Annotated in this window: 93 protein-coding genes, 4 tRNA genes and 3 pseudogenes (2 of these 100 cut by a window edge); 42 read left to right on the forward strand and 58 right to left on the reverse strand. The window is 65.2% G+C overall.

The annotated features are described in order from the left end of the window. Window positions 1-396, reverse strand: the 5' portion of a protein-coding gene (locus tag KSS95_RS18335; protein ID WP_217848505.1) for an arylesterase. 210 nt of this gene lie to the left of the window's left edge; only the first 396 of its 606 coding nucleotides appear in the window; the start codon lies at window positions 394-396; its stop codon lies off the left edge, out of view. A gap of 10 nt (window positions 397-406) precedes the next feature. Here KSS95_RS18335 and KSS95_RS18340 point away from each other — a divergent pair, with 10 nt between their 5' ends. Together KSS95_RS18340 and KSS95_RS18345 are read left to right on the forward strand one after the other, a co-directional pair. Next, window positions 407-1,090, forward strand: coding sequence for an ABC transporter ATP-binding protein (locus tag KSS95_RS18340; RefSeq protein WP_217848506.1), 684 nt, complete (start codon window positions 407-409; stop codon window positions 1,088-1,090). After that, complete coding sequence (locus tag KSS95_RS18345; RefSeq protein WP_217848507.1) at window positions 1,090-3,597, forward strand: ABC transporter permease; 2,508 nt, start codon at window positions 1,090-1,092, stop codon at window positions 3,595-3,597. The genes KSS95_RS18340 and KSS95_RS18345 overlap by 1 nt, the downstream gene beginning before the upstream one ends. Before the next feature lie 173 nt (window positions 3,598-3,770). On the opposite strand, the gene greB is transcribed toward KSS95_RS18345, so the two are convergent. From greB to KSS95_RS18365, 4 genes are all read right to left on the reverse strand, one after another. Beyond that, the gene (greB, locus tag KSS95_RS18350) at window positions 3,771-4,244 is read right to left on the reverse strand and encodes a transcription elongation factor GreB (protein ID WP_217848508.1); all 474 of its coding nucleotides are present in this window, start codon (window positions 4,242-4,244) and stop codon (window positions 3,771-3,773) included. Between the two features lie 85 nt (window positions 4,245-4,329). Then, a complete protein-coding gene (locus KSS95_RS18355) occupies window positions 4,330-4,638 on the reverse strand; it encodes a hypothetical protein (RefSeq protein WP_217848509.1) in 309 nt (102 codons plus the stop codon). Between the two features lie 214 nt (window positions 4,639-4,852). Beyond that, window positions 4,853-5,287, reverse strand: a complete 435-nt coding sequence (locus KSS95_RS18360) for a DoxX family protein (protein WP_290444640.1) — start codon at window positions 5,285-5,287, stop codon at window positions 4,853-4,855. A 117-nt stretch (window positions 5,288-5,404) separates the two neighbouring features. After that, complete coding sequence (locus tag KSS95_RS18365) at window positions 5,405-6,811, reverse strand: MltF family protein (protein ID WP_217848510.1); 1,407 nt, start codon at window positions 6,809-6,811, stop codon at window positions 5,405-5,407. A 158-nt stretch (window positions 6,812-6,969) separates the two neighbouring features. Here KSS95_RS18365 and KSS95_RS18370 point away from each other — a divergent pair, with 158 nt between their 5' ends. The 3 genes from KSS95_RS18370 to KSS95_RS18380 all read left to right on the forward strand — a co-directional run bounded on the left by KSS95_RS18370 (window position 6,970) and on the right by KSS95_RS18380 (window position 9,801). Continuing rightward, window positions 6,970-7,776 (forward strand): TatD family hydrolase, encoded by an 807-nt coding sequence (locus tag KSS95_RS18370; protein WP_217848511.1) that lies wholly within the window; start codon window positions 6,970-6,972, stop codon window positions 7,774-7,776. A gap of 86 nt (window positions 7,777-7,862) precedes the next feature. After that, window positions 7,863-9,341, forward strand: coding sequence for a methyl-accepting chemotaxis protein (locus KSS95_RS18375; protein WP_217848513.1), 1,479 nt, complete (start codon window positions 7,863-7,865; stop codon window positions 9,339-9,341). Between the two features lie 91 nt (window positions 9,342-9,432). Beyond that, window positions 9,433-9,801, forward strand: coding sequence for an Mpo1-like protein (locus KSS95_RS18380; RefSeq protein WP_217848515.1), 369 nt, complete (start codon window positions 9,433-9,435; stop codon window positions 9,799-9,801). Between the two features lie 87 nt (window positions 9,802-9,888). Here the strand turns inward: KSS95_RS18380 and KSS95_RS18385 are convergent, their stop codons facing one another. The 3 genes from KSS95_RS18385 to KSS95_RS18395 all read right to left on the reverse strand — a co-directional run bounded on the left by KSS95_RS18385 (window position 9,889) and on the right by KSS95_RS18395 (window position 11,829). After that, window positions 9,889-10,686, reverse strand: coding sequence for an acyl-CoA thioesterase (locus KSS95_RS18385; protein ID WP_217848517.1), 798 nt, complete (start codon window positions 10,684-10,686; stop codon window positions 9,889-9,891). Window positions 10,687-10,768: 82 nt separating this feature from the next. Next, window positions 10,769-11,536, reverse strand: a complete 768-nt coding sequence (locus KSS95_RS18390; RefSeq protein WP_217848519.1) for a CHAD domain-containing protein — start codon at window positions 11,534-11,536, stop codon at window positions 10,769-10,771. A gap of 14 nt (window positions 11,537-11,550) precedes the next feature. Continuing rightward, window positions 11,551-11,829 carry a hypothetical protein gene (locus tag KSS95_RS18395; RefSeq protein WP_217848521.1) on the reverse strand — a complete coding sequence of 93 codons (279 nt, stop codon included), beginning with the start codon at window positions 11,827-11,829 and terminating at the stop codon, window positions 11,551-11,553. A gap of 157 nt (window positions 11,830-11,986) precedes the next feature. Between KSS95_RS18395 and KSS95_RS18400 the strand changes: the two genes are divergently transcribed. Next, the gene (locus KSS95_RS18400) at window positions 11,987-13,027 is read left to right on the forward strand and encodes a patatin-like phospholipase family protein (RefSeq protein ID WP_217848522.1); all 1,041 of its coding nucleotides are present in this window, start codon (window positions 11,987-11,989) and stop codon (window positions 13,025-13,027) included. Between the two features lie 487 nt (window positions 13,028-13,514). Here KSS95_RS18400 and KSS95_RS18405 read toward each other — a convergent pair whose 3' ends face one another. The 11 genes from KSS95_RS18405 to KSS95_RS18455 all read right to left on the reverse strand — a co-directional run bounded on the left by KSS95_RS18405 (window position 13,515) and on the right by KSS95_RS18455 (window position 23,151). Further along, the gene (locus KSS95_RS18405) at window positions 13,515-15,374 is read right to left on the reverse strand and encodes a SurA N-terminal domain-containing protein (protein WP_217848524.1); all 1,860 of its coding nucleotides are present in this window, start codon (window positions 15,372-15,374) and stop codon (window positions 13,515-13,517) included. A gap of 179 nt (window positions 15,375-15,553) precedes the next feature. Next, a complete protein-coding gene (gene hupB, locus KSS95_RS18410; RefSeq protein ID WP_103448168.1) occupies window positions 15,554-15,826 on the reverse strand; it encodes a nucleoid-associated protein HU-beta in 273 nt (90 codons plus the stop codon). A 153-nt stretch (window positions 15,827-15,979) separates the two neighbouring features. Further along, window positions 15,980-18,376, reverse strand: coding sequence for an endopeptidase La (lon, locus tag KSS95_RS18415; RefSeq protein WP_134690164.1), 2,397 nt, complete (start codon window positions 18,374-18,376; stop codon window positions 15,980-15,982). A 153-nt stretch (window positions 18,377-18,529) separates the two neighbouring features. Beyond that, the gene (clpX, locus tag KSS95_RS18420) at window positions 18,530-19,813 is read right to left on the reverse strand and encodes an ATP-dependent Clp protease ATP-binding subunit ClpX (RefSeq protein ID WP_217848526.1); all 1,284 of its coding nucleotides are present in this window, start codon (window positions 19,811-19,813) and stop codon (window positions 18,530-18,532) included. 108 nt (window positions 19,814-19,921) lie between these two features. Then, a complete protein-coding gene (gene clpP / locus KSS95_RS18425) occupies window positions 19,922-20,563 on the reverse strand; it encodes an ATP-dependent Clp endopeptidase proteolytic subunit ClpP (RefSeq protein WP_043213484.1) in 642 nt (213 codons plus the stop codon). Window positions 20,564-20,654: 91 nt separating this feature from the next. After that, entirely contained in the window at window positions 20,655-21,968 is a 1,314-nt protein-coding gene (tig, locus tag KSS95_RS18430; RefSeq protein ID WP_217848528.1) for a trigger factor, read from the reverse strand. 310 nt (window positions 21,969-22,278) lie between these two features. Then, window positions 22,279-22,578 (reverse strand): DUF6388 family protein, encoded by a 300-nt coding sequence (locus KSS95_RS18435; protein ID WP_217848530.1) that lies wholly within the window; start codon window positions 22,576-22,578, stop codon window positions 22,279-22,281. Between the two features lie 129 nt (window positions 22,579-22,707). Next, window positions 22,708-22,783, reverse strand: a tRNA-His gene (locus tag KSS95_RS18440). A gap of 36 nt (window positions 22,784-22,819) precedes the next feature. Then, window positions 22,820-22,904 (reverse strand) — tRNA-Leu (locus KSS95_RS18445). Window positions 22,905-22,958: 54 nt separating this feature from the next. Continuing rightward, window positions 22,959-23,034, reverse strand: a tRNA-His gene (locus KSS95_RS18450). A 40-nt stretch (window positions 23,035-23,074) separates the two neighbouring features. Continuing rightward, window positions 23,075-23,151, reverse strand: a tRNA-Arg gene (locus KSS95_RS18455). Between the two features lie 253 nt (window positions 23,152-23,404). On the opposite strand from KSS95_RS18455, the gene folD reads away from it, so the two are divergent. The 9 genes from folD (at window position 23,405) to KSS95_RS18500 (ending at window position 35,327) form a co-directional block, all read left to right on the forward strand. After that, the gene (gene folD, locus KSS95_RS18460; protein ID WP_217848531.1) at window positions 23,405-24,259 is read left to right on the forward strand and encodes a bifunctional methylenetetrahydrofolate dehydrogenase/methenyltetrahydrofolate cyclohydrolase FolD; all 855 of its coding nucleotides are present in this window, start codon (window positions 23,405-23,407) and stop codon (window positions 24,257-24,259) included. A 210-nt stretch (window positions 24,260-24,469) separates the two neighbouring features. After that, a complete protein-coding gene (gene ctlX / locus KSS95_RS18465) occupies window positions 24,470-25,387 on the forward strand; it encodes a citrulline utilization hydrolase CtlX (protein ID WP_217848532.1) in 918 nt (305 codons plus the stop codon). Between the two features lie 19 nt (window positions 25,388-25,406). Continuing rightward, complete coding sequence (gene ocd / locus KSS95_RS18470; RefSeq protein WP_217848533.1) at window positions 25,407-26,453, forward strand: ornithine cyclodeaminase; 1,047 nt, start codon at window positions 25,407-25,409, stop codon at window positions 26,451-26,453. A 367-nt stretch (window positions 26,454-26,820) separates the two neighbouring features. Next, a complete protein-coding gene (locus tag KSS95_RS18475; protein WP_217848534.1) occupies window positions 26,821-27,603 on the forward strand; it encodes an ABC transporter substrate-binding protein in 783 nt (260 codons plus the stop codon). 97 nt (window positions 27,604-27,700) lie between these two features. After that, entirely contained in the window at window positions 27,701-28,408 is a 708-nt protein-coding gene (locus KSS95_RS18480; RefSeq protein WP_217848535.1) for an ABC transporter permease, read from the forward strand. Continuing rightward, window positions 28,405-29,118, forward strand: coding sequence for an ABC transporter permease (locus KSS95_RS18485; RefSeq protein ID WP_217848536.1), 714 nt, complete (start codon window positions 28,405-28,407; stop codon window positions 29,116-29,118). Before KSS95_RS18480 ends, KSS95_RS18485 begins: the two co-directional genes overlap by 4 nt. Window positions 29,119-29,122: 4 nt before the next feature. Then, a complete protein-coding gene (locus tag KSS95_RS18490) occupies window positions 29,123-29,941 on the forward strand; it encodes an ABC transporter ATP-binding protein (RefSeq protein ID WP_225935527.1) in 819 nt (272 codons plus the stop codon). Window positions 29,942-29,954: 13 nt separating this feature from the next. Next, window positions 29,955-30,446, forward strand: a complete 492-nt coding sequence (locus KSS95_RS18495; protein ID WP_217848537.1) for an Lrp/AsnC family transcriptional regulator — start codon at window positions 29,955-29,957, stop codon at window positions 30,444-30,446. An 87-nt stretch (window positions 30,447-30,533) separates the two neighbouring features. After that, window positions 30,534-35,327: a dermonecrotic toxin domain-containing protein gene (locus KSS95_RS18500; protein ID WP_217848538.1), complete on the forward strand. Its 4,794-nt coding sequence runs from the start codon at window positions 30,534-30,536 to the stop codon at window positions 35,325-35,327. A gap of 88 nt (window positions 35,328-35,415) precedes the next feature. Here the strand turns inward: KSS95_RS18500 and KSS95_RS18505 are convergent, their stop codons facing one another. The 3 genes and pseudogenes from KSS95_RS18505 to KSS95_RS24885 all read right to left on the reverse strand — a co-directional run. Beyond that, the gene (locus KSS95_RS18505) at window positions 35,416-37,134 is read right to left on the reverse strand and encodes a putative bifunctional diguanylate cyclase/phosphodiesterase (RefSeq protein ID WP_217848539.1); all 1,719 of its coding nucleotides are present in this window, start codon (window positions 37,132-37,134) and stop codon (window positions 35,416-35,418) included. A gap of 12 nt (window positions 37,135-37,146) precedes the next feature. Then, window positions 37,147-38,133 carry a methyl-accepting chemotaxis protein gene (locus KSS95_RS24880; protein ID WP_437179624.1) on the reverse strand — a complete coding sequence of 329 codons (987 nt, stop codon included), beginning with the start codon at window positions 38,131-38,133 and terminating at the stop codon, window positions 37,147-37,149. 297 nt (window positions 38,134-38,430) lie between these two features. Continuing rightward, a pseudogene (locus KSS95_RS24885) lies at window positions 38,431-38,733 on the reverse strand (PAS domain-containing protein); the annotation flags it as partial. 255 nt (window positions 38,734-38,988) lie between these two features. Between KSS95_RS24885 and KSS95_RS18515 the strand changes: the two are divergent. The 4 genes from KSS95_RS18515 (at window position 38,989) to KSS95_RS18530 (ending at window position 42,303) form a co-directional block, all read left to right on the forward strand. Next, entirely contained in the window at window positions 38,989-39,303 is a 315-nt protein-coding gene (locus KSS95_RS18515) for a helix-turn-helix domain-containing protein (RefSeq protein WP_217848541.1), read from the forward strand. Window positions 39,304-39,513: 210 nt separating this feature from the next. After that, a complete protein-coding gene (locus KSS95_RS18520; protein WP_217848543.1) occupies window positions 39,514-40,824 on the forward strand; it encodes a C4-dicarboxylate transporter DctA in 1,311 nt (436 codons plus the stop codon). Between the two features lie 70 nt (window positions 40,825-40,894). Then, a complete protein-coding gene (locus KSS95_RS18525) occupies window positions 40,895-41,596 on the forward strand; it encodes a FadR/GntR family transcriptional regulator (protein WP_217848545.1) in 702 nt (233 codons plus the stop codon). 20 nt (window positions 41,597-41,616) lie between these two features. Then, window positions 41,617-42,303 (forward strand): GntR family transcriptional regulator, encoded by a 687-nt coding sequence (locus KSS95_RS18530; RefSeq protein ID WP_217848547.1) that lies wholly within the window; start codon window positions 41,617-41,619, stop codon window positions 42,301-42,303. An 89-nt stretch (window positions 42,304-42,392) separates the two neighbouring features. On the opposite strand, the gene KSS95_RS18535 is transcribed toward KSS95_RS18530, so the two are convergent. Beyond that, a complete protein-coding gene (locus KSS95_RS18535; RefSeq protein ID WP_217848549.1) occupies window positions 42,393-42,965 on the reverse strand; it encodes an isochorismatase family protein in 573 nt (190 codons plus the stop codon). Between the two features lie 89 nt (window positions 42,966-43,054). Here KSS95_RS18535 and KSS95_RS18540 point away from each other — a divergent pair, with 89 nt between their 5' ends. Both KSS95_RS18540 and KSS95_RS18545 read left to right on the forward strand, forming a co-directional pair. Further along, window positions 43,055-43,498: a GNAT family N-acetyltransferase gene (locus KSS95_RS18540; protein ID WP_217848551.1), complete on the forward strand. Its 444-nt coding sequence runs from the start codon at window positions 43,055-43,057 to the stop codon at window positions 43,496-43,498. 164 nt (window positions 43,499-43,662) lie between these two features. Next, window positions 43,663-44,658 (forward strand): hypothetical protein, encoded by a 996-nt coding sequence (locus tag KSS95_RS18545; protein ID WP_225935528.1) that lies wholly within the window; start codon window positions 43,663-43,665, stop codon window positions 44,656-44,658. 601 nt (window positions 44,659-45,259) lie between these two features. Here the strand turns inward: KSS95_RS18545 and KSS95_RS18550 are convergent. Further along, window positions 45,260-45,688, reverse strand: a complete 429-nt coding sequence (locus tag KSS95_RS18550) for a PACE efflux transporter (protein ID WP_217848553.1) — start codon at window positions 45,686-45,688, stop codon at window positions 45,260-45,262. A gap of 103 nt (window positions 45,689-45,791) precedes the next feature. Between KSS95_RS18550 and KSS95_RS18555 the strand changes: the two genes are divergently transcribed. The 3 genes and pseudogenes from KSS95_RS18555 (at window position 45,792) to KSS95_RS24895 (ending at window position 48,708) form a co-directional block, all read left to right on the forward strand. Next, on the forward strand, window positions 45,792-46,670 hold the full coding sequence (locus KSS95_RS18555; RefSeq protein WP_217848555.1) for a LysR family transcriptional regulator: 879 nt from the start codon (window positions 45,792-45,794) through the stop codon (window positions 46,668-46,670). A 151-nt stretch (window positions 46,671-46,821) separates the two neighbouring features. Next, window positions 46,822-47,853, forward strand: a pseudogene (locus KSS95_RS24890) (HAMP domain-containing protein); the annotation flags it as partial. Between the two features lie 114 nt (window positions 47,854-47,967). After that, window positions 47,968-48,708 carry a methyl-accepting chemotaxis protein gene (locus KSS95_RS24895; RefSeq protein WP_372239487.1) on the forward strand — a complete coding sequence of 247 codons (741 nt, stop codon included), beginning with the start codon at window positions 47,968-47,970 and terminating at the stop codon, window positions 48,706-48,708. Between the two features lie 158 nt (window positions 48,709-48,866). Here the strand turns inward: KSS95_RS24895 and KSS95_RS18565 are convergent, their stop codons facing one another. The 3 genes from KSS95_RS18565 to KSS95_RS18575 form a co-directional block, all read right to left on the reverse strand. Continuing rightward, window positions 48,867-49,931, reverse strand: coding sequence for a YkvI family membrane protein (locus tag KSS95_RS18565; RefSeq protein WP_217848559.1), 1,065 nt, complete (start codon window positions 49,929-49,931; stop codon window positions 48,867-48,869). A gap of 85 nt (window positions 49,932-50,016) precedes the next feature. Then, the gene (locus KSS95_RS18570) at window positions 50,017-50,394 is read right to left on the reverse strand and encodes a RidA family protein (RefSeq protein ID WP_217848561.1); all 378 of its coding nucleotides are present in this window, start codon (window positions 50,392-50,394) and stop codon (window positions 50,017-50,019) included. Further along, window positions 50,384-51,544, reverse strand: a complete 1,161-nt coding sequence (locus KSS95_RS18575) for an NAD(P)/FAD-dependent oxidoreductase (protein ID WP_217848563.1) — start codon at window positions 51,542-51,544, stop codon at window positions 50,384-50,386. The genes KSS95_RS18570 and KSS95_RS18575 overlap by 11 nt, the downstream gene beginning before the upstream one ends. 113 nt (window positions 51,545-51,657) lie before the next feature. Between KSS95_RS18575 and KSS95_RS18580 the strand changes: the two genes are divergently transcribed. From KSS95_RS18580 to KSS95_RS18620, 9 genes are all read left to right on the forward strand, one after another. Then, window positions 51,658-52,260 carry a helix-turn-helix domain-containing protein gene (locus KSS95_RS18580; RefSeq protein WP_217848565.1) on the forward strand — a complete coding sequence of 201 codons (603 nt, stop codon included), beginning with the start codon at window positions 51,658-51,660 and terminating at the stop codon, window positions 52,258-52,260. 242 nt (window positions 52,261-52,502) lie between these two features. After that, on the forward strand, window positions 52,503-53,288 hold the full coding sequence (locus tag KSS95_RS18585) for a sulfite exporter TauE/SafE family protein (RefSeq protein WP_217848567.1): 786 nt from the start codon (window positions 52,503-52,505) through the stop codon (window positions 53,286-53,288). A gap of 111 nt (window positions 53,289-53,399) precedes the next feature. Then, complete coding sequence (locus KSS95_RS18590; RefSeq protein WP_217848568.1) at window positions 53,400-53,972, forward strand: biliverdin-producing heme oxygenase; 573 nt, start codon at window positions 53,400-53,402, stop codon at window positions 53,970-53,972. A gap of 103 nt (window positions 53,973-54,075) precedes the next feature. Next, on the forward strand, window positions 54,076-54,552 hold the full coding sequence (locus KSS95_RS24610; protein ID WP_225935529.1) for a cupin domain-containing protein: 477 nt from the start codon (window positions 54,076-54,078) through the stop codon (window positions 54,550-54,552). Window positions 54,553-54,664: 112 nt separating this feature from the next. Continuing rightward, on the forward strand, window positions 54,665-55,591 hold the full coding sequence (locus KSS95_RS18600; RefSeq protein ID WP_225935530.1) for a 3-oxoacyl-[acyl-carrier-protein] synthase III C-terminal domain-containing protein: 927 nt from the start codon (window positions 54,665-54,667) through the stop codon (window positions 55,589-55,591). 11 nt (window positions 55,592-55,602) lie between these two features. Beyond that, complete coding sequence (locus KSS95_RS18605; RefSeq protein WP_217848569.1) at window positions 55,603-57,279, forward strand: non-ribosomal peptide synthetase; 1,677 nt, start codon at window positions 55,603-55,605, stop codon at window positions 57,277-57,279. Window positions 57,280-57,281: 2 nt separating this feature from the next. Continuing rightward, window positions 57,282-57,716: a VOC family protein gene (locus KSS95_RS18610; protein ID WP_217848570.1), complete on the forward strand. Its 435-nt coding sequence runs from the start codon at window positions 57,282-57,284 to the stop codon at window positions 57,714-57,716. A gap of 15 nt (window positions 57,717-57,731) precedes the next feature. Beyond that, entirely contained in the window at window positions 57,732-58,181 is a 450-nt protein-coding gene (locus KSS95_RS18615) for a GNAT family N-acetyltransferase (protein ID WP_217848571.1), read from the forward strand. Window positions 58,182-58,256: 75 nt separating this feature from the next. Next, complete coding sequence (locus KSS95_RS18620; RefSeq protein ID WP_217848572.1) at window positions 58,257-59,621, forward strand: lysine N(6)-hydroxylase/L-ornithine N(5)-oxygenase family protein; 1,365 nt, start codon at window positions 58,257-58,259, stop codon at window positions 59,619-59,621. Window positions 59,622-60,244: 623 nt separating this feature from the next. Here the strand turns inward: KSS95_RS18620 and KSS95_RS18625 are convergent. From KSS95_RS18625 to KSS95_RS18645, 5 genes are all read right to left on the reverse strand, one after another. After that, window positions 60,245-62,455, reverse strand: coding sequence for a TonB-dependent siderophore receptor (locus KSS95_RS18625; protein ID WP_217848573.1), 2,211 nt, complete (start codon window positions 62,453-62,455; stop codon window positions 60,245-60,247). Between the two features lie 147 nt (window positions 62,456-62,602). Continuing rightward, a complete protein-coding gene (locus KSS95_RS18630; protein ID WP_217848574.1) occupies window positions 62,603-63,001 on the reverse strand; it encodes a hypothetical protein in 399 nt (132 codons plus the stop codon). Between the two features lie 182 nt (window positions 63,002-63,183). Next, window positions 63,184-63,735: a DUF6990 domain-containing protein gene (locus tag KSS95_RS18635; RefSeq protein ID WP_217848576.1), complete on the reverse strand. Its 552-nt coding sequence runs from the start codon at window positions 63,733-63,735 to the stop codon at window positions 63,184-63,186. Between the two features lie 663 nt (window positions 63,736-64,398). Further along, a complete protein-coding gene (locus tag KSS95_RS18640; protein ID WP_217848578.1) occupies window positions 64,399-64,899 on the reverse strand; it encodes a hypothetical protein in 501 nt (166 codons plus the stop codon). A gap of 8 nt (window positions 64,900-64,907) precedes the next feature. Next, window positions 64,908-66,545 (reverse strand): VENN motif pre-toxin domain-containing protein, encoded by a 1,638-nt coding sequence (locus tag KSS95_RS18645; protein ID WP_302467655.1) that lies wholly within the window; start codon window positions 66,543-66,545, stop codon window positions 64,908-64,910. 304 nt (window positions 66,546-66,849) lie between these two features. Here KSS95_RS18645 and KSS95_RS24900 point away from each other — a divergent pair, with 304 nt between their 5' ends. Beyond that, window positions 66,850-67,569, forward strand: coding sequence for a hypothetical protein (locus tag KSS95_RS24900; RefSeq protein WP_437179558.1), 720 nt, complete (start codon window positions 66,850-66,852; stop codon window positions 67,567-67,569). A gap of 150 nt (window positions 67,570-67,719) precedes the next feature. On the opposite strand, the gene KSS95_RS18660 is transcribed toward KSS95_RS24900, so the two are convergent. The 4 genes from KSS95_RS18660 to KSS95_RS18675 are packed head-to-tail and all read right to left on the reverse strand — an operon-like array spanning window position 67,720 to window position 83,674. Continuing rightward, entirely contained in the window at window positions 67,720-68,211 is a 492-nt protein-coding gene (locus KSS95_RS18660) for an SMI1/KNR4 family protein (protein ID WP_217848582.1), read from the reverse strand. Window positions 68,212-68,237: 26 nt separating this feature from the next. Further along, entirely contained in the window at window positions 68,238-68,723 is a 486-nt protein-coding gene (locus tag KSS95_RS18665; protein WP_217848584.1) for an SMI1/KNR4 family protein, read from the reverse strand. Continuing rightward, entirely contained in the window at window positions 68,720-81,916 is a 13,197-nt protein-coding gene (locus KSS95_RS18670) for a hemagglutinin repeat-containing protein (RefSeq protein WP_217848586.1), read from the reverse strand. Before KSS95_RS18670 ends, KSS95_RS18665 begins: the two co-directional genes overlap by 4 nt. A 27-nt stretch (window positions 81,917-81,943) precedes the next feature. Then, on the reverse strand, window positions 81,944-83,674 hold the full coding sequence (locus tag KSS95_RS18675) for a ShlB/FhaC/HecB family hemolysin secretion/activation protein (RefSeq protein ID WP_217848587.1): 1,731 nt from the start codon (window positions 83,672-83,674) through the stop codon (window positions 81,944-81,946). 315 nt (window positions 83,675-83,989) lie between these two features. Here KSS95_RS18675 and KSS95_RS24905 point away from each other — a divergent pair. From KSS95_RS24905 to KSS95_RS18685, 3 genes and pseudogenes are all read left to right on the forward strand, one after another. After that, window positions 83,990-85,075: pseudogene (locus KSS95_RS24905) on the forward strand (HAMP domain-containing protein); the annotation flags it as partial. An 87-nt stretch (window positions 85,076-85,162) separates the two neighbouring features. Next, entirely contained in the window at window positions 85,163-85,930 is a 768-nt protein-coding gene (locus KSS95_RS24910) for a methyl-accepting chemotaxis protein (RefSeq protein ID WP_374119874.1), read from the forward strand. Between the two features lie 196 nt (window positions 85,931-86,126). Then, window positions 86,127-87,311 carry an MFS transporter gene (locus KSS95_RS18685; RefSeq protein ID WP_367616929.1) on the forward strand — a complete coding sequence of 395 codons (1,185 nt, stop codon included), beginning with the start codon at window positions 86,127-86,129 and terminating at the stop codon, window positions 87,309-87,311. Window positions 87,312-87,409: 98 nt separating this feature from the next. Here the strand turns inward: KSS95_RS18685 and KSS95_RS18690 are convergent, their stop codons facing one another. The 5 genes from KSS95_RS18690 to KSS95_RS18710 form a co-directional block, all read right to left on the reverse strand. Beyond that, window positions 87,410-89,224 carry an ABC transporter ATP-binding protein/permease gene (locus KSS95_RS18690; RefSeq protein WP_217848590.1) on the reverse strand — a complete coding sequence of 605 codons (1,815 nt, stop codon included), beginning with the start codon at window positions 89,222-89,224 and terminating at the stop codon, window positions 87,410-87,412. 323 nt (window positions 89,225-89,547) lie between these two features. Further along, complete coding sequence (locus KSS95_RS18695) at window positions 89,548-89,748, reverse strand: formate dehydrogenase subunit delta (protein ID WP_217848591.1); 201 nt, start codon at window positions 89,746-89,748, stop codon at window positions 89,548-89,550. Next, the gene (gene fdhF / locus KSS95_RS18700) at window positions 89,745-92,621 is read right to left on the reverse strand and encodes a formate dehydrogenase subunit alpha (RefSeq protein ID WP_217848592.1); all 2,877 of its coding nucleotides are present in this window, start codon (window positions 92,619-92,621) and stop codon (window positions 89,745-89,747) included. The genes KSS95_RS18695 and fdhF overlap by 4 nt, the downstream gene beginning before the upstream one ends. Next, window positions 92,618-94,162, reverse strand: a complete 1,545-nt coding sequence (locus tag KSS95_RS18705) for a formate dehydrogenase beta subunit (RefSeq protein ID WP_217848594.1) — start codon at window positions 94,160-94,162, stop codon at window positions 92,618-92,620. Before KSS95_RS18705 ends, fdhF begins: the two co-directional genes overlap by 4 nt. Beyond that, window positions 94,156-94,641: a formate dehydrogenase subunit gamma gene (locus KSS95_RS18710; RefSeq protein WP_217848597.1), complete on the reverse strand. Its 486-nt coding sequence runs from the start codon at window positions 94,639-94,641 to the stop codon at window positions 94,156-94,158. Before KSS95_RS18710 ends, KSS95_RS18705 begins: the two co-directional genes overlap by 7 nt. Window positions 94,642-94,965: 324 nt before the next feature. Between KSS95_RS18710 and KSS95_RS18715 the strand changes: the two genes are divergently transcribed. Further along, on the forward strand, window positions 94,966-95,274 hold the full coding sequence (locus KSS95_RS18715; RefSeq protein WP_217854086.1) for a hypothetical protein: 309 nt from the start codon (window positions 94,966-94,968) through the stop codon (window positions 95,272-95,274). Window positions 95,275-95,421: 147 nt separating this feature from the next. Here KSS95_RS18715 and KSS95_RS18720 read toward each other — a convergent pair whose 3' ends face one another. The 10 genes from KSS95_RS18720 to KSS95_RS18765 all read right to left on the reverse strand — a co-directional run bounded on the left by KSS95_RS18720 (window position 95,422) and on the right by KSS95_RS18765 (window position 103,063). Beyond that, window positions 95,422-95,847, reverse strand: a complete 426-nt coding sequence (locus KSS95_RS18720; protein WP_217848599.1) for a DUF1289 domain-containing protein — start codon at window positions 95,845-95,847, stop codon at window positions 95,422-95,424. A 25-nt stretch (window positions 95,848-95,872) separates the two neighbouring features. Then, window positions 95,873-97,090, reverse strand: coding sequence for a ribonucleotide-diphosphate reductase subunit beta (locus KSS95_RS18725; RefSeq protein ID WP_217848601.1), 1,218 nt, complete (start codon window positions 97,088-97,090; stop codon window positions 95,873-95,875). A 206-nt stretch (window positions 97,091-97,296) separates the two neighbouring features. Further along, a complete protein-coding gene (locus tag KSS95_RS18730; RefSeq protein ID WP_217848603.1) occupies window positions 97,297-97,992 on the reverse strand; it encodes a B3/B4 domain-containing protein in 696 nt (231 codons plus the stop codon). Between the two features lie 98 nt (window positions 97,993-98,090). Continuing rightward, a complete protein-coding gene (locus tag KSS95_RS18735; RefSeq protein ID WP_217848605.1) occupies window positions 98,091-99,248 on the reverse strand; it encodes a glutathionylspermidine synthase family protein in 1,158 nt (385 codons plus the stop codon). A gap of 3 nt (window positions 99,249-99,251) precedes the next feature. After that, window positions 99,252-100,004, reverse strand: coding sequence for a DUF1190 domain-containing protein (locus tag KSS95_RS18740; RefSeq protein WP_217848606.1), 753 nt, complete (start codon window positions 100,002-100,004; stop codon window positions 99,252-99,254). A 25-nt stretch (window positions 100,005-100,029) separates the two neighbouring features. Then, on the reverse strand, window positions 100,030-100,455 hold the full coding sequence (locus tag KSS95_RS18745) for a DUF350 domain-containing protein (RefSeq protein ID WP_134690110.1): 426 nt from the start codon (window positions 100,453-100,455) through the stop codon (window positions 100,030-100,032). A 12-nt stretch (window positions 100,456-100,467) separates the two neighbouring features. Then, complete coding sequence (locus tag KSS95_RS18750) at window positions 100,468-101,127, reverse strand: DUF2491 family protein (protein ID WP_217848608.1); 660 nt, start codon at window positions 101,125-101,127, stop codon at window positions 100,468-100,470. Between the two features lie 211 nt (window positions 101,128-101,338). Next, on the reverse strand, window positions 101,339-102,040 hold the full coding sequence (locus KSS95_RS18755; RefSeq protein ID WP_217848610.1) for a PspA/IM30 family protein: 702 nt from the start codon (window positions 102,038-102,040) through the stop codon (window positions 101,339-101,341). A gap of 17 nt (window positions 102,041-102,057) precedes the next feature. Continuing rightward, window positions 102,058-102,672 carry a YjfI family protein gene (locus tag KSS95_RS18760; protein WP_217848612.1) on the reverse strand — a complete coding sequence of 205 codons (615 nt, stop codon included), beginning with the start codon at window positions 102,670-102,672 and terminating at the stop codon, window positions 102,058-102,060. 85 nt (window positions 102,673-102,757) lie between these two features. Beyond that, complete coding sequence (locus KSS95_RS18765) at window positions 102,758-103,063, reverse strand: DUF2388 domain-containing protein (protein ID WP_217848614.1); 306 nt, start codon at window positions 103,061-103,063, stop codon at window positions 102,758-102,760. A gap of 191 nt (window positions 103,064-103,254) precedes the next feature. Between KSS95_RS18765 and KSS95_RS18770 the strand changes: the two genes are divergently transcribed. Beyond that, the gene (locus KSS95_RS18770) at window positions 103,255-104,046 is read left to right on the forward strand and encodes a MipA/OmpV family protein (protein ID WP_217848616.1); all 792 of its coding nucleotides are present in this window, start codon (window positions 103,255-103,257) and stop codon (window positions 104,044-104,046) included. On the opposite strand, the gene KSS95_RS18775 is transcribed toward KSS95_RS18770, so the two are convergent. Both KSS95_RS18775 and KSS95_RS18780 read right to left on the reverse strand, forming a co-directional pair. Continuing rightward, the gene (locus tag KSS95_RS18775) at window positions 104,014-105,357 is read right to left on the reverse strand and encodes an ATP-binding protein (RefSeq protein WP_217848618.1); all 1,344 of its coding nucleotides are present in this window, start codon (window positions 105,355-105,357) and stop codon (window positions 104,014-104,016) included. The genes KSS95_RS18770 and KSS95_RS18775 overlap by 33 nt on opposite strands. After that, entirely contained in the window at window positions 105,358-106,065 is a 708-nt protein-coding gene (locus KSS95_RS18780) for a response regulator (RefSeq protein WP_217854031.1), read from the reverse strand. 212 nt (window positions 106,066-106,277) lie between these two features. Here KSS95_RS18780 and KSS95_RS18785 point away from each other — a divergent pair, with 212 nt between their 5' ends. Then, the gene (locus tag KSS95_RS18785; protein ID WP_217848620.1) at window positions 106,278-106,859 is read left to right on the forward strand and encodes a hypothetical protein; all 582 of its coding nucleotides are present in this window, start codon (window positions 106,278-106,280) and stop codon (window positions 106,857-106,859) included. A gap of 21 nt (window positions 106,860-106,880) precedes the next feature. On the opposite strand, the gene KSS95_RS18790 is transcribed toward KSS95_RS18785, so the two are convergent. The 5 genes from KSS95_RS18790 to KSS95_RS18810 form a co-directional block, all read right to left on the reverse strand. After that, on the reverse strand, window positions 106,881-107,459 hold the full coding sequence (locus tag KSS95_RS18790) for a hypothetical protein (RefSeq protein ID WP_217848622.1): 579 nt from the start codon (window positions 107,457-107,459) through the stop codon (window positions 106,881-106,883). A 162-nt stretch (window positions 107,460-107,621) separates the two neighbouring features. Beyond that, on the reverse strand, window positions 107,622-110,033 hold the full coding sequence (locus KSS95_RS18795) for a TonB-dependent siderophore receptor (RefSeq protein WP_217848624.1): 2,412 nt from the start codon (window positions 110,031-110,033) through the stop codon (window positions 107,622-107,624). A 158-nt stretch (window positions 110,034-110,191) separates the two neighbouring features. After that, a complete protein-coding gene (locus tag KSS95_RS18800) occupies window positions 110,192-111,112 on the reverse strand; it encodes a FecR domain-containing protein (RefSeq protein ID WP_217848626.1) in 921 nt (306 codons plus the stop codon). Continuing rightward, entirely contained in the window at window positions 111,109-111,624 is a 516-nt protein-coding gene (locus KSS95_RS18805) for a sigma-70 family RNA polymerase sigma factor (protein WP_217848628.1), read from the reverse strand. The genes KSS95_RS18800 and KSS95_RS18805 overlap by 4 nt, the downstream gene beginning before the upstream one ends. A gap of 136 nt (window positions 111,625-111,760) precedes the next feature. After that, a complete protein-coding gene (locus KSS95_RS18810) occupies window positions 111,761-112,825 on the reverse strand; it encodes an AI-2E family transporter (protein WP_217848630.1) in 1,065 nt (354 codons plus the stop codon). A 124-nt stretch (window positions 112,826-112,949) separates the two neighbouring features. Here KSS95_RS18810 and trhP point away from each other — a divergent pair, with 124 nt between their 5' ends. Continuing rightward, window positions 112,950-114,284, forward strand: a complete 1,335-nt coding sequence (trhP, locus tag KSS95_RS18815) for a prephenate-dependent tRNA uridine(34) hydroxylase TrhP (protein ID WP_217848632.1) — start codon at window positions 112,950-112,952, stop codon at window positions 114,282-114,284. A gap of 141 nt (window positions 114,285-114,425) precedes the next feature. Next, a protein-coding gene (locus KSS95_RS18820) for a copper resistance system multicopper oxidase (RefSeq protein WP_217848634.1) crosses the window boundary here: on the forward strand, window positions 114,426-115,343 show its 5' portion. Its footprint extends 801 nt past the window's final position; the window shows 918 of its 1,719 coding nt (coding positions 1-918); its start codon is at window positions 114,426-114,428; its stop codon lies beyond the right edge, outside the window.

The following is a 115,343-nucleotide window of genomic DNA, read 5'->3' on the forward strand; positions in this document are numbered from 1 at the left end:
CAGGCGCATGCCCAGCAGCAGCACCTTGGCCCCAGCCTGGCGGGACTGGTCGATCATCGCCGCAAGATTCTGTTGCAATTGTTGTGGCGGCTGCCCACGCAGGCCATCGTTGCCGCCAAGCTCCAGCACCACCAGGTCCGGTTGGTGCGCCGCAAGCAGCGCCGGCAGCCGCGCCTGGCCGCCTGCGCTGGTGTCGCCGCTGATCGAGGCATTGACCACCTGGTCGTCGAAACCCTCCTTTTTCAACTGCTGTTGCAGCAGGCTGACCCAACCCTGGCGGGTATCCAGGCCAAAACCGGCGCTGATACTATCGCCGACGACCAGCAATGTTCCCGCCGCCGCGCCCTGGGCCAGGCAACACAGGGCCAGACCGGCACTCAACCACCACATTCGCATCGGATTCTCCATGGGCCCCAGCATTCTCGTTGCGCAGCACCTTAGCAAAGTGGTCCCCAGCGCGGAAGGCGACCTGACCATCCTCCACGCCCTGTCGCTCGACCTGGCCCAGGGCGACAGCCTGGCCATCGTCGGCGCCTCCGGCTCCGGCAAGTCGACCCTGCTCGGCCTGCTCGCCGGCCTCGACCGCCCCAGCGCCGGCCAGGTGCTGCTGGCCGGCCACGACCTTGGCCCGCTGGATGAAGACCAACGCGCGCGGGTGCGCGCCGAGCATGTCGGGTTCGTGTTCCAGTCGTTCCAGCTGCTCGACAGCCTCAACGCCCTGGAGAACGTCATGCTGCCGCTGGAGCTGGACGGCCGCCGCGATGCCCGCGAGCACGCCCGCGACCTGCTCGAGCGCGTCGGCCTGGGCAAGCGCCTGAGCCATACGCCACGCCAGCTTTCCGGCGGCGAGCAGCAACGGGTGGCGATTGCCCGGGCGTTCGCCGCGCAACCGGCGGTGTTGTTCGCCGACGAGCCCACCGGCAACCTCGACAGCCACACCGGCGAGCGCATCAGCGACCTCTTGTTCGAACTCAACCAGGAGCGCGGCACCACCCTGGTGCTGGTGACCCACGACGAACGCCTGGCCAAGCGCTGCCGGCGCCAGATCCGCCTGGATGCCGGCCGCCTGGTGGCGCCCCTGGAGCCCTGATGACCCGCCTGTCCTTCTGGCGCCTGTGCGCCCTGTCGCTGCGCCAGTTGCTGCGCGACGCCCGTGCCAGCGAAGTGCGGGTGCTGTTCTTCGCCTTGCTGGTGGCGGTGGCGGCCAGCACCGCCATTGGCTACTTCGGCGCCCGCCTCAATGGCGCCATGCAGTTGCGCGCCAGCGAGTTCCTCGGCGCCGACCTGGTACTGCAAGGCAGTGCCCCGGCCAGCGAGCAGCAGGTCGCCAGCGGCACGGCCCTGGGCCTGGGGCACGCGCGAGTGGTGGAGTTCACCAGCGTGGTCGGCGGCGACAACGGTATCCAACTGTCGAGCATCAAGGCCGCCGACCCGGCCTACCCACTGCGCGGTCAACTGCGCAGTGCGCCAGCGCCTTATGGCGAGGAGCGCCCCGGCGGCGGCCCGGCCCCTGGCGAGGCCTGGGTCGAGCCCCGCCTGCTGGCGGCGCTGGGCCTGGCCATCGGCGACAGCATCGAGGTCGGGATGAAAACCCTGCGCATGAGCCGGGTGCTCACCTACGAACCCGACCGTGCCGGCAACTTCTACAGCCTGACGCCCCGGGTGCTGATGAATATCAGCGACCTGCAGGCCACGGGTGTCGTCCAGCCCGGCAGCCGGGTCAGCTACCGCGACTTGTGGCGCGGCAATATGGACGCCTTGGCCCAGTACCGACAAAGCACCGAACAAACCCTGGCCGCCAACCAGCGCCTGCTCGATACCCGTGACGGCAACCGCCAGATCGGCGGCGCCCTGGGCAAGGCCGAGCGCTACCTGAACATGGCCAGCCTGGTGGCCGTGCTGCTGGCGGGGGTCGCCGTGGCCCTGTCGGCCAGCCGCTATGCCGCTCGCCGCCTGGATGCCAGCGCCTTGCTGCGCTGCCTGGGGTTGTCGCGCCACCAGGCCCTGGGCCTGTACAGCCTGCAACTGGCCCTGCTGGGCCTGGTGGCAGCCCTGGCGGGCGCCCTGCTCGGCTGGCTGGCGCAGCTGGGGCTGTTCCACCTGCTCGCCGGCCTGCTCCCCAGCCAGGTACCGGCGGGCGGTCTCACCCCGGCACTAGCCGGTATCGGCACCGGCTTGGTGGCGCTGGTCGGCTTCGCCCTGCCGCCCCTGGCCGCCCTGGGGCGGGTGCCGCCGCTGCGGGTGCTGCGCCGCGACCTGCTGCCGTTGCCGCCAAGCAGCTGGCTGGTATACGGCGCTGCCCTGCTCGCCCTGGGCCTGATCATGTGGCGGCTGAGCCTCGACCTGCTGCTGACCTTCGCCCTGCTCGGTGGCGGCCTGCTCGCCGCGCTGCTGCTTGGCGGCCTGTTGCTGCTCGGCTTGCGCAGCCTGCGCCGCCTGCTCGCCGGCGCGCCCCTGGCCTGGCGCCTGGGCCTTGGGCAGTTGCTGCGCCACCCCCTGGCCGCCGCGGGCCAGGCCCTGGCCTTCGGCCTGATTCTGCTGGCCATGGGCCTGGTCGCCCTGCTGCGCGCCGAGTTGCTCGACACCTGGCAGGCGCAGCTACCCAAGGATGCGCCGAACCACTTCGCCCTGAACATCCTGGCCGACGACCGCCAGCCGTTCGCCGAGCGCCTGGCGCAGATCAACGCGACCTCGGCACCGCTGTACCCGGTGATCCCCGGCCGCCTGACCCATATCAACGAGCAACCGGTGCGCCAACGGGTCAGCAAGGAGTCGACCGGCGAGCGCGCCGTGCAGCGCGACCTCAGCCTGACCTGGGCTGCCGAGCTGCCCCAGGGCAATGCCTTGAGCGCGGGCGACTGGTGGCAACAGGCACCCGCCGCCGAGCGCATGCCCGGCGTATCGGTGGAGGCCGAGCTGGCCCAGAGCCTGAACCTGCAGCTGGGTGACCTGCTGACCTTCGACATCGGCGGCCAGCAGCGCCAGGCGCGGGTCAGCAGCCTGCGCACGGTGCACTGGGACAGCTTCCAGCCGAACTTCTACATGATCTTCCAGCCCGGCACCCTGCAGGGGTTGCCCACCACCTACCTGACCAGCTTCTACCTGGCGCCGGGCCACGACCAGGAGGTGGTCGCGCTGTCGCGGGCCTTCCCGGCGGTGACCATCCTGCAGGTGGATGCCTTGCTCGGGCAGTTGCGCAGCATCCTCGCCCAGGTGACGCTGGCGGTGGAGTACGTGCTGTTGTTCGTGTTGGCGGCCGGAATGGCGGTGCTGTTCGCCGGCCTGCAGGCGACACTCGACGAACGCATTCGCCAGGGCGCCCTGCTGCGTGCGCTGGGGGCGGCGCGGCCGCTGCTGGTCAAGGCGCGGCGCATCGAGTTCGGCCTGCTGGGCGCGGTGAGCGGGGTGCTGGCGGCGCTGGGCTGCGAGCTGATCACCTGGGCGCTGTACCGCTATGCGTTCGACCTGCACTGGGCGCCGCACCCGTGGTTGCTGATGTTGCCAGTGGCCGGCGCGGTGCTAGTGGGCGCAGCCGGGGTGCTCGGTACGCGTCGCGCGCTCAATGCCAGCCCGTTGGCGGTGTTGCGTGAGGGTTGAAAATGAAACTTTCCGCAGTAATCAGGCTTACGCCTTCTCCTGTAGGAGCGGCCTTGTGTCGCGAAAGGGCTGCGAAGCAGCCCCAGCAATCTTCGCCTTGGCTGCTTCGCAGCCCTTTCGCGACACGAGGCCGCTCCTACAGGGATCGGGAATGGCCTTGAGTTCTGCGCCAGCTAGAGGTTGTAGCGGATGCTGTTCACATACCAGGTCGCCTCACCCGTGGGGGTGTGCACCAGTACCTCGTCGCCCTCGGCCTTCTTGAGCAGCGCCCGGGCCATGGGCGAGTCGATGGAGATATAGTCGTTGCGCCCGTGAATCTCGTCGTAGCCGACGATGCGAAACGTCAGTTGCTCGCCGTCGTCGTTCTCGATCTCCACCCAGGCGCCGAAGAACACCTTGCCTTCCTGCTGCGGTGAATACTCGACCACCTTGACGTCTTCCAGGCGCTTGCGCAGGTAGCGCACGCGACGGTCGATCTCGCGCAGCAGCTTCTTGTTGTACTGGTAGTCGGCGTTCTCGCTGCGGTCACCCAGCGAGGCCGCCCAGGTGACCTTCTGGGTGATCTCCGGGCGATAGACCCGCCACAGATGGTCTAGCTCCTGCTTCAGGGCCTGATGACCTGCCGTGGTGATGATATTGGTGCTCAACGCCTGTCTCCTCAGTGCCTCGATGGGCGCCGAGCGCCCTGCGAATGACCGAGCTTAACGAAAAACGATCGGCGGCGACACGGCCTCAACGACGGGTGATCAGGCCCTGGCGGGCGATACGGGTCAACTGGCCGATGACTTCGGCGGCATCCTCGGCCTCGGGGGCCTGGATCACCGCGAGGTCGAAACGGTCGTTGGCGTACTGGCCGAGCCGTTCGCAATCATCGGCGAACTGGATAAGGAAGGCACAGGCCTGGCCCTTGCGTCGAGAGAAGCCATCGAGGTTGCGCAAAAGCGTGGGTTGATGCTGGCCGCCGAGCAGGATGCGCGGGGTTCGGGAAGCCTGGTTCTTGGCCAGGGGGGTCAAGCAGACACTGGTACGTGGGCAACTCATGGAGTCTCTCTCCGCCTCGCTGATCCCGCTGGGCAGCGGTGGGAGGCGTCACCGAACCAGCGCTTTAGCGGTATTTCGGAGAGCGCCGCGAGAGGGGCTTCTCCTGCGCCCCGCAAGTAGCTGTTTAAATCGGCGCAGTCGGTATGCTAGAGCAGATTAGCCGCAAGCTGCAAGCCCCAAGCTGAAAGCGAGTGGCTTGCGCCTTGCAGTCGTGTCAGCGGGCAATCAAGCGGTCGAGAGAGAAACGACCGGCACCTTCGATCAGCACCGCGACACTACCGGCCAGCAGCGCCAGGGCGAACTCATAGCCATTGTTGGACATGAACAGCCCATTGTTGATGTGCACCGAGAAGATCGCCACCACCAGGGTCACCGCCAGCGCCAGCGCCGCCGGGCGGGCCAGGAGGCCGATCACCAGGGCCAGGCCGCCGAAGAACTCGGCGCTGCCGGACAGCAAGGCCATCAGGTAGCCCGGCGCCAGGCCGATGCTTTCCATCCACTGGCCGGTGCCTTCCAGGCCATAGCCCCCGAACAGGCCGAACAGTTTCTGCGCGCCGTGGGCCATGAAGATGACGCCGACCAGGATGCGTACGACGCTCAGGCCATAACCGGCGCGGGTGGCGAACAGGGCTTTGAGGGAGTGGTTCATGATCTTTTGCTTCCTTGGGTATGAGCAGGTGTGTGTTGAATGAGCGCCATCTTAATCAATTAAGCGAATAAGAAAATCGCAATTATCGCGTAAAAACAATCGATAAATTAGATTTAACTAGCGCTTGGCCACCCGCTCCAGGGAAGCCCGCTCGCGGTTGAACGCGAGGTAGTACTTGTTGACGCTATTGACGAAGTTCACCGGCCCCATGCCCACCTGCTCCATGGCGACGCGCTCGGTCTGGAAGAACCACTGGTTGCCGTTGAGCCCGCGGCGACGGGCCTCGGCCCGCATGGCCTGGACCCGCTCGGGACCGAGGTTGTAGGCCGCCAGGATGAACGCCATGCGTTCGCGCTCGTTGAGCTGCGCGCTGGCGAAGAACTTGCGGCGCAGCATCGCCAGGTAACGGGCGCTGGCCTGGACATTGCCATCGACCGTGGCGGTGTTGCTCACTCCGACCCGCTGCGCCGCCGACGGAGTGATCTGCATCAGGCCATGGGCGCCGCCAGTGCCGCGCGCCTTGGGGTCGAGGGTGGATTCCTTGAACGCCAGCGCCGCCAGGTTCAACCAGTCGAACTGCTGGTCGCCGCCGTGCTTTTGCAGCACCGGACGCAGTGCTTCGAGGCGCTGGCGGTCCTTGCGCGCCAACGGGTTGTGCACCCGGTACTGGCGCCGGTAGATGCGTTCGAAGGCGGCATCCTGGTTGTCCGGCGCGCGGTATCCGGCGAGAAAGCGATCGACCGCGGCCTGAAACATCGGCGCGTCCTGGCGCACGTACCAGCGCATGGCATCGGGCCGGGCCAGCTGCAGCTTGCTGTCCACCCGCAGCTTCGGCATCACCCGCGCCCAGCGCTGGGCGATCGGCCGCTCGACCACGGTCAACGGATAAATACCGGCCTGGACCATCTCCAGCACATCCTCCACCGCCAGCGTCGGGTCGACCCACTCGACCTTGATCGGCGGGCGCTTGCGCAGCGCCAATTGCTGGTTGATCACCTGGATCGCCGGCCCGGCGGCGCTGGCACTGGTCAGGGCGATGGTGCGCCCGGACAGTTGCTCGACCCGGCTATAGCTGCGCCCGCCCTTGCGCCCGACCAGTTGCAACGGCACCTGGTCGACCACCGGCGCGCTGGCGTCGACGCCGCGCACCAGGCTTGGGTCGAGCAGCTCGCCGGGCGCGGCCAGGTCGCCCTCGCCACGCTGCAACGCCCCCAGCAACTGCTCCTTGGCCCGCGGGATGATCTTCAGGGCGATTTCCTGGCCATCGGCAACCCGTGCGTTGAGGTAGTGCTCGAGGGCGCGCAGGCGGTAGTACTCGACCCCCACTGGCTCGCCCTTGACCTCGCCGGAGCTGTTACGGCTCTGGTTGACCAACACCCGCAACACCTTGCTGCTGCGGATCTGCGCCAGGTCACGGGCCTTGCCGGCCGGTACATGCTGCTGCGGCCCGGCCTGGCCGGCAGCCACCGGCACGGCCAGCGCCAGGCCGGACAACATCAGGACGGTCAGCAGGGTTCGCAGCATCGAGGAAGGCGTCCGAGGGCGGTTGGCAGGCACCATGCGCAGTGATCGATCCGTGATAAATGACCGCAAAAGACCACGGCAAACGGTTGAAGTTCTGGGGTTTTTCGCGAAATCCCGGTTTTTGCTATGCTGGCCGCCCCGCGGCACGAGGTAGCACCATGCAACTGATCGATATCGGCGTCAACCTGACCAACAGCAGTTTCCACGACCAGCAGGCGGCCGTCGTCGAGCGCGCCGTACAGGCCGGCGTGGCACAGATGGTCCTCACCGGCACGAGCCTTGAGGTCAGCGCCCAAGCGCAGGCGCTGTGCCAACGCCTGGACGAACCTGGCCAGCGCCTGTTCAGCACCGCCGGTGTCCACCCCCATGACGCCAGCCACTGGAACGCCAGCAGCGAGCGCCAGTTGCGCGAGCTGCTGGCCCAGCCGCGGGTCAAGGCCGTAGGCGAATGCGGCCTGGACTTCAACCGCGACTTCTCGCCCCGTCCCCTGCAGGAAAAAGCCCTGGAGGCGCAACTGGCGTTGGCCGCCGAACTGGGCCTGCCGGTGTTTCTCCATGAACGCGAGGCCAGCGAGCGCCTGCTGGCGATCCTCAAGGCCTACCGCGACCACTTGCCTGGCGCCGTGGTGCACTGCTTCACTGGCGAGCGCCAGGCGCTGTTCGCCTACCTCGACCTGGACCTGCACATCGGCATCACCGGCTGGATCTGCGACGAGCGCCGCGGCACGCACCTGCACCCACTGGTCGGCAACATCGCCGAAGGCCGCCTGATGCTCGAAAGCGACGCCCCCTACCTGCTGCCGCGCAGCCTGCGTCCCAAGCCCAAAAATGGCCGCAACGAACCGGCCTACCTCCCGCAGGTGCTGCGCGAGGTGGCCCTGCACCGTGGCGAGGACCCTGCGCACACCGCCGCCCACACCAGCGCCTGTGCCCGGGCGTTCTTCGGCCTGCCTGTGGTTTCTTGATACATATCAACGCCCCCTCTGGCCCTGGCAGGCACAATGATGGCACCTTGCCAATAATGTTTCCGCCAATTCAGAGAAGACCTACCATGGGTGCCTGGCTTAGCAATATTTCCCTGAAGTACAAGTTCTGGGCCGTCAATGCGGTGGCCTTCGTCACCACCTTGATGCTGGTGCTCTATGCCGTGTACCTGGAGCAACAGGCCCGCGCCACCGGCGCCCAGGCGCAAGCCCAGGCCCAGGCCGAGCTGCTCGCCGCCTGGCCTGCCGGGCAGGCCCTGCCGGCCCAGGCCAACCTGATCAGCTGGCGCAACGGCCAGACTCCGCAATTTGCCGGCGAACCCCTCGAAGCCCTGCGCGACGGCCAAGGCTGGGTCGAGCTGCCTGGCGCCTGGATACTGGGCGACAACCCGCTGCGCGGTGCCCAGGTGTTCCGCCAGGGCGACACGCACCTGGCGGTGGTGGCCCAGTCGCCAAGCCTGCGCCAGGTGTATTTCGATCGTTTCAGCAATTATGCGGTGTGCGTGCTGATCCTCATGCTGGCCATGCTCGGTGCCTCGCAATTGCTGATCCGCTTCCTGCTCAGCCAGCTCAACACCCTGAAGGACGTGATGCTGCACGTGGAGAAAACCGGCGACCTGTCGGCCCGCGTACCGCTGGCCTGTGGCGACGAAGTCGGGCAGATGGCCGGCGCCTTCAACGCCATGCAGACCACCTACCACCGCGTGGTCAGCACCGTGGCCCGCACCGCCGGCCAGCTCGACTCCGGTGCCGCGCGCCTGGCCGGCAGCATGGACGAGGTGCGTCACGGCATGATCGGCCAGCAGAGCGAGACCGACCAGGCCGCCACCGCGATCAACGAAATGACCGCCACCGTGCACCATATCGCCCAGCATGCCGGCGCCACCCGCGACCTGTCGCAAACTGCCGACACCCTGGCCGGCAGCGGCCAGGCCGTGGTCAGCCGGGTACAGGATTCGATCGCCGGGCTGTCCAGCGGCGTGCAGCAGACCGCCGAGATGATTCGCCAACTGGCCGATGACAGCCAGAAGATCAACGGCGTGGTCGGGGTGATCCACAGCATTGCCGAACAGACCAACCTGCTGGCCCTCAACGCTGCCATCGAGGCCGCCCGCGCCGGTGACCTGGGCCGCGGCTTCGCCGTGGTCGCCGACGAAGTGCGCAACCTGGCCAAGCGCGTGCAGACCTCCACCGACGAGATCACCACCATGGTCGCCGACCTGCAGGCCGGCACCCGCGACGCGGTGGACTTCATGCAGGAAAGCTCGTACAAGGCCGACGATTGCGTCAAGCAGGCGCGCGAGGCTCACGAAGCCCTGGCCGAGATCACCAGCGCCGTGGCGCAGATGCGCGAAAGCAATACCCAGATCGCCGTCGCCGCCGAGCAGCAGAGCCAGGTGGCCGAAGAGATGAACCGCGCCGTGGTGAGCATCCGTGACGTCACCGAGCAAACCGTGCAACAGACCGTCGGCTCGGCCACCACCAGCAACGAGCTGGCGACCCTGGCCGGCGAGCTGAACAAGGCCATCGGCCAACTCAAACTCTGAGCCCGCGCGGCTATGGCGACCATAGCCAGCCTCGATTGGCCCCCTCCCGGGGGCCGCACTAAGCTTTGGACATGTCTGTGAGGAACTGTCCATGAGCAAACGACTGCCCAACCTGCCCGCCTGGCAATGGCGCGGCTACCACCACAACCACCGCCACCCCACCAACCTGGTGCTGCACCTGATCGCCGTGCCACTGTTCATCCTGGGCGCGCTGCTGGTGCTGTCGGGGGTGTTCGGCCTGGACCTGTCGCAGATCGCCGTCGGCATCATCGCCTTGATCGCGGGGCTGGGCTTGCAGCGCCAGGGGCATCGCCTGGAGGCCGAGCAACCGGAGCCCTTCGCCAACCGCAAGGATGCCGTGCAGCGCTTGCTCACCGAGCAGTTCATCACCTTCCCGCGCTTCGTGCTGAGCGGCGCCTGGTGGCGGGCCTGGCGCGAACGCCACAAGCACCGGCATTGATTGAAAGCATCGCGGGGCAAGCCCGCCCCCACGCCAGTGGCGCCTGTGGGAGCGGGCTTGCCCCGCGATCAGTTCGCCGCAGATACCTCAGGCGAACACCGTCACCGTCTGCCGGCTCAATGCCAGCAACTGCCCTTGCGCCGTCCACAACGCCGCGGCCGCATGCCCATAACCCTCCCGCGCATGCTCGGTCTCGACCACGTAACGGCACCAATCGAGCGTCGACAACTGCGCCACAGGCTGCACGAACTCGATGGTCCAGGTCAGCGTGCTGCCGGCGGCCGGCTGCTTGAGGAACGGCATCAGACTTGGCGGCCAGGCATCGACCAGCGCCAGCAGGTGCGCGACTTCCACCGGCCCCTCGGGCACATCGCGCAGGCGCACCCAGCCACCCATGTGGCGAGCGTCGTTGCCACTGAACGGCAAGCCGCCCACCGCCCAGCGCAATGCCACATGGCGCATGAACTCGGGCGTCACGCCCTTGATGTAGGGCAGTTCGGGCGCGGCCTGCTCAAGCGGCTTGAGCGCCATCGCTGGCTGCGCCTCGACCGTCACCGCCGACGGTCGCCCCGCGCCAAAGCTGCCCTGCACCAGGGTCACCACCTGGCCATCCTGCACCGCGCGTCCCAGCAAGGTGCTGACCGCCTTGCCCGCGCGCAGCACTTCCACCTCCAGGCTGATCGGCACATCCGGCGCCGCCGGGCCGACGAAGGTGATGGCCAGGGAACGCACCGGCCGGTCATCCACCAGCTTCTGGCGCATCGCCTCGTGCACCAGCGCCGCCATCAGGCCGCCGAACACCGCGCGCCCCTGGGCCCACGTAGCCGGCACGCTGAGCGCTTCGGGATGCTCGCGTGCCGCCGCCAACAATTCGGTAAAGTTCATGTGCCTGGGCTCCTGCGGGAAAAGCCCGATCTTAACCAGCGAATACACCAGCGGCAGCCCGCATTTCGGTCATTTACCGGAACTAACGGCGTGCCACAGCCTTGCGCAAGGCCTCGAGGGTGACGTCAGCCTTGCCTTGGGCAGCATGCAGTTCATGCTCCCAGGCCACCTTGCAACCGGCCAGGTCACTGTACTCGCGTACCTGCAGCAACCATTGCACGCGGTCATGCCAATCGCCCAGATCGCCCTGGGCCTTCTTCAGCAAGCGCTGGAGCTTGCGCCCCGCATGGTCGAGTTGCGGGTAGGCTTCGTCGCCGTAGCGCACCCGCTTGATCAGCAGGCGCAGGCGATGGCGGTCGTGCGCCGGGTCGTCGAGGGCCTTGCCCAGTTTGCGCCACTGCTTTTCCAGACGCTGGTCGATACGCTTGGCCAGGCGCCGCGCCAGGCCCTCACGAGCGGCGGCGCGCAGGAACAGCGGGAAGGCATCGAGAATCGCCAGCACCCGGGCCAGCTGGGGGCTGGCCGCGACATCGGCAAAGGTCCGCGCCCTGCCCGCCTGGCGGCGCTCGCCGGCCTGCACATGGCCGCGCCCGATCAGTTGCGCAGCCAACACCTCGCGGTCACGCAATGGCGTGGTCAGGGTGCCCAGCGCCCGCGCCGCGCCCTCCAGTTGTTCGACACCCGGCAGCCCGCGCAACGGCCGCAACAGGCTACGCAGCCGCCGCAGGGTGGTGCGCAGCGCGTGCAGCGCCTCGCTGTCGGTATCGGCGCCAAGGCGCTCGCGGCAAGCCAGCAAGCCAACCTGCAGGGCAAGCACCTGGGCAACCACATGATCGAGCATCGCGGACATGAAGCACTCCCTGATCAACGGCCTGCGCGGGACTCACGGATGTAGAAACGCGCCTTCTCGGCCTTGTGGGTACACCCTTCGAAGCCTTCGAACTGCTGCTGGGTCTTGGCCCCGGTCAACAGCGACAGCGCCTTGGAATAGCTCACGGTGCCGGCAAAGCCTTCGGCCTTGGCCAGGTCCAGTTCCTTCCAGGCGGCATCGAGCTGGGTCGCGCAGCTGTCGCGGTAGGCCGTCTTGCCTGCGCAACCGGCCAGGGCCAGCACCAGCAATGGAAGGGTGATCCAGACTTTCATCGGTAATACCTCGAGGGAGAGAAACTAAGGTCGCCGTTCGACGGCAAAGCAAACGAAAAGTGCCCTGCTCAGCGTAGTCCAGCGCGGACTACATTGAAGCACAGGCACCAACAGGTGCATTGTTGGACCATGGTTGCACTGGCAAGGGGAATGGCTCATGGGCAAACGCGTGGCATTGGTACTGGGTTCCGGCGGGGCCCGGGGGTACGCGCATATTGGCGTGATCGAGGAAATCGAACGGCGCGGCTACGACATCGCCTGTATCGCCGGCTGCTCCATGGGCGCGGTGATCGGCGGCATCTACGCCGCCGGCAAGCTCGACGAATACCGCAGCTGGATCGAGAGCCTGGACTACCTCGACGTGCTGCGCCTGGTGGATGTCAGCTTCCGTCTGGGCGCCATCCGCGGCGACAAGGTGTTCGGGCAGATCCGCAAGATCGTCGGCGAGATCAACATCGAGCAACTGCGCATCCCCTACACGGCGGTCGCCGCCGACCTCACCAACCAGCAGGAAATCTGGTTCCAGGAAGGCTGCCTGCACCAGGCGATGCGCGCCTCGGCGGCGATTCCCAGCCTGTTCACCCCGGTGGTGCAAGGCAACCGCATGCTGGTCGACGGCGGCATCCTCAACCCGCTGCCAATCGTGCCGGTGGTGTCGAGCCACTGCGACCTGATCATCGCGGTCAACCTCAATGCCACCAACCAGAAGCAGTACCAGTTGCCGGTGATCGAGCGCCCGGCGGCGTTCAAGATGCGTTTCGATGCACTGATCAGCTCGCTGGGCTCGCGCCTGCCGTTTCGGCGCAAGCCGGCCGAGCAGTTGATGCGTCTTGAGCAGGAGATCGTCGCTGAAGGGCTCGCCGCGCCCAACCCCTGGCTGGGCGACAGCGCCGACCCGGAAGGCCAGCAACCGGCAGCGGCGCCGCAGAGCGAAGGCGCGCCCAAGTCGGCTACGGGTTCGTTCATTGTCGACAACGTCGGCCCGGCGTCGTTGCTCGACCTGATCAACCAGAGCTTCGAAGTGATGCAGACGTCGCTGGCGCAGTACAAGATCGCCGGGTACCCGCCGGACGTGTTGATCAACGTGCCCAAGCGGGTATGCCGGTTCTTCGAGTTCTACAAGGCGCCGGAGCTGATTGCCCTGGGCCGGGAGATCGCTCGGGACACGCTGGATGCGCACGAAGGCGAGCGGCGCTAGGCAAAGGCCGACAAACCAGCCCGTAGGCGCCAGCCTTGCTGGCGAACCAGGCAACGCGGTGGAGGGCACCGGCTATACCGGTGTTCGCCGGCAAGCCGGCTCCTACAGGTTTGCGGCGTACCCGCCTCGTAGGAGCCAGCTTGCTGGCGAACCAGGCGCCGCGGTGGATGGCACCGGCCATGCCGGTGTTCGCCGGCAAGGCCGGCTCCTACACGTTTGCGGCGTACCCCGCCCGTAGGAGCCAGCCTTGCTGGCGAACCAGGCGCCGCGGTGGATGGCACCGGCAAGGCCGGTGTTCGCCGGCAAGGCCGGCTCCTACAGGTTTGCGGCGTACCCCGCCTCGCAGGAGCCAGCTTGCTGGCGAACCAGGCGCCGCGGTGGCTGGCACCGGCCATGCCGGTGTTCGCCGGCACGCCGGCTCCTACGGGATCTTCAGGAAAAACGAAACAGGCCGCATAAGCGGCCTGTTTCGTCATCGCGACAGCACTCAGTAACGGGTGATGTCGGCGCTGCCTTCCAATTGCTTGCGGTATGCCGCGAAGTCCTGGGAACCAGCACGCGAAGCGAGGTAACGACGGATCTGCGCCTTTTCCTCGTCAGTGGCCGCGGCGCCTTCGTTGACACCCTTGAGCTGCAGGACCACCAGGCTGCCATCACCCAGGACCGCGCTGCCATAAACCGGCTTGTCCTTGGACTCAGGCTTGCCCAGGCGGAACACGGCTTGCAGTTCGACCGGGTCGATGCCGTCCTGACCACGAGTAGCCGCTTCCTGAACCTTCCAGCTCTGGCTGGCGGCCTTGATCGAGCCATCACGCAGGCCGGCGATCAGCGTGTCGGCCTTGGCCTTGAGCTCGGCGGTCGCCTTTTCCTTGGCCAGGTGTGCGCTGATGTTCCTGGCCACGGCTTCCAGTGGCAGCTGCTCGGGCTTGCGGTGCTCCTTGACGCGCAGGACCACCACCGTCTCCGGATCCAGCTCGATGCCGTTGCTGTTGGCGCCCTCTTCCAGCACTTCCTCGCTGAACGCGGCCTGGATCACCGCGCGGTTGGCGGTGATGCCTTCGCCACCTTCACGACCAAAGGCTGTGGAAGTCTGGACCTTCAGGTTCAGGTCCTGGGCCGGCTGGGCCAGGTCGGAAGCTTCGAAGGCGGCATCCTCGAGCTGCTTGGTGGCCTCGACGAAGCGCTGCTCCACTTGCTGGGTCTTCAGCTCATGGGTCAGCTTGTCCTTGAGGCTGGCGAAGCTCGGCACATCCGGCGCCTCTACGCCCAACAGCTTGATCAGGTGATAGCCGTACTCGGTACGCACCGGCGCGGACACCTGGTCCTTGTTCAGCTTGTACAGCGCCTCCTCGAAGGCCGGGTCGTACACGCCAGGGCCGGCGAAGCCAAGGTCACCACCGGTGCTGGCCGAACCTGGGTCCTGGGAGAACTCCTTGGCCAGCTTGGCGAAGTCCTCGCCTTTGGCCAGGCGCTGCTGGATTTCCTCGATGCGGGCCTTGGCCTGGGCATCGGTGGCCTTGTCGTTGACTTCGATCAGGATGTGCGCGGCATGGCGCTGCTCGCCGAGGTTGGCGATTTCCTTCTCGTACAGGGCCTTGAGCTCGTCCTCGTTGACCTTGACCTGGTCGAAGAAGGCCGACTTCTTCAGCTCGATGTAGTCGATGACCACCTGGTCGGGGGTCATGAATTCCTTGGCGTGCTGGTCGTAGTGGGCCTTGACCTCGTCATCGCTCACCTTGACCGCGGCCGCATCGGCCTTGAAGGTCAGCGAGGCGAAGTCACGGGTCTGCTTCTCCAGGCGGGCGAATGCCTCGACCTGCTTGTCGGTGACGAAGCTGCTGCCGGCAAGGCCGGTGCGCAGCTGGCCGATGAGCATTTCCTGGGCGAGCATCTCGCGGAACTGCATGCGGCCGTAACCCATCTGGCGGATGACGGCGTCGAAGCGCTCGGCGCTGAACTTGCCATCGACCTGGAATTCAGGCGTCTGCAGGATCAGCTGATCCAGCGCGGCCTCGGAGAAAGCGAACTTGGCGTCTTCGGCACCCTGCAACAGCAGCTTGCGATCGATCAGCCCTTTGAGCGCGGCTTCGCGCAGCATCTTGTCGTCCAGCAGCGCGGGGTCGAAATCCTTGCCCAGCTGTTGCATCAGCTGGCGGCGCTGCATGTCCACGGCCTGGCTCAGCTCGTTCTGGCTGATGGTCTGGCCGTTCACCTTGGCGGCGTCCTGGCTATGGCTGGCGGCCTGGAAAATGGCCTCGAAGCCGGTCAACGCCATCAGTACGACGATGAGGCCGATGATGGTCTTGGCAATCCAACCTTGTGAATTGTCCCTGATATTCTGCAGCATGCGTCCCCCAGAAACGGTTGTACCACTGCGTCGACAACCGCGGAGCGTGGGTAGAGTCCTGATAGAAGAAAGGCGCATCCAGTGGATGCGCCTTCTCGAAGCGAGCGTGCCAGCGGGAACGTTTGCGACCCGCCGTCACGCGGTCGGCCCAGGCGTGCCCGGGCCGGCTGAAAGACGACTTAGTTGACGGCGTCTTTCAGGCCCTTGCCAGCCTTGAAGCCTGGAACCTTGGCGGCAGCGATCTTGATCGCCTTGCCGGTTTGCGGGTTGCGGCCGGTGCGCTCGGCGCGCTCCTTGACCGAGAAAGTACCGAAGCCGACCAGGACGACGTCGTCGCCTGCTTTCAGGGCACCGGTCACGGAGTCGATCACAGCGTCCAGAGCTTTGCCAGCGGCAGCCTTGGAAATGTCAGCCGATGCAGCGATAGCGTCAATCAGTTCCGACTTGTTCACTCTAAGTCCCCTTATATCACTATTGAGTTTGTTTCTAAGTATGTATTGAAAAGCTTATGAAACGTGCGCTGGGTGGCCTGTTGACACTGGCGTGCCGCTTTATAGCAAGGGGCCGAAAATGCTGTCAACCGAAGCCCCCCAGCGAAATACGTACTAATGCGTGCTGATTCTTTCCTTAGCATCGCCGTCGCGCTTCTCATCTTTCGCGACAATCTCCGGAGCCACATCTGGCAAGGGCTCCGGGGCGTATTGCAGCGCAATTTGGAGGACTTCGTCAATCCATTTGACCGGTTTGATCTGCAGATCCTGCTTGATATTTTCCGGAATCTCCTTGAGATCGCGAACATTCTCTTCCGGAATGATCACGGTCTTGATTCCACCGCGGTGTGCCGCCAGCAGTTTTTCCTTGAGCCCACCGATGGCCAGGACCTGGCCACGCAAGGTGATCTCGCCGGTCATTGCGACATCGGCGCGTACCGGAATCTGGGTCAGCGCCGAGACCAGCGCGGTGCACATGCCGATACCGGCGCTCGGGCCATCCTTGGGCGTGGCGCCTTCGGGCATATGGATATGAACGTCGTGCTTCTCGTGGAAATCTGCAGCGATCCCCAGGCTACGCGCGCGACTGCGCACAACGGTTTGCGCGGCCGTGATCGACTCGACCATGACGTCGCCGAGCGAGCCGGTCTTGATCAACTGACCCTTGCCAGGGATGACCACAGCCTCGATGGTCAGCAATTCGCCGCCCACCTGGGTCCAGGCCAGGCCCGTGACCTGGCCGATCTGGTCCTGCTGCTCGGCCAGGCCATAGCGGAACTTACGCACGCCCAGCAGGTGCTCGAGCTGCTCGCCGCTGACCTTGACCTTCACCTGCTTGTGCCCGGTGTGCTCCTTGACCACCTTGCGGCAGACCTTGGCGATCTGCCGCTCCAGGCCACGCACGCCGGCTTCGCGGGTGTAGTAGCGGATGATGTCGCGGATGGCCGAGACATCGACCTCCAGCTCGTCCTTCTTCAGACCGTTGGCCTTGACCTGCTTGGGCACCAGGTACTTGACCGCGATGTTGATCTTCTCGTCCTCGGTGTAGCCCGGCAGGCGGATGACTTCCATCCGGTCCAGCAACGCCGGCGGGATGTTCATCGAGTTCGAGGTGCACAGGAACATCACGTCCGAGAGGTCGTAATCGACTTCCAGGTAATGGTCGTTGAAGTTGTGGTTCTGCTCGGGGTCGAGCACCTCCAACAACGCCGAGGCCGGATCGCCGCGCATGTCGCTGCCCATCTTGTCGATTTCGTCGAGCAAGAACAGCGGATTGCGTACACCAACCTTGGTCATCTTCTGGATCAGGCGCCCTGGCATCGAGCCGATGTAGGTACGGCGGTGGCCGCGGATCTCGGCCTCGTCACGCACGCCACCGAGGGCCATGCGCACGAACTTGCGGTTGGTGGCCGCTGCAATCGACTCGGCCAGCGAGGTCTTGCCCACGCCAGGCGGGCCGACCAGGCACAGCACCGGGCCACGAATCTTCTTCACCCGCTTCTGCACGGCGAGGTACTCAAGGATGCGCTCCTTGACCTCTTCCAGGCCGTAGTGGTCCGCGTCGAGGATTTCCTCGGCCTTGGCCAGGTCCAGGCGCACCTTGCTCTGGGCCTTCCACGGCACCTGCACCAGCCAGTCCAGGTAGGAGCGCACCACGGTGGCCTCGGCCGACATCGGCGACATCTGCTTGAGCTTGTTCAGCTCGGCCTGGGCCTTGGCCAGGGCATCCTTCGGCAGGCCGGCGGCATCGATGCGCTTTTTCAGCTCCTCGATTTCGTTGTGGCCTTCGTCGCCATCGCCGAGTTCTTTCTGAATGGCCTTCATCTGCTCGTTCAGGTAGTACTCGCGCTGGCTGCGCTCCATTTGTTTCTTGACCCGGCCACGGATGCGCTTCTCCACCTGCAGCAGGTCGATTTCGGCATCCAGCAACGCCAGCACGTGTTCGACACGCGCGGCCAGGTCGACGATCTCGAGGATCTCCTGCTTCTGCTCGATCTTCAGCGCCATGTGCGCAGCCATGGTGTCGACCAGGCGGCCGGGCTCCTCGATGCTGTTGAGCGAGGAGAGCACCTCGGCCGGGACTTTCTTGCCCAGCTGCACGTACTGCTCGAACTGCGACAGCAAGGTGCGCACGAACACCTCGGACTCGCGCTCGGCGGTCTCGGTTTCGTCGATCAGGCTGACTTCGGCCCGGATATGGCCGTCGACTTCGTTGAAGCGCTCGACCGCGCCGCGCTGCTCGCCCTCGACCAGCACCTTGACGGTGCCATCGGGCAGCTTGAGCAGTTGCAGAACGGTGGCGACGGTGCCCACGCGATACAGGGCGTCTTCACCTGGATCGTCATCGGCGGGATTCTTCTGGGCCAGCAGGAGGATCTGCTTTTCGCCCGTCATCGCGGCCTCAAGGGCCTCGATGGACTTCTCACGCCCCACGAACAGCGGGATGACCATATGCGGATAGACGACAACGTCACGCAATGGCAGAAGAGGCAAGTCGAGGGTGGTCTTCATGATTTCGCCTCTACAGCGGCCTTGTGGCCGGAAACCTTTGGAAATGGTGCTTGGGGCTAATGTGGGGGCAGCCCCGGTAAATTACAAGCGCCGAGTCCATGAAATGCAAAAAGGGGCCCGAAGGCCCCTTTTCATCACGCTACCCTTGCCCGATCAGGCGTCGGGGGCAGCCTTGGCTTGCGGCTCGCTGTTCTCGTAGATCAACAGCGGCTGCGAGGTGCCTTCGATGACGCTCTCGTCGATGACCACCTTGCTGACTTCCTTCTGCGAAGGAATTTCGTACATGGTGTCGAGCAGCACGCCTTCGAGGATCGAACGCAGGCCACGGGCGCCGGTCTTGCGCTCCAGGGCCTTGCGGGCAACGGCCTTGAGCGCATCGCTGCGGAACTCGAGGTCGACGCTTTCCATCTCGAACAGCTTGGCGTATTGCTTGGTCAAGGCGTTCTTCGGCTCGGTGAGGATCTGCATCAATGCAGCCTCGTCCAGCTCGTCCAGGGTCGCCAGAACCGGCAGACGGCCGACGAATTCCGGAATCAGGCCGAACTTGACCAGATCGTCCGGCTCGACTTCACGCAGCGACTCGCCGACTTTCTTGCCCTCTTCCTTGCTGCGCACTTCGGCGCTGAAGCCGATGCCGCCCTTGGTGGAGCGGTTCTGGATGACCTTTTCCAGGCCCGAGAACGCGCCACCGCAGATGAACAGGATATTGCGGGTATCAACCTGCAGGAACTCCTGTTGCGGGTGCTTGCGACCGCCCTGCGGCGGTACCGAGGCCACGGTGCCCTCGATCAGCTTCAGCAATGCCTGCTGCACGCCCTCGCCCGAGACGTCACGGGTGATGGACGGGTTGTCCGACTTGCGCGAGATCTTGTCGATCTCGTCGATGTAGACAATGCCCATCTGGGCCTTTTCCACGTCGTAGTCGCACTTTTGCAGCAGTTTCTGAATGATGTTCTCGACATCCTCACCCACGTAACCGGCTTCGGTCAGGGTGGTGGCGTCGGCAATGGTGAACGGTACGTTCAACAGGCGCGCGAGCGTCTCGGCGAGCAGGGTCTTGCCCGAGCCAGTTGGCCCGATCAGCAGGATGTTGCTCTTGCCCAGTTCGACTTCGTCGCCCTTCTTGTCACGCTGGTTCAGGCGCTTGTAGTGGTTGTACACCGCTACGGACAGCACCTTCTTGGCGCGTTCCTGACCAATGACGTACTGGTCCAGGATTCCGCTGATTTCTTTCGGCGAGGGTAGTTTGTGCGCGCTGCTCTCGGCCTGGGCTTCCTGCACCTCCTCACGGATGATGTCGTTGCACAGGTCGACGCACTCGTCGCAGATAAATACCGAGGGGCCGGCAATCAACTTGCGCACTTCGTGCTGGCTTTTGCCGCAGAAGGAGCAATAGAGCAATTTGCCGTTGTCCTCGCCGTTACGGGTGTCAGTCATTCGATCGATCCAATCCGGTAGGCTTGAAACACAAGATGAAGGCAATCGCTGGCTTTTTCAAGTCCGCGGATGGGCGCATTCCGCGCCCACCCGCTCTGGCGCATTGCTTCAGGATGCCAGTTGCCGCTTGTCGTAGACCGAGTCGATCAGGCCGTACTCGGCCGCGCGCGCGGCGCTCATGAAGTTGTCGCGCTCGGTGTCGCGCTTGATGGTCTCGAGGTCCTGGCCGGTGTGATGGGCCAGCAGCTCGTTCAGGCGCGCCTTGATGTTGAGGATTTCCTGGGCGTGGATCTCGATGTCGGTGGCCTGACCCTGGAAGCCGCCGAGCGGCTGGTGGATCATCACCCGCGAGTTCGGCAGGCAGTGGCGCTTGCCGGCGGCACCAGCCGCGAGCAGGAAGGCGCCCATGCTGCAGGCCTGGCCGATGCAGATGGTCGAGACGTCCGGCTTGATGAACTGCATGGTGTCGTAGATCGACATGCCGGCAGTCACCGAGCCGCCCGGGGAGTTGATGTACAGATGGATATCCTTGTCCGGGTTTTCCGCTTCAAGGAACAAGAGCTGCGCCACCACCAGGTTGGCCATGTAGTCTTCTACCGGGCCAACCAGGAAGATCACGCGCTCCTTGAGGAGGCGTGAATAGATGTCGTAGGCACGTTCGCCACGGGCGGACTGCTCGATAACCATCGGGACCAGACCGCCTGCGGCCTGGATGTCAGAGCTTTGCTGAATATAAGAATTGCGGGACATGTCCTGCACTCGCTCCCAAATAGTCATGGCTTGAATACACACAAGCCAGCGCGAAGGCTGGCTTGTGGGGGTTTCCTACGAGAGTAGCCTGTTACTCAGCGTCGGCGGCTGCCTGTGCTGGCTTGACGGCTTCTTCGTACGAGACCGATTTGTCGGTCACAGTCGCTTTCTGCAGGACAGTATCTACAACTTGTTCTTCCAGTACAACCGAACGAACTTCGTTCAGTTGCTGGTCGTTCTTGTAGTACCAGGCCACAACCTGCTCAGGCTCCTGGTAGGCCGAGGCCATTTCCTCGATCATCTTGCGAACTTCGGCTTCATCAGGCTTGAGTTCGAACTGCTTGACCACTTCGGCGACGATCAGGCCCAGGACCACGCGACGCTTGGCCTGCTCTTCGAACAGCTCGGCTGGCAGCTGGTCTGGCTTGATGTTGCCACCGAACTGCTGAACAGCCTGCACGCGCAGACGGTTGACTTCGTTCTCCTGCAGGGCCTTTGGCACTTCGATCGGGTTGGCGGCCAGCAGACCGTCCATGACCTGGTTCTTGACCTTGGTCTTGATCGCCTGGCGCAGCTCACGCTCCATGTTCTTGCGAACCTCGGCGCGGAAACCTTCCAGGGTCGATTCCTTGATGCCGAACTGAGCGAAGAAGGCTTCGTTCAACTCTGGCAGCACAGGCGCGCTGACGCTGTTGACGGTAATGGTGAACTCGGCGGCTTTGCCTGCCAGGTCGAGGTTCTGGTAGTCCTCGGGGAAGGTCACGTTGACCACGCGCTCTTCACCCGCCTTGGCGCCCACCAGGCCTTCTTCGAAGCCAGGGATCATGCGGCCGGAACCCAGTACCAGCTGGGTGCCCTGGGCCGAACCGCCGGCGAAGGCTTCGCCGTCGATCTTGCCGACGAAGTCGATGTTGACCTGGTCGTCGTTTGCAGCGGCACGCTCGGCAGCCTCGAAGCGGGTGTTCTGCTTGCGCAGGACTTCCAGCATGTTGTCCAGGTCGGCGTCAGCCACTTCAGCGCTCAGGCGCTCGACGGCGATCGACTCGAAACCGGCAACGGTGAACTCAGGGAAGACTTCGAAGATGGCGACGAACTCGAGGTCCTTGCCCTTTTCGAAAGATTTTGGCTCGACGGCCGGAGCGCCAGCCGGGTTCAGCTTCTGCTCGACGATAGCTTCGTAGAAGGAAGCCTGGACCAGGTCGCCGAAGGCTTCCTGACGGGCATCGGCTTCAAAACGCTGGCGGATCACGCTCATCGGCACCTTGCCTGGGCGGAAGCCCGCGACCTTGGCGCGCTTGGCAGTCTGCTGCAGACGCTTGTTGACTTCGTTCTCGACGCGCTCGGCCGGAACGGCGATGGTCATGCGGCGCTCGAGAGCGGAAGTGTTTTCAACAGAAACTTGCATGGATATTCCTCGTTGCACAGACGTTAGCCGGCGATAGCCCGACTCCAGAATCAAGGGCAAGCATTCTAGTGACTCAAGCCACAGAAGTCACCCCACCCAGATTGCAGGCCGAGCACGCCGGTCGATTTCCTTGAAAGGCCCGCGCGCCGGGGCGTCGAGCCTATTTCAGCCAGGCCCGCGCGGCGCCTTGAGCGCCGCGCGGTTGTAAAACCTTGTCAAACAAACAGCGATTGACTGGGATATGGGAATTTTGCGTGGGATTTCAAGGGGGAGCGGGATAAAAGACTATCGCCGTACTCCCCCCCCTACCTCACTCCAGCTCTATATCATTGAACTGGCAATACTCCTCCCAGCCCAACCCCAGCGCCTCGGCCACTTCGCGATGGGTCTCCAGGCGCATGGCCTGCAGCTGCTCCGGCGATTCGGCAATCAACTGCAGCGCATACTCCCAAGGCTGCACACCCAACTCAGCGGCGGCGTCCTCGAACGCCCATTCGATCTGCTGGGCCTGCTCGCGCTCATCGAGCTCGCGAATCTCCTCGAGCAGTTGCCGGTTCTGCTCGGCGAACCGTTGCAGCGCCAGGGCCTGGCGCGCCTCTTTTGCAATCATTTGCGCCACTCCTGCGCGGGCATTCAACCGGCTGAAATTTATCAGCTTTCTGGGCAAGGCCACCAGTAGCGCCACACCCCGGAAACGACAAAGGCGCCCGATCTCACGATGCGGGCGCCTTCGAAAATATGGGGTGGACGATGGGAATCGAACCCACGACAACTGGAATCACAATCCAGCGCTCTACCAACTGAGCTACGCCCACCATAATGCGATGTTGCGGTACAGCCTTACAGAAACATGGTGCGGACGAAGAGACTCGAACTCTTACAGCTTGCGCCGCTGGAACCTAAATCCAGTGTGTCTACCAATTTCACCACGTCCGCATAACTCAAAAACAAAGGCGCCGGATTATACAATCAAGGCGCCCCTGCAGAATCTGGGGTGGACGATGGGAATCGAACCCACGACAACTGGAATCACAATCCAGCGCTCTACCAACTGAGCTACGCCCACCATAGTGCGGTACTGCTGTTGCTTACTTGCCCAGGCCTGATGGCGCACCCGGCAGGACTCGAACCTGCGACCATCCGCTTAGAAGGCGGATGCTCTATCCAGCTGAGCTACGGGCGCTTAAGCTATCAGTCCGACCGAACAAACGAACCGCCTATTCTGCCTGACCTTGCCAACCCGTGCCAGGCAGTGCCCGACAAGTGCGGCGAATCTTATAGGCGACCCTTTAGGTCGTCAACACCTTTCTCTAAAAAATTTAAATTATTGAAGGGGTTAGGGAATTTGCCCGACCACCCGCCTTTGCCCTCGGGCCAGGTCGTGCGAGAATACGCGCTTCTTATATGTTCCCTTCTCGATGGTTAATCACGCGTCTATGACTGCACACCTTATCGATGGCAAGGCGATCGCCGCCAACCTGCGCCAGCAGATCGCCCAACGTGTCGCCGAGCGTCGCCAGCAAGGCCTGCGCACCCCGGGCCTGGCGGTGATCCTGGTCGGCACCGACCCGGCCTCCCAAGTCTATGTCTCGCACAAGCGCAAGGACTGCGAAGAGGTCGGCTTCATTTCCCAGGCGTTCGACCTGCCCAGCGAGACCACGCAGCAAGCCCTGACCGAGCTGATCGACCGGCTCAACGACGACCCGGCCGTCGACGGCATCCTGCTGCAACTGCCGCTGCCGGCGCACCTGGACGCCTCGCTGCTGCTCGAGCGCATTCGCCCGGACAAGGACGTCGACGGCTTCCATCCCTACAACATCGGCCGCCTGGCCCAACGCATCCCGCTGCTGCGCCCGTGCACCCCGAAGGGCATCATGACCCTGCTGGAAAGCACCGGGCAGGACCTGTACGGCATGAACGCGGTGATCGTTGGCGCCTCCAACATCGTGGGCCGCCCCATGGCCATGGAATTGCTGCTGGCCGGTTGCACCGTCACCGTCTGCCACCGCTTCACCAAGGACCTGCCCGGCCACGTCGGCCGCGCCGACCTGGTGGTGGTGGCTGCCGGCAAGCCGGGCTTGGTCAAGGGTGAATGGATCAAGGAAGGCGCCATCGTCATCGACGTCGGCATCAACCGCCAGGACGACGGCAAGCTGGTCGGCGACGTGGTCTACGACACCGCCCTGCCTCGCGCTGGCTGGATCACCCCGGTACCGGGCGGGGTCGGCCCGATGACCCGCGCCTGCCTGCTGGAGAACACCCTGTATGCAGCCGAGGAGCTGCACAAATAGGTTGTTCGAGGCATGACGACGGCGCCTTTCGAGGCGCCGTTTTCGTTTGCGCTCCCACGCGTGTGGCGAGCTTTTCTGCGACACCAGCCGATTCCGCTGCCAAGCAAGCCTTTTCAGCTGGACCCGCTGCCCGCCCCACCCGCTTCAGCCGGGATTTCACCGCCAACCCCCCGACAATGGTCACACAGCCCACCCGTGGATGCGTGCCCAATGCAAACAACAAATACCGTCCTCATGATTCGCCCGGCGCGGTTCGCCTTCAACCCGGACACCGCCATCAACAACCGCTTCCAGCAAGCGCCGCTGGACCCTCGGGCCGCCAGCGAAAAGGCCCTGGAAGAGTTCGACGGCTACGTCGCCAGCTTGCGCCAGCACGGCGTCGAGGTGCTGGTGGTGCAAGACACCCCCGAGCCCCATACCCCGGATTCGATCTTCCCCAACAACTGGTGGAGCAGCCACGCCGACGGTAGCCTGGTGCTCTATCCGATGGAGGGCGAGAACCGCCGCCTGGAGCGCGACAAGGGCGTGCTCGGCGTATTGGCCGAGCGCTTCGCCATCCAGCGCACCATCGACCTGAGCCCATTGGAACAGCAGAATCTGTTCCTCGAAGGCACCGGCAGCATGGTCCTGGACCGCGAACACCGGATCAGCTACGCCTGCCACTCCGGGCGCACCCACGAACGCGCCCTGCGCCAGTTCGCCGAACACCTCGACTACCGCCTGTGCCTGTTCCACGCCGTGGACCGCCAGCAAGCGCCGATCTACCACAGCAACGTGATGATGAACGTCGGCCGCCAGCTCGCCGTGGCCTGCCTCGACGCCCTGCCCCACGCCGATGAGCGCCGGGCATTGGAACGGTCCCTGCGCGACACCGGCAAGCAGCTGCTGGCCCTGGACTTCGACCAGCTGGAGAACTTCGCCGGCAACATGCTCGAAGTCCACGACCGCGACGGCCGCTCGCTGCTGGTGATGTCGCGCAGCGCCTGGGCCGCACTCGATGCCGGCCAGCGCCGCCAAGTGGAACGCCACAGCCACCCGCTGGTGGTGAATATCGACCATATCGAACGCATCGGCGGTGGCAGCGCGCGCTGCATGCTCGCCGAAGTGCACCTGCCCTCGCGCCACTGACTTGAAAAGGAGCCTCACCATGACCCGCTATATCGACGTGCAAGACCTCGCCTGCCTGGTCAACCGCAAAGGCCTGCCCACCTGCCTGGCCGAAATGGCCGACTACATTCGCCAGGACTACCTGCGCTGGCACGACTTCGAAAAATGCGCGCGCCTGGCCAACCATTCGCCGGACGGGGTGATCGAGCTGATGCCGGTGTCCGACGCCAACCTTTATGCCTTCAAGTACGTCAACGGCCACCCGAAGAACACCCATAACGGCCTGCTCACGGTGATGGCATTCGGCGCCCTGGGCGATGTCGACACCGGCGCGCCGGTGCTGCTCAGCGAAATGACCCTGACCACCGCGATCCGCACCGCCGCCACCTCGGCCCTGGCCGCCCGCTACCTGGCGCGCCCGGACAGCAAGCGCATGGCGCTGATCGGCAACGGCTCGCAAAGCGAGTTCCAGGCCATCGCCTTCCATACCTTGCTGGGCATCGAGGAAATCCGCTTGTTCGACATCGACCGCCGGGCCTCGGAGAAGCTGGCGGCCAACCTGGCCGGCTTCCCTCAACTGCGGTTGGTCATCGCCGGTAGCGTGGCCGAGGCGGTGCGCGGTGCCGACATCGTCACCACGGTCACCGCCGACAAGGCCTACGCCACCATCCTCACTGCGGACATGATCGAGCCGGGCATGCACCTGAACGCCGTCGGAGGCGACTGCCCGGGCAAGACCGAGCTGCACCGCGACATCGTCGAGCGCGCCCGGGTGATCGTCGAGTACGAGCCGCAGAGCCGCATCGAGGGCGAGATCCAGCAGATGCCAGCAGATTCGCCGACCACCGAGTTCTGGCAGGTAGTCGACGGCAGCGCAGCAGGCCGCGAAAGCGCCGCGCAAGTCACGCTGTTCGACTCGGTCGGCTTTGCCCTGGAGGACTACTCGGCGCTGCGCTATGTGCTGGATGTGGCCAAGGCACTGGACATCGGGCATGACATTGCGCTGGTGCCAGAGCTGGAGAATCCGAAGGACCTGTTTGCCCTGCTGCAGCCGAAAGTGGCGGCGCGCAAGGCCAGCGCTGCCTGACCGGCTTTACACAATCGCTGTAGGAGCGGCCTTGTGTCGCGAAAGGGGCGCAGAGCGGCCCCGGCAATGTCGGCTGCGTAGCTGAAACCCTGGGGCCGCTTCGCAGCCCTTTCGCGACACAAGGCCGCTCCTACAGCGGTACGTATATGCCCAAAGGCCGCCTGTCGCACATCCATAAATCTTTGTCGATACAGCCGATTCGGCTGCCAGGAGATTCCTAACAGCCGAATCCGGCCTCCCGCGCGCTAGCAAACGACACAAAAAACCCGTCTATCTCGCGCATTCTGAGCCCGACCCATGAGTCACCGACAGACCTACACGCGGTAATCGCCCTACTACCAATAACAACACCCAGGGATCCACGACCATGCTCTCCATGCGAAAACGCCTCGGCGTGCTGCTGTTCTCCTTGTGCGCCACCACCTTTTCCCAGGCCAAGGAGTGGACCGAGATCCGCTTCGGCGTCTACCCCGAATACCCACCCTTCGAATCGGTTGCCGCCGACGGCAGCCTGCAAGGCTTCGACATCGAGCTGGGCAATGCCATCTGCGAAAAATTGCAGGTCAAGTGCACCTGGGTGCACAACGAGTTCGACGGCATGATCCCGGCCCTGCGCGCCCGCAAGTTCGACGCCATCATGTCGTCGATGGCGGTCACCCCGGCACGCCTGAAACAGATCGACTTCAGCAACCGCCTGTTCCTCAGCCCGACCGCGGTGATCGTGCGCAAGTCCGCCGCCTTCGGCGACACCGTCGAATCGCTCAAGGGCAAGCAGGTCGGCGTGCTCCAGGGCTCGCTGCAAGAGGCCTACGCCCGCGCCGTGCTGGCGCCGCTGGGCGCCCAGGTCAAGGCCTACCAGGCCCAGGACCAGAACTACGCCGACCTTATGAACGGCCGCCTCGACGCCACCGTCACCGACAAGCTCGAAGCCCAGCTCAACTTCCTCTCCAAGCCCGAAGGCGCCGACTTCAAGAGCGGCCCGGCGATCAAGGACCCGACCTTGCCGCTGGACATCGCCATGGGCCTGCGCAAGACCGACCCCGAGCTCAAGGCCCTGCTCGACAAGGGCATCGCCCTGATCCACGCCGATGGCACCTACGCCGCGATCCAGCAGAAGTACGTCGGCGAGCTGGACATCTACAACGAGTGACCTACAGCGCCGATCGCGGGGCCAGCCCGCTCCCACGGGCCGAGCGATGCGTGGGAGCGGGCTTGCCCCGCGATGGCCTCCCCGCGAGATTCCTGTCATGCACGACTTCTTCTCCCACGGCCTGCAGGGCTTCGGCCCGTTGCTGGCCCAAGGCGCCTGGATGACCGTCAAGCTGGCCCTGCTGTCGCTGGCCGTCAGCCTGCTGCTGGGCCTTGTCGGCGCCTGCGCCAAGCTGTCGCGCAACAAGCTGTTGCGCATCCCGGCCAGCCTCTACACCACCTTGATTCGCAGCGTCCCCGACCTGGTACTGATCCTGCTGATCTTCTACAGCATGCAGATCTGGCTCAACGACCTCACCGAGGCGCTGGGCTGGGACTACCTCGAGATCGACCCGTTCAGCGCCGGGGTACTCACCCTGGGCTTCATCTACGGCGCGTACTTCACCGAAAATTTCCGCGGCGCCATCCTCAGCGTGCCGGCCGGCCAGCTGGAGGCCGCCACCGCCTATGGCCTGAGCCGCGCACAGCGGTTTCGGCTGGTGCTGTTCCCGCAGCTGATGCGCTTCGCCCTGCCGGGGCTGGGCAACAACTGGCTGGTGCTGCTCAAGTCCACCGCGCTGGTGTCGATCATCGGCCTGGCCGACCTGGTCAAGGCCGCGCAGAACGCCGGCAAGACCACCAACCAGGTGTTGTTCTTCCTGTGCCTGGCCGGGCTGGTGTACCTGCTGATCACCACCCTCTCCAACCATCTGCTGCGGCGCCTGGAACGGCGTTACAACATCGGCATCAAGGAGCTGGCGCGATGATCGAACTCCTCCAGCAATACGGCCTGGCCTACCTGTACACCGACGGCAACGGGCTGTCGGGCCTGGCCATGACCTTGTGGCTGTTCCTGGCCAGCATGCTGCTGGGCTTCGCCCTGTCGCTGCCGCTGGCCCTGGCGCGCACCTCGCGCCATGCCTGGCTGCGCCTGCCGGTGCAGCTGTACACCTTGGTGTTCCGCGGCACGCCCCTCTATATACAGTTGCTGATCTGCTACACCGGGCTCTACAGCCTGCAGGTGGTGCGCGAGCATGCCCTGCTCGACCAGTTTTTGCGCAATGCGCTCAACTGCACGCTGCTGGCCTTTGTGCTCAATACCTGCGCCTACACCGTGGAGATCTTCGCCGGGGCCATCCGCAACCTGCCCGCCGGCGAGCTGGAAGCGGCCCAGGCCTATGGCCTGCGCGGCTGGAAGCTCAACCTGTTCCTGGTGTTGCCAGCCGCCTTGCGCCGCTCTCTGCCGGCCTACAGCAACGAGCTGATCCTGATGCTGCACGCCACCTCGCTGGCCTTCACCGCCACCGTCGCCGACATCCTCAAGGTGGCCCGCGACGCCAACGCCGCGACCTTCCTCACCTTCCAGGCCTTCGGCGTGGCCGCCCTGCTGTACATGCTGTTGTCCTTCGTCCTGGTCGGCCTGCTGCGCATGGCCGAACGGCGCTGGATGCGCTTCCTTGACCCTGCCCGAGGCTGAACCCATGACCGCTACCGCACTGCCACTCCCCTCCTTCGCCCAGGCCCCGAGCGCCCACAGCCATGCCGGCGCGATCAAGCTCAGCGTCGAGGACCTGCACAAGCACTACGGCGAGCACCAGGTGCTCAAGGGCGTTTCGCTGAACGCGCGCAAGGGCGACGTGATCAGCCTGATCGGCGCCAGCGGCTCGGGCAAGAGCACGTTCCTGCGCTGCATCAACTTCCTCGAGCAGCCCAACGCCGGCAGCATCACCCTCGACGGCCAGACCCTGGCGATCCACCCCGGTACCCGCACCCCGCCCGCGGCGCAACTGCATAACCTGCGCACGCGCCTGGCCATGGTGTTCCAGCATTTCAACCTGTGGAGCCACCTGACGGTGCTGGAGAACATCTGCCTGGCACCGCGCAAGGTGCTGGGCATCAGCGCCGGCGAAGCCCAGGCACGGGCGCGCAAGTACCTGGACAAGGTCGGCCTGCCGGCCCGGGCCGCCGAGCAGTACCCGGCGTTTCTCTCCGGCGGCCAGCAACAGCGCGTGGCGATTGCCCGGGCCTTGGCCATGGAACCGGAGATCATCCTGTTCGACGAACCCACCTCGGCGCTGGACCCGGAGCTGGTCGGCGAAGTGCTCAAGGTGATACAGACGCTTGCCGAGGAAGGACGTACCATGCTCATGGTCACCCACGAAATGGGTTTCGCCCGCCAGGTGTCGAGCCAGGTGCTGTTCCTGCACCAGGGCCTGGTCGAGGAGCACGGCAGCGCCGAAATCCTCGACCGGCCACAGAGTGAGCGCCTGCGCCAGTTCCTCTCCAATCGTCTGAAGTGAAATCACGCCGCCTATGGATATCAAGGCCACCACACCCGTCGCAGCACCGCTGGATCGCATCGATGAAGCCATCATCGACGTGCTGCGCCACCAAGGAAGGATCACCTACGAAAAACTCTCCACCCTCGTGCACCTGACGCCCAGGCCCTGCCTGGAGCGGGTGCGCAAGCTGGAGCGGCGCGGGGTGATCCGCGGTTACGGGGCGATCATCGACCTGCAGCAGGTCTCCCCGGGGCTGTCGCTGCTGGTGCTGGTGGCCTTGTCCAACCAGAGCGGGCGCTCGGCGCAGCGAGCCTTCGAGGCGACCGTGCGGGCCTGCCCGCCGGTCTACGAATGCCAGCTGATCAGCGGGCATTTCGACTACAGCCTGCGCATGCGCTGCCGCGACATGGAGCACTACCGGGTGCTGACCGAGACCTGGATGAACAACGACGAGCTGCACATCGACAAGCTGGTGGCGCACCCGGAGCTGGCCGCGGTCAAAAGCACCGCGCCACAGCTGTAGCCCGCACGCCGCACGGCGGTATCCCGCTACCCCGTCGCGGCCGGCCAACCTCGCTAGCCTCGCTGCTTTCCCCACTGGAGAGCAGCCATGCCCCTGTCCACACACTTGAGCTTCATCCCCCGGCAGCATCCCGACTGGCACAAGCAAGCCAGCCCAGAACAACGTGCCCGCCTCAAGCAACGCACCCTCGCCAGCTATCGCGCCAGTCGCCAGGTGGCCCAGGCGCTCAAGCCGGTGCAGGCCATCGACACCTTCTGTCGCCCCCTGCTGCAAACCGCGCTCGCCCACTGGTTCCCCGGCAGCGCCTTGCCGACGCTGGACAATGCGCTGCTCTGGCACCTCGACGAACGTCGTGAAATGCCGTGGCTGGAAGCGGCCCTGCAGAACTTCGACGAAGGCGCGAAGGTCAAGCTGTATCGTGCCGGCGCCCCGAACAGCCCGCTGGGGGTCGACGCTGAACGCTTGGTCAAGGGCGTGCGCAACCTCGACCTCGGCCAACGTTATTTCAACCACCTCAGCGAGCATATCGACAACGACACCTTCCGCACGCTGCTGCGCCAGCAGGACCATGGCGCATTCGCCGCCGAGCTGACCCAGGCGCGCCTGCAGGGCCGCCTCGATGCCCTGGGTGAACAGTTGGGCGAGGCAGCCCTGGCCAACAGCGTCGAATTGACGGTCGCAGGCCAGGCACGGCGCCTGCAGTGCGGCTACCTGAGCCTGTTCGATATCCCCCTGGACGGCCCGCTGCTGGTGCGACTCGACCCCCTGCTGGCCAACGAACCCTGTTTGCTGTACCTGCCCGGCCATGCCCAGCCGCTGCGCCAATATCCGTCCATGCAGGCACTGGGCCAGGCGCTGACCGAAGCGCTGTGGCAACACCAGGAACGGGCGTTCTTCAGCCGCTTCGTCAAGCACGCGCAACAGGCCCAGTTCGTCGCCCGACTGCGCGGCGCGCTGTACCCGCGCTATCCCTATGCCAGCGTGCAGCGCACCGTGCCGGTCGTGGAAAAGGGCCAGCGCTTCAGCTGGCTGAAGCGGTTGTTCCCCGCCCCTGCCGACCTCTGGCAAGAGACCCTGGACAAGAACGCCCGCCTGCCAATGCGTTTCACCCCCTGGGCGGGCAATGCCTTCCAGGCGAGGGCGCGCATTCAGGTCGAACGCAAGCTGGCCGATGCCGCCAGCTTGGCGGTACCGGTAGCGCAGCGCGATGCTGCCGCGTTGCGCGCCCGTATCGAAGGTTGGCTGGGCCTGGGAATGACCGTGCTGAATATCGCGGCCTTCTTCGTGCCGGCACTTGGCGAAGTGATGATGGTGGTCGGTGGCGCACAACTGGTCGGTGAGTTTCTCGACGGCGTGCATGCGGCCAACGAAGGGGATAGCGAAGGCGCCATCGAGCACCTGTTCGATGTGCTGGAGAACCTGGCCCAGGTCGCGGCACTGGGCGCGGCCGGTGCAATTGCCCAGCGCCAGGGCATTTTGCATGACTGGCTGCTGGTTGAGCACGGCGGTCGCCAGCGCCTGTGGCAAGACGACCTCTCCCCCTTCGCTCGCCCACAGCCCTGGCCCGCCGGCACCCAGCCCGGCAGCGACGGCCTAGTTCGCTGGAACGGACAAAGCTGGCTGCAACGCAAGGGCCAGTGCTATCCGCTCGAACGGGACACTTCGGGTCAATGGCGCCTGTACAAGGCAACTGGCATGCGCCATCGCCCGACCCTGCGCGGCACTGGCGAGCAGCGCTGGTTGCTGGACCACGACCGACCATTGGGCTGGAGCGAGCAACGCCTGCTCGAACACTCAGGGCCATCGCACACCCCCCACGCTCGACAGACCCTGGCCCTGCGCTGCAGTGGCTATGACAGTGCCGTCATACGTCGTGCGTTGACCGACCAGCAACCCTTGCCGGCCTTGCTGGTCGACAGTTTCGAAAGCTTCTCTAGCGCAGCCAAGTACAGCAAAGCCAGCGCACTACCGGGCAGCCAGGTGCTGAGCCGCGACTTCCCTGGCTTGAGCGAACGGGCCTGCAACGAGATCCTCGCCCAGGCCAGCCCCGAAGCCCTCGAGCAGTTGAACAGTACCGCCCGGGTGCCGATCGTACTGGCCGAAAAGGCACGCCGCTATCTGCGTGAGGCCCGCATCAACAAAGCACTGGCGCGCTTTTACCTGGAGACAGGCAGCGCGCTGGACCGAGATCGGTTGGTGATGCAAACCTTGCAACGCCTGCCGGGCTGGTCGGGTGAGGTGCGCCTCGAATTATGCGAGAACGGCCAGTTGCAGCACGTCGCCGGCGAATCAGGCCAGACGGTCAAGTCCGTCTGGCGTTCCGCCGACCGCTACGAGCCACGTGATGAGCAGAATCAACCGCTGGCCAGCGCCAGCGACCTGTTCCAGGCCATCCTGCAGGCCTTGCCCGACAGCGAGCGCAACGCCCTTGGGCTGCAGATCCATGAGCCCGAGCGACTGCGCGATGCGCTGTTCGACCTTGCCATGAAGGACCGCCGGCAAACGGCGCAGGACCTTGGCATGGCGCCGCTACGCCCGCTGTATCGCCTGCCGAGCCGGCTGCCCGGCACCAGGCGCCTGGGCCACAGGCTCAGCGGCCATGGCCGGCAGGGTTGGTTGAGCGAGGACGACCTGTTCGACCAGCTCTACCCCGCCTCGCCCCATGACAACCGGGCGCTGTTGCGCAGCAGCCTGCGCGAGCAGGCGGGCCCTGTTCCCGGCGCTTTCGCACGCCTGCTGGAACAACTGCGCAACGACTACCAGCGGCTCGACGCCAGCCTGCGGCGCTGGGCCAGCGATGCCGATGGCATCGCAGTCGGCGCACTGGATCAACGCCGGGTCTACCGCGGCGTCATGGCCGAACGTATCCGCGCGGCCTGGCGCAGGGAAGCGCAACCGGGCACGATCAATCAGTTCGACTACGTCACGCTGCTGATCCATGGCCTGCATGTCGATGAACTGCCCACCTTGCCCGTGCAATTACCCCACGTCCGACAACTGACCGTGAACGGGCTGAGCAACGCCGGCGCTGCCAACCTGAACCACTTCCTGCGGGCCTTTCCCCAGGTCCGCTACGTCGACCTGACGGAAAATGCGCTGACGACACTGCCGTCATCCTTGAGCGAACTGGCCCAGCTCGACACCCTCGACCTGTCGGAAAACCGCCTGGGCCTGGACAGCGAGGCATCACGGGCAATCCTCGGCCAGCTGACACGCCTGACCCATCTGAACCTCACGGGCGCCATCGACACCCTCTCGGCAAGCACCCTCGAGTACCTCGCCAGGCTGCCCACGCTCAGCACCTTGCAGGCGGATGTCAACGAGCTGGAGCTGGGCGCCGCCCATTTTCTAGCGCTGCAGCGCTGGCCTTCGCTGCGCGTACTGTTGCTGGGGCAGAACCAGATCGTGCTGGACGAAGCTGCGCGCAATGCCCTGGCCGGCCTGAACCGGCTAAGCCGGCTGTCGTTGAGCGAGAACCCACTCGAGTTGCCCCCGGACGTCACTGGCTGGAGCCAGCTCGAGGAGCTGGACCTGGAAAGCACCGGCATCGATGCCTGGCCCATCGGTTTGCAGCCCTTGCTCGATCAACAGCCCCTGACCCTGCGCGAGCTGGACCTGAGCCGCAACGCCCTCACCGACGCGCCCGACTTGACCGACAGCGCCTTTGCCCGCGCCATCCGCGCAGGGGAAGACAACCTGTTCTTCTCCTTCCAGGACAACCCATTTACCGAGGCGGCCCTGGAGCGCCTGAATGCCGCCGGCCTTGAGACCCCGGCGTATGCCGACACCCCGCCAGCATGGTCCGAGGATTGGCCCGAGGCGTTGCTCGACCACATCGCCGACACCGCGCCAGAGCCACAATGGTCGCCCTTGTACGCATTGTTCCAGCGCCTGCCCGACACCATCGACTACCAACGCAACCCGACGGCCCTGCGCCAACGCATGCAACAGCTGCTGCAGACCCTCGTCGACGCCCAGGCCTCCAGCGATACCTGGGGCCAGGCGCAATTGCAGGAGCAGATCAACGACTTGCTCAACGATGCCAGCCAGGCATGCGTTGACCAGGCCAGCCTGCTGTTCCAGCAGGTCGAGACCGACGTCCTGGTCTGGCGCGCCGCAAGCCATGCCAGCCCAGGCGCCAGCGATGAACAGGTGGCCGTCGGCTGCGCCCGGAGCGTGTTCCGCCTGCGTCTGCTCGATGCCCGCGTGGGCGACCTGTACAACGCCCGGGTCGCCAGGCGCCAGGCCCTGCGCGAGGGGCAGGCCAGCGTGCCGGCGCTGGCTGCGGGCGACGATATCAGCGATGCCAGCCTCAGCGAGGCGCAGTACCCACTCGACGAAGTGGAAATGGCCCTGCATGCACGGATGCACTTGCGTGAATCCCTGGGCCTGCCAGCCCAACCCGAGGCCATCGCCTTCGACTATCTGGCGCGACTGAGCGAGTCGACCCTGCAACACCTGGCCAACGCCGTGCGGGCCGCCAGCGATGGGCCGCGCCTGGTCGACTGGGCGATCGACCAAGGGTTCTGGCGCACCTGGCTGCAGCGTTTGCAGCCCCAGGAGTTCGAACAGTTCGAACACACCTGGGCGGGCGCTTCGGAGTACTTCGACAGCTTGAGCGAGGCCAGCACGGCGTTCGGCGCCTATCTCGGCTCGCCGGTACCCGCCCCGTTCATCCAGGCGCTGGAGCGAGCAGTGCCCAGCCTGAGCTGGCGCATCGACGGCGTGCTGCAACGCATCGACCTGGTGTCGAACCGCTATGCCGATGAAGGGGCGCTGTATCAGCGTATCGCCGCCCTGCTTCTGAGCAGCCGCGACGCCGCCAGGCTCGCCTTGTTGCGCCAACTGAGCACGGCCATGGTCCAGGCCAATCCGCGCTAACCCGCCAACCCCGCTCAAACGCGTGCCACGACGTGGTCGCGGGCTTGCCCGGCGATGAATGATCGCTGTTCAAGCCCGCCTTCGCCCATCAGCAGTTCGCGCGCGCCGGCCTGGCCGGCGCGGCCCCCTTCCACTCCAGCGGCTGGCGGTACGCGGCCACCCACTGCGCCACCGCTGCCACCGGCATCGGCCGAGCGATCCCGTAGCCTTGCGCCAGCTCGCAGCCCAGCCCCATCAGCACCCGCCCGTGCTCGACCGTTTCCACCCCCTCGGCCACCACCTCGCGGCCGAATGCCCGGGCCAGGCCGATCACCGCCCCCGCCAGGGCCAGGTCATCCTGGTCGCGCAGAATGTCGCGCACGAACGACTTGTCGATCTTGATGGTCTGCGCCGGCAGGCGCTTGAGGTAGCTCAGTGAGGAGTAGCCGGTGCCGAAGTCGTCCAGGGAAAAACGCACGCCCAATGCCCGGCAGGCATCCAGGCAACGCCCCACCCGGGGCAGGTTGTCGATGGCCACCGACTCGACGATTTCCAGGTCCAGCCGCGCCGGCTCGACACCGGGATAACGCCCCAGCAACCGCGCCAGCCGCTCGACGAAATCGCCGCGCTGCAGTTGGCGGGCAGCGATGTTGACGCTCAACGACCAGTCACGCCCCGACAACTGCCACTGCTGCAGTTGCTGCAACGCCTGGTCGATGACCCACTCGCCCAGCTCGACGATCAGGTCGGTCTGCTCCACCAGCGGCAGGAAGTCCCCCGGCGGCACCGGCCCCTTGGACGGGTGCATCCAGCGCAGCAAGGCCTCGAAGCCCATGACCTGACCACTGCGCATGTTCACCTTGGGCTGGTAGTGCAGGCACAGCTCGCCCTGGCGCAAGGCCCGCCGCACCCGCGCCACGGTCTGGTGGGTGGCCTTGAGCTCCAGCGCCTGGGACACATCGAACACATGGTAGCGGTTGCGCCCTTGCTGCTTGGCCACGTACATGGCCTGGTCGGCATTGCGCACCAGCGCGTCGGCGTCGTCATCGTCCTGGGGAAACAGGGTCACGCCGATACTCGCGCTCAGGCTCAAGGCCTGCTCACGCACCACATAGGGTGCGGCCAGCGCGCGCAAAACCCGTTGCAACGCGGCATCGAGCTGTTGCGGGCCTTCGATATGGCGCAGGATCAGCACGAACTCGTCGCCCGACAACCGCGCCACCGCGTCGCCACCGCGCAGGATGCTCTGCAGGCGCTGGGCCACCTCCACCAGCAGCAGGTCGCCGGTGGCATGGCCATAGCCGTCGTTGACCGCCTTGAAACCGTCCAGGTCGAGCATGCACACCGCCAGCGGGATGCTCTCGCGCCGGGAAAAGGCCAGGGCCTGGTTGAGCAGGTCGGAAAGATAGGCACGGTTGGGCAGGCCGGTCAGCACATCGTGGCCCACGCGCCATTGCAGGGTGTGCAGCAACTGGCGCTTCTCGGTGACGTCAAAGCGGATCGACACGTACTTGCGCACCTTGTTGGTGTGCGGATCGATCAGCGGCACCATGGTGCTGTCCACCCAGTACAGCGAGCCGTCCTTGGCGCGGTTGCAGATCTCGCCCTTCCACACCCGGCCTGCCGCCAGGGCGCGCCACATGTCGAGGAAGAACGTCGGCTCGTGCAGGCCGGAATTGAGGATGCGGTGGTTCGCCCCCAGCAGCTCTTCGCGGCTGTAGCCGGAGATGCTGCAGAACTGCTGGTTGACATAGGTGATGCAACCGCGCAGGTCGGTCTCGGAAAAGATCGCGGCCGCATCCACGGCCGCGCGATAGTTGTCGTCCATATCCTTGGCAACCTAGCGGTTGAAGCGCTCCACCAACGCGCGCAAGCCGGCGCACACCTGCTCCAGCTCGGTACCGCGCGAGGCGGCGGCGTTGGCGCTGCGGGCGCTCTGCTGGACAGTGCCGGCCACGCCGTTGATCTGCCGCGAGACATCCTCGGCCACGGCCGACTGCTGCTGGGCGGCGGCAGCCATCTGCTGGCTCATGTCGCTGATCCGCGACACGGCATGGCGAATCCCCTGCAAGGCCTCCTGGGCCAGGGCCACCTGGGTCACGCCCTGCTCGGCACCCGCGATACCCTGGCTGGCGATGTTCACCGCCTGTTCGGCGCCGCCGCGCAGGCTGTCGATGATGCTCTGGATGTGCAAGGTGGACTGGCGAGTCTTGTCGGCCAAGGCGCGCACCTCGTCGGCCACCACCGCGAAGCCGCGGCCCTGCTCGCCGGCCCGGGCGGCCTCGATGGCCGCATTGAGCGCCAGCAGGTTGGTCTGCTCGGCGATGGCGCGGATCATCCCGGCGGCCTCGGCGATGGCACCGGTCTGACCGGCCAGGTCGTTGACCGCCTGGTTGATCTGCCCGACCGTAGCGGCCAGGCCATGGATCGCCGCACCCGTGGCATCGGCCACCTGGCTGCCCTGCTGGGCCAGCAGGTGCGCGGTCTGGGCCTGCTCGGCGGTCAACTGCACATGCCCGGCGACTTCACCGATCGAGGCGGCCATCTCGGTCATCGCGGTGGCGGTCAAATCGGTTTCGGCGCGCTGTTCCAGCAAGGCCGTCTCGGTACCCCGGGACAGCCGCCCGGCATCCTCGGCCGCCCCGGCCATCTGCGCGGCCAGGTCGCTCAGGCGGGTGAGCGCGGTCTTCAGCCGCGCCTCCTCGCTGATCAGGATCAGTTGCAGTTGCCCGGCGGCACCGGCCAGGTCGCTGTAGGTCAGTGCCGCCACCGGGTCGCCGAAGGTATTGTCGGCGCCTTCGACGATACCCCGCAGGTGCCGGCCCATGCGGCTCTGCGCCCACAGCCCGACACCGGCGAACAGCGCCACCGTCAGCCCCTGGGCGGGCAGGCCCGGCCATAGCTGGTTGGCGCCGACGGCCAGCGCGCCGCCCGCCAGGGGCACCGCGAGGCCACGGCCGAGCAGGGCCAGGCGCCGGCCAGGCGACAGCGCCGCCTTGCCTTGGCGCAAGCGGGCATACAGGGCCTCGGCCCGGGCCACCTGTGCGCGGGTCGGGCACACCCGTACCGACTCGTAGCCGACCACCCGGCCGTCTTCGAGGATCGGCGTGACGTAGGCATTGACCCAGTAGAAATTGCCGTTCTTGCAGCGGTTCTTGACGATGCCCATCCAGCTGCGGCCCGCCTTGAGGTACTGCCACATCCGTTCGAACACCGCCTCGGGCATGTCTGGATGGCGCACCAGGTTGTGCGGGCTGCCGATCAGCTCGTCCTGGCTATAGCCGCTGATGGCGGCGAATTCGGCATTGCAGTAGGTGATCAGGCTGGCCGTGTCGGTCGCCGAAATGAGCCGCTGGTGCTCGGGGAAGCTTTGCTCGACCGGGTTGACCGGCAGGTTCTGACGCACGCTGAGACTCCATTCATACACGGCCCGACGACCTGCCTGACAGAAAGCCAGGGATGCCGGAACCGTTCATCGTGGATCAGTTCCAATGTCCGACAACGCAGGCTCATGGGCCGGCACTTGGCCGGATCGCCCTGGACAATCACTTGAATGACTGATCAATCAAAGCGGCCAATTCTACGAACTCCATCACATTTTGCAAATAAAGGTGATGGATCATGGCGTTGCGCTATAGCGCCATATATCGTTAAGTGCTTGATTCTAAATGGGAATTAAGCGATGACGAGAACAGGTCTAGGCCCTGCCCTGCGCCGCTACCGCAAACTGGCGGGCTTCACTCAGGCACAACTGGGCGAGCGCACCGGCTTCGACCCCAAGACCATAAGCCGCTTCGAAACCGGCACCTATACCCCCAGCGTCGAGGCCCTGCTGGGCTTTGCCGAGGCGCTGGGGGTCAAGCCCAAAGCCTTCTTCGTCGAGCCCGACGACGAGCAAGAGCAGCGTGCCTATCTGTTCGGTGTCATCCATAACGCCCCGCCCAAGGACCTGGGCAAGCTGATCGCCGCCGTCGATCAGGTCCTGGCCAAAGTCTGAAATCCCGCCACGCACCACGCTAGAGCAAACCCTGAGTCGATGTGCCCCAACTGGTCAGACCGGTCAGGCCAAAATCCCTTGCAATGTCGGAATTTTCGGCGTTTCATGGCCCTCGCAGTGAACAAACCGGTAAGACCACAATAATTAAGTCCTGCACTCTTTCGCTCCGTGTGGCTTGGGGGGCAAGGACACCGACCAGAGACTCCTCCCATGCTCAAATGGTGTTCGCGTTCGATCTTCCTCCAGGTGGTGCTCGGCCTCGCCCTCGGCGTTGTCTGCGGCCTGAGCTTCCCCGACCTGTCCCTGCAACTCAAACCCCTCGGTGATGGCTTCATCAAGCTGATCAAGATGCTCATCGGCCTGATCGTGTTCTGCGTGGTGGTCAGCGGCATCTCCGGCGCCGGCGACCTGAAGAAAGTCGGGCGCATCGGCCTTAAATCGGTGATCTACTTCGAAGTGCTGACCACCCTGGCCCTGGTGATCGGCCTGGTGTTCGCCTTCACCAGCGGCATCGGCAGCGGCGCCAACATCCACCTCGACCAGCTCTCCAGCAGCGATGCCGGCGCCCTGGCCGAACGCGGCGCGCATATCCACAGCACCACCACCTTTCTCATGGACCTGATCCCCACCTCGGTGGTGGGCGCCTTTGCCGACAACAATATCCTCCAGGTCCTGCTGTTCTCGGTACTGTTCGGCAGCGCCCTGAACCTGGTGGGCGAATCGGCCTCGGGCATCTCGCGGCTGATCAACGAGCTGAGCCATGTGATCTTCCGCATCATGGGCATGATCGTGCGCCTGGCGCCGATCGGCGTGTTCGGCGCCATCGCCTTCACCACCAGCAAGTACGGCCTGAGCTCGCTGCAGCACCTGGGCGGGCTGGTGGCGCTGTTCTACCTGACCTGCGCCGGCTTCGTGCTGATCGTGCTGGGCACCGTCATGCGCCTGTCGGGCCTCAAGCTGCTGCCGTTCATCAAGTACCTGCGCGAAGAGCTGTCCATCGTCCTCGGCACCGCCTCCTCCGACGCCGTGCTGCCGCAGGTGATGCGCAAGCTCGAACACCTGGGCATCGGCAGCTCCACCGTCGGCCTGGTGATCCCCACCGGCTACTCGTTCAACCTCGATGGTTTTTCCATCTACCTGACCCTGGCCATCGTGTTCATCGCCAACGCCACCGGCACGCCACTGGCGATGACCGACCTGTTGACCATCCTGTTGGTGTCGCTGGTGACTTCCAAGGGGGCTCATGGCATCCCAGGCTCGGCCCTGGTGATCCTGGCCGCCACCTTGACCGCCGTGCCAGCGATCCCGGTGGTGGGCCTGGTGCTGGTACTGGCGGTGGACTGGTTCATGGGCATCGGCCGCGCGCTGACCAACCTGATCGGCAACTGCGTCGCCACCGTGGCCATCGCCCGCTGGGAGAAGGACATCGACCTGGAGCGGGCCAACAATGTGCTGGCCAACAAGCCGGGCTTCGCCCCCGCCAGCCGCAAGCAGGGCCAACCCCATCAACAGGAATTCTAAGCCCCTGGCCGCCGGCGCCCCGCGCCGGCCGGCCTTGCGCAAAGATGCCACGTCAACCAAGGAGCGAACCGTGATCAGCTCGTCGACCGTAGTCAATTCAGTGGTGGAGAAACTCCGCCAGGCCCTGGCCCGTGGCCAGTGGCGCAGCGGCGACATGCTGCCCGGCCAGCGCGAGCTGGCCGAGCAACTGGGCATCAGCCGCCCCAGCCTGCGCGAGGCGGTAATCGTGCTGGAAACCCTGGGCCTGGTGCGCTCGCTGCCGGGCAAGGGCGTGCTGGTGCTCGAGGCCGACGCCGCCCAGGCCCAGGAGCCAGAGGCCGTTGCCGCGGCCAGCCTGGCCGACGTGCTCGAACTGCGCTACACCCTCGAACCCTTCATCGCCGGCCTGGTCGCGCAATCGGCCGGCAGCCAGGACATCGGCCAACTGCGCCTGACCCTGATGGACCTGCGCGAAGCCCTCGAGGCCCAGGACCACGAGGCCGGGGTCAACGCCTACATCGCTTTCCACGAGGCGCTGTTCGCCCTGACCACCAACCCGATCTTCCAGAGCGTGGTGCAACAGACCGGCAACGCCCTCAAGCAAAGTGCCGAGATGCTGCGCAATTCGCCCGAGCACCTGGCCGCGCGGCTGAACGAGAACGAGGCGGTGGTGCGGGCCATCCGCGAGCGCAACAGCGCCCTGGCCAGCCTGCAGATGCGCCGGCACATCCTCGCCGAGGGCCAGCGCATGGGCATTGCCCTGAACATCCCGGACGACCACCCCGGCACCTGAATAAAAGAAGGAGAGCGACCATGAGCGCCTGCGCCCCCCACCTGCCTGCCCTGCTCGGCGTCGGCGAGACCCGCCTGTCGGCCGAGCAGATCTACCCCCGGCTGTTCGACGCCATCCTCGAACAGCGCCTGCCGCCGGGCAGCCCGCTGCCCGAGCAGGCGCTGGGCAACGCCTTCGGCGTCAGCCGCACGGTGATCCGCCGGGTGCTCGGGCGCCTGTCCGATCAGCAGGTGGTGGTGCAACGCCCCAGCCACACCGCGCACCTGGCCGCGCCCGACCCTGAGCAGGCGCGCCAGGTGCTCAGTGCCCGACGCCTGGCCGAGACCACGCTGATCGGCCTGGCTACCCAGCGCGCGCGCCCGGCGCAGATCCGCCAACTGCGCCAACTGGTCGAACGCGAGCGCCAGCACCATGAGCGCGGCGAGCGCTGCACGGCCATTCGCCTGGGCGGCGAGTTCCACATGAAACTTGCGCAAATGGCCGCCAACGCCCCGCTGGCGCGCTTTCTCGACGGCCTGGTGCCAATGACCTCGCTGATCATCGCCCGCTATGAGTCACCTTGCTGCGAGCACTGCGCCTGGCAGGAGCACGCGGCGATCATCGATGCGGTGGAGCGCGCCGACGAGGCCTGCGCCCTGGCCCTGATGCACGAGCATCTGGACCGCCTGGAAGCCAAGCTCGACCTCGATCAGAACGGCTGCGCGTAGCGCTTGCGCGACCACGTGCTCGGCCTGCACCACCCAGCCGGCGCGCACTGCAAGGCCCCCGACGCTGCACCCCGGCAACGCGTGCAGCATCATCCGCCAGTCGGGCTGGCCGCGCTGAAGCCCAGGGCGTCGACCCCGGCCAGGATCTGCACCTCGTCACCCAGCGACCACTCCGCCGCCCGCGCCGCCAGGGCGGCTGGCACCCCTGGCGAGCCGCCCGGCCCCGGCGGCACGTCATAGGTGGCATGGGCATCGTGGGGCAGCAGCACATCGAACCCCCGTTGCAGCGCGGCACGCGCGGTAGCGGCCAGGCACATGTCCGAAAGCACCCCGCACAGGGCCAGCCGGCGAACGCCAAGCGCGTTCAGCAGCGCTTGCAGTTCGGTTTCGCCAAAGCCGTCGTCCTCGGTCTTGAACAGCAGGTGCTCTCCCCGAACAGGCGCGAAGTACAGTTGCCAGCCCGCGCTGTGCGGGGCGTCCGGGCTACCAGGCGCCCCGTCGTTCTGCAGGAAGACCACCGGCACCCCGGCCTGGCGGGCGCGGGCCAGCAGGCGGGCGATGCTCGCCTGCAAGGCCAGGTGTGCAGGCACCGCATCGGCACCCTCCATGAACGCGCACTGCACATCCACCAACAGCAGGGCATCGGCCTTGGCAAGGGTCATCGGTGCTCCAAAGGTCGCAAGAGAAGTGCCGAGCATAGCCTAATGCCGTACCCTGTCCGGCGTTTCCACCACAGAGCCTTGGAGGGCTTATGAACCACAGCATCGCGCCGGTTGGCGCGGAACACTTCGATCGGCTTGCCGATCTCTGGGAAGCCTCGGTGCGGGCAACCCATGACTTTCTCCCCGAGGGCTATATCGAGCGCTTGAAGCCGCTGGTGCGCGAGCAGTACCTGGGCTTTGTCCAGCTGCGGGCCTGGCGCGATGCCCAGGGGCAGATCCAGGGCTTTGCCGGGGTGCATGACGGCAAGCTGGAAATGCTCTTCGTCGACCCGGCGTGCCGGGGCCAGGGCATCGGCAAGGCGCTGCTGGCCCAGGTGATCGAGGAGCTGGGCGTGCGGGAGGTCGATGTCAACGAGCAGAACCCGCAGGCGGTGGGCTTCTACCTGAAGCACGGGTTCGTCCAGGCCGGGCGCAGCGAAGTCGATGGCCAAGGCGACCCCTACCCATTGCTGCAACTGAAACTGGAGCACTGAACATGCCTTGCCAACCTGCAAAGGGGGCCGCTCTGCGGCCCATCGCAGGGCGAGCCCGCTCCTACCGGTATTGCCCAGTACCGGTAGGAGCGGGCTTGTCTGGCGCCCCGTCCAGCAGGACGAACCTATACTGCCGATAGCCCCTTTTCTGGGAGGCCGTCGGCGTGAAACCCAGCCTGGTGATTGTCCTACTGTGCCTGTTGCTGGCCCTGGCCGGCTGCGCCGGCAAACGCCCGCCCGCCCCGCCGCCGCCGCAGAACCTGCCGCCAGCCGTGTGGCAGCGCATCGACCAGGACATCGTCGAGGCCTCGGTTGCCGCCGCAGGCTCGGCCAACGACTATGCCCGGCGCTCGATGCGGGTGTGGAAAGAGCAAGTTCAGCAACGTACCGAGAACGATTTCATCCCCTGGTTCACCGGCTACTGGACCCAGCAATGGCTCACCCTCAAGGTGGCCTGGTACAAGATGAACAGCGGCAACGGCCAGGCGCCGCCGGAAAAACGCCTGGGCCTGTACCTGCAGGAACAATACCGCCAGCGGGTGATCGAGCCGGTGGCCGAGCAGATCAACCCCGAAGGCATTCGCGACCGCGCCAGCGAGCTGTACCTGCAACTGCTCGGCCAGCAATTGCCGGCGATCATCCAGCGCTACAACGCACCGCCCGAGCAGTTCAGCCAGCGCCTCAACCGCATCCCGATCATCGCCCTGGGCCCGCCGCCGGCGCGCAACGCCTCGCTCTATCAACTGCTGCGGGCCCAGTCGCTGGCGCAGCAACCGGCCTGGCAGTCGCTGCGCCAGCACCTGCACCAGCAGGCCGCCAAGGCGCCCGGGCAGACCGAGGCGGGGCTGTCGTCGGTGGCCACCCAGGCCAGCGAGAAGCTCGGTGCCACGCTGGCCCCGCGCGGTGCGGCCAGCGCCATCGCCGCCGCGGTGGGCAAGGCGGCGGGGGCGTTGATCTCGGTGGCGGCAACCGGTTACGGGCTGATCACCCATGACCGTGAGCAGCCACAGATGGTCGAGCAGTTGCGGGTGATCCTCAATGTGGCGCTGAACCAGGAATGGCGGGAGCTGATGGAGAACCGCCAGAGCGGCGCCATGGCCGGGGTGTATTACTTGTCGGGGCAGGTGGAGGACAGTTTGCTGGGCAACCGAGCGCCCTGACCCGAAGCCGACACGCCCCTGTAGAAGCGGCCTTGCGTCGCGAAAAGGGCTGCGCAGCAGCCCCTGGATTTCAGCCCTTATGCAAAGATCGCCGGGGCCGGCGCCTACGCCGGTTGCGGCCCTGCAATGTCCGTAGCCGGCCTTGCTGGCGAGCCAGGCGACGCGGTGGATGGCACCGGCTACGCCGGTGTTCGCCGGCTACGCCGGCTCCTACGCCGATTACGGCCTGCAATGCCCGTAGGAGCCAGCCTTGCTGGCGAACCAGGCGATGCGGAGGATGGCACCGGCAACGCCGGTGTTCGCCGGCAAGGCCGGCTCCTACGCCGATTATGGCCTGCAACACCCGTAGCCAGCTTGCTGGCGAGCCAGGCGATGCGGAGGATGGCACCGGCAACGCCGGTGTTCGCCGGCAAGCCGGCTCCTACGCCGATTACGGCCTGCAATGCCCGTAGGAGCCAGCCTTGCTGGCGAACCAGGCGATGCGGAGGATGGCACCGGCAACGCCGGTGTTCGCCGGCAAGGCCGGCTCCTACGCCGATTACGGCCTGCAATGCCCGTAGGCCAGCTTGCTGGCCAGTGGCTGGCACCGGCCATGCCGGTGTCAGGCCGCCGCCATGGCCGAGGTCGGCAGGCCGAAGATCCGGTCGAACGCCCAGTTGTAGAGGAAGGTGTAGCAAGGGATCAGGATGATGAACGCCAGGTCCACCACGAACGCCTCCAGCAAGCTCATGCCCAGCCACCAGGCGATCAGCGGGATCAGGTACACCACCAGGGTCAGCTGGAAACCAACCGCATGGGCCACCCGCCGCGCCACGCTGCGCCCGCGGGTGGCCTGGCGGCTTTCCCAGTACTCGAACAGGCTGTTGTAGATGAAGTTCCAGGCCATGGCGATGGTGGTGATCATCACCGCCAGGGGGCCGGTGTGCGAGGCCTGGGTATCGGACAGGTAGGCCAGCCCCAGGGTCGACATGCACAGGCCGATCAGTTCATAGAAGGTCACGTAGACCAGTTTGCGTTTGAGTCCTTGCACGGGGGTTACCTTGACTGCGGGTTTCACGAAAGGCGCGCAGGATGCATCAATGGTCTTGACAGAAAAAGTTGGCAGCTTTCAGATTTACTGAAAGGAGACTGCCATGAACTTTTCCAGCGACACCATCCTGCTGTTCCTCGCCGTGCTCGACCGCGGTTCGTTTTCCGCTGCCGCCCGGGCCTGCGGGCGCGTGCCCTCGGCGGTCAGCATGGCCATCGGCAACCTCGAGGCGGAGCTGGGCTACCCGCTGTTCCTGCGCGGCTCGCGCGAGGCGCGCCCCACCGCCCAGGCCCAGGCCCTGGAACCCCACGCGCGGTTGATCGCCGAGCAACTGGGCCTGCTGCAGGTGCATGCCCTGGAGCTGTCCCGCGGGCTGGAAAGCAGCCTGGCCATCGCCGTGGTGCCGGATATCGACCAACGCCCGCTGCTCACGGCCATCAGCCGCCTGGGCGAGCGCTACCCACTGCTGGACATCGAGCTGCTGGCCGCGCCCCAGGAGGAGGCCCTGCAACTGCTCGACAGCGGCCGGGTCAACCTGTGCCTGGCCTTTGCCGGGTTGCAGGTCGATGCCCGGCGCAGCTTCCAGTACATCGCCATGGAGTCATTGGTGGCCACCCTGTCGCCCCACCACCCTGCCCTGCGCGAAGGGCGTATCCGCCACCTCGAGGACCTGGTCAGCCTGCGCCAGATCCTGGTCCGCAGCCGCGACCTGCCGTTGTCCGACCCCCGCTCGTTGATCGGCACCTCGCACTGGCGCACCGACAGCCTCGACCTGGCGGTGCAGATGGTCGAGGCCGGCCTGGGCTGGGGCGACCTGCCGTTGTCGCGGATCGCCCCGGCGCTGGCCGCCGGGCGCCTGGTGCGCCTGCGCTTCCAGAACACCCGCAACGAGCTGCAACTGCCGGTGCACGCCTTCTGGCTCAAGCAGCAAGCCCTCGGCCAGGCCGCCCGGGCCTTGGTCGGCTTGCTGTCGCCGCAATAATTTGTCACGACCTTATGGCGTATCCGCCAACAACTGCGACATTTAGTCTTTCAACATTTTTCAAAAGCGGCCGATAACCGTGGCAACAGGTCCCGCCACTCGTGCCACAAGCGCGCGGCGCCCTCCTTTCACTGGCTCAAGGTCTCGAAACATGAACCTGAAATTCCGCCACAAGATCCTGCTCAGTGCCTGCGCCGTCGTGGTCCTGGCCTTCGCGCTGTTCACCCTCTACAACGATTACCTGCAACGCAACACCATCCGCCAGAACATCGAGTCGTCGGTGCGTCAGGCTGGCGCGCAAACCGCCAGCAGCGTGCAGAACTGGATGAGCGGGCGCATCCTGGTGCTGGAAAACCTGGCCCAGGACATCGCCCAGCAAGGCGCTGGCAACAACGTGCCGGGGCTGGTCGACCAGCCGTCGTACACCAGCAACTTCCAGTTCACCTACTTCGGCCAGAACACCGGCCTGTTCACCCAGCGCCCCGACGCCAAGATGCCTGACGGCTACGACCCGCGTCAGCGCCCCTGGTACACCCAGGCCGTGGCCGCCAACCAGACCATGCTGACCCCGCCCTACATGGCCGCGGTCGGTGGCCTGGTGGTGACCATCGCCATGCCGGTCAAGGCCAAGTCCAGCGGCGAGCTGATCGGCGTGGTCGGCGGCGACCTGAGCCTGAACACCCTGGTCGACATCATCAATGCCGTGGACTTCGGTGGCCTGGGCCACGCGTTCCTGGTGGACCGTAATGGCCAGGTGATCGTCAGCCCGGACAAGGACCGGGTGATGAAGAACCTCAAGGACATCTACCCAGGCTCGCCGCTGCGGGTGGAAACCGGCATCCAGGAAGTCAGCCTCGATGGCAAGGACCGCATCATCTCCTTCGCCCCGGTGGACGGCCTGCCGTCGGCACAGTGGTACATCGGCCTGTCGATCGACAAAGAAAAGGCCTACGCCCCGCTGAGCCAGTTCCGCACCTCGGCCATCATCGCCATGCTCATCGCCGTGGCCGTCATCGCCGGCCTGCTGGGCCTGCTGATCCCGGTGCTGATGCGTCCGCTGACCACCATGGGCCGCGCCATGCAGGACATCGCCGAAGGTGAAGGCGACCTGACCCGCCGCCTGACCGTCGAGCAGAAGGACGAGTTCGGCGAACTGGCCACCTCGTTCAACCGCTTCGTCGAGCGTATCCACGCCTCGATCAGCGAAGTGTCCTCGGCCACCCGCCTGGTCCACGACCTGTCGGAAAAAGTCGTCGGTGCCTCCAACGCCTCGCTGTCTGGCTCCGAAGAGCAGAGCATGCGCACCAACAGCGTCGCCGCGGCGATCAACGAGCTGGGCGCCGCCACCCAGGAAATCGCCCGCAACGCCGCCGATGCCTCGCAGCACGCCAGCGGCGCCAGCGAGCAGGCCAACGGTGGCCGCGAAGTGGTCGAGGAAGCGATCAGCGCCATGACCGCGCTGTCCGAGCGCATCAGCGAGTCGTGCGAGCAGATCGAGACCCTCAACGCCAGCACCGACGAGATCGGCAAGATCCTCGACGTGATCAAGGGCATTTCCCAGCAGACCAACCTGCTGGCGCTCAACGCCGCGATCGAGGCGGCCCGTGCCGGTGAAGCCGGCCGTGGCTTCGCCGTGGTCGCCGACGAGGTGCGCAACCTGGCCCACCGGACCCAGGAATCGGCCGAAGAAATCCACCGCATGATCACCAGCCTGCAGGTGGGCTCGCGCGAGGCGGTGCACACCATGAACACCAGCCAGGTGTCCAGCGAGCAGACCGTGCAGGTGGCCAACCAGGCCGGCGAGCGCTTGGCCAGCGTGACCCAGCGCATCGGCGAGATCGACGGCATGAACCAGTCGGTGGCCACCGCCACCGAGGAACAGACCGCCGTGGTCGAGAGCCTGAACCTGGACATCACCCAGATCAACGCGCTGAACCAGCAAGGGGTGGAGAACCTCAACGAAACCCTGCGCCACTGCGACGCCCTGAGCCAGCAGGCCGGGCGCCTGAAGCAGCTGGTGGGCAGCTTCCGCATCTAAGCCACCCGTTTCGCCGGCAAGGCCGGCTCCTACGGCAGTCGCGCCCCTGCAACCCGTAGGAGCCAGCCTTGCTGGCGAACCCAGGCGACGCGGTGGCTGGCCGGCCGGCTCCTACAGCAATCCCGTGTAGGCGTCGGCCTTGCCGGCGAAGACGCCGGTCAAACCACCGCCACCCTCCCCGCCTTGCCCCGCCGCAGCCAGCCCACCAGCACCGCCACCATCAGCACCAGCCCCAGGTAGCCGAACAGCGGATACACCTGCCCCACCAGGCTGATGAACCCCACCAGGCTGCACGCGAACCCCACGCCCCCGGTCACCACCGCCGCCCAGCGAAACTTCGCCGTGCCTGCCGGCAGCAACCGCGACAGGAACGAGAACAGCGTGCCCACGGCGGTGTTGACGATCATGCCGAAGATGATCAGGCACATCAGCAACCCCAGCAGCGGCGACACCTCGCTGGCAATCGACAGCATCGGCATCGGCAAGGCGGCCACGCTGTCCAGGCGCGACAGCAACCCCGCGCTCATCACCAGCATCAAGCCGCCCAGCGCCGCGCCACCGAGCAGGCCGCCGACCACCGCCACCCGGCCCGTGCGCGCCGAGCCGCCGAGAATCGCCAGGATCGGCGCCCCGGCGACGATGTTGTAGGACACATACAGGAACGCCCCGAGCAACCAATGCCGCGCGCCGGCCACCTGCTGGCTGGCCAGCTGGTCGAGGGCGGCGAAGCTCTGGCTGCGGCTGCACACGGCGTACAAGGCGATGGCCGATGCCACCAGGATCAACAGCGGGGTGATCGCGCCGATGGCGACCATGACCTTTTGCACCTCCAGGCAGACGATGGCCACCACCAGCACGGTGACCAGCACGCTGCCGGCCAGCGCCGCAATGCCGAACTGCTGCTCGAGCAAGGCGCCGCCCCCGGCGAGCATGACCACGGTCACGCCGAACATGAAGAAGGTGATGAGCCAGTCGACGAAACGGCCCAGGTGACGGCCGCAGATGGCCTCGATGACGGCCTTGTGCGAAGTGGCCCGCAGGCGGTTGCCCAACCCGGCCAGGGCCATGCCGAGGAAGGTGAACAAGGCGGCGCTGACCAGCGCGCCGACCAGGCCCCACAGGCCGAAATCGACGAAGAACAACAGCAGTTCCCGCCCGGACGCGAAGCCCGCCCCCACGATCACGCCGACGAATGCGCCGGCGATCTTCAGCTGCTCTTGCATGTGCACCTCTGGTTCTTATTGTTGTATCGCGCTCAGGGTAGGAGCCGGCTTGCCGGCGATGGGCCGCGGCGCGGCCCTGGGTCATTCACGCCTGGCCGAGATAGGCCTGCACCTCGATTTCCACATCCACCCCCAGCGCCAGCGCCGAGGCCACGGTCGAACGCACCGGCAACGCCGCGCCGAAGAATGCCTTGTACACCTCGTTGAAACCGGCGAAGTGGCTCATGTCCGACAGCCACACGGTGGCTTTCACCACCTGGTCGAAACCCGCGCCGCAGGCTGCCAGGCTCTCGCCGATACGCTCACAGGCGGCGCGGGTCTGGGCCTGGATATCGCCCTTGACCACCTCGCCATCGGCGTTCATCGGGATCTGCCCGGACAGGAACAGGAAGCCACCGGCTTTCACCGCGCGGGAGAAAGGAAACGGCAGGCTGCTGGGAAAACGCTGGATGTCATTGCTCATGGGTAGTCTCCATGGAAGGTTGGCTGAAACGTGCCGGGGACAGCCGAGCAGGCTCGACGCCCTGGCGGACAAGGCTGGCACACAGCGGCTGGCCCAGCAGCAGGTCGGCGGCCAGGCGCGAGGCCCCGGCAGCGGACTGGATGCCATAGCCGCCCTGCGCGGCCAGCCAGAAGAACGCCGGTGCCAGCGGGTCGAAGCCGATCACCAGGTCGCCATCGGCGACGAACGAGCGCAGGCCCGCCCAGCTGTGGCTCGGGCGGCGGATCTCGAGGGTGGTCATGGCTTCGATGTTGTAGATGCCCAGGGCCAGGTCCAGCTCTTCCGGGGCGGCGTCCTGGGGCTCGACCGGGTCGGCGTTGGCCGGTGAGCCGAGCAACTGGCCGGCGTCGGGCTTGAAGTAGAAGCTCTCGTCGACCCCGATCACCGCCGGCCAACGGGCGAAGTCGTGCTGGGCGGGGCCAGGGAAGGTGAAGGCGCTGCGCCGGCAGGGTTGCAGGCCAACCCTGGCCACGCCGCACTGCTCGGCCACCTGGTCGGCCCAGGCCCCGGCGGCGTTGACCAACTGCCGCGCGCGCAGTCGGCTGCCATCGGCCAGCTCGATCTGCCACAGCGGGTCCAGGTAATGGGCCCGGGCCACTTCGGCGTTGCAGCGCAGTTCGCCACCGGCCTGGCGGAAACCGCGCAGGAAGCCCTGGTGCAGGGCATGCACGTCCAGGTCCATGGCGCCGGTTTCGTGCACCGCCCCGGCCAGCCGTTCAGCGCGCAGGCTCGGCACCAGTGCCAGCGCCGCCTCGCGGTCGAGCAGGCGGACGGCGGTGCCGTTGGCCAGGTTCTGCGCGTAGGTCGCCTCCAGCAGGTCGCGTTGCGCAAGGTCGGCCACATACAGGCAGCCGCGCGGTTCCAGCAGCGGATGCTCGCAGAAACCCGTCGGCGGCTGCTGGTAGAACGCCCGGCTGGCGCGAGTCAGCGCCTGGATCTGCGGGGTGCCGTAGGCCTCCATGAACATCGCCGCCGAGCGCCCGGTGGAGTGGTAGCCCGGCTGCGCCTCGCGCTCGAGCATCAGCACCTGGCGCTGGCCGGCCAGGCGGTAGCCCAGGGAAGCACCGGCAATGCCGGCGCCAATGATCAAGGTGTCGTGGATCGGTCCCATGCGCGTTCCTGTCGGGCTAATTATCATTTGTGAGAATTCTAATATATGAGAATTTCGGATTGTGCAAGCCGACACGGTAAGATGCCCGACCAAAGACCTGCCTGAGTACCCCGATGCCCGACACCCCCGCCACCGGCCCCCAACTCGACCGCAGCGCGGTCGGCGCGCGCCTGCGCCAGCTGCGCAAGCGCCGGCAGATGACCCTCAAGCAACTGTCGGCGCAAAGCGGCGTGCCGCTGTCGACCTTGTCGAAGATGGAGCTGGCGCAGGTGTCGGTAAGCTACGAGAAACTGGCCGCGGTCGCCCGCGCGCTGAACCTGGACATCGCCCAGCTGTTTCGCGCCAGCAGCCCGAGCGTGGCGGCGCAACCGGCCAGCGTGGTGGTCGACTCGCTAAGCGCCGTGGCCGGTTACGCCACCGGCACCTACGACTACTACCCGCTCGCCGGGGCTTTCCCGGAACGGCGCATGACCCCGGCCTATGCCCGCATCATCGCCCGCGAACGCGGCCAGTTCGCCGATTTCATCCGCCACCCTGGGCAGGAGTTCGCCATGGTCATCAGCGGGCGGGTGCGCATCGAGTTCGAGACCGGCGAGGCGGTGAGCATCGGGCCGCAGGAGACTGCCTATTTCGACAGCCAGGTGGGGCATATCTACCTGTCGGAGAGCGAGGATGGCGGCGATGCGCAGGTGATGGTGGTGATGACCGATCGTTGACGATCTGGGCCTTGTAGGAGCGGTCTTGTGCCGCGAAAGGGCTGCGCAGCGGCCCCGGCGATCTTTGCCCAATACGGAAATCCTGGGGCCGCTGCGCAGCCCTTCGCGACGCTCCTACAGGAAGAGGCGCAGGCCGCCAGCGAGCGGTTATAACCTAATAACGAACAAGTCTATTTGGCTATAAAAAAATCTATATGCTGGGCAGCATCCGATCACGGGCAAAGCTGGGCGTCGAGTAGCGTATGGATGTAGGTTCTTTCGGTTTCACCATTGCCGGGCTGGTTGTCGGTTTCATCGTCGGCATGACCGGCGTCGGCGGCGGCTCGCTGATGACCCCGATCCTGCTGTGGTTCGGCATCAACCCAGCCACCGCTGTGGGCACCGACCTGCTCTACGCCGCCATCACCAAGGCCAGTGGCGTCTGGGTGCATGGCCGCAACAAGAACATCGACTGGAAGATCACCGGCTGGCTGAGCCTGGGCAGCGTGCCCGCGGCAGCCCTGACCCTGTGGTTCCTCAGCACCCTGCACGCCGACACCTCGGCGCTCAACGCCATCATCAAGCAAGGCCTGGCGGTGGTGCTGATCCTCACGGCCCTGGCGATCCTGTTCAAGTCCAAGCTGCAGGCCTTCGCCAGCAAGCACGCCGGCGATCACTACCACCTCAGCGACCGCACCCTGAACACCCTCACCGTGGTCACCGGCGTGGTGCTGGGGGTGATGGTCACCCTCACCTCCATCGGCGCCGGCGCCCTGGGCACCGTGGCGCTGTTCCTGCTCTACCCGTTCCTGGTCACCCGCCGCCTGGTCGGCACCGAGATCGCCCACGCCGTGCCGCTGACCCTGGTCGCCGGCCTGGGCCACGCCGGCATGGGCAACATGGACTGGTCGCTGCTGGGCTACCTGCTGCTGGGTTCGCTGCCGGGGATCTACCTGGGCAGCCACCTGACCGGGCGCATCTCCGACCGGGTGCTGCGGCCATGCCTGGCGACCATGCTGTTGCTGATCGGCTACAAGCTGGCGTTCTGAGGCGACGGCTGATGGTGGCACCGGCTGCGCCGGTGTGCGCCGGCAAGGCAGGCCAGGACAGGCAGGTAGCGATCTGTCACTATCGGCCCTCGCCCGCCAGATTCCCCAGCCATGCCTGATACGCCCCAATCGTTGCTGCTCGCCCTGCGCGCAGCCACCCGTGCCAGCCACAAGCGGCTAGAGGCGCGCCTGCCGTTTTTCAGCGCAGGCTTCGACCTGGCGCGCTACCGCGACCTGATGGCCGCCTACCACGGCTTCCACGCGCCACTGGAGGCCCGCCTGGCCGGCTACCAGGGGCGCGAGCGCGCCAAGACTCCAGCCCTGGCCCAGGACCTGCGCAGCCTTGGCGTCGAGCTCGAGGCCTTGCCGCGCTGCCAGCAGCTGCCGCGGATCGATGACGAGGCCAGTGCCCTGGGGGTGATGTACGTGCTCGAGGGTTCCACCCTCGGCGGCCAGGTGCTCAAGCAGGCCATGGCCGAACGCCTGGGCATCGACGCGGCCAGCGGCGGCGCTTTTCTCGACGTCTACGGCCCGCTGACCGGCACGCACTGGCGCAGCTTCCTCGGCAGGCTCGGCGCCTTCGCCCACCAGCCCGACAGCGAAGCCCGGGCGCTGCAGGCCGCAGTGGCCACCTTCGAATGCTTCGAGCACTGGCTCGAGCAGCGCAACACCTTGCTCGACTAGCCACGCCACAGGCGTTTGACATCGCTTTGCCAGCAGACTATCTTCGCGTGCTTTTTTTTGAAAAGCCCATGGAAGAATAAGAGTTGCCAAGGAGGCAATACGCGTGTCTCGCCTGTCCGCAATCCCTCTCGCCTGTGTGTTGCTCGCCGCCAGTTCGGCCGTTTTCGCCAGCACCGGCAGCGCCCCTGCAGCGCCATCCCCCAGCACCCTGTCGATCCCGCGCAGCGTGCCGGCCAGCGTGCCGTCCGTGACCACCCCGGACACCTCCGAATTCTATACGGCGCTCAAGGGCACCCATTACAGCTACCGCTGCCTCTCGCCCTTCACCGCCCCCGGTGAACAGGCCGCGGTCGAGGTCTGCGAAATCCCGCCGGTGGAGCTGCAACTGCACGGCTGGCCCGAGACCGAAGTCATCCAGCTGATCAGCGGGCAAGTCCAGATCAGCGAAGCCGATGGCACCCAGAAGCACTACCAGGCCGGCGATATCTTCGTCCTGCCACAAGGTTTCAAGGGCATCTGGAAACAGCCGGGCACCATCACCAAGGTGACGGTCCGCCACCCGCTGTACTGGAAAGACTGACCCACTGATAACCCCACACCCGCCGCCACCCGGCGCCGGGTGCCTGCGCTCGCATCCCCTCGGCAGCGTTGGCGCGGGCTTGCCTTCACCCTTTGAACAAGATGAGCGAATCGTGACCCCAACCGTTTACCTGGGCGGCATCGCCTGTGAAACCGGCCAAGCCGTGGACATCGAAGCGGCGCAGATGGCGCCACAGACACGCGCGCTGCTGCAATCGGCAGCCAATGGCGTGCGCTGTTTTTCCCATCACCCTGGCCAGCCCTGGGAGCTGGTGACCCGCGCGGTGACCCGTGCCTTGGCCGACAGTGGCCGCCAGCCCGGCGACATCGGCGCGGTGCTGCTGGTATCGGGCCAGCTCGATGCCCAGAACACCCTCGACGCCCAGTGGCTCGCCGAGCTCGGCCGCACCCTGCACATGCAGACCGTGCCGTTCTACAGCGTCGGCCTGGCCGGCTGCGCGGGCTTTCATGCCGGCCTGAAACTGGCCGCGGCGCTGACTGCCAGCGGCGAGGCCGAGCAGGTGCTGCTGGTCACCTTCGACCAGGCCGGCGACGCCCTGCAACGGGTGTATGGCGAGGGCAGCGACTTCGTCTACGTCACCGGCGACGCTGCCGCGGCCTGCGTTGTCAGCCGCGAGCCGACCCGCATGCAGTACGCCCTGCGCGGCAAGGTGCAGTACAGCGCCAACACCGAGCAGATCGAGCACTTCTCCAACGACACCGACATGCGCAGCATCGCCGCGCTGGTCAAGCAGGCCTGCCAGCAAGCCGAGCTCGCCCCGCGCGCTGTGCAGCATTTCATTTGCAACAACTACACCCTCGAGGCGACCCGGCTGTTCTGCCAGCTGGCCGGTATCAGCTTCAGCAAGGCGGTGACCGCGCCGTTGGCCCGCCATGCCCACTGCTTCAGCGCCGACAACCTGATCAACCTCAGCCACCTGCACAGCGCAGGCACGCTGCAAGCGGGCGAGCATGCCTTGCTGTTCAGCACCGGGCCGTTCCAGCTGGGGGCGTGCCTGGTCACGCGCCTGGACGCCTGAGGGCCGCGCCGATGACTTGCGTAATCCAGCGCTTGTACGCCAGCGCCCAGCGCCACCCACGCCAGCCCGCCCTGATTGCCGGCGAGCAACAGCTCGACTACGCCGGGTTGCTGGCCCGGGTCGAGGCCATGGCGGCGCAGTTGCAGGACCAGGTTGCCCGCGAGCATGGCCGGGCCATCGCGCCCACCGACAAGATCGGCCTGTCCCTGGGCAAGGGCATCGACCTGTATGTCGCGCTGCTGGCCATCCTGCGCACGGGCGCCAGCTATGTGCCGATCGACCCGGCCTTGAACGAAGACAGCCGCCAGCAGTTGCGCGAGCGCTGCCGCTGCGCGTTGGTGCTGACCCCGCAGTGGTTGCAAGCCCATGGCCAGGCCGACCTCCCCGCCCCTGCGCCAGCGGCCAGCATTGCCAGCGACATCGCCTACACCATCTTCACCTCGGGCTCCACCGGGCGCCCGAAAGGGGTCAGCGTCACTCACCTGAGCCTGCTCAACCTGGTCGACTGGGCCATCGCGGCCTTCGACCTGGGCCCAGGCGCGCGGGTGCTGCAGTACTCGACCATCAACTTCGATGCCTCGGTGCTGGATATCTTCCCGACCCTGCTCAGCGGCGCCGCCTTGTGCATCGCCAGCGACCAGGAGCGGATGTCCGAAGCCGCGCTGGCGGCCTTCTGCGCCCGCCACGGCGTGACCCAGGCGTTTCTGCCGCCACCGCTGCTGACCATCTTCGACCCCGCCCGCTTCCCCAGCCTGGCCACCGTGCTGACCGGCGGCGAAGCCTGCCACCCGCGCGCCATCGAGGCCTGGTCGCAGGGCCGACGCCTGTACAACCTCTATGGCCCGACCGAGGCCACGGTGCTGGTCAGCTGCAAGCGCATGGGCGCCAACACCGCCGCGCAGAACATCGGCCAGGCGATCGGTGGCGTGCGCCTGTACGTGCTCGACGAACAGCAGCGCCCGGCCGAACAGGGCGAGCTGCATATCGCCGGCCTGGCCCTGGCCGCCGGCTACCTGGACGACCCTGCCAGCAGCGCCGAGCGCTTTATCAGCCTGCCGGCCCTGGACGCCTCGCGGCTGTACCGCAGCGGTGACCTGGTGCAGCGCGGCGCCGACGGCGAAATCCACTTCCTCGGCCGCCTCGACCGGCAGGTGAAGGTGCGCGGCTATCGTATCGAGCTGGAGGAAATCGAAGCGGCGCTGCAGCGCCTGGGCTACCAGGAAGTGGCGGTGACCGCCGACCCGCAGGCCGGGCTGGTGGCCTATATCGTCGCGCCAGCGCCCTTGAGCAGCCCACAGCTGCGCGACCAGTTGGGCCAGCACTTGCCGGACTACAAGGTGCCCCAGCAGGTGGTGCGCCTGGCGGCCATGCCCTACAAGCCCAACGGCAAGGTCGACCTGGGCCAGTTGCCCGCTCAGGTTCCGGCCGCGCAAGCGCAGGCCGGCAGCCAAGACCACGGCGACACCTTCGCGCGCCTGGCCGAGCTCTGGGCCAACGAATTGCACGTGCCGCTGGCCTCGCTGAGCCCGGCGTCGGATTTCCGCGCCTTGGGCGGTTCGTCGATCAACATCATGCACCTGTTGTCCGCGGTGGAAACCGAGTTCGGCGAGCTGGTCGACTTCATCGATTTCCTCGAAACCCCCACCCTTGCCTTCCTCACCCACACCCTTGCAAGCCGGAGCCAGTAATCATGCTTGAGACACTCAACCACGTAGGCCTCACCGTCCTGAACATCGAAGAAACCCTAGCCTTCTACCGCCAGCTGACCTGCGTGGAAGTCTACGAAGAGGCGGTCCGCATCAGCGGCGACGGCGTGGGCCAGGTCATCAATGTGCACAAGCCCGACTACACCTCGTGCATGGTGCGCATCGGCCAGCGCGACTTCGAGCTGATCGAGCATCACAGCTCCAAGGGCCGTCATATCATTTCCCAGCACAACGACTCCGGCGGCATCCACCTGGCGTTCATGGTCGACAACATCGACGAGGTGTTCGCGCGGGTCAAGGCCATGGGCATCACCCCCACCACCGAGCAGCCCTACACCGCCCGCGAGCTGGAAGGGTACCGGGCGTTCTTCTTCCGCGACATCAACAACGTGCAGATCGAAATCGGCCAGATCCACTGAAGACGAGACCCAGCCATGCCCATCATTGCCTGTGAACTGCAACACCTCGATGCCGCCGCGGACCTGTTCAACCAGTACCGCATGTTCTATGAGGAAGCCGACGACCTGCCGACCGCCCGGGCGTTTCTGCAAAAGAACCTGGAAACCGGCAACTCGCGGATCTTCCTGCTGCAGGATGACAACGACCAGGCGATCGCCTTCGCCCAGCTGTACCCGGCCACCTGCTCGCTGGCGATGAAGCGCTTCTACTGGCTGTACGACCTGTTCGTGGTGCCCCACGCCCGCCGCGGCGGCCATGCACGCACGCTGATGAACCACCTCAGCGCCACCTTCAAGGCCGAAGGCGCCCAGCGCCTGAGCCTGGACACCGCGCGCAGCAACACAGCGGCGCAGGCCCTGTACGAGTCACTGGGCTACCAGGCCGAACAGGACTTCATCACCTACCACCAGATGTTGAACGACTGAGGCGCAGGGTCACTGGGCGCTGTTCAGTTCAAGGAATACGGCTGCCAGCGGCAGCCAGGGCATGGAAACTCCAACGTGAAACATTCAACTGATCGCATCTACGATCTGCTCGGGGTGGGCGTCGGCCCGTTCAACCTCGGGCTCTGCGCCTTGCTGCAACCGCTGGAGCAGGTCGCCAGCCTGTTCTTCGAAGCCAAGCCGCGCTTCGAGTGGCATGCCGGCATGCTGATCGGCGACGCGACCCTGCAAGTGCCATTCACCGCCGACCTGGTGACCATGGTCGAACCGCGCAGCCGCTTCACCTACCTGAACTACCTGCATGAACAGGGCCGGCTGCACCAGTTCTGCTCCTACGAGAGCTTCTACGCGCCGCGGGTCGAGTACAACCGCTACTGCCAATGGGTCAGCGAGCAGATGGACAACATCCGCTTCTCGTCCCGAGTGGTGGCGCTGGAAGTGATCGACGACATTTTCCACCTGACGGTGCTCGACCTGGCCAGCCAGCAGCAACTGACCTATCGCGGGCGCAACCTGGTGCTGGGGGTGGGCACCGAGCCGACCTGGCCGGCCATGGCCGATGCGGCGATGGGCCAAGGCAACTGCATCCACTCCAGCGCCTACCTGCAGAACAAGCAGGCGCTGCAGACCCGACGCGACATCACCATCGTCGGCAGTGGCCAGAGCGCCGCGGAGATCTTCCTCGACCTGTTGCGCGAACAGCCGCGCCATGGCTATGCGTTGAACTGGCTGTCGCGCAGCCGCGGCTTCATCGCGATGGAGTACTCCAAGCTCGGCTCGGAACATTTTTCCCCGGATTACGCCGAGCACTTCCATGCCCTGCCCGAGCACAGCCGCCTGGCGGCGCTGCAAGGGCAAAGCCACTGGTACAAGGGCATTTCCCTGGACACCATCAAGGACATCTACGACTGCCTGTACCTGCAATCGATCGACAAACCCGTGCCGGTGGTGCTGCAGTCGCGCACCGAGCTTGAGCGCATCGACAGCCACGGCCAGCGCCTGGCCCTGGATTTCCGCCAGCTGGACATGCACAAGCGGTTTCGTTTCGACACCGACGCGCTGGTGCTGGCCACCGGTTACGACTATGTGTTCCCGCCGTTCCTGCGCAGCCTCGAGCAATGGCTGGAGTTCGACAGCAAGGGCCATGCCGCGGTGAATCGCGACTACACCCTGAAGACCTCAGGGCACATCAAGGGGCGGATCTACGTGCAGAACGCCGAGATCCACTCCCACGGCGTCGGCGCGCCCGACCTGGCCATGGGCGCCTTGCGCAGCGCCAGCATCATCAACCACCTGACCGGCACCGAGCATTACCAGCTGCGCAACCGCAACGTGTTCCAGACCTTCGGCATCGCCCCGCAGTGGTTGCCGGGAGCCGAGGCCGAGGTCAAGGCCCTGCACGGCAATCCCGCACGGGCCTGAGGGGGACCGAGCTCGCGCAGACGCCCCTCTGTAGGAGCCAGCCTTGCTGGCGAACCAGCCGACGCGGTGCATGGCACCGGCTGCGCCGGTGTTCGCGGGTAAGGCCGCCGCCATTGGGGGCGCGCCGGCCTTAGAACCAGCCCTTTCCAGGTCTTGGGTGCGAGGGCCACGAGGTGTCTGCCTAGATCCATGCGGCGCCTGGCGGCCTTGACGCGGTCCTTTCCCTGGTGTCTGTCTGGGGAGGGGGGTTGGCGTTCAGAGGTGTCCGCCGTTAGCTATGCAGCGCCTATGAAATCGAGCGCCGCCCGCGCGGCGCATCGCGGATGCTCCTACATTTGTTGCAACGTACCGAACCTGTCAGGCCACAGTTGCCAGCCTTGGCGCAGGGCGCAAGACCGCTGAGGCGGCGGCAACGCTCACGCAAACATCGCGTCGAGCGCACAAGGCTAACAACCATGGCCCATCAGGCATGGCCACGTTGCAACAGATGTAGGAGCGGATTCATCCGCGATGCGCCGCGCGGGCGGCGCTCGATCTGATAGGCGCTGCAAGGGTTGTGGCGGGCCCCTGGCGGCCTTCATGCCGCCAACCCTCGCGCCTAAAGACCTTGAAAGGGCTGGGCCTTAGAACGAGATATTCAACGCCGCGAACAACGCCCGGCCCGGCTGGTTGTAGGTGTTGGCCCCCGAGCTGCTGGCGTTGCCGCCACGCAGGATCTGCTTGTCGAAGAGGTTGTTCACCCCCAGGCGCACATCGTAGGTGGCGTTGAAACGGTAGCCGGCGCTGACGTCCACCAGCCCGTAGGCCTCGACATCCTGCTGCGCCTGGCTGTCGTACTGCTCCTGGGTGCGGTAGTTGTAGGTCGGCGACTTCTGCTTGCCGTACCAGGTACCGGCCACCTGCAGCGACAGCTTGTCGGTGGCCTGCCAGTCGAGGCTGGTGTTGACCGTGTACTGCGGGATCACCGACAGCGGCTCACCGGTTTCGCGGTTGTCGTTATCGAGCATCCAGGTCAGGTTGGTGTTCCAGTCCAGGGTCGGGCTCAGCTCGACGAACAGGTTGCCCTCGATCCCCTCGACCCGCGCCTTGCCGGCGTTTTCCCACTGGGTCACGCGGCGACCGCTGTTGATGGTGTAGAGCACATCGGTGTCGCCGATGATCTTGTTCTGGTAGTCGTTGCGAAAGTACGTCGCGCTGGCACGCCAGTCACCCTGGTCGTAGGCCAGGCCAATCTCCTTGTTGACGCTGATTTCCGGCTTGAGGTCGGCGTTGCCCTGCAGATAGCAGCCACCCGAGTTGGCCTGCTGCACGCTGCAACCGTTGCCACGGCTGTAGAGCAGGTAGTTGGGGTTGGCCTGGTACAGGTTGGGCGTCTTGTAGGCGCGGGCGATACCGCCCTTGACCGTCCACTGCTCGGTGAGCCGGTGCGCCAGGTTCAGGCTCGGGCTGAAGTTGTCGCCGAAGCTGTCGTGGTGGTCGAAGCGCAAGCCCGGGGTGATGGTGGTGTCGCCGACGATGATGTTGTCCTCGACGAACAGCGCATGGCTGCGGGCGTTCATCTTCGTGTCGGCGCGGTTGAAGCCGACGATGGCATTGTTGCCAGTGCCGCTGGGGTCGAAACTCTGCGGGCGGAACGAGCCCTGGTCGTTGAGGGTTTCGTAGAGGTACTCGCCGCCCAGGGTCAGCACATGCTCGGTGCTGCCCAGGGCGAACGGCAGGTTGACCTCGCTGCTCAGGCGCGTGTTGCGCAGCCGCGACAGCGCCGCGCCGCTGTCGTTGATCGAACCCTCCGGGCCGCCGGCCAGGCCTTCGTTGAGGCGCCAGTTGCGCACGTACTCATAGGCCAGCACGGTCTTGCTGGTGCCCCAGGCGAAGTCGCCCAGGTGGGTCAGGTCGTAGGTGTTGCGCTGCATCACGTTGGTTTCGTGGCCATACAGGCTGGAGATCAGGCCGATGTTGCCGCCGCCGTTGCTGTTCATGGTGTCGCCGGCGTAGATATTGCCCTGGCGGCTATAGCCGGCGCTGGCCTCGAGGCGGTGCTCGTCGTTGAGCTTCCAGCTCAGCAGGCCGTTGATATCCTTGTTGCGCACCCCTTCGCGACCGGCGACCAGGGCACTGTTGGCATGCCCGGCGTTGATGTCCAGGTCGTCGGCGTCGGTCTTGGCCAGGCCGCCATAGACACGGAACCCGAGGTTGTCGGTGAGCCCGCCACCGAGGTTGAAGTTGGCCCGGCGGCTGGCGCCCTCGGCGCTGTCCTGGGGCATTTGCGTGTACAGGTTGAGGCTGCCCTTGAGCTCATCGGTGGGGCGCTTGGTGATGATGTTGACCACCCCGCCCATGGCGCCGGAGCCGTAGCGCGCCGCCGCCGGACCACGCAGGATCTCGATGCGCTCGACTGCCTCGGCCGGCACCCAGTTGGTTTCGCCGCGGGTATCGCGGTCGCCGTTCCAGCCGTAGCGCACGGCATTGCGCGCGCTCGAAGGCTTGCCGTCGATGAGGATCAGGGTGTTTTCCGGGCCCATGCCGCGCAGGTCGATCTGCCGGTTGTTGCCCCGCGCGCCGCTGGCGCTGTTGCCGGTGAGGTTGACCCCAGGCTCGCGGCGGATGATGTCGGAGAGGTCGTTGGCCGGCGGCCGGCGCTGGATGTCCTCGGCGGTGATGGTCGACGAACCCAGGGCCTGGCGCGCCTCGCGTTCGGCGGTGACCAGGGTGTCCTCGATCACCAGCGCGCCACCGCGCTTGTCCTCGACCTCCACGGCCGCCAGGGCCAGGGTCGGTGAAGCCAGGGTCATCAGCGCCAGGGCCAGGTGGCGGGGCGAGGTGCTCGGTTGCATCGGTACATCTCCTGAAAGCGTGGGCGTATGGCAGGGCCCCGTACCGGCAGGCCCCTCGCCCACCGATTACTCAGGCAGGGCCTGGGGAACCGTCAGGGATGGTAAATATAGGTATTCTCATATGCATTTAAATCTTATTTACGAAATTTACAGGTTGCACCCTGCCCGCCTCCAGCGTTTGCGCGCCACCCGCAGCAAGGCCGCCAGCGGCCCGGTCAGCAGGATCGCCGCTGCGCACAGTGCCACGCAGACTGCGGCAAAGCCCAGGGCGCGCACGGGGTGATGGGGGTTGAAGTAGCCCAGCACCAGCACTGCCAGCAGGACCGTCAACGCCCAACGGATCACCAGGCGCGGGATCGCCACCATCAGCAGGTTGAAGAACACGAAGGTGTAGAACACCAGCATCGTGGCCAGGCCCACGCCGACGCCGCGGGCCAGTGGCGGGCCGACATGCAGGCGATACAGGTCGAAGCCCAGCGCGAGCAGATAGGGAAACGCCACGCAGGCGAGTGCGTGGAGCAACAAACGGGAAAACAGCGCCAGCATGCGTCCATGGTCCTTGAGCCGGCCATTGATCCCGCATGGCCGTGGGCGGAGGGGGCGCATGCTAAGCATGCGAAACGGCTCTGTGCAACCGGCTGGATACTCGATGTGGATGGGCAGCTACTGCCTGCCGCTGAGCGCAAATAGAACAACACCGGCGCGGGGCCGGCGTTGGGTGATTAGCGTCAACGCACATCTCGCGCAATCAAGAGCGCGCGCGCTATCATGTCTTGGGTGATATACGGAACAAACCCTGATCTGTCACCCTGCTCGAAGCTGAACTGATAGTGTGCAAGACAGCTAACGTCTCCAGCTATCGCCAACGCTGCCAAGTGCCGCAACGGCATAGCGCCCTTCGAATTTGTTGGCAAAGCTCTATAAGCTGCCAAGCCTTTTTCTATATCTTGAGCAGACGCCCAAGATATAGCACTTCGAGAAAGTCTAACGACATCATCCAGCGAGAAATCGACTATTTTCTCCGGCACGTCATTACTTACAATGATCGGTACATAATCACGGGCCTCACCCAAAACGAATGCAGCTGCCGCCGTAAAACTCCTTGTAGAAACAGATGGCATTAATGAAACCCTAAAATGATCAGAGCGCTTCCCTATAGCCGGAATAATCTGAACCTGGACATCGCCAACGTCCATTAGGCAAAAACAATCCCCAACCTCATCTTTGCCGCGTCTCCAGCCAAGCCCCTCTAGAGCTGGCAACATCTCTATTTCTTTCACTACTTAGCACCTGGAAAATTCATGATCTCAACCGGAATTCCATTGGGATAGCCTTGCGAAAAGGGGACCGCGAAAAGGGGACAGATTTATTTTCCCTACTCTAATTTCGACCTACCCTGCCTGACAGCTATATCGCGACGCCTCAGGAACCGAATTTAAAGTAGAGAAAATAAATCCATCCCCTTTCACCGTGTCCCCTTTTACCCACCTTTCACCCGTGTCCCCTTTCACCCGATCCACAAACCGATTGTTACCCGTCAGGAAAAATAAATCCGCCCCCTTTTCGGTCCCCTTTTCGTGATTTTCCCTACTCTAATTTCGACCTACCCTGCCTGACAGCTAGATCGCGACGCCCCAGGAACCGAATTTAGAGTAGGGAAAATAAATCTGTCCCCTTTTTCGCTGTCCCCTTTTTCGCTAACCATTGCAGCCTGATCTTGCTGGCGCATCGCTTCAATACTTTGATATCGGTTGAGCAGCCAGCTCTCCAAGGAGCGAAAAGGGGACAGATTTATTTTCCCTGCTCTAATTTCGACCTACCCTGCCTGACAGCTAGATAGCTACGCCCCAGGAACCAAATTTAGAGTAGAAAAAATAAATCTGTCCCCTTTCCCTCCCCTTTCCCCCTGTCCCCTTGCTCCTCTTTTTAGTCGCCTTTATCGATCATCTCTCCTCGACTCTCCCCCCCTCTAATGGGTGCAACCTCAAGAACTCAATATAAAACTCATGAAGCTTATAAAAGTTCGCATCAGGATCACTTTTTAATTCTTGATAGCGGGCCAAAAGACTTTCAAATAACCCTTCCGGAACAGCATGCTCATCTACGTCACGCCTTGCATAACAGAAATACTCAAACGCTTCTTTTAGCATTTCAACGGAAAGGCTTTTGCTATATCTCAGCAGAAACAAGAATGCATATCCCCACTCATCCTGGGACATCAGCAAATAATATAGACAAGCTGCTCGCAAGGAGTCACTGAATGGCACATCGGACTCCAGAATAAGCTTGCAATATTCAAGTCCTTTTCTTACGTCAGCCACATAAAGCCCACTTAGATACTCTAAGGCATCTTGTGCAGGATCCTCAAAGGAGAGTTCATTAATGTATCCATTCGCCAGATAATTATCTAGCCCACGAAGAAACTCATGAACAGAATGCCTCATTAAATTTATCACTTAAAGGCTCCCACCTGCATAGTTGACAACCGCTTTGACCCATCATCCAAAATCGTCCAAGTTGCATTCACCCGCACATTCCCTTGAGGACCAGAAAGCACAATAGAGGACCGCCTATTTGCCACTGTAATATCGCGAGCAGAAGCCAGCAGCTCGGCTATGATCATTTTATTATTCTTAGCCGTATCAATAATCCCCGCACTATCAAGAACCCGCGCCATATCTCGCGACCTTTCAACATTATGCATTTGACTAGAAAGCAGTCTCAATCTAGCTTCATTTTCGGGATTCTTTGCAAACTCCTTCTGACTTGCAGCTCGCAAGGATCTCAGAGATTCATATTCAGTCTGCAACGCGCCCAGATCACCGGAAGACTTACCCCGCATGTACAGCTCAACCTTATCAAGCGGCACCCTTGCATCACCTTTCACTGCCGTCGCATGAAGTCTCCCATTTGCATCTGGCAACCACTTAAGACCAATATCAAATGCGAATCGTTTATTTGCACTAGCCGCAAGAGATCCCGCTTTACTAGCCACTTTAGTAACAATTTTCTCGGTAACGTTAACCGAGACCTTGGCCGCTCCTACCCCGCCCCCAAGTAAAGCGGCAATTTCCGACAACAGCTTGCCGCCTTCAACCCCTGCCTTGAACGACCCGCCGGCCCCTGCTCTCTCGTACTCGGCCTCCATTTGATCGATACGTTCAATATACGACTGTTTCACCGCATCAGCGATGTTCCCAAGCACATCATCACTCTGGAACAGTGACTTCAAGGCATCGAACGTTTCACCCGGGCTGCTGGCCGTCTGCACGATCCCTTTGACGGTGTCATACAACCCCTCCGGCACGCCGGCGATCATACCAGCGGCAAAGCTGCCATCCTGTCCTACGTCGATCGCTAGCCACTTCGCCTCTTTCTGGGCCGTGCAGGCAGTGTTGTCGCAGGATGCCAATTCTGCGGCCTTCTGCGCTTTCTGCTCCTTGCTCAGATAGTTGTTTTCTACAGCATTGCGACCGGCCCCAGCACCGGTGACGGCACCCGCGCTATTGCCCTCTACAAGGCCTCCCGAAAGGCCGGCCGCCAACGTCGACAATGCCGAAATCGTCTGCTTCTGCTCCTCACTCAACGCACTGGTATCACTGGTACCATACAGTTGCTGAGCAATAAGGCGTGCGGATAGCTCGCCGCCAGCAGCCCCGGCCGCACCCGCTGCCGCCGAGTTGCCTTGCGCCTGGGCCACCACGGCCCCAAGCACAGCGTGGGCCATGACATTCAGCGCCGCGTTGTCTCCAGTGGACTTCTTGATCAACTGCGCCAGGTACGGCGCCGAGGCGCCAGCCAGTGCCGAGCCGATATTCCCGCCGGCCAGCCCCTGCAGAGCCGCCGTCACCGCCTGGGTAACGCGCTGGTAATCACCGCTGGTACCGTGCTTGCCCATAATCTTCTGGTAAGCCTCGGTCGCAACCAGCTTATTCTGATAGTCCTCGACAGCTTTCGGGTCAGCGCCTTGCCCAGGCTCGTGAGTACCCTGCTTCGCAAGCTCAGCCTTTGCCTCCTCCTTGGCCTTGCGCAGCCCCTCGGTCCGCACGATGTCCGACACCTGGGTCCCGATCTCACCGATCAGTTGCACCTGCTGCAGGCGCCGTTGCTCTTTCTCCTTGTCAAAGATCGCGAAAAGGCGCGAAAAGGGGACAGATTTATTTTCCCTACTCTAATTTCGACCTATCCTGCCTGATAGCTATATCGCGACGCCCCAGGAACCGAATTTAGAGTAGGGAAAATAAATCTGTCCCCTTTTTCTGCACATCCCTCTCGATCCAAACCATTACTGAACAAAGTGATGGATCACTGGCAAATCCAAGAATAGCCCCTGAGTCGAACTCAACACTCGCAGGCCCTGCTGTCAACGTAAATATTTCATTCTTAGAAACTCCGTGCTCGACAGCCTCTTCAGGCGCCCACCAACTATACCGCTTAACCGATATCAGCTTGCAACCTATAAGCTGTTTCAGCTCATTCAAAAAATCTGCTGGAATTACAGAATAGCCACTCATTTCCCTACCGCCTTTTGCGCCTGCCCAATCAACAAATCAATCGGAAAAGGGGACACCGGAAAAGGGGACCGGAAAAGGGGACAGATTTATTTTTCCTACTCTAATTTCGACCTACCCTGCCTGACAGCTAGATTAGGAAAAATAAATCTGTCCCCTTTCCCCGTAGTTGTCGGTGTCCTGCAGGCTCTGCAGCGTCAGGTCGCGTCCAACGTCGGCGACGACCTTGTCGGCGTTGGCCTGGGCGCCTTTGAGCGTGGTATCCCACCCGCTGAGCAAGCTGGCCTGGTTCCCGGCATCCAGGGTCGTTTCCGTCCAGGTGGTGCCATTGCCCTTCTCGTTGCCCGAGCCTTTGTTGGCATTGGCAAAGATGCTCAGGCCCGCGCCACTCGAACCGACACCGATACTGGCGCCGATGGCACCGCCGCTGCTGCTGTTCTTGCCGTCCAGTTTCTACGTATTGGCCGCGGCTTCCAGCAGGATGTCGCGCTTGGCTTCGAGCGACAGGTCGTTGCCCGCCTTGAGCTGGCTGCCCTGCACACGGATATCGCCGCCCGTGGCATCACAGTGGGAAAAGGGACAGATTTAGTTTCTCTACTCTAATTTTCGGCCTACCCTGCCTGACAGCTAGATCGCTACGCTCCAGGAACCTAAGTTAGAGTAAGGGAAATAAATTTGTCTCCTTTTTACTCTCTTCCCGTCCACTTTTCCCGTCTTTTTTCTGCCACCCAAACAGAAAAATATAATTATAAATTATATTTTCAACAAGTCGCCCGAGGTTGCAAGACTTCTCTCTCCAGACAACTGCATAAGCAAACAATTTAGAAACCCACGCAAGTCATACGAAAGCGAACACACAGACTCCTCATTTGAGTCATAATGAAAAACCTGATCCCCCAACCCACTCTGTACAAAATAATACTGGCTATCAGAAATAAACGAAAAAACAAAAGGGCGATTCAAATATTTCTTACCACCACACTCTCTCAAGTCAGCCAAAAACACCTCTTGAAACAGAAGATGCTCCCTAACACGCCATGCGGGGCGATACAATTGAATAATAGAGTCACCCAACCAACCTCCATCACTGCGCCCCATTACCGACAAAAAATCACTTAACTGCCCCGTCACACTTATATCATATAGTCGCGCAATAGCTGACATTTCAGTCTCGCTATACCCTACACATCCCCTCACATCACCCGACACTCCTGAAAAGACCCGCTCAACGAAACTGCTCAACATACACCTCCTATCAAAAAGCTGCTCCTCTAAATTTCGAGCAACCCACTTTTCTTTGAAACCCCACTTCCACGAGGCGCAACACTTATCTTCAAAAATGCCTTGAGATCATACCCAGTTTCTGCAACCGACTGCCCACAACCATCAAAGCTATACACAGCATCCCCCTCCTTAGTCCTTAAGTAATAGTATTCGCCCGACGGCAAATAGCAAATCACGAATGGCTTTCCCAAAAACTTATGAAGCCCTGCATCTTGCATTTTATCGCAGAACTCAGTTTGAAATAGCACATGCTGACGAACCCCCCACCCAGCATTATAAATTGCTATCGCATCAGACTTAAACAAACCTCCATCTGAAAGCCCCAACACAGAAAGAAAACCCTTTAACTGACCTTCAACATTAATATTATATAGCCTTGAAATTGCAGCCAAGTCTTCATCACTGTATCCCAGGCAATCTTCCTGCCTTACGGATGTCCCCACTAACATATCTTGCAGTAGATCCTTACTCATGGATTCACCCCCGTAGTCCCCTGAAAGAATCGCACATCAAACTTCGGGTTCTTCTCAGCAAATATTGCGCTACTAATCGCACAACCTGAACACATACCCGGCTTTGCAGCCGAAGTATTCTCAACCCCAATAGATACGACTGCTTTTTTTCCAGCATATACATCTTGGAAGTAACTCATCAATTTCTGCTCAGCATGATTGAAGTTTGTACTACCGTTACTCCCATTCACCACACTGGGCAACGCCCGACTATCCGCTGTAATGATTTGATACTGCACTCCTCCAATTTCCACTTTTGTAGGCGAGTTTTGCTTCCAGTTTTTTCCACTAACCGATAGCACATACTGAACATTTCCGTCAACACTGATAGAGCCTGCTGCTACAGATAGGCCTTGAGTATTGCCTTTTTTCACGTAATCACTGAGGGCGTCTCGGAGCAGGGCAGGATTTATAGCCGTATCCGGGATTTTGTTGAGCTCCTTGACTGACAGGTTTTTAGGCAGCCCGTCTACCCGACCACCTTTGCTTGCGCCAGCAACCCCCGCCAATGCAGTAACAACTGCATGAAGCTTCATAACAGTATCGTACTGGCTTGCTACCTCATCAAAGCTTTTATTACTCTCCTTGGCGATCGCTGAAATAGCCGCATCCCGAGTAACCCCACCAGCATCAAGCCCTGAAAGTATACGACTAGCGTTTTCTGCATCTTGGGGATACAGCTCTTTATAGAGCAAGCGATAGCTTACCTCTTCACCGTAGGACTTTAATGCCTCCTGGGCTTTAGCCACCAAAGTCAAGCAGCCAGCAGAGCTCTTATTACCCTGGGTGCATGCATCAAGAACAGCCTGATCACGTTCACTATCCAGTCGTCTAGTGTCCGCCAATTCCCGACTTTCTTCAGCTGTAAGCGAACCAGCCTTCTCCCGCCGCTCCAAAACTTTCTTTCGCTCAGCCTCTGCCGCACTTAGATAGTTATTCTGAACAGCGTTTATGCTTGATTGAATTGCAGTAGCAGCGCCATTTGCGTCCCCCCCAGTTACACCACCAGCTAACCCAGCCGCTAATGCAGAAAGCGCGGTGATGTTCTGCTTCTGGTCTTCACTAAGAGTCGATGTGTCGCGAGTTCCATATAACCGCTCGCTAAGCAGTTGCGCAGTCAGCTCTCCTCCGACTGCCCCTGCAGCCCCGGCAACTACCGAGTTACCCTGAGCCTGTGCCACAACTGCGCCCAGGACGGCATGAGCCATGACTCGAATGCTGTCATTTTCACCGGCAACCTGCTTGATCACACCTGCCAGATAGGGAGCTGAGGCTCCAGCCAAAGCACCGCTGATATTTCCCCCAGCCAAACCTTGCAGCGCTGAGGTTACAGCTTGAGCGACCTTCTGATAGTCGCCACCGGTACCGTACTTGCCCATGACCTTCTGGTAAGCATCGGTAGCGACCAGTTTTTTCTGGTACTCCTCGATTTCCTTTGTGCTGGCCCCATCCTTAGGCTCACTGATACCACGCTCCCTGAGCTCAGCCTTCGCCTCATCCTTGGCCTTGCGCAGCCCCTCGGTCCGCACGATGTCCGACACCTGGGTCCCGATCTCACCGATCAGTTGCACCTGCTGCAGGCGCCGTTGCTCTTTCTCCTTGTCAAAGATCGGGCTGATGCTGTCATTGGCATGCTCGACGTCATGGCTCAGGGTCGCGACGTCTTGCTTCTGCTGGCCAGGATCACGGATCTCCAGGGTGCCCTCGGAAATCGCCGATGACGTGGTACCGCTGGCGCTGCCGCTGTGGTTGTAGGCAATCAGCGTGCCGCTGGGCATGTTGCTGGTGAAGCCCGTCGAGCCGCTGTTGCCACCGCTGACGCTGGCGCTGGCCATCTGGCTCTTGAACTCGGCCTTGTTCTCGATATCGCTCCAACCCAGGGTGCCGGTGCTCAGGCGGTTCTTGTCGGCCTCGGCAGTGCTGGCGATGACGCTGCCGTCCAACTGAGTGTGCTTACCGACATCGACCTGGTAGCCACCCTTGCCGGCGAACAACCCGGTCTGCTCCTGCACGCTCTGGTACTTGGAGTCGAGCTTGTTCTGGCTGACGCTGAGACTACCGCTTGCCCCACCCGCACCGATGATGGTGACGCTTACCCCGCCGCTGACATTGGTCTGCTTGGACTTGTAGTTGTCGGTGTCCTGCAGGCTCTGCAGCGTCAGGTCGCGTCCAACGTCGGCGACGACCTTGTCGGCGTTGACCTGGGCGCCTTTGAGCGTGGTATCCCGCCCGCTGAGCAAGCTGGCCTGGTTCCCGGCATCCAGGGTCGTTTCCGTCCAGGTGGTGCCGTTGCCCTTCTCGTTGCCCGAGCCTTTGTTGGCATTGGCAAAGATGCTCAGGCCCGCGCCACTCGAACCGACACCGATACTGGCGCCGATGGCACCGCCGCTGCTGCTGTTCTTGCCGTCCAGTTTCTGCGTATTGGCCGCGGCTTCCAGCAGGATGTCGCGCTTGGCTTCAAGCGACAGGTCGTTGCCCGCCTTGAGCTGGCTGCCCTGCACACGGATATCGCCGCCCGTGGCATCACTGCCATTACCCTTGGCGACGATGGTCAGGTCGTTGCCGCTGGTCAGGCTGCTGCCCTGGCTGACGGTCTGCTCCTGGGTCTGGCGCGAGCTGGACTTCTGCCCGCCGAGCGAGATGGCGATGCCGACGAACTGGCCGGCGTTCTCCGACGTCATGCCGCCATTTTCCTGCGCGGCCTGCCAGGCCTGCACACCGGTCAGGCCGGCCTTGATGCCTTGCAGGGCCGAGAGTCGGCTGTCCTCCTCCTTGGTGGCCTGCTTGGCTATCTGGTAGGCGGTATCGACAGCACTGCCTACCGTGCCGGACAAGGCCAGGGTCAGGCCGCTGCTCTTGCTCTTGGCGGTCTGCTCGCTGCTGTTGTGGTGCTCGGCCGCGACGATCTCGACGTTCTGCCCGACCAGGGTGATGTCCTTGCCGGCGATCAGCTCGGAGCCCTTCACCCCCAGGTCCTTGCCGGCCTCGATGGACACGTTGCCGAGCACGCTGCCGACGGTGCTGGCCTTGCCGTTCTCGGTCTTGCTGGTGGCGGTGTTCTCCAGGCTGGTCGAGCCGAGGGTGAAGCCGATCCCGCCGCTGCTGAGCAAGCCGGACTTCTTCTTCGAGCTCGAGTGGCTTTGCTCGAAGGTTTGCGTGGCACTCTCGATCTGGATGTTGCCCCCGGCCAGCAGGCTCGTGTCGTTGGTGGACACGATGTTGCTGCCCGATACGCCAATATCCTGCCCGGCGTGGATCGCTACCGTGTCGCCGCTGACCGACGAACCTTCCTGGGTGACGGCATGCGTGCTGTCGATACGGGTCTTCTGGCTGCTGGAGAGTCCGGAGCGGCTGGTCTTGGTCTTGCGGTAGTAGCTGTAGTCGCTGTTCTCCTCGGCGACCAGGTTCACGTCACCACCGGCATAGAGATAAGCCTCATTGCCCGCCGTCACCTTGCTGGCACTCAGGCTCAGGTCGTCCCCGGCCTTGAGCGCCACGTTACCGCCGGCCGCCACAGTGCTGGACACTTGCTGGACGTGATCTTCCTGGCTGGTGACCTTCCTGGTCTTGCTCGCCGAATGCTGCTCATTGGCGGCGGACACCAGGCTCAGGTCGCCGGTCGCGGTCATTGCCACATCGCGCTTGGCCTCGATCGCGCTGGCCACCGCATTGATGTCGCGTCCGGCGCTGACGGTCAGGTCGCGCCCGGCCTGCAGGCTGGAGCCGTTCTGGGTCACGCTGTAGTCGCTGTGGCGCACGCCCTGGTCATTGCTGACCACCTGCTGCACCGAGGTCAGCTTGACGTCGCGCCCGGCCTTGAGGTTGGTGTCGGCGCCACTGGTGAGCACGCCGCCGCTGTTGAGCAGATCACGCCCGGCGTTGATCGCCAGGTTGTTGGCCGCCTCGACCCTGGCCGCGCTGTCGACGAAGTCGCGCTGCTGGGCGTAGCTGCCGTTGCTGCTCTGGTGCGAGGTCGCGCTGCGCTCGTTGGTCACGTCGCGGGTGGCGGTGAGGGTCACGTCACGCCCGGCGATGATGCCGCCGGCCTTGTTCGACAGGTTGTTGCCCGCCAGCAGGTCGAGACGGTCGCCGGCCTCCACCAGGCCGCTGTTGACCAGGTTGTTGCCGGCCTGGGCCGACAGGTTGTGGGTCGCGCGCAGGGTACCGACGTTGTCGAGGTTCTGCCCGGCGATCAGGTTGACGTCGCTGCCGGCAATCAACGCGCCGTTGGGCGCCAGGCGGTCATTGGAGTGGGCCAGGTAGAGCACCGGCACCAACACCTGCTCGCCATTGACCTCGGCGTTTTCCAGCCACACGATGTCGTGGGTCAGGGCCGCCACCTGCTCGGCGGTCAGGCTCACGCCCACCGCCAGGTTGAGCTGCTGCTTGCTCTGGATGGCGTTGTCCATCAGGTACTTGAACAGCTTCTCGTCGGTGTCCTGGCCGTCGATGAAGCGCTGGCCGGTACGGGCGACCACGGCCTGCTGCACCAGTTTCTGCTCGTAGAAACCGTCACCCAGGCGCTTGGCGCTCAGGTCGGGGTCGTAGCCGAGGTTCGCCAGCAGGTAGTCCGAACTCATGAACTGCTTGAGGTCGGTGAGTACCGGGTTGGTTTCGATCAGGTACTTGTGCGGGTTGCTGCGCACGCTGCTGTCGGGCAGGCCCTGCACACGGTCGATGGTGATCGGCGCCGGGCCCTGGGCGTTCAGCGCGGCGGCCTGGGTGATACCGTCGTTCACCTGCGTACGCCCCGGCAGCAGCGGGCCGCTGCCTGCGCCCGGCAAGGCGGTGTCGATGGCGCTGGCATCGCCGACAACGGTGGCCTGGCCACGGCTGGCGGTACTTAGCTCGGTGCTGCGGCCGGCCGCCTGGGTGACGTCACCCAGGTTGATGTCGCGCGCCAGCACCTGCGGCAGCGGCTGCTGGCGCTGCACGGCGCTCAGGCTGGCGCCGCCCAGGGTCCAGCTTTGCGGGCCGCTGTTGGCCGGCGTGCTGCCGGCGTCGGTGCTCAGGCGGAACAAGCCGTGCTGGCCGCTGGGCAGGCTGAAGCCCGGCAGCGCCAGCGGGTTGACCTGCTGCTGGGCCAGGTCTGGCGGCAACTGCTGGTTGAGGTTGATCCGAGTGGAGAACGCGGTGCCCGGCGCCGAGGTGTCGGTACGCGCGCCACTGCCGATGTAGTCGTAGCCCGGGCGCACCACGCTGTTGCTGATGCCGTTGCCGGCGCTGATGCTCACCGCGCCGCCGGCCTGCATCACCCCGGCATAGCTCTGGTCGCCGCCGGCGAGCTTGCGGCTGCTGCCCAGCGATACCAGCTCCGCTTCGGTCATGCCGATGAAGCCGGCCAGGGCGCCTTGCAGGCCGCCCAGGTCGTTGGGGTTGTAGCCGGCGCTCTCGTACCAGTACTTGCTGGTGACCGAGTTGGCGACGCTGTACCAGCCGCCGGCGTTCTTGGTGCGCGCCGAGCGGAAGATACGGGTGGTCTCGGTCTCGCCGGTCTCCACGCCGCTGTTGGTGAGGTTGTTCACCGACGCCACCAGGCTGCCGGCGGCAGCGATGGTGCTGCTGCTGTTGAGCAGGTCGCCGCCGCGGATCGTGAGGTTGGCGCCCGTGGTGATGCTCGACGCGGCGCTGGCCTCGGTGACATCGAACTTGTCGCGCTGGACGATTTCCCAGACGTGGTTGCGCTTGCCACCGCAGTCGCCGGCGTTGTAGCCCTCGATACAGGCGACTTCGCCGATGCGCGCGGTGTACACGCCCTTGTTGTCGGTCTTGAGTACCGCGCGCACGTTCTGCACGGTGCTGGCGGCCAGGCTCATCGAGCCATCGCTCTGCAGCGAGCCGGAGCTGTTGACGATGCTGCTGGCCAGGGTGCCCTGGCCGTCGCGGTCGATGGTCAGGTTGCCCAGGCTGTAGACGTCGGCATAGCTGTTGGTCAGGCTGTCGACACGCAGGCCAATGTCGGCGCCGCTGAACAGCAGGCCATGGTCGTTGACCAGGGCGCCGGTGGTCAGGGTCAGGTTCTGCGCGGCGCCCAGGGTGCCCTGGTTGTTGACGGCACCTGCCGCGACGGTGAGGCCGGCCGCCGAGGTCAGGCGTCCGGCGTTGTTCAACTGGCCGGCCACCGAGACGCTGGTGGCGCCGCCCCCGGCGATGCTGCCAGTGCCGCTCAGGCTGGCCTGCGAGGCGCCCAGGCCCAGGGTGCCGCGACTGCTCAGGCGACCGTTGCCAGTGTAGCTGCCGCCCAGGTTCAGGCTGAGGCTGCCGTCACTGGCGATCAGGCCATCGTTGCTCCAGGTGCCACCAGTGCCCACCAGCGTATCGCTGGCCAGCAACTGGCCGCTGGCGGTCTGGCTGAAGTCGCCGACATTGACCGTCAGGCGCCCGGCCTGGATGACGTTGCTGTTGCGCCAGCTGCCGGCGTTGAGGGTCAGGCCGCCTCGGGTGACGATGCTGCCGCCGGCGCCGGTGACGTTGGCGGTGGCGATATCGAAGGTGCCGTTGCCCACGTGCAGCAGGCTGCCACCGCCGTTGAGGAAGCTGCCGACGCCCAGGCTGAGGTCGGTGTTGGCGGTTTCCAGGGTGCCGTTGCGGTTGTCGAACTGCCCGCCGATCTGCAGGCGGGTCGCGCCAATGGTGCCCAGGGCGCGCAGCTGGCCGGTCTGGTTGTCGAGGCTGGCCGCCTTGATCGCCAGGGTGCTGTCGCTTTCGATAATGCCCAGGCGGTTGTTCAGCGCGCCACTGAGGTCAAGGTCGATGCGCTGGCCGGCGATCTGGCCATCGTTGTCGCCGCTGTTGTCGAAGTTGCCGCCGCTGACCTTGACCAGGCCCTTGGCGTACAGGCCGCCGTTGCGGTTGTCGAAATCGGCGGTGGTGACCTGGGCGTCGCCGGCCTGCGCGGCGATCCGCCCGCCGTAGTTGTCGATGCCGCCAAGCGCCTTGAGGGTCAGGAACTGGCCCTGGGTGGTGCCGCCCTGGCGGTTGTTGTTGAGGTCATAACCGTTGCGCAGCACGCCGCGCAGGTCGGCGTTCACGCCGCCCTTGAGGCTGGCGAGCACGCCGCCGCGGTTGTCCACGTTGGCGGCGCTGACATCGAGGTTGCCGTTGTCGGCAAGGATGCGTCCGCTCTGGTTGTCGATGTCGCCGGTCACCAGCTTGAGGGCGCCCTGGCCCTGCAGGGTGCCCTTGCCGTTTTCCAGGCTGGCGGCGCGCACATCGAGGTTGCCGTTCTGGCTGTAGATCAGGCCGTCGGCGCTGTTCTGCAGCACGCCGTCCACGGCCAGGGTCAATGGCTGGCCGGCCGCGACGGTGCCGCGGTTGCGGTTGTCCAGGCTGCCGGCGAGCAGGCTCAGCAGGCCCTGGCTGACGATCTGCCCACCCTGGTTGCCGACCTGGGTGGCGCGCTCGATGCGCAAGGGGCCCGCACTGGCCAGCTTGCCTTGGGTGTTGGTCAAGGCGCCGAGCAGGTCAAGGGTGACCGCGCCATTGCCGACCAGGGTGCCGCCGCTGTTGTCCAGGCTGGTGGCGTTGAGCGTCACGGCCTGCTGGGCGTTGATGCCACCGGCCACGTTGCCCAGGGTCATGGCGTTGAGGGCCAGGGCCGCGCCGCTGTCGATCAGGCCGCCTTGGCCATTGTTGAGCAGGCCGGTGATATCCAGGCGCTGGCCAGCGGCGCTGGAAAGAATGCCCTTGCCGCTGTTGTCCAGGTTCGCTGCCTTTACGGTCAGCGCCTGCTGGCTGACCAGGGCGCCGCCGCCACTGTTCAGCACATCGCCGCTCACCGTCGCCTGCAGCGCGCCGCTGCGACTGGACAGGGTACCCTGGTTGCGGTTGTCGAGGCTGTCGAGGGTAACCTCCACCCCCTGCCAGCCCGAGACCAGGCCAGCCTGGTTGAGCAGGCGCTGGGCATCGAGCGTCAGTTGGCCGCTGCTGATCAGCTTGCCGCCGCCGTTGTCCAGGGTGCGCGCCTTGAACGCCAGGGCCTGCTGGGTGGACAGCTCGCCGCCCTGGTTGCTCAGGTCGCGCAAATGCGCGACGGTCAACGCGCCGTCGGTCTTGATCAGGCCGCCGTCGTTGTTCAGGTCGCCCGTGGCGCTACCCAGGTCGAGGGCGATGGCGCCGCCGAGCAGCGAGCCCGCGCGGTTGTCGATGCCACGGCCGCTGACTTGCAGCTTGCCGGCCGCATTGATCAGCCCTTGCTGGCTGTTGTCGATATTGTCGGCCAGTTGCAGGTCAAGGTCGCCGCGACTGGTCAGGATGCCGCCACGGTTGTCCAGGCTGGCGGCACGGGTGTCGAGGGACGCCGCGGCGACCAGGCCCTTGATGTTGCTCAGGGCCTGGTCGATGCGCAGGACCAGGCCCTGGTTGCTCAGCAGCTTGCCGTTGTCGTTGTCCAGGCTGCGCGCGGCCAGGGTGAAAGCCTGGGCCGAGGAGATCTCGCCCCCCTGGTTGTTCACCCGCTCGAGATTTTTGAGCACCAGCACAGGCGCGTTGATCAGGCCCTGGCGGTTGTCCAGCAGGCCATGCTCGACGTCCAGGGTCAGCGCGCTGTTGCTGAACAGCTGGCCACCCTGCTGGTCCAGGCCGCTGACGCGAACATCCACCGCGCCGTTGCTGCCGATGCGGCCCGCGTCGCGGTTGGTCAGCTGACCGCTGACCAGGTTCAGGCTGGCGTCGCTGTCGATCCGGCCCTTGCGGCTGTTGTCCAGGCTGGCGCTGGTGAGGCTGGCCGGCCCCTTGGCGCTGATGATGCCCTGGTCGCTGTTGTCGAGGTGGGCACCGCTGAGCAGCAGTGCGCCGTCGGTGAGCAGTTCACCGCCCTGGTTGAGGATGTCGCCCGCGTGTTCGAGGGTCAGCGCGCCGCCGCTGGAGAGGCTGCCGGCACGGTTGTCGAGGGTGTCGCTGGCCAGGCCCAGGGTGCCTTCGGCATCGATCTGGCCCGCGCGGTTGTCGAGTTTGCCGCGCAGGTTGGCAGTGAGCGCCTGTCGGGATTGCAGCAGGCCGCCCGCGTTGTCCAGGCTGTCGCCGGTCAGGGTCAGCCCGGTCTTGCCCGAGAGCAGGCCCTTGCTGCGGTTGATCACTTCGGCCACGGTCAGTTGCAACCGGCCCTCGGCCAGGAGCTTGCCGCCATCGCTGTTGTCCAGGCGTGCGCCGCCCAGGGTCACGCCGGCCTTGCCCGACAGCTCGCCGCCACGGTTGTCCACCTTGGCCACTTGCACGTCCAGTCCCTGGGTCGCCGCCACCTGGCCACCCTGGCGGTTGTCGAGCACCTCACCGCTGAGGCTCAGCTCGTCACCGGCCAGCAGTTGGCCGGCCTGGTTGTCGAGGTTGCCGACCTTGGCCAGCAGCGCGGCCTTGGCGGATACCAGCCCTTGCTGGTTGGCCAGGCTTGCCGCCTGCAGGTCCAGGCGTTGGTCGGCGATCAGCGTGCCGCCCAGGTTGCGCAGCTCAGTGTCGACCACGACTTGCTGGGTGCCGCGGCTGCTGATCATCCCCTGGCTGTTGTCCAGGCTGTGGCTGTGCAGGTCCAGGCCATTGGCCGAGACCAGGCCATTGAGGTTGTTCAGCGCCTGCTCGATGCGCAGGGTCAGGCCCTGCTGGCCGATCAGCTTGCCGTTGCTGTTGTCCAGGCTGCGGGCCGCCAGGCTGAAGGCCTGGGCGCTGGAGATCTCGCCGTGCTGGTTGTCGACGTCGGCGAGGTTCTTCAGCACCAGTAACGGAGCGTTGATCAACCCCTTGTGGTTGCTCAGGCGCCCCTGGTTCAGGTCCAGGGTCAGGGCGCTTTTGCTGAACAGCTCCCCCCCCTCCTGGGCCAGGCCGCTGACGCTGGCCACCAGGGCCTTTTCGCTGGCGATGCGGCTGCCCTGGCCGTTGTTGAGCTGACCGGTGGTGAGGTCGAGGCGGTCGCCACTGACCAGGCGCGCACCCGCGCCGTTGTCGAAGCTGCCGGTAGCGACCTTGACCGCGCCCTGGCCGCTGAGCAGGCCGGCGTCGCTGTTGTCCAGGCTCTGGCTGGTCAGGGTCAGGCCGGCGTCGCCGATGATCGAACCCTTGCGGTTGAGCAGCGCGCCCTGGCTGGTCAGAACCAGGTCGTCGGCGCTCGACAGCTTGCCGGTGCTGTTGTCCAGGCGGCCGACCGTGGCGCTCAGGCGGCCATCGGCGCTGATCACGCCGAGCAGGTTGTCCAGGCCGGCATCGAGGCGGATGTCCAGCGCCTGGCGCGCGACCAGGCGACCCTGGCCGTTGTCCAGGCGCTGGCCGACGACGTTCACCGCGCCCTTGCCCGACAGCAGGCCCTGGTTGCGGTTGAGCACCTCGGCCACCTGCAGGTCCAGGTCGCTGCCGGCAAGCAGCTTGCCGTTGTCGCTGTTGTCGAGCTTGGCGCCCTTGACCGTCAGGCCGGTCTTGCTGGACAGCTCGCCGCCCCGGTTGTCGACCTCGGCCACCTCGAGCTTCAACGCCTGCTTGGCACCGATCTGGCCACCATTGCGGTTGTCCAGGCTGGCACCGGTCAGGGTCAGGTCGCCGTCGGCGACCAGCGCCCCCTTGTGGTTGGTCAGCTGGGTGATCTGGGCCACCAGCGCGCGTTGGCTGGAGATACGCCCACCGCTGTTGTCCAGGCTGGCGCTTTCCAGGCGCACAGGGCCGACGGCATTGAGCAGGCCGTCGCGGTTGTCCAGGTGGCTGCCGGTGTAGGTCAGCGCCGCCAGGCTGTTGAGCAACCCTTGCTGGCGGTTGTCCAGCTGGTCGACGGCGAGCACGGCCTGTTGGTCGGCGCGCAGCTTGCCGCCACGGTTGTCCAGCTTGGCCGCGCGCAGGTCGACACCGCCCTTGGCGATGATTGCGCCTTGCTGGTTATCCAGCAGGCCCTGGATGCGGGCCTTCAGGTCGGCATCGCCGACCAGGTTGCCGGCCTCGCGGTTATCCAGGCTGGCCGCCTCGAGGTCGATCGTTCCGGCCGAGCCGAGCAGGCCGTCACGGTTGTCCAGGGCGGCGCCCAGGGCGACCTTCAACCCGCCGTCACCGGTGACCTGGCCCTTGCGGTTGTCCAGGCTCTGGCCCTTGAGGGTGGTGGTGCCGGCGCTGGAGATCTCGCCGTCCTGGTTGTCGCTGGCCCCGGCCAGCGTCAGGCCGAGGTCGCCACGGCTGGTGACGGTGCCTTCACGGTTGTCGAGGCTGGCTGCGCTCAGCGTGACGCCGTTGGCCGAGACCAGGCCACCGACGTTGTTCAGGGTCTGCTGCAACTGCACGGTCAAGCCCTGGTTGCCCAGCAGCTTGCCGAGGCTGTTGTCCAGGTTGCGCGCCACCAGGGCGAAGGCCTGGGCGCTGGAGATCTCGCCGTTGTGGTTGTCGACGCTGTCGAGGTTGTTCAGGGTCAGGCGTGGGGCGTTGATCAGGCCGTCCTGGTTGTTCAGGTGGCCCTTGTTGAGGTCCAGGGTCAGTTCGCCGAGGCTGGTCAGGCGGCCGCCATCCTGCTGGTCGAGCCCGCGCACATTGGCGGTCAGCGCCTGGTTGCTGGCGATGCGGCCGGCGCCACTGTTGTTCACCTGGCCGGCCTTGAGGTCGAGGGTCTGCACGCTGGTGAGCTGGCCGGCGCGGTTGTCCACGCCAGCGCTGGCGTTGATGTCCAGGTGCTGGCCGGCGTTGAGGGTGCCGGCCTGGTTGTCCAGGGTAGCGACCTGCGCACTCAGCCGGCCTTGGCTGGCCAGCTCGCCGGTATGGTTGTCGAGGTGCCCGGCGTGGGCTTCGATGGCCTGGTCGGCCTTGATCAAGCCGCCCTGGCCGTTCAACAGGCGGCCCGCTTGCAGGTTGGCCTGGCCGGCGCTGAGCAGGCGGCCCTTGTCGTGGTTGTCCAGGGTGTCGGCGCTGGCGCTCAGCTGGCGTTGGGCGCTCAGGGTACCGCCCTGGTTGCTCAGGGTCTGCGCGGCGCTGGCGCTCAGGTCGCGGCTGGCCACCACGCTCTGGCCGCGGTTATCGATATGCTGCGCGTTCAGGCGTACATCGCCGCTGGCGTTGCGGCTGTTGTCGGGGTTGACCCCGGCCTCGATGATGCCGTGGTTGGTCAGGCGGCCACCGCTGTCGAGGTCGATGCGCTGACCGGCAGCCAGGTTGTTGCGGTTGTTCAGGTCACCCTGGGTCTTGACCTTGAGCTCGGTGCCGGCGTACACCGCGCCCTGGGCATCTAGCTGGCCGGCGTTGATCGCCACCGCGCCCTTGTCGGCGGTCGCCTCGACCATGCGCAACTGGCCGTTGGCGTCGAGCTGGATATCCCCGCCGCTGGCAATCAGCTTGCCGTCGAGCTTCACCCCGACCCCCGCTTCGGTGCCCACCAGGGTGATGGCGCCGGCATACATGCCGCCCAGCGCCGAGGAGTCGATGGCCAGCTGCGGCGCGGTCGCCGGATTGGCCGCCCGCGCGGTGGCCTTGAGCGTCTGCGCGTCGACATCGTTGGCACCGGCGACCACCGCCAGCTGGCGAGCCTGGATCTGCGCGTTGATCTTGGCGCTGCGGGTGATGATCTCGAACTGGTCGATGTTGCTGGCGTTGAGGCCCGCGCCTTCGATGGCGACACTGCCCTGCTCCACCTGGTAGCGCTGCAGTTGGCCGTTCTCGATCACCGGCTTGCCGGTGGTCAGGGTCGCTCGCGGGGTGTTGATGAAACCGCAACCATTGCAGGTGACACCGTAGGGGTTGGCGACGATGACATGCGCCGCCTGCCCCGCCACTTCGGTATAGCCCTTGAGCTGGCTGGGGTTGGCGCCGTTGACCTCGTTGAGGATCACGCTGGCCGAGCGCCCGGCCAGGTTGCTGTTGCCCAGGATGATCCCGCCCAGCTGGGTGGACTGGGTGCGGTTGGTGGCGTTGTTGAGGATCACCCCCTGCTGGCCGACGTTGTAGTCGCTGAAGGTGTTGTGCGAGAGGCCCGAGCCGCTGGGCGCGGCGATATTGACGATAGGCACGCCGTTACCGGCCTGGCCGAGGCTGGTGCCGCTGCCGTTGACCACGATGCCGTCGGCCATGGCCACCAGCGGCTGCCAGAACATCATGTTGGCCAGCACGAACGCCAAGCCGCGCTTGGACAGGCCCCAGAAAGTGTCTCGGGATTGCAAGGCAGCCGAAGGCTGGCGCACCAGGAAGGCGAACTGACGAACGTCCATGTCGGGCATCTCTATCGGAAAACGGTGTTAAAGGAAGAAGTCCAGGCGAAAGTAGACCGGCGCCTCGCGCTCGAGCAGCCCGTCCGGGCGCTCAAGGGAATGGGCGAAGGTCACGCTGGCGGACAGGTTGCGGCCACGGGCGAACAGTTCGAGCGAGTCGCTGGAAACCCGGCCGTGCTGCCCGCCGCTGTAACGGTCGTGGCTGATCGCGCCGACGTCGTAGCCCAGGCCCAGGCCGTATTCGGCCAGCACCGGTCGCAACCAGTCCCAGCCCACCGGGCGGCTCCAGCGCAGGTCGTTGCGCCAGTAGTAGCCGCTGTCGCCGTTCAGGCTCTGGTCCTTGTAGCCACGCACCGAGGACTGGCTGCCCAGGCTCATGCGCTGGGGGCTGAACAGGCGGTCCTCGCTGCGCTGGCCGGTGACCAGGCTGCTGAATACCAGCGACTCGCCCAGCACCTTGAACGGCTGCAGGTAGCTGGCGGTGGCGGTGTACTTGCGATATCGAGCACTGGGCAAGCGGTTGCCGTTGTCATCGCGCTCACGCTCACGCTGGGCGTCGAAAGCGCCGATGCCCTCTTGCAGGCCCAGGTCGATGTTGAGAAAGGCGCCACCGATGCGCCGGCCATGGTTGATGCCGACCTGGGCTTCGCTGAGGCGATGGCTGCTGTTGGCCAGGCGGCTGTCTTCGATGTAGTTGTTGGTGCGCAGGTAGCTCAGGCCGCTGTTGAGCGAGGTCTTGCTCAGCGAGTCGCGGTGGATGACCCGTTCGAGGCGCAACTGGTGGTTCTGGCTGTCGCCGGTCTGCTTGAAGTTGAAGCCCGCCGCCTCGCCCAGGGCACGGTACTCGCTCTGGCTGTAGCTGTAGCTGAGGTTCCACCAGCCGAACGGCAGGTTGTAATAGAGCGCGGCGTTGCGCGAGGTCTTCTGGTGGTCGCTGATGGCGTCGTGGCCGCCGCGCAGCACCAACTGGTCGGCCAGGCCCAGCGGGCTGTCCCATTCGAAACTGCTGCCCCACTGCTGCTCGCCGGTGCTCTTCTGCCCTTCGTTGCTGCGCGAAAGGCCCACACGCCACGGTTTCTGCGGGGTGTTGGCAACCTGGACCTCGCTGCCGCCGACGGCCTTGCCGGGGGTCAGTTGCATGCGGGCCTGGTTGGACGGCAGGCGATTGAGCTGGTCGACCATCTGCTCGATCTCGCGCAGGTTGAGCAAGTCGCCGGCCCGGCCGGGGAACGCCATGTCCAGTTCGCGGGCGCTGAGTGTGCTGCCCTCGCCGGCCTTGAGCCCTTCGAGGCGGCCCTCGACCACCAGCACCTGCAGATGGCCGGACGACAGGTCCTGCTGGGGCAGGTAGGCGCGACTGGTGACCAGGCCCTTGGCGATATAGCGGTCGGTGATGACCTTGAGCAGTTCATTGAGCTGGGCCACCCCCAGGCACTGGCCGACATAGGGCGCGAGCAGGCTGGCCTGCTCGGCGCTCGACAAGGCGTCGGCGCCTTTGAGCTCGATGGTCTGGATCGGGAAGCAGCGGCTCTCGTTCGGCGCCTTGGGCGCTACCGGCGCGGCCCGCTCGCCAGGCAGGTCCTTGAGTTCTTCAAGGCGCCGTTGCTGTTCTTCCAGCAGGCGATTCTGCCGGTCGCGGATCAGGTCCTGGTCACCCGGCAGGATCGGCGAGGCGGCCATGGCCGGATTCACGGCGGCGACCAGGCAAAGCCCGGCCAGGGCGGCGCGCAGGCGTGCGCCGGGGGCGGAAAAGTACATGTTCGGTCCTTCGAAACCACAAGTTGCAAGGGGCAAAATGCGCGATACTAAATAGCCACTATTACGGCGTCAATTAAACACGGACCAGCGTACATGAAACTTGAGAAGGCCCCGCTGCACGTCCAGATCGCCCGCCGATCAAAGCGCAATTTCCTACGGCCCACCCCATGAACAACGACAATCGATTGCCATTTTGTACACAACCCATGGGCTAAAGGGTTATATTCCGCCGGCCGAAACAGAAAAGATGGCGCATAGCCAGCATCGTGTCGAAGCGGCTGCGCGCACCTTCACCCTCATGGATTGGGCGTTACGATGAAAATAAAAAACAAGCTGGTGCTGGCCTTCGTCCTGGTGGCCTTCATTCCGGTGGCGCTGGTCGGCGGCATCTCGGTGCTGAATATTCGCAACGAGGCGGTGGAACAGTTCATCGACGGCAGCACCCGGGAGATCCGCCAGATCGACGGCAACATGCGCCAGTTTTTCGATGGCACCCTGCAGAACGTCGACCAGATGGCCAAGGACCCGCTGTACAGCGCCGTCACCTCGCTCAAGGACTACACCGGTGCCGATGCCGCCAGCCAGCCCATGCCCGCCCAGGCGCAGCAGGTGATTGACGCCTTCGCCCGCTATGGCACCACCCACCCGGCGGCGGCGATCCTGTCCATCGGCCTGGAGGACGGCAGCTACGCCAAGTGGCCGGATGACCCGCAACTGGCCAAGTACGACCCGCGCAGCCGCCCCTGGTACAAGGATGCGATGGCCAGCCCGGACAAGACCGTGCGTACTGCCGCCTACTACTACGACAAGGACGACGTGGCCCTGGTGGGCACCGCCCGCGCGCTGCTCGACGCCAGCGGCAAGGCCAGGGGGGTGTTGGTGGTCAGCGTGTCGCTGAAGAACCTCACCGAGCTGGTCAAGAGCATCAAGCTCGGCGACAGCGGCTACGTGATGCTGATCGAGAACGGCACCGTGCTGGTCGACCCGCGTGACGCCAGCCACGGCTTCAAGCAGCTCAAGGACCTCGGCGCGCCCTACGCGCAACTGGCAGCCACCGCCCAGGGCGCCACCGAGGTGCAGATCGACGGCAAGCGCTACATGGCCAATGTCTGGACCTCGCCTGGCCTGGGCTGGCGCTTCGTCGGCCTGATCGAATACGACGAGGTGATGGCCGCCGCCACCCGCATGAGCTATGTCACCGCGCTGATCGTGGTGGTGCTGGCGCTGCTCTTCGCCCTGGTGGCCGCGGCGTTCTCGCGGGTCATCGTCAAGCCCATCGGCCAGGTCAGCGTCGGCTTGCAGTCGATCGCCGAGGGCGAAGGCGACCTGCGCCGCGACCTGCAGGTACAAGGCAAGGACGAAACCGCCGAGCTGGCCGGCTGGTTCAACAAGTTCCTCGCCGCCATCCGCCAGCTGATCCAGCACATCGGCGCGGCCTCGACCAACCTGCACGAGGCCTCGCGCAGCAACAGCGAGATGGCCGGCAACATGAACGAGGCCGCCGGGCGCCAGCGCGAGGCGGTGGAGCTGGTGTCCACCGCGTTCAACGAGATGGTCGCCACCGCCAACGAAGTGGCGCGCTCGTGCAGCAGCGCCGCCGACGCCGCCGAGCACGGTCACCGTCGAGTGGCCGAAGGCAAGCAGCAGATCGAGGCGACCACCGACAACGTCAATCGCCTGGGCCGGCGCCTGAGCGAGTCGTCCCAGGCCATGGTCGAGCTGGAAGAAGGCAGCCGCAGCATCAACCAGATCCTCGGCACCATCCGTGCCATCGCCGAGCAGACCAACCTGCTGGCGCTCAACGCCGCCATCGAGGCGGCCCGGGCCGGCGACCAGGGCCGTGGTTTTGCCGTGGTGGCCGATGAAGTGCGGGCGCTGGCCAAGCGCACCGCCGACTCCACCGGCGAGATCGACCAGTTGCTCAACACCCTCGGCGGCAAGACCCAGGAGGTCTCGCAGAAGATGGAAAGCTGCCTGGACCTGTCGCGCGCCAGCGTGTCGTCGATCGAAAGCGCGCGGGACAGCTTCGAGGGCATCCAGCTCTCGGTGAACGAGATCCGCGACCAGAACCTGCAGATTTCCGCCGCCGCCGAGGAGCAGCACAGCGTGGCCGAGGAGATCAACCGGCATATCCAGCAAATCTACGACGAGGCGCGGCTGGTGGAGGGGTTGGCCAGTTCCGCCCAGGCCGACTCCGGCAGGCTGGCGCAGTTGTCGGATGAGTTGAATGGGCTGGTGGGGCGGTTCAAGTCCTGACGTTTGGCTTGCGCCTTACGCGGTCCTTGTAGGAACGGCCTTGTGTCGCGATGGGGCGCGCAGCGGCCCCAGGATTTCAGCGTTGATGCAAGGATTGCCGGGGCCGCTTTGCGGCCCTTTCGCGACACAAGGCCGCTCCTACAGGGATTGCGCATGGCTCGGCTACAGTGAAGGCAACGCCATCCTCGAGACCAACATGCCCAACCATCACCCCATCCCCCGAAGCGTCTGGGCCCTGGGCTGGGTCTCGCTGCTCATGGATATCTCCTCGGAGATGATCCACGCCCTGCTCCCGCTGTACCTGGTCACCGTGCTCGGCACCTCGGTGCTCGCGGTGGGCCTGATCGAAGGCATCGCCGAGGCGACGGCAGCAATCACCAAGGTGTTCTCCGGCGCCTTCAGCGACCGCCTGGGCAAGCGCAAGCTGCTGACGGTGATCGGCTACGGCCTGGCCGCCGTGACCAAGCCGGTGTTCCCGCTTGCCCCCGGGCTGGAATGGCTGACCGCGGCGCGCTTCGTCGACCGTGTTGGCAAGGGCATCCGCGGCGCGCCACGGGATGCGCTGATCGCCGACATCACCCCGGCCGCGCTGCGTGGCGCGGCGTTCGGCCTGCGCCAGGCATTGGATACGGTGGGCGCGTTCATCGGCCCGCTACTGGCAATCCTGTTGATGTGGCTGACCGCCAGCCATTTCCAGGCAGTGTTCTGGGTGGCCGTGATCCCGGCGTGCCTGGCCGTCTACGTGCTGGTGGCGTTCGTCCGCGAGCCCGACAGCGTCAGCGCAAGCCCGGCGCGGGCGCCGCTGGCGCTGGGTGAACTGACGCACCTGGGCGCAGGCTATTGGCGGCTGGTGGTCCTCGCCACGCTGTTCACCCTGGCGCGCTTCAGCGAGGCTTTCTTGCTGCTGCGCGGCCAGGCCCTGGGCTTGCCGGCCTTGTGGGCGCCTGGGGTGCTGGTGGTGATGTCATTGGCGTTTTCGCTGTCGGCCTACCCCGCCGGGGCGCTGTCGGACCGGGTCGGGCGGCGCGGTGTGTTGATGGCCGGGCTGGGCCTGCTGGTGATGGCCGACCTGGCCCTGGCATGGCTGCCGGGCTGGCCAGGCCTGGCGCTGGGGGTGGGCCTGTGGGGGCTGCACATGGGCTTTACCCAGGGCATCTTCGCCGCACTGATCGCCGACCATGCCCCGGCGCACCTGCGCGGCACGGCGTTCGGGGTGTTCAACCTGCTGACCGGGATCGCGCTGCTGCTGGCCAGCGTGCTGGCCGGCGGGTTGTGGGACTGGCTGGGCTACCAGGCCACCTTCATGGTGGGAAGCCTGTTCGCCTTGGTCACGTTGGCAGGGCTATGGTTGCCCCCCGCTCGGCCCCCCTGCGAGTCGTAAGAGACCGCGGTGCCTGGCACCGGCGACGCCGGTGTTCGCCAGCAAGGCTGGCTCCTACAGCATTTAAAGCTTGCTGGCGAACCAAGCGCCGCGGAGGATCAAGCTGGCGCTTGAACCCCTTGTTGTTGCAACAGCGCCCAGCCCCCCTGCCCGTCCACTTCCAGCCGATGGGAATGAAACCCCGCCAGCGTACTGCGGTGTCCGACGCTGACCAGCAGGCTGCCCGGCATTTCGCGGCGCAACAGCCCATACAGCGCATGCTCCAGTCCTTCGTCCATGGCCGAGGTGGATTCGTCGAGGAACACCACCTGCGGCCGGTTGAACAGCACCCGGGCAAAGGCCAAGCGCTGTTGCTCGCCGATCGACAGGATGCGCGCCCAGTCGCGCTGCTCGCCGAGGCGCTCGACCAGGTGCGCCAGGTTGACCTGCGCCAACGCTTGCTGCATGCGCGCATCGTCCGCCGGCAGGCCAGCAGCCGGGTAGGCGATGGCAGTGCGCAGGTCGCCCAAGGGCAGGTACGGGCGCTGGGCGAGGAACAAAGCCTGCTGTCCCAAGGGTCGGCGCACTTCACCTTCGGCATAGGGCCAGAGCCCGGCCAGGGCGCGCAGCAAGGTGGTCTTGCCGCTGCCCGAGGGGCCCTTGATCAGCAACGCCTGGCCGGCCTGCAGGTTCAGGTGCAGGTCCGCGATCAGCGCGTGCCCGTCCGGCCGCAGCACCTGCAGCCCCAGGATATCCAGGGCGTGGGCCTGCTCGACGGTACTCACCCGCGGCAAGCCGCCGGCCTGCTGATTGGCATCGAGGAAGCCGGTCAGACGGTCGAGGGTGGCGCGGTACTGGGCGAAGGTGTCGTACGACTCACGGAAGAACGACAGCGAATCCTGCACCTGGCCAAACGCCTGGGCGGTCTGCATCACATCGCCCAGCTTGATCGCGCCGCTGAAGAAGCGCGGCGCCTGGAGGATGAACGGGAACACCACCGCCACCTGGCTGACCCCCAGGTTGAAGCCGCTGAACTTGAGGTTGCGGAACACCAGCGCCCAGGCATTGCCGATCAAGGTGAAGAAACGGCCCAGCAAGGTGCCCCGCTCCACCTGCGCGCCCTGGTAGAAGGCGATGTTCTCGGCATTTTCGCGCAGGCGCATCAACGCGTAGCGGAAGTTGGCGGTGAACTTCTCGTTGAGGAAATTCAGGCGAATCAATGGCTGGCCGAGGCGGAAGGCGATCCAGGTGGCGATCAGCACATAGACGTACACGGCGAACACCATCGCCCGGGGGACTTCGACGCCGGCCACCGCCAGCGGCGCCGACAGCCCCCAGAGAATGCCGGTGAAGGCCACCAGCGACACCAGCGCGCTCACCGCCCCCAGCGCCAGCGACACCGAGCCGGTGACGAAGGCATTCACATCCAGCTCGATACGCTGGTCGGGGTTGTCCACCGGTTCGGCGAGAAACTGCCCACGGTAGTAGGCATCGCCGTGCATCCAGTCGGCGGTCAGGCGCTCGGTGAGCCACACTCGCCAGCGGATGTTGAACGCCTGGGTAACATAGAAGGTGAACAACGAACGCAGGACATGGATGCTCGCCAGCACCGCGAACACCCCGAGCAGGTACCAGAACGCGGCCTGGTCCAGGGCCTGCAGGGCGCTGTAGAAGCCGTTGTACCAGAATGAGAACAGCACGTTCAGGCGCACCGAGAACAGCGTCAGCACCAGCAGCAAGGCGAAGGCCAGCAACGGGCGCCAACTGCGCCGCCAGCTGAAATAGGGCCCGGCCAACTGCCAGAACTGGGCGCCCCAGCGGGTATGGCGCACCGCCAGCAGCGCGCAGACAGTGAAGCAGACGAGGGTGATCGATGAGGCGATTGCCAGCCAGCGCAGGCTCTCTTGCAAGGCCTGGTGCCAGTTCATGTCCATGGTGGGTTTTCCGTGACGGTGTTTTTGCGAGCGTAGCACCGGCCCTGGGGCAACCTGGCAAAGATGACGGACTTTTCATCTTGCCTCGCCAGGCAGGGCCTGGGCGTCGATAATCGCCGGATCACCGTTATCCGGGATCGCGCCAAGCACAGCCGTTGCGCCACGGCCAGGACCATGCCGCCCTGGTCGCGCTGGACAGCCTCGCGCGCCTGCCAGTGTTCGCCGGCAAGCCGGCGCCTACACGCTATCCCGCCCCAGCCCTGTAGGAGCCAGCCTTGCTGGCGAACCCGCCAACGCGGTAGCAGCCGGTAGCCGGTGAACGGCTACAACGCCTCCCGCACCTTCGGATCAAGCCCCTCCCCGGCATGGGCCTCGACCCACGCGGCCAACTGCCGGCGCATCGCCGGCGTCCAGAAGCTCTGCAGATGCTGCCTTACCCCCTGCACCGCCTTGGCATGATCCGGCTCGCTGTCGAAGTAGTGGGCAATCTGGTTGGCCATCTTGACCAGGTTGTCACTGCTCATCGACGCACCTCCACCTTGTCCGCCTGGCGCCGCTCCTTGAGCAAGCGCCGCTGTTCATCGCTGAAATGCTGGTAGCGCTGCTGCCACTCCGAGGGCTGGAACACCTTCACCACCTCCACCGCGGTGACCTTGTATTCCGGGCAGTTGGTGGCCCAGTCGGAGTTGTCGGTGGTGATCACGTTGGCCCCCGACTCGGGGAAATGGAAAGTGGTGTACACCACCCCCGGTGCCACCCGGGCGCTGACCTTGGCGCGCAGCACGCTCTGCCCGGCGCGGCTGCCCACACCGACCCAGTCGCCATCGGCGATGCCGCGGCTCTCGGCATCGCTGGGGTGGAGCTCCAGGCGATCCTCGTCGTGCCAGGCGACGTTGCCGGTGCGCCGGGTCTGGGCGCCGACGTTGTACTGGCTGAGAATGCGCCCGGTGGTCAGCAGCAGCGGGAAGCGGCTGTTGACCTTCTCGTCGGTGGGCACGTAGCCGGTGAGCATGAAGCGCCCCTTGCCGCGCACGAACTGGTCGATGTGCATGGTCGGCGTGCCGTCGGGCGCGGTGTCGTTGCAGGGCCATTGCAGGCTGCCGTGGCGCTCCAACTCGGCATAGCTGACCCGGTGGAAGGTTGGCGTCAGGCGGGCGATCTCGTCCATGATCTCGGACGGGTGCCGGTACGCCATGGGGTAGCCCAACGCCTGGGCCAGGGCCACGGTAGCCTCCCAGTCGGCCTTGCCGGCCAGCGGCTGCATCACCTTGCGCACCCGCGAGATGCGCCGCTCGGCGTTGGTGAAGGTGCCGTCCTTTTCCAGGAACGAGCTGCCGGGCAGGAACACATGGGCGAACTTGGCCGTCTCGTTGAGGAAGATGTCCTGCACCACCACGCACTCCATCGCCAGCAACGCGGCGGTGACGTGCTGGGTGTTGGGGTCGCTCTGGGCGATGTCCTCGCCCTGGCAGTACAGCGCCTTGAAGCTGCCGTCCAGCGCGGCCTCGAACATGTTGGGAATGCGCAGCCCCGGATCGGGTTGCAAGGTCACGCCCCAGGCCTGCTCGAACTCGGCGCGCACGCTTTCGTTGGAGATATGCCGGTAGCCTGGTAACTCATGGGGGAACGAGCCCATGTCGCACGAACCCTGCACGTTGTTCTGCCCGCGCAGCGGGTTGACCCCCACCCCCTCGCGGCCGATGTTGCCGGTGGCCATGGCTAGGTTGGCAATGCCCATCACCGCGGTGCTGCCCTGGCTGTGCTCGGTCACGCCCAGGCCATAGTAGATCGCCGCGTTGCCGCCGGTGGCATACAGCCGTGCGGCGGCGCGGATCTGCTCGGCGGGCACGCCACACAGCGGGCCAAGCACCTCGGGGGCGTTGTCCGGCTGGGCGACGAAATCGCGCCAGCGGGCGAAGTCCTCGGTCTCGCAGCGAGCGTCGATGAAGCGCTGGTCGAGCAGGCTTTCACTGACGATCACATGGGCCAGGGCGTTGAGCATGGCCACGTTGGTGCCCGGGCGCAGCTGCAGATGCAGCTCGGCGCGGGCGTGGGGCGAGTCGACCAGGTCGATGCGGCGCGGGTCGATGACGATCAGCCGCGCGCCCTGGCGCAGGCGGCGCTTGAGCTGCGAACCGAACACCGGGTGGGCGTCGGTGGGGTTGGCGCCGATCACCAGGATCACGTCGGCCTGCATCACCGAGTCGAAGCTCTGGGTGCCGGCGGACTCGCCGAGGGTTTGCTTGAGGCCATAGCCGGTGGGCGAATGGCAAACCCGCGCGCAGGTATCGACGTTGTTGTTGCCAAAGGCGGTGCGCACCAGCTTCTGCACCAGGTAGGCCTCTTCGTTGGTGCAGCGGCTGGAGGTGATGCCGCCAATCGAATCGCGCCCGTACTTGAGCTGGATACGCCGCAACTCACTGGCGGCGTAGTTCACCGCCTCGTCCCAGCTGACCTCCTGCCACGGGTCTTGCAGGCGCTTGCGGATCATCGGCTTGGTGATGCGCTCCGGGTGCGTGGCATAGCCCCAGGCGAAGCGCCCCTTGACGCAGGCGTGGCCGTGGTTGGCGCCGCCGTTCTTGTCCGGGACCATGCGCACCAGCTGGTCGCCCTTCATCTCGGCGCGCAGCGAGCAACCCACGCCACAGTAGGCGCAGGTGGTGATCACCGCACGCTCGGGCTGGCCGAGCTGGATCAGGCTTTTTTCGCTCAGGGTCGCCGTCGGGCAGGCCTGCACGCAGGCACCGCACGACACGCACTCGGAGTCGAGGAAGTTGTCACCGCCCGCCGCCGCCACCCGCGAGGCGAAGCCGCGGCCGCTGATGGTCAGGGCGAAGGTGCCCTGGATCTCCTCGCAGGCGCGCACGCAGCGGTTGCAGACGATGCACTTGCTCGGCTCGTAGTCGAAGTACGGGTTGGACACGTCCTTCTGTTCGGCCAGGTGATTGGCACCGTCGTAGCCATAGCGCACCTCGCGCAGGCCGACTTGGCCGGCGACGGTCTGCAGCTCGCAATTGCCGTTGGCCGAGCAGGTCAGGCAGTCCAGCGGGTGGTCGGAGATGTACAGTTCCATCACGTTGCGGCGCAGGTCGGCCAGGCGCGGCGTCTGCGTGCGCACCACCATGCCCTCGCCCACCGGCGTGGTGCAGGAGGCCGGGTAGCCGCGCATGCCGTCGATCTCGACCATGCACATGCGGCACGAACCGAAGGCCTCGAGGCTGTCGGTGGCGCACAGCTTGGGGATGCTGGTGCCGAGCATGGCCGCGGCACGCATCACCGAGGTGCCGGCGGGCACGCTGATCGCGCGGCCGTCGATGACCAGGCTGACCTGCACGTCGCTGACCCGCTCGGGGGTGCCCAGGTCGATGTCGCTGCGGGGGTCGAAGTAGTTGATCATTGCGCGGCCTCCAGGCCGAAATCGGCGGGGAAGTGCTTGAGGGCGCTGACCACGGGGTACGGGGTCATCCCACCCATGGCACACAGCGAGCCGTACTGCAGCGTGTCGCACAGGTCGCGCAGCAACGCCGCCTGGCTTTGCCGGTAGGCCGGGTCGGTGCTGGCGATGAGCCGGTCGACCACCTCCACGCCACGGGTCGAGCCGATCCGACAGGGCGTGCACTTGCCGCAGGACTCCTCGGCGCAGAACTGCAAGGCGAAACGGGCCATGCTGGCCAGGTTCAGGCTGTCGTCGGCCAGCACCACGCCACCGTGGCCAAGCATGGCGCCGATGGCGGCAAAGGCTTCGTAGTCCAGCGGCGTGTCGAACTGCTCAGGCGGCACCCAGGCACCCAGTGGGCCACCGACCTGCGCCGCCTTGATCGGCCGGCCGCTGGCGGTGCCGCCGCCGTAGCCTTCCACCAGCTCACGCAAGGTCAGGCCGAAGGCGCGTTCCACCAGCCCGCCGCGACGGATATTGCCGGCCAGCTGGAACGGCAAGGTGCCCAGCGAGCGGCCCATGCCGAAGTCGCGGTAGAACGCCGCGCCGCGGGCCAGGATGATCGGCACCGAGGCCAGGGTCAGCACGTTGTGCACCAGGGTCGGCTGGCCGAACAGGCCCTCCAGCGCCGGCAGCGGCGGCTTGGCGCGAACGATGCCGCGCTTGCCCTCCAGGGACTCGAGCAACGCGGTTTCCTCGCCGCAGATATAGGCACCGGCGCCGACCCGCACTTGCAGATCGAAGGCCACGCCCTTGCCGGCGACGTCCAGGTAGCCCGCCTCGCGGGCCAGCAGGATGGCTTCGTTCAAGCTACGCACCGCGTCTGGGTACTCCGAGCGCACATAGATGTAGCCCGTGTTCGCCCCCACCGCGAGGCCAGCGATGATCATGCCTTCGATCAGCAGGAACGGGTCGCCTTCCATCAGCATGCGATCGGCGAAGGTACCGGAGTCGCCTTCGTCGGCATTGCACACCACGTACTTCTGCCCGGCCGGGGCCTGGCGCACGGTGCGCCACTTGATGCCCGCCGGGAAAGCCGCGCCGCCACGGCCACGCAGGCCCGACTCGAGCACCGCGGCGACCACCTCGTCGGCGTCCAGCACGCTGGCCTGGCGCAGCCCCTCGAAGCCGCCGTTGGCCTGGTAGTCGTCCAGGGACAACGGTCGGGTGATGCCGGCGCGGGCGAACAGCAGGCGTTGCTGGGTCTTCAAATAAGCCATTTCCTCGACCGGCCCCAGCGCCAGCGGGTGGCCTGCGGCGTTGCCGGCCAAGGCATCGAGCAGGCCGGGCACGTCCTCGACGGTCACCGGGCCGAAGCCCTGGCGGCCCTGCTCGCTCTCCAGCTCGATCAACGGTTCCAGCCAGTACAGGCCGCGGGCGCTGGTGCGCTTGATATGCAGCGGCAGCTGGCGGCGGGCGGCTTCGGCGAACAAGGCCTCGGCCACCTGGTCGGCGCCGACGGCCCGGGCCAGGGAGTCGCAGGGAATGCACAGGTTCAACATGCCTTCACCTCCTCGCGGCAGCCGGCCACCAGGGCACGCAGGCGTTCGGGGGTGACCCGGGCGTGCAACTGGCCATCGAGCTCGAGCGCTGGCGAGCAGGCACAGGCGCCCAGGCAGTAGGCCGGGCGCAGGTCGAGCGCACCGTCCGCGCTGCGGCCATGGTCATCCAGCCCCAGTTGCTCACGCAGTTGCGCGGCCAGCGCCTCGGCGCCGCGGCTCTGGCAGGACTCGGCGCGGCACAGGCGCAAGGTGTGGCGTGCCGGCGGTGCGCTACGGAAATCCTGGTAGAAGCTGATCACCCCGCGCACCTCGGCCTGGCTGAGGTTGAGGGCATGGGCGATTTCGCCGACGGCGCTGTCGGGAATGTAGCCGGCGCCGGCCTGGATGGCGTGGAGGATCGGCAGCAGCGCGCCGGGGCTGTCCTTCTCGCGGGCCAGGACGCGCTGGATCAGGGGCAGGTGGTTCGATTCATCAGGCATACAGCAGACCTCGGCAACCCGGCCCGGCCCTTGTGACGGGCCAGTGTCCGGCGGTGTTCAGCTGCGGTGCCCGCGCACGTCACGGTGGCGCGGTGCGGGCACCCTCCTTGCCGCTGGCCGGGCGTCTGGGCGCGCTCGGTCCACGGGCATCCCCAGAGCATGGCAGGTCTGGCGCGGTTGGGTTGCACGCGGGCGACCAGGCGCGTCCTGAAACCGACCCCGAGAGAACCCGGCGACGCGGTGGCGGGCACCGGCTGCGCCGGTGTTCGCCGGCAAGCCGGCTCCTACGCCGGTTGCGGCCTGCAATACCTGTAGGAGCCAGCCTTGCTGGCGAACCAGGCGACACGGTGGATGGCACCGGCTACGCCGGTGTTCGCCGGCAAGCCGGCTCCTACGCCGGTTGCGGCCTGCAATACCTGTAAGCCAGCCTTGCTGGCGAACCAGGCGACGCGATGGCTGGCACCGGCTACGCCGGTGTTCGCCGGCAAGGCCGGCTCCTACGCCGATTGCGACTGCAATACCTGTAGGAGCCAGCTTGCTGGCGAACCAGGCGACGCGGTGGCGGGCACCGGCTGCGCCGGTGTTCGCCGGCAAGCCGGCTCCTACGCCGGTTGCGGCCTGCAATACCTGTAGCCAGCCTTGCTGGCGAACCAGGCGACACGGTGGATGGCACCGGCTACGCCGGTGTTCGCCGGCAAGGCCGGCTCCTACGCCAGTTGCGACTGCAATACCTGTAGGAGCCAGCCTTGCTGGCGAACCAGGCGACACGGTGAAGCGCACCTATGCCGTTGATGCCTGCACCGCCAATTGGAAGAAAGCCTGGTCCAGCACGTCCCTGAGCTCGTCCACGGGCAACGACGCCACCGCAGGCAGCACGCCGATACCATAATCCTCGAGCGCCGTGATGACCCTGGCGCCGCGCCGGATCACCTCATAGGCGCAATGATGCACGAACGCACGCGAGCCGCCATGCACCCCCAACACCCTGGCGCCGGCCAGCAGGCGCTCGACATCGATCACCTCGCAGCGGCCCTGCATCGCCTGCGCCAACCAGCCATCGAGCCGTCGCATCACCGCCTCCTTGCGTGCTTCGTCGTAGCCGTTCCAGGCGATGATCTCGGCATCGTAACGCTTGCAGCCACGGCACACCGCATCGCCATACACCGTCGAACACAAGCCGATGCAGGGCGTCTTTATCCGGTTCATAGGCCTCTCCCCTGCGTGCTCGCCATCAATCCCACGACAGCGCGCCGCCGGTCTGGTACTCGATCACCCGGGTCTCGAAGAAGTTCTTTTCTTTCTTCAAGTCCATGATCTCGCTCATCCACGGGAACGGGTTCTCCACCCGCGGGTACTGCGCCTTAAGCCCGATCTGGGTCAGCCGGCGGTTGGCGATGAACTTCAGGTAGTCCTCCATCATCGCCGCATTCATGCCCAGCACCCCGTGGGGCATGGTGTCCCGGGCGTACTCGATCTCCAGCTGGGTACCTTGCAGGATCATCTGCGTGGCTTCTTCCTGCAGGGCCAGGTCCCACAGGTGCGGGTTCTCGATCTTGATCTGGTTGATCACGTCGATGCCGAAGTTCAAGTGCATCGACTCGTCGCGCAGGATGTACTGGAACTGCTCGGCCACCCCACTCATCTTGTTGCGCCGCCCCATGGACAGGATCTGGGTGAAGCCGCAGTAGAAGAAGATGCCTTCGAGCACGCAGTAGTAGGCGATCAGGTTGCGCAATAGCTCCTTGTCGCTGGCCAGGCTGCCGGTGCGAAAGTTCGGGTCCGAGATCGCCCGGGTATAGCGCAGGCCCCAGGCGGCCTTCTTCGCCACCGTTGGCACTTCACGGTACATGTTGAAGATTTCGCCCTCGTCCATGCCCAGCGATTCAATGCAGTACTGGTAGGTGTGGGTATGCACCGCCTCCTCGAACGCCTGGCGCAGGATGTACTGGCGGCATTCAGGGTTGGTGATCAAGCGGTACACCGCCAGCGCCAGGTTGTTGGCCACCAGGGAATCGGCGGTGGCGAAAAAACCCAGGCTACGCATGACGATGCGCCGCTCATCTTCCGACAGGCCCTCGGCGCTCTTCCACAGGGCGATGTCGGCGGTCATGTTGATCTCTTGCGGCATCCAGTGGTTGGCGCAGCCATCCAGGTACTTCTGCCAGGCCCAGTCGTAGCGCAGCGGCACCAGCTGGTTGAGGTCCGCGCGGCAGTTGATGATGCGCTTCTCGTCCACCGCCACCCGCGCCGCGGCCCCTTCCAGCTCGGCCAGGCCCTGGGCGACGTCGAGGATATTGAGCGCCTTCTTGGCGCGGATGACGGCGGCGCTGTCGGCCGAATCGATCTGGCGGGCGTGCTGCGCGGCAACCTGGCCCGCCGTATCGAGCCCTTGGCGCGAGGTGGCGGCCGGCGAGTTTGCGCGGGTGGGGGTGTGATTCCTGTTGCTCATGCGATCTTCCTTCCTGGGCCTGCAAGGCTGACTTTAAGGTCAACTTTTATGCCGAAACGTGCCGCGTTTCGGATGAGGGCTTTGCCAGGGGAAAACACCATATCTAGTGTTTATAAAAACAAAAAACACAACATAGTGTGTCCCCGACGAAAGCGAGGCACAAGATATAGATCAGAAACGCTAAGGTCAACACAACATGTAGTGGTTCAACCCACTGGGCCATCGACAAGGCGCTGGATCACCCCAGCCCCCGGCATCATCCGCTGCAGCCCCTCCACCAGCCGGTTGCCCGCCTCTTGCAGTGCCGCCAACGGCATCGCGGGCAGGCTTTCGAGCACGAACCACATCTGCTGCGCCTGGGCGTCCAGCCGGGTGCGCACCCCTTGGCGCCAGTTCCAGCGCCGGCAGGTAACCCCGGCGTCATCGCGCCAGACCACCTCCCCGGCTGCGGGCGCTTCATGCACCAGCGCGCCCTCTTTGAAGGTGTCGAAACACTCGCTGCCATCGGCCAGCACCAAGCGCGGCACGCCGACATAAGCCTGCAGGTTCTCGCCGCCGACCGGCACCGCATAGGCCAGGCTGATGGCGTTGTACAGGTCGACCAGCGGGTCGAGGGCTGGCAGCGCGCCATCGCGCAGCACGCGCTTGCGCAAGGCGTCGGCCGAACAGGGGGTACGCTGGGGCTTGGCGCCGAAACCGCGAAACACCTCGGCCCACGCCTGCAAGTGGGCGTCGGCCCAGGCCGGCTGGCCTGCCACGACGGCGACACAGGCACTGGCCAATGCCTGGCCAGCGACCTCGGGATGACGGATCGGTGCCGCCTGCACGCGGATGCTCAGCGCCCGGAAGCCGGGCGCCAAGCTGAAGATGGCGGGGTCGATGGATGGCAGGACAGGTTGCATCGGGTCTCTCGCACGGGCTGAAAAACGCCATGCTGACGGCCCTTGAAGGTGAGGAAAAGTGATATCTCCTTACCCTGTATAAGCCCCGCTGATTGCGCTCAGTCCACCACCACGTGGGGCAGGAAGCGCGAGCTGTCCTTGGTGATTAGCGTGTCGTCCTCGCGGATACCGATCCCCGACGCCAGGTCGCCGATGACCCAGGCACCGATCAGCGTGTAGCTGTCGCCGAACTTCGGCAAGGGGGCAAAGCCCTGCAGGATGTAGGGTGCATCGTCATAGGGCCCATCCTCGAACACCCGCTGGTCGTCGACGGTGCGGATATCCACGTTGGCCCCCTCGCGGGAGAAGTACGGCTTGCGCACCCAGCCCTTGGGCACCGAGCGGCGCGGGTCTGCGTCGAGGAACGCCGGCAACAGGTTCGGGTGCCCTTGGTGCCACTCCCACAACAGCGGCAGGATGCCTTTGTTGGAGATCAGCGCCTTCCACGCCGGTTCCACGAACTGGGTGTCGCACCCGGCGATGGCCTGGCCGAAATCCTCGTGGAAGATGTGCTCCCAGGCGTGCAGCTTGAACAGGCGCCGGATCGGTCGCCCGTCGAGGTCGACGAAACGCCCCTCGTGGTTCAGGCCGATATCCTCCAGGTCGATGTGCCGGGTGCTGATACCCACGTGCCCGGCCATCTTGCGCAGAAAATCGGTGGTGCCACGGTCTTCGACGGAGCCGGCGATGGCCGAGAAGTAGAACGGGCTCTCCCGCTCGAAGGCGCCGAAGGCCCGCACCAGGTCCTCGGCCAGGCTGTTGAACTGGCTGGCATGGGCCGGCAGCACGCCGCGCTGGATCTGCTCTTCCAGCCAGATCAACTGGAACGCCGCCGCCTCGTACAACGAGGTCGGCGTGTCGTAGTTGGCCTCGATCAGCTTGGCCGGGCCGCTGCCGTCGTAGCTGAAGTCGAAACGCCCATAGAGATGCGGCTGGCGCTCGTGCCACGAACGGCGCACCAGGTCGAAGAACGCCGGCGGGATCGCCAGGCGGGTCATCAGCGCCTCGCTGTCGACGATGCGCGCCACCGCGTCCAGGCACATGGCGTGCAGTTCCTGGGTGGGCGCCTCGAGGTCACGGCTGACCTGGGCCTCGCTGAACTGGTAGTAGCCACGCTCGTCCCAGTAGCGCTCGCCATCGATGGTGTGGAAGGCAAAGCCTTCGCGCGCGGCAGTGGCACGCCAGTCCGGGCGTTCATCGCAAAGGACCTTGCGCATGTCTCAACCGCCGAAGCTGAAGCCGCCGCTGCTCTTGCCGCCCCAGCCACTGCGCGCAGTGGCCTGGCTGCCGAAGCCGCCGCGGGAGATCGACGAGGACACGCTGGAGCGGGTCGAGGTGCTGGATTTGTAGTTGCGGCCGCTGCTGCTGCCAGAGTAGTAGCTGCCATAGCTGCCGCCACTTTGCTGGGCCTGGTCGGAGCGTTCGAAACGCTTGCCCTGGTCGATCTGCTGGCCAAGGGTGGTGCTGCGGTAGCCGCCGCTGCTGTCACGGTACTGGTAGACCGGCTGCGAATAGTACTGGCGGTTGCCGCCGCTGAGCACCTGGCCAAGCAGCAGGCCGGTGAGCAGGCCGTTGAAGTTGCTGCCGCCGCTGCTGGCCTGGCCGCTGCTTTCGACCTGGGCACGGGCGGCGTCGACCTGGGCTTGGCTGACCTCGCCCGACACCGCCAGTTCGAAGCCGCCCAGGCGTGGCATGTAGCGGCCATCGCTGGTGACCTGGCAGTAGTCCGGCACGAAGTCGGCCTCGCAGGCGGTTTTGTCGGCATAGGTCGGGGCCACGCGGCGGTGGTCGGCCAGCGCCTGCATGTAGGCGTCGGAACACACGTCCACCGGCACCTTGTCATCGACACAGGCCTGGACGGTGGTGTAGTTGCTGCGCTTGCTGACCGTGTAGGTCTCCTCTGGCGCGCTGCACGCGGTGAGCGCCAGCGGCAGGGAGCTGGCCAGCACCAGCTTGACGGAACTGCGTCTCATGAATGGCTCCTTGCGCGCGGACGGCTCAGACCGACGGGGTCATGCAGGCCGAGTTGAGGAAGCCCACGCTGATCGCCACGGCGGCGGCGTAGATCGCGGCGGCCATCTCGCCCTTGGCGATGCGGCTGGCCAGGCCCTTGAGCACCAGGCTGGTGAGGGCAAAGGCGAGCAACTGCACCACCGCGGCGATCACCACCCAGACCACGAAGTCGAGCAGGCTGACGCTGTAGGCGATGATGTTGCTGGCCGGCAGCGAGAAGCCGATCAGCGCGCCGCCCAGGGCGATGGCCGCGGCGCTGTTGTTGTCGCGGATCAGGGCGAACTCGCGGTGCGGGGTGAGGTGCGTGTAGATGAACTGGAACAGCCAGAACAGCACCAGCGCCACGCTGATGTAGAGGATGAAGCCGATCACGGCCTGGGCGTTGAGCGACATGCGAAGCGCGTCGAGCATGGTGAATCCTTGTCAGATGACGTTGAAGTCCGTGGATTGCAGGGTGACACCCACCGAAGTGGTCAGGCTGACGTTGCCCTCCTCGTCTTCCTCCACCGACAGCAGGAGGAATTCGCGGCGCTCGGTCAAGCCGGTCTCGCGGGCATACAGCATCGACAGGTGCTGGATGCGGTAGCTGGTTTCCGGGCTGCTGACCCATTCGCTGATCGGCGTCAGCTCGGTCTGCCCTTCTTCGCTGCCCCACTGGCGGACGAACTCGTAGCCTTCGTGCTCGTAGTAGGGCAGGCCGATGTTCGACTCGGGGCCGACCAGGCGCTTGAGTTCGGCATCGCTGGTCACCGGCACCACGCTGTAGTAGCCGAACAGGATGATATCGCGCACGTCCTCAGCGGAATTGCCGTTCATCACCACCTGCAGCCAGTAGTCTTCGTCTTCCATGTAGAAGCGCGCCAGGCGCACCGACTGGCCGAGGTCGACTTCACCGACCGCCCAGACCACTTCCTGCTCGGGGACTGCCAGTTCGCAGTGACCGTCGAGCAGCAGCTTGAGCGAGGGGTCGAGCTTGAGCATGCGCCCACTGCCCAGGCCGAACGGCAGGTTGCCAGGGGCTCGCTGGCTGCTGGCAGCCGGCTTGGGGGCTTCGAAGCCCATGAAGCGTTTCAACCAACCCACGGGGCATCTCCTGGGTGAGAGGGTGACGGAACCGGAGCCAATACAGGTGCTGAAGCGAACAGGCAGGGCCTGTGGGGAGAAGGCGACATTGAAGATCCCTTGGGTCGCGGCAGTCCTTTGGCGGGGGCGACACGATACTGCTTTTCGTGCGCCCCGCCAACGGCTCTGGCATCGGGTTTTGCGCCGCGATAAAACCGCCCCGATCAGCGCATCACTCCGCCGGCTTCGCCGCCTTGGCCTTCAAGCGCGCCAGCACATCGTCGGCGCCGCTGTTGCTGGCACCGATGCCGGCCGCCTTCAAGCGCGCCTCCAGGTCGCTGCCATCGGCCTTGCCGGCAAGCTCCGCCGCCGCTTCCAGCTCGGCTGCGCGTTCGCTCTGGCGTTTCTTGATGCGGTCCAGCGAACCGACCGCAGTCTCCAGGCTGCCATTGGCGCCGCCGGTGGCCGACGCCGCGCTCACCTGGGCGCGCTGCACGCTCTCGCGGGCCTTGACCAGGTCGACCTGCTGCTTGAGGCCCTTGATCTGCGCTTCGGTCTTGCCCACGGTGGCAGTCAGGGTGGCGACCGAGGCGCCGAACTGGTCGGCCAGCGCCTGCTCGCTGTCACGCTGGTTGGTCAGGTCGGCGATACGTGCCGCGCACTCATGGGCCAGGCCGTCTTCACCCTTGTCCAGGGCGGCGATGGCTTTCTGTTCCCAATCGCCGATGGTCTTGTCGAACTCGCTGATGCGCTGCTGCGCGGTCTTTTGCTTGGCCATGATCTTGACCAACTGGTTGCGCGCGTCGATCAGGTTGTTGTCGGCGTCGCGGATCTCCTGGTCGAGGATGCGCAGGGCTTGGGAATCGACGATGGCCTCACCGACTTCCGAAGCACCACCACGCAAGGCGGTAACGATCTTTTTCAACAGGCTCATGATGAATCTCCGGGCAATCAGCGGGTGAAGTAGTCTTCGAAGTCTTCGGCGGCGGTGATGACGTTGTCGGCCAGGGTGTGGATCTCCTGGGCGATGTTGTCCAGCGACGAGGCCGCGCTCAGGGCGCCGAACATGGTGTACACCGACTCGCCCGAGGGCAGCCTGTGCAGGCCGATGGACGACAGCGGGAAGACGTCGCGGGTGCGCAGCACCGCATCGTTGAAGGCTGCCGCGTCCTTCACCTGGCTGGCTTCGACCAGCAAGGTGTCGACCAGGATCTGCTCACCGGCCACGGCGATGTACAGCGGCAGGCCGTCCAGTTCGTGCATCACCAGCTTCAGGCTGGGCTCGGCGCCCTGCTGCAGGGACAGGCCGATCGCCCCGTCACGCACCTCGTCAAGGCCCTGCAGGGCGCTGTGCAACGATTCGATCGTCCAGTGGTTGTGCTCGGTCATGAAATCCTCCGTTCTGACCTGGTTGCCCGCGTGGGGCTGGCGTAGTGCTTTCTCGATGCCGCGCAGGGCGGCCGCGTGCTCCGGCAGGATCCACAGCTCACGCTTGACCAGGCCCGCGGCCTTGAGCCGAGCGCGCATGTCGCGCATATAGTCGGTGGAGCTTTTCTTGCCGGCCATCGAGGAAGGGTCCTTGTCTCACATGTGAGGCACGTTACGCCTGGATTGCGAGCTGCGCAAGCCTCACATGTGAGCCAACGACCGTTCACAGCGCCAGGATCGCCTGCGCCAAGGTCTCGTCCGGCAAGCCTGGCTCATCGAGCACCTGGCGAATCCGCGCGAATGCCGCCTCCATGCGCGCACCGCGAATGGCACCACTGCTGGCAACGAACGCCGCCGCGTCATCCTTGGCCGCCAGGACGATCTTGTCGTCCTTGAACGAACTGCTGGTGCCCTTGCTGGCGCTCATGCTCAGGCTGACGGTCATGTCGGTGGTCATGACGAAACTGGTGGCCTGGGCCTGGCTCACAGCCAGGCAGGCGCACAGGGCAAACGGATAGAGCAATCTCATGAACGATCTCACGGTGGCTTGAAGGAAGCGCACCCTAGCAATGACGTTCCGGCGACAACTTCATGAGCTTTGCAAAGGATTGTTAAAAAGTGCGCGTTAACAGTCTTTGACAGTTTCCCGACAAAGCTGCCAAGGATTGCCGCCAGCGCGCTCCCTAGCATGGGCACATCCAATCCTCATCGGGTGTCACCATGTCTGTACCGTATCGCTTGCTATCCCTCTCTTGCGCCTGCCTGCTGCTGGGCGCCAACGACCTGCGCGCCGAGGACTGGCAGTACCGCCTGAGCGCCGGTGTCGCCAATGCCCCGCGCTACAGCGGCGCCAGCGAACGGACCAGTGCGCCGCTGCTCGCAGGCAGCATTACCAGCCCCGCTGGCTTTTTCCTCGATAGCCAAAAAGGCCTGGGCTGGGCCCATGACGGCGAGGCATTCGACTTTGGCGTTTATCTGGGTGCCAGTGCCGCGCGCAAAGACCGCCGCGCAGGCTTCGAAGGCTCGGACAAGCTCGACGGCATGGGTTCGATCAAGTCGCGACCACTGGTGGGCCTCGACGCGGCCTACCACCTCGGCCCCCTGACGCTGGCCGCCAACTTCGAGCATGCCCTGGAAGAAGACAAGGACGAGCCCGACACCGGCTCGGCCTACAACCACCTGAAACTGAGCCTGGCCATGCAACTGTACAAGGGCCGTTTCGGCGAGCTGACGGGCGGCGTCAACAGCCAGTTCGGCGACGGCGACTATGTGCGCACCTGGTATGGCGTGAGCCAGGCCCAGGCTTCGCGCAGCCAGTTCCGCGCCCATGAGGCCCGTGGCGGCCTGGTCAGCCGCGGCGCCGAGCTGGCCTGGCGCCTGCCGTTCGACCAGCACTGGAGCCTGACCACCGTGCTGGCGGCGGACTACCTGAGCAACGACGCTGGCAATAGCCCGCTGGTCGACAAGCGCCTGCAAACATCAGTGCTCAGCCAGATGACCTACACCTTCTGACCCCTTTCGACCGCCCGGGGCTGTCCAACCCCGGGCCGGCCAGATCATGCGCAAGGACGCGCCCCCACCTGCCGCATCCCCCACCTGTGCCTCCCCGCCATGGGACTGCGCCACCCGCCGCACCAAGGCCAGCCCCAGGCCGAAACCGCCAGTGCGCCGGTCGCGGCTGCTGTCGAGCCGCGAAAAGGGCTCGAAGATCCGGTCGCGCCCCGCCACCGGCACCCCCGGCCCGTCATCGTCGACCTGCAGCCGGAACTGGCCGTCACTGCATGCCAGGGAAACCTGGATATGCCCTTCGGCATAGCGGATCGCGTTACGCAACAGGTTGATCACCGCCCTGGCCATGAACCGCGGTTCGATACTGAACGTCTCGACGGCGCTCGGCGCCAGGTGAATCTCGATGCCATTGGCCTCGGCCTCCAGGGTCACGCTGGCAACCACGCTGTCCAGCCAGCTGCCGGCCTCGACCGCTTGCAGGCTGATGGCGGCCGCACCGTGCTCCAGGCTGGCGTAGGTGAGCAACTCGGACACCATGTCTTCCAGCTCGCCCAGGTCGGAATACATGTCGCTGATCAGCTGGCGCGCCTCGACCGGATCCTGTTGCTTGCCGAGCTGATCGAGCTCGAAATTCAGGCGCGCGATGGGCGTGCGCAGCTCGTGGGACACAGCGTTGGTCAACTCGCGCTGGTTGGCGATCAGCCCTTCGATACGCGCGGCCATCAGGTCGAAATGCCCCGCCACATCGCTGATGCTCGAGCGCCGCGGCATGCGCACCCGTGCCGACAGGTCGTTGTCGCCGAAGCGCTGGGCGGCCAGGCGCAGTTTTTCCAGGTCACGCCAGTGCGGGCGCACCCAGAAGAACAACACCACGCCCAGCAGCAACGCCAGCATCGCATAGGCCGTGGCGATGTAGACCGGCATGAAATTGGGCTCGCGGGGCAGCGTCACGCTCAGCAGTTGCTCGCCGTCATCGATGCGGCTGTACAGCTGGGTGTACTGTTCGCGCAACACCAATTGGCCCTGCGCCAACTGCGCCTGTTCACGCGCGCTCAGCGCCAGCTGGTCGGCGCGCACCAGTGCCAGCCCCAAGCCATAGTCGGGGCGCAGCCGTTCCAGGCGCTGGGCGCGCTGCTCTGCCTGAACCCCGCGCAATTGCTCGACCAGCGCATGCACCGTGCCGCGGAAGGTTTCGCGGCTGGCGGCCTCCATCTGCGGGGCGAGCAGTGCGTCGAGGGTGTGCTCGACGGTTTGCAACGCCACCACCAGGCCCGCGGCCAGGATCAGGTACAGGCCCAGGAACAGGCGCAGCATCTAGCGCTCCCAGGCGAACGGGTTGAACAGGTAGCCCTTGCCCCACACGGTCTTGATGCGTACCGGCTCGCGCGGGGTGTCGTTGAGCTTGGTGCGCAGCTTGCTGATGTAGACGTCGACGCTGCGGTTCATGCCATCGAAGTCGATGCCGCGCATCTTGTTGAGAATATCGTCGCGAGACAGGATCACCCCGGCGTTGTCGGCCAGCAGCTGGAGCAGGTCGAATTCCATGGTGGTGAACTCGAGCGCCTCGCCCTCCAGCGTCACCTCGCGGCACACCGGGTCGATCTTCAGTTCGCCGAACACCAGCGCACCACCGGGGCTGGCCTGCGGCGCATGGCGCCGTTGCAGGGCGCGCAGGCGGGCCAGCAACACTGGCGGCTTGATCGGCTTGATCACGTAGTCGTCGGCCCCCGACTCAAGGCCGAGGATATGGTCCAGGTCGTCCTCGCGGGCGGTGAGGATCACGATCGGCGTATCGCTCAGGGCGCGGATTTCCCGGCACACCTGCAAGCCATCCTGCCCCGGCAGCATCAGGTCGAGCACCACCAGCGACGGCTGGAATTCGGCGAACGCCTGGCGCGCCAGGTCGCCGCGATGCACCTCGCGCACCTGGAAACCATGTTGTGACAGGTAATGCGCGATCAACCCCGAGAGCTTCTCGTCGTCTTCCACCAACAGCACCTTGCCTGGGCCAGAGCTTTCCATCATCACGTGTTCCAGTCCTGAGTACAGAGCCCTGCATTATGCCTTTGCGCCGCGGCCGCGACCATGTCGCCGCGGCCGGCAACGACCGTGGGCGCCCGCCGTGCAGGCGAAGCAGGCAACGCGGTGGCGGACACCGGCCCATTCAAGATGGTTTTGCCGCACAGACTGGGTTAACGTGACGCCCCCTTTGCAGACCACCCCAAGGAGAGCCCGTGTCTGACACCTTCTACAACTCGCCGCAAACAGAGCGGACCTTTCCCACGCAGGACGCCGAACAGGCGCCGTTCTACGTGGTTTCTCGGGGCAAGTTCCTCACCCTGTTCATCCTCACCTTCAGCCTTTACCAGCTGTACTGGGCCTACAAGAACTGGCAGCAGTTCAAGCTCAGCAGCGGTGAGAAGCTGTGGCCGGTAGCCCGGGCGATCTTTGCCATTTTCTTCACCCACGCGCTGTACCGCGAGGCCGATGCCCGCCTCAAGCGCGACGGCCGCGACATCCAATGGCCGCACCGTGGCCTGGCGACCCTGTTCGTGGTGACGCTGATCATCAGCAATATCATCGACAGCCTGGTGCGCAAGAATATCGGCTACCCGCTGCTGGACGCCGTCAGCCTGGCGATGCTGCCGGTCATGGGCTGGATCACCTGGCTCGGCCAGCAGGGCCTGAACGCCGCCGCAGGCGATCCGCAGGGCCAAAGCAATGCCCGCTTCACGGCGCTCAACTATGTGTTCATCGTGCTGGGTGCCGCGCTGTTGGCACTGGCATGCTTTGGCTTGACGCTACCGCCGGAGTGATCGGCGGGCGCGCGGCTGTTCTCAGAACAGCCCGCCCACGGTCAAGGTGGCTCCACCGCCGGCCTGCACCCCGGCGTTGAACCCCAGCGAAAAGATCACGCCCTTGGCCGAGCGCAACAGGCGCGGATAGATGTGCTGGGGCGGGATCGCCCCACCGCTGCCCAGCGCCGCGGTTCCCAGGATCAGCAGCTTGGGGTCGAGGCCAAACAAGACCCCTGAGCCGGCGCCACCGCCAACCAGGCCCAGCCCGGCCTCGAAGAACACACAACCGCCCTTGAAGTCGTCGCGCGTCAAGCCCCCGCGGGCAGCGACCGCGTCCGCCACCAGCACCGCGCCGATGGCCGGAAAATCTTCGCTCGCAGCCGCCGCGCCCACGCTGCGCCCGCGGACCTGCAGGTTGATCTTGCCGATACGCGGTAGACGGGCGCCAGCGCCCGCGCCGAGCCCAAGCGAGCCATAGCGAAACTGCTGCTCGACCTTGCTGGGGTCGGTCAAGGTCAGCAAACCCGCGGTGCCAGCGGCGCACATCACGGTCAGCCCGCCACCGCTGGCCGTCTTGTATTTCCAGTCGCTGACACTCAAGGGTAATGTGATCTGCATGTGAACCTCCTTGTATTGGCAGCGCTTGCCAGCGCTGGCGCATCCCTATGCCCGGACCCAAGGCAGCATAGCAACCCCGCCATCGCCGCTCCCATAGCCACTAACGACTATTGCCAGGGACAAGCAACCGTGCTTCACAAGGCGATGGATGGGGCGGCGCGGCTAGAACGCATAGACCAACGTGGCCGTGGCGCTGCGCGGAGTGCCGTACCAGCCACGCGCGCCGATCGCGGTGTAGTACTTCTCGTCGAACAGGTTGTTGAGGTTCAGCGACACGCTGGTTTGCGGCGTGAATGCGTATTGCGCCATCGCATCGACCACGCTGTACGCGCCCTGGCTGAAGGTCTCGCCATGCGGCCCTGCGTCCTTGTAGTACTCCATGCCCTGCCAGCGCACCCCCCCGCCCACTTTCAACTGCGGCAAGGATTGCAGGCGATAGCTGGTGAACAGCTTGAAGGTATCGCGCGGCACTTCGGTGAGCAGGCGCTTGCCATCGGCGTCTTCGGCCTGGGCATAGGTGTAGCTGGCGGAGACTTGCCAATCGGGCAGGATCTGCCCGGCCACTTCCATCTCGAAACCGCGGGTGGTGGTGCCGGACTCGGCGCGGTAGGCCTGGTTGCCGTCCGGTGCCAGCTTCTTGCCGTCAGCCACGGCGAAGTTATCCTGCTGCACTTCGAAGACACTGAAGGCGGTGCTCAGGCGCTTGTCCCAGAACTCGCCCTTGACCCCCAGCTCGTAGTTCACCCCCTCCAGCGGCTCAAGATACCCCCCCGTGGCATCCTGCTTGCTCTGTGGCTTGAAGATCGTGGTGTAGCTGGCGTAGGCCGACCAGTGCTCGTCGATGTCATACACCAGCCCCAGGTACGGCGTGACCACCCCGGTCTCGCTGCGCGAGGTGCGCGTGGTGGCGCCGCTGGCCAGGGTGGTATGGCTTTCGTCGCGCTTCCAGTCGATCACCCGCGCGCCGGTGATCAGCGACAGGTCGTCGGTCAGGCTCCAGCGCACCGAGGCCACCAGGCCGTCCTGGGTTTCATCCAGGGCATCTTCGGTGGTCTCGTTGTAGATGGCATCCGGGATCGCCAGCGAACCGTCCCAGGTATGGATATTGTCGATCGCCTGGCTCGTCCACAGGTGGTAACCGGGGTTGCGGTAGTACGCCCGATAGTGGCTGGCCCCCAGGTAGCCCTGGTGCTCCCGGGAAAACAGCTCGAACGGGCCGGAGGCCGACAGATCGAACGAGGTCTGCCGCGGGTCGCCAGCCCAGCGTCCACTCCAGGTCTTCAGGCCACTGCCGTCGGGGTTGACGGTACCGGCGGCGGCGGTGGCGAAGGTGTCGTCGTAGTGGCGGCGACTGTGTTCGGCGTTCAGCTTCAGCTGCCAGCCGTTGTCCAGCTGGTGCTCCAGGGTGGTGAACAGGGTTTTGCTGCGGCGCTTGTGATAGCTCCAGTCCGCCGCCGAGTTGAACGAGCGCGATGGCTTGAAGTGGCTGCCATCGGCATTGAACAGCGGGAAGCCATGGTTGCCGGCTCCGTCGTTGTCCATCTCGGAATATTCCGCGCCCACGGTCAGCATCGTGCTGTCGCTCAGGTCCCATTCAACCACCCCGTAGGCCACCTGCTTGTCCAGTGACTGGCGGTCGATGTGGCTCTTGTTGTCGGTGCTCGAGGCGACGAAACGCCCGCGCACATGGCCGCTCTGCGACAACTTGCCAGAGACATCCAGCTCGGTGCGGTAGCTGTCCCAGGAACCCGCCTTCAGGGTCAGCTTGCGCTGGGTGTCGAAGGTCGGTTTCTTGCGGATCAGGTTGATGGTCGCGCCCGGGTCGCCGGTGCCCGACATCAGGCCAGTGGCACCACGCACCACCTCTACCCGGTCGTAGCTGACCATGTCGGCCAGGTCGTCGCGAAAGCCAAAGCTGTCAGGGCGGTTGATACCGTCGACCTGGATGCTGCCAACCTCGAAGCCGCGTACATAGATATGGTTGGCGTCGCTGCCGGCCGGTCCCATGCTGTCCACCACCACGCCCGGCGTTTGCTCGAGCACCTGGGCGACATCCGTGAGGTTCTGGTCTTCGATCTGCTGGCGGGTGACCACGCTGACCGACTGCGGCGTCTCGCGAGCGGAGAGGCGCAAGCCGGTGGCGGTATTGGCCGAGCCCGTGGTGTAGCTGCCAGTGCCTTCGCTGGTACTGCCCAGGCCCGTGGCATCGATGCTGGTCGCGCCCAGCTCGATGGCGTCGCCGCTTTGCGCCTTGTCCAGCACATAGCGCTTCTCCCCCACCTGCAGCACGCGCAAGCCACTGCCCTGCAGCAAGGTGGCGAAGCCTTGCTCGAGTTCGAAGCTGCCTTGCAACCCGGACGACCGCAACCCGCTGGTTTCACTGTGGCTGAAGCTGATGGTGACGCCACTGGCAGCGGCGAACTGGCTGACCGCGGCGGCCAGGCTACCGGCCGGAATATCGTAGCGCTGCGCGGCGGCCCAGGCAGTGGAGGTCGCCAGCGCGGCACCGCAAAGGCTCAGCGCGAGGGTCGCCTGGCGAATGCTGCAGGCTAGCGAAGTACGGCGTGCGGACATGAAAAAGGGTTCCTGTACTGGGTGGGCTTGGGCACGGCTGATGCGCGCGCCCTGAAGAGCCGAAGCAGTGCAGGAAATCTGCTACCCCAAATGCGAAAAATTCTCGCAAAGCTGTAGCGCGGCGGCACGGGGATTGGCCACGCGATGCGCTGGAGGCTTCAACCGGCCTCGACGGGCTGCAACTGCACCCAATAGCGGGTCAACCGCCGCGCACGCACCGGCAAGGCATCTTCCAGGCTGGCCAGGGCAATATCGGTATCGTCAAGGTTGAAGGCGCCGGACAGGCGCAGCCCAGCCACCTGCGGCGCGCAACCGAGGTAACCGGGGCGGTAGCGCGCCAGCGCCTCGACCACGTCGCCCAGGCGCCAATCGATGCTGACCAGCATCCCCTGGGCCCAGGCCAGGGCCCCCGGCGCCACAGGCAGCGGCGGGCCCACCGCGTCAGCGCTGAAACGCAGGCCATAGCCGCTATCGATTCGCACCACCTGGGCGCTGCTACGCGGCCGCACTTGCACGGCATGGGCGGTCACCGCGACATGGCTCACCCCGGCGTCCTGACGCACGCTGAAGCGCGTGCCCAGGGCCAGGATGTCGCCTTCGCCACTGCGCACGCTCAGGGGACGCGGGTCCTTGGCGGTTTCCACCAGGATCTCGCCCCGGCGCAGGTGGATCAGGCGCTGGCCCGCGTCGTAGCGGATATCCACACGGCTGTCGGTGTTGAGGTCCAGGCGCGTGCCATCGGCCAGGGTCAGTTGCCGGCGCTCGCCGATCCGTGTCGCGTAATCGGCGCTCCAGGGCGAAACCCGGTAGCCCTGCCACCCCACTACCCCGCCCCCAAGCAACAGGGCCAGGGCCTTCACCGCCTGGCGTCGATCGCGTCGGGCGCTCTGCAGCGTTTGCGCGGCGCCGCCAGGGGCATTGCCCAGTTGCCCCTGCAACTGCTCCAGCCGCGCCCAGGCCGCGGCATGGCGCGGGTCGGCGCCGAGCCAGGCTTGCCAGGCGGCGCGGGTGGCGGCATCGACGTGGCTGTCGTGCAAGCGTACGTACCAGTCCACGGCATCGCTGAGAATCGCCTTCATGCCTGCTCGAACAACAGGCAGTGCATCAGCCCGCGCGCCAGGTGCTTGCGCACGGTGCTCACCGACACGCCCAGGCCCTCGGCGGTCTTCTCGTAGCTCAGGCCGTCCAGTTGCACCGCCAGGAAGATCGCCCGCGTACGCGAGCCCAGGCCATCGAGCATGCGGTCGATGGCGATCAGGGTATCGAGAATGGCCGCGCGGGCTTCGGCGGACGGCGCGTAATGCTCTGGCTGCAAGGCCAGGCTCTCGAGGTAGGCGGCTTCCAGGCTGCGCCGGCGGTAGAGGTCGATGACCAGGCCCCGGGCGATGGTAGCCAGGTAGTGCCGGGGTTGGTTGAGGGTGGCGGCAGTGCGGGCCAGCAATACCCGGATAAAGGTGTCCTGGGCCAGATCGGCGGCATCGGCGGCGTTGTTAAGGCGTTGCCGCAGCCAGCCATGGAGCCAGCTGTTGTGCTCGCGGTAGAGCGTTTCCAGGCCTTTTTGCGCAGCGCCGTCGGGAGCAACGGTGGACATCGTGGCGCTTCCCCTCGAAAGATTTACAGATGCAAATAAGAATGTGTCGCAAGTGTACCCAGAGAGAACCAAATAGGGAATGCCAGAATCCAGCGCCCGCCACGCAGGCGGCGCTGGCTCGATCTGGGCGGCGCCTTCAAGACGGCAGCTGCACCTGCGCCCGGTTGCCCACGAAAATCGCCCAACTGGAAATGAACAACGCGGCGATCAACGGCCCGATCACGAAGCCATTGAGCCCGAACACCGCCAACCCACCCAGCGTGGACACCAAGATCAGGTAATCCGGCATCCGCGTGTCCTTGCCCACCAGGATCGGCCGCAACAGGTTGTCCACCAGCCCGATCACCAGCACGCCGAATGCGCTCAGCACCACGCCCTGCCAGATCGCCCCGGTCAGCAGGAAATACACCGCCACCGGCGCCCAGACGATCCCCGCGCCCACCGCCGGCAACAGCGACAGGAACGCCATCAGCACCGCCCAGACCAACGCGCTGGGGATGCCCAGCACCCAGAAGATCAGGCCACCCAAGGCGCCCTGGGTGACCGCCACCAACAAGTTGCCCTTGACCGTGGCGCGCACCACGCGCTTGAACTTCAGCTGCAACCTGCGCTTTTGCTGCTCGGGCAACGGCACCGCCTGGCGCACCTTGCGCGCAAGCTCGGCGCCCTCGCGCAAGAAGAAGAACAGCAGGTAGAGCATGATGCCGAAGCTCACCAGGAAGTCGAAGGTCCCCTGGCCGAAGTTGAAGGCCTGCCCGGCGAGGAACTGGCTGCCCTGGGTCGCCCACTTGCTGATCTTGTCGCGCAGCCCGTCGAGGTTGCCCATGCCCATGCGGTCCAGCCAGTGCTGGGCATAGGCCGGCAACATGTCCTTGCCGTGCTCGATGTAGCCGGCGATGTCCAGCTGGCCGCTTTCGATGCGCTGGTAGAGCGCCGCGCCCTCCTGCACCAGCAGCGCGCTGATGACGATCACCGGCAAGATGGCGATCACCAGGCAGATGACCAAGGTCGCCGCCGTGACCAGGTTGCGCCGCCAGCCCAGGCGCAACAGGAGCTGGCGCTGCAGCGGCGAGAACAGGATGGCGAGGATCACCGCCCAGAAGATCGCCCCGTAGTACGGCAGCAGGATCCAGATGAAAGCGATGGTCACCAGCGCCAGCAACACCGTCAGCGCCTTGTTCTGCAACACAGTTTCGTTCATGGGCATTCCTCGAGGGTTCAACAGCTTAGTGCCCGGCGCCGGGGCAAAAGTGCCGTTGACCCAGATCAATACTGGCGCAGCGCCACGGCCTTAGCATCCGCGCCTTTTGCCCCCGGTGCGCACCATGACCTCACCCGCCACGCCCGAACTGCTCGCCCCCGCCGGCACCCTCAAGACCATGCGCTACGCCTTCGCCTATGGCGCCGATGCGGTCTACGCCGGCCAGCCGCGCTACAGCCTGCGGGTGCGCAACAACGAATTCGACCACGCCCACCTGGCCCTCGGCATCCAGGAGGCCCATGCCCTGGGCAAGCGCTTCTACGTGGTGGTCAACATCGCCCCGCACAACGCCAAGCTCAAGACCTTCCTCAAGGACCTGGCGCCTGTCATCGAGATGGGCCCCGACGCACTGATCATGTCCGACCCAGGCTTGATCATGCTGGTGCGCGAGCACTTCGCGCAGATGCCCATCCACCTCTCGGTGCAGGCCAACACGGTGAACTGGGCGGCGGTGCGGTTCTGGCAGGGCCTGGGCCTGTCGCGGGTGATCCTGTCCCGCGAGCTGTCGCTCGAAGAGATCGAGGAGATTCGCCAGCAGGTGCCGGACATGGAGCTGGAGGTGTTCGTCCATGGCGCGCTGTGCATGGCCTACTCCGGGCGCTGCCTGTTGTCCGGGTACCTGAACAAGCGCGATGCCAACCAGGGTACCTGCACCAACGCCTGCCGCTGGAAGTACGACACCACCCCGGCCACCGAGAACCTCACCGGCGATATCGTCCGCGAGGTCGAGCCGACCCTGGGCCTGGGCGCGCCCACCGAGCAGGTGTTCCTGCTCCAGGAGAGCAGCCGCCCCGGCGAACAGATGCCCGCCTTCGAGGACGAACACGGCACCTACATCATGAACGCCAAGGACCTGCGCGCCATCCAGCACGTCGAGCGGCTGGCCGCCATGGGCGTGCACTCGCTGAAGATCGAGGGCCGCACCAAGTCGCACTTCTACTGCGCCCGCGCCGTGCAGTCGTACCGCCAGGCCATCGACGACGCCGTGGCCGGTCGGCCATTCGACCGCGGCCTGATGGCCAACCTCGAGTCCCTCGCCCAGCGCGGCTACACCGAGGGCTTCCTGCGCCGCCACGTACATGACGAATACCAGAACTACCAGCGCGGCAACTCGGTGTCCGAGCGCCAGCAATTCGTTGGCGAGCTGACCGGGGTGCGCGTCGACGGCCTGGCCGAGGTCAAGGTGAAGAACCGCTTCGCCGTGGGTGACCATCTGGAGCTGATGACCCCGCGCGGCAACTACCACTTCGACCTGCACCGCCTGTGCGACCGCCAGCAGCAGGCGATCGAGGTGGCGCCAGGTGATGGCCATGTGGTCTACCTGCCGATCCCCGAGCAGGTTTCGCTGGAGTACGGCCTGCTGATGCGCGACCTGGACAGCGCCGAGGCCGCTGCCTGACAAATCTGTAATCGGCGCCTCAGGTGGCTGACAGGCGCTGGCGGTGACCATCGCGTCATGGCTGATCGCCGGGCCAGGCCGCTCCCACCGGGGCGGGCTGGCCTTGCGATTGGATGACCTTGCCAGCACCGAGAGCACGCCATGCCACCGACTCCAACCCGCCGCACCTTCGTCAAGGGCCTGGGCGCCGCCACCGCCCTCGCCGGCCTCGGCCTGTGGCGCCCGCTGGCCCAGGCCGGCGAAGGGCGACTGCCGTTGCACGACCTCAGCGGCCAGCAGTTCGAACTGTTCATCGGGCCGACCGCGGTCAACATCACCGGCCGCCCGCGCATCGCCCAGACCATCAATGCCAGCCTGCCCGGCCCGGTGCTGCGCTGGCGCGAGGGCGACAGCGTGACCCTGCGGGTGCGCAACCGCCTGGACCAGCCGACCTCGATCCACTGGCACGGCATCATCCTGCCGGCCAACATGGACGGCGTGCCGGGCCTGAGCTTCGCCGGCATCGAACCGGGCGGCGACTACCTGTACCAGTTCACCCTGCGCCAGAGCGGCACCTACTGGTACCACAGCCATTCCGGCCTGCAGGAGCAGGCCGGCGTGTACGGCGCCATCGTCATCGAGCCGCGCGAGCCCGAGCCGCACACCTACCAGCGCGACCATGTGCTGCTGTTCAGCGACTGGTCGGACCAGGCGCCGGAGGCGTTGATGGCCACGCTGAAGAAGCAGTCCGACGCCTTCAACTACGACAAGCGCACGGTCGGCGACTTCATCGACGATGTCGCCGACCACGGCTGGGGCAAGACCGTCAGCGAACGCTGGGCCTGGGCAAAGATGCGCATGAGCCCGACGGACCTGGCCGACATCAGCGCCGCCAGCTACACCTACCTGCTCAACGGCCAGCCGCCGGACGGCAACTTCACCTGCCTGTTCCAGCCCGGCGAAACCGTGCGCCTGCGCCTGATCAACGCCTCGGCGATGAGCTACTTCGACTTCCGCATCCCCGGGCTCAAGCTGACGGTGATCGCCGCCGACGGCCTGCCGGTGACGCCGGTGACCGTG

It is taken from the genome of Pseudomonas muyukensis (assembly GCF_019139535.1).
Taxonomy (GTDB): domain Bacteria; phylum Pseudomonadota; class Gammaproteobacteria; order Pseudomonadales; family Pseudomonadaceae; genus Aquipseudomonas; species Aquipseudomonas muyukensis.

Coding starts and splice junctions, on each gene's coding strand:
- KSS95_RS18605 (WP_217848569.1), top strand. CDS start 55,603: ATGACTTGCGTAATCCAGCGCTTGTACGCCAGCGCCCAGCGCCACCCA.
- KSS95_RS18665 (WP_217848584.1), bottom strand. CDS start 68,723: ATGAGTAAGGATCTACTGCAAGATATGTTAGTGGGGACATCCGTAAGG.
- ctlX (WP_217848532.1), top strand. CDS start 24,470: ATGCAAACAACAAATACCGTCCTCATGATTCGCCCGGCGCGGTTCGCC.
- KSS95_RS18695 (WP_217848591.1), bottom strand. CDS start 89,748: ATGAGCAGTGACAACCTGGTCAAGATGGCCAACCAGATTGCCCACTAC.
- KSS95_RS18375 (WP_217848513.1), top strand. CDS start 7,863: ATGGGTGCCTGGCTTAGCAATATTTCCCTGAAGTACAAGTTCTGGGCC.
- KSS95_RS18705 (WP_217848594.1), bottom strand. CDS start 94,162: ATGTTGAACCTGTGCATTCCCTGCGACTCCCTGGCCCGGGCCGTCGGC.
- KSS95_RS18795 (WP_217848624.1), bottom strand. CDS start 110,033: ATGTCCGCACGCCGTACTTCGCTAGCCTGCAGCATTCGCCAGGCGACC.
- KSS95_RS18515 (WP_217848541.1), top strand. CDS start 38,989: ATGACGAGAACAGGTCTAGGCCCTGCCCTGCGCCGCTACCGCAAACTG.
- KSS95_RS18530 (WP_217848547.1), top strand. CDS start 41,617: ATGAGCGCCTGCGCCCCCCACCTGCCTGCCCTGCTCGGCGTCGGCGAG.
- KSS95_RS18385 (WP_217848517.1), bottom strand. CDS start 10,686: ATGAACTTTACCGAATTGTTGGCGGCGGCACGCGAGCATCCCGAAGCG.
- folD (WP_217848531.1), top strand. CDS start 23,405: ATGACTGCACACCTTATCGATGGCAAGGCGATCGCCGCCAACCTGCGC.
- KSS95_RS18500 (WP_217848538.1), top strand. CDS start 30,534: ATGCCCCTGTCCACACACTTGAGCTTCATCCCCCGGCAGCATCCCGAC.
- KSS95_RS18805 (WP_217848628.1), bottom strand. CDS start 111,624: ATGTCCACCGTTGCTCCCGACGGCGCTGCGCAAAAAGGCCTGGAAACG.
- KSS95_RS18355 (WP_217848509.1), bottom strand. CDS start 4,638: ATGAGTTGCCCACGTACCAGTGTCTGCTTGACCCCCCTGGCCAAGAAC.
- KSS95_RS18475 (WP_217848534.1), top strand. CDS start 26,821: ATGCTCTCCATGCGAAAACGCCTCGGCGTGCTGCTGTTCTCCTTGTGC.
- ocd (WP_217848533.1), top strand. CDS start 25,407: ATGACCCGCTATATCGACGTGCAAGACCTCGCCTGCCTGGTCAACCGC.
- KSS95_RS18610 (WP_217848570.1), top strand. CDS start 57,282: ATGCTTGAGACACTCAACCACGTAGGCCTCACCGTCCTGAACATCGAA.
- KSS95_RS18640 (WP_217848578.1), bottom strand. CDS start 64,899: ATGAGGCATTCTGTTCATGAGTTTCTTCGTGGGCTAGATAATTATCTG.
- KSS95_RS18480 (WP_217848535.1), top strand. CDS start 27,701: ATGCACGACTTCTTCTCCCACGGCCTGCAGGGCTTCGGCCCGTTGCTG.
- lon (WP_134690164.1), bottom strand. CDS start 18,376: ATGAAGACCACCCTCGACTTGCCTCTTCTGCCATTGCGTGACGTTGTC.
- KSS95_RS18570 (WP_217848561.1), bottom strand. CDS start 50,394: ATGAGCAATGACATCCAGCGTTTTCCCAGCAGCCTGCCGTTTCCTTTC.
- KSS95_RS18710 (WP_217848597.1), bottom strand. CDS start 94,641: ATGCCTGATGAATCGAACCACCTGCCCCTGATCCAGCGCGTCCTGGCC.
- KSS95_RS18370 (WP_217848511.1), top strand. CDS start 6,970: ATGCAACTGATCGATATCGGCGTCAACCTGACCAACAGCAGTTTCCAC.
- KSS95_RS18390 (WP_217848519.1), bottom strand. CDS start 11,536: ATGTCCGCGATGCTCGATCATGTGGTTGCCCAGGTGCTTGCCCTGCAG.
- KSS95_RS18360 (WP_290444640.1), bottom strand. CDS start 5,287: ATGAACCACTCCCTCAAAGCCCTGTTCGCCACCCGCGCCGGTTATGGC.
- KSS95_RS18365 (WP_217848510.1), bottom strand. CDS start 6,811: ATGCTGCGAACCCTGCTGACCGTCCTGATGTTGTCCGGCCTGGCGCTG.
- KSS95_RS24910 (WP_374119874.1), top strand. CDS start 85,163: ATGAACGAGGCCGCCGGGCGCCAGCGCGAGGCGGTGGAGCTGGTGTCC.
- KSS95_RS18435 (WP_217848530.1), bottom strand. CDS start 22,578: ATGATTGCAAAAGAGGCGCGCCAGGCCCTGGCGCTGCAACGGTTCGCC.
- KSS95_RS18485 (WP_217848536.1), top strand. CDS start 28,405: ATGATCGAACTCCTCCAGCAATACGGCCTGGCCTACCTGTACACCGAC.
- KSS95_RS18395 (WP_217848521.1), bottom strand. CDS start 11,829: ATGAAAGTCTGGATCACCCTTCCATTGCTGGTGCTGGCCCTGGCCGGT.
- KSS95_RS18555 (WP_217848555.1), top strand. CDS start 45,792: ATGAACTTTTCCAGCGACACCATCCTGCTGTTCCTCGCCGTGCTCGAC.
- KSS95_RS18490 (WP_225935527.1), top strand. CDS start 29,123: ATGACCGCTACCGCACTGCCACTCCCCTCCTTCGCCCAGGCCCCGAGC.
- KSS95_RS18765 (WP_217848614.1), bottom strand. CDS start 103,063: ATGAGATTGCTCTATCCGTTTGCCCTGTGCGCCTGCCTGGCTGTGAGC.
- KSS95_RS18585 (WP_217848567.1), top strand. CDS start 52,503: ATGGATGTAGGTTCTTTCGGTTTCACCATTGCCGGGCTGGTTGTCGGT.
- KSS95_RS18670 (WP_217848586.1), bottom strand. CDS start 81,916: ATGGACGTTCGTCAGTTCGCCTTCCTGGTGCGCCAGCCTTCGGCTGCC.
- KSS95_RS18720 (WP_217848599.1), bottom strand. CDS start 95,847: ATGAACCGGATAAAGACGCCCTGCATCGGCTTGTGTTCGACGGTGTAT.
- KSS95_RS18775 (WP_217848618.1), bottom strand. CDS start 105,357: ATGCTGCGCCTGTTCCTGGGCCTGTACCTGATCCTGGCCGCGGGCCTG.
- KSS95_RS18345 (WP_217848507.1), top strand. CDS start 1,090: ATGACCCGCCTGTCCTTCTGGCGCCTGTGCGCCCTGTCGCTGCGCCAG.
- KSS95_RS18615 (WP_217848571.1), top strand. CDS start 57,732: ATGCCCATCATTGCCTGTGAACTGCAACACCTCGATGCCGCCGCGGAC.
- KSS95_RS18625 (WP_217848573.1), bottom strand. CDS start 62,455: ATGCAACCGAGCACCTCGCCCCGCCACCTGGCCCTGGCGCTGATGACC.
- KSS95_RS18380 (WP_217848515.1), top strand. CDS start 9,433: ATGAGCAAACGACTGCCCAACCTGCCCGCCTGGCAATGGCGCGGCTAC.
- clpX (WP_217848526.1), bottom strand. CDS start 19,813: ATGACTGACACCCGTAACGGCGAGGACAACGGCAAATTGCTCTATTGC.
- KSS95_RS18630 (WP_217848574.1), bottom strand. CDS start 63,001: ATGCTGGCGCTGTTTTCCCGTTTGTTGCTCCACGCACTCGCCTGCGTG.
- KSS95_RS18735 (WP_217848605.1), bottom strand. CDS start 99,248: ATGCGCAAGGTCCTTTGCGATGAACGCCCGGACTGGCGTGCCACTGCC.
- KSS95_RS18780 (WP_217854031.1), bottom strand. CDS start 106,065: ATGGAAAGCTCTGGCCCAGGCAAGGTGCTGTTGGTGGAAGACGACGAG.
- KSS95_RS18740 (WP_217848606.1), bottom strand. CDS start 100,004: ATGAGACGCAGTTCCGTCAAGCTGGTGCTGGCCAGCTCCCTGCCGCTG.
- KSS95_RS18505 (WP_217848539.1), bottom strand. CDS start 37,134: ATGGACGACAACTATCGCGCGGCCGTGGATGCGGCCGCGATCTTTTCC.
- KSS95_RS18565 (WP_217848559.1), bottom strand. CDS start 49,931: ATGCAAGAGCAGCTGAAGATCGCCGGCGCATTCGTCGGCGTGATCGTG.
- KSS95_RS18535 (WP_217848549.1), bottom strand. CDS start 42,965: ATGACCCTTGCCAAGGCCGATGCCCTGCTGTTGGTGGATGTGCAGTGC.
- trhP (WP_217848632.1), top strand. CDS start 112,950: ATGACCTCACCCGCCACGCCCGAACTGCTCGCCCCCGCCGGCACCCTC.
- KSS95_RS24895 (WP_372239487.1), top strand. CDS start 47,968: ATGCGCACCAACAGCGTCGCCGCGGCGATCAACGAGCTGGGCGCCGCC.
- KSS95_RS18800 (WP_217848626.1), bottom strand. CDS start 111,112: ATGAAGGCGATTCTCAGCGATGCCGTGGACTGGTACGTACGCTTGCAC.
- KSS95_RS18575 (WP_217848563.1), bottom strand. CDS start 51,544: ATGGGACCGATCCACGACACCTTGATCATTGGCGCCGGCATTGCCGGT.
- KSS95_RS18590 (WP_217848568.1), top strand. CDS start 53,400: ATGCCTGATACGCCCCAATCGTTGCTGCTCGCCCTGCGCGCAGCCACC.
- KSS95_RS18675 (WP_217848587.1), bottom strand. CDS start 83,674: ATGTACTTTTCCGCCCCCGGCGCACGCCTGCGCGCCGCCCTGGCCGGG.
- KSS95_RS18790 (WP_217848622.1), bottom strand. CDS start 107,459: ATGCAGATCACATTACCCTTGAGTGTCAGCGACTGGAAATACAAGACG.
- KSS95_RS18745 (WP_134690110.1), bottom strand. CDS start 100,455: ATGCTCGACGCGCTTCGCATGTCGCTCAACGCCCAGGCCGTGATCGGC.
- KSS95_RS18400 (WP_217848522.1), top strand. CDS start 11,987: ATGGGCAAACGCGTGGCATTGGTACTGGGTTCCGGCGGGGCCCGGGGG.
- KSS95_RS18690 (WP_217848590.1), bottom strand. CDS start 89,224: ATGGACATGAACTGGCACCAGGCCTTGCAAGAGAGCCTGCGCTGGCTG.
- KSS95_RS18580 (WP_217848565.1), top strand. CDS start 51,658: ATGCCCGACACCCCCGCCACCGGCCCCCAACTCGACCGCAGCGCGGTC.
- KSS95_RS18495 (WP_217848537.1), top strand. CDS start 29,955: ATGGATATCAAGGCCACCACACCCGTCGCAGCACCGCTGGATCGCATC.
- fdhF (WP_217848592.1), bottom strand. CDS start 92,621: ATGATCAACTACTTCGACCCCCGCAGCGACATCGACCTGGGCACCCCC.
- tig (WP_217848528.1), bottom strand. CDS start 21,968: ATGCAAGTTTCTGTTGAAAACACTTCCGCTCTCGAGCGCCGCATGACC.
- KSS95_RS18810 (WP_217848630.1), bottom strand. CDS start 112,825: ATGAACGAAACTGTGTTGCAGAACAAGGCGCTGACGGTGTTGCTGGCG.
- KSS95_RS24880 (WP_437179624.1), bottom strand. CDS start 38,133: ATGGGCCGGCACCTGCGGGGTATCGTCGAAGGCGCCGACAATACCTTC.
- clpP (WP_043213484.1), bottom strand. CDS start 20,563: ATGTCCCGCAATTCTTATATTCAGCAAAGCTCTGACATCCAGGCCGCA.
- KSS95_RS18755 (WP_217848610.1), bottom strand. CDS start 102,040: ATGAGCCTGTTGAAAAAGATCGTTACCGCCTTGCGTGGTGGTGCTTCG.
- KSS95_RS18520 (WP_217848543.1), top strand. CDS start 39,514: ATGCTCAAATGGTGTTCGCGTTCGATCTTCCTCCAGGTGGTGCTCGGC.
- KSS95_RS18760 (WP_217848612.1), bottom strand. CDS start 102,672: ATGGCCGGCAAGAAAAGCTCCACCGACTATATGCGCGACATGCGCGCT.
- KSS95_RS18730 (WP_217848603.1), bottom strand. CDS start 97,992: ATGCAACCTGTCCTGCCATCCATCGACCCCGCCATCTTCAGCTTGGCG.
- KSS95_RS18725 (WP_217848601.1), bottom strand. CDS start 97,090: ATGAGCAACAGGAATCACACCCCCACCCGCGCAAACTCGCCGGCCGCC.
- KSS95_RS18685 (WP_367616929.1), top strand. CDS start 86,127: ATGCCCAACCATCACCCCATCCCCCGAAGCGTCTGGGCCCTGGGCTGG.
- KSS95_RS18660 (WP_217848582.1), bottom strand. CDS start 68,211: ATGTTGAGCAGTTTCGTTGAGCGGGTCTTTTCAGGAGTGTCGGGTGAT.
- KSS95_RS18540 (WP_217848551.1), top strand. CDS start 43,055: ATGAACCACAGCATCGCGCCGGTTGGCGCGGAACACTTCGATCGGCTT.
- KSS95_RS18340 (WP_217848506.1), top strand. CDS start 407: ATGGGCCCCAGCATTCTCGTTGCGCAGCACCTTAGCAAAGTGGTCCCC.
- KSS95_RS18405 (WP_217848524.1), bottom strand. CDS start 15,374: ATGCTGCAGAATATCAGGGACAATTCACAAGGTTGGATTGCCAAGACC.
- KSS95_RS18770 (WP_217848616.1), top strand. CDS start 103,255: ATGTCTGTACCGTATCGCTTGCTATCCCTCTCTTGCGCCTGCCTGCTG.